Source organism: Pseudomonas sp. XS1P51 (assembly GCF_054897845.1).
Map to the genome: position 1 here is coordinate 1,133,650 of NZ_CM142707.1, position 113,585 is coordinate 1,247,234.

Genomic DNA, 113,585 nt, shown 5'->3' on the forward strand with positions numbered 1-113,585 from the left:
GGGAATGTCAGTCAACATAGATGTTGATTGTTAGATCGCTATCGCGAGCAGGCTCGCTCCCACAGGGGGTGTGTGATGGTTTGTAGATCCACGTACCCCTCTCATCCCATCGAAGCGGCTACCCGCTACCCAAGTAGCATACGTAGCAGCCCGCAGCCTTCGTACACTCGAACCTCATACATGCGCACCTGCGGGAGGCGACGATGCAGCAGGTCCAGAGTGAAGGTGTCGTCAGTGCAATGTCCCAGGCGACCGATGCCCAGCAAGTAGCCCAGGAACTGGCGCGGCAGCTATTGCACCCGCATTTGGGTTTCGTGCTGTTTTTCTGTTCCGCCGAGTACGACTTGCAGGCGCTGGGCCAGGCCTTGCAACAAAGCTTCGGCGGCATCCGCCTGGTGGGCTGCACCAGCGCCGGGGAAATCACGCCGTTGGGCTACGGTCGCAACTGTGTGACGGCGGTGGGTTTCGATCATCGGCATTTTTCCATCGACGCCGAACTGATCTGCGAAATGGAGCGCTTCAGCCTGATCGACGCCCAGCAAATGGTCGAGCGCCTGGTCAGTGGCTGTCGCAGCAACACCCTGGCGCCGATCAAGGGCAACAGCTTTGCGTTGACCCTGCTCGATGGCCTGTCCAGCCGGGAAGAAATGGTCCTCGCCGCCTTGAGCGCGGCGCTGGGCGACATCCCGCATTTCGGCGGTTCGGCGGGCGACGACAACTACCTGACCCACACCCACGTGTATTTCGGCGGCGAATTCCACAGCGGCGCGGCGGTGGTGGTACTGGTCAACACCTGGCTGGATTTCGAGGTGTTCACCACCCACCACATCCTGCCGCGAGCGGAAAAACTGGTGGTCACCGGGGCCGACAGCGCCTCGCGCCGGGTCTTCGAGCTTAATGCCGAACCCGCCGCCGAGGAGTACGCCCGGCACATCGGCGTACCGGTGGCCGAGCTCGATCACCGGGTCTTCGCTGCGCACCCGCTGGCGGTGCGGATCAACGATCAGTATTACGTGCGGGCCATCCAGCAGGTTCATCCGGACCTGAGCCTGAGTTTCTACTGTGCGGTGGAAAACGGCATCGTCCTCACGGTCATGACCCCCGGCCCGATGCTGCCGAACCTGCAAAACCTGTTCGAAGGTTTGCAGGAGCGCCTCGGGGATCTGTTGCTGACGATCGGCTGCGACTGTTTTCTCAGGCGTCTGGAACTGGAAGACGGCGGCAGCCTGGAGCAGATCGGAACGTTTTTGCGCGACCAGCGGGTGATGGGTTTCAACACCTACGGAGAACAGTTCAATGGCATGCACATCAACCAGACCTTCACCGGGGTTGCCATTGCCCGAGGCCGGTCCCCTGGACATCGCTGAGCTACAGGCGCAACTCGCCAGCCTGCGGCACGAAAATCACAAATTGCAGCGCATCAATGGCGCGCTGATCGAACGGATCGAGTCCGGCATCACTCGCGGCAACGACCCGTACGCGGCATTCCAGCATTCGGTGGTGCTGGCCGAACAGGTGCGTGAGCGCACCGACGCCTTGAACCAGGCCATGGCCGAACTCAAGTCGGGCAATCATTTGCTCAGCGAAGCCCGCCTGCGGGCAGAAACCGCGCACCAACACTTGATCGACGCCATCGAGAGCATTTCCGACGCTTTTGTGTTGTTCGATGCCGATCAGCGGATCGTGCTGTTCAATAGCCGCTTCAAGGCGTTCTGGGGCAACAGTCGGGTGCGAATCAACGCCGGCATGCGCCTGTCCGAGGTCAAGCGGCTGATGATGGCCACCGGACTGTTCACCGAGGAACCCCGCGGGCAGGCCGACGAAAATCTGTTGTTTCGCCTGCAGAACGGTCGCTGGCTGCAAGTCAGTGAACGGCCGACCCAGGAAGGCGGGCGGGTGATCCTGTTCACCGACATCACCGACGTCAAACTCAGTGAAACCGTGCGCCGCGAGCAAGCCGTGGCGCAGAAATCCCATTTGTTGCAACGGGCGGTCGACAACCTTTCCCAAGGCGTGGCCATGGTCAACGCCGAGGGCATTCTGGAATTGTGGAATCGGCGCTTCCTCGAACTCAGCGGCCTGGCCCCGGTGGCGGCCCATCGGCCATTTGCCGAAGTGATCGCCGACAGCGAGTTGAACCTGCTGACCCCGGCCAGTCGCGATGGCAACGGGCGGCCCGTGCAGGAATGCGAGCAGCGCCTCTACGATGGCCGGGTGCTGGAAATCCGCACCCATCCGTTGCCTACCGGCGGCTTCGTCAATACCTTCACCGACATCACCGAACGCTACCAGCACGCCGAAGCGCTGAGCGAAAGCGAGCGTTGGATTCGCCTGATCACCGACCATGTGCCGGCGTTGATCGCTTACCTGAATGCCGATCTGGTCTACGAGTTCACCAACAAGGTCTACGAAGAATGGTACTGCTGGCCGCGCGGCGTCATGCTCGGGCAGAGCCTGCGCGAGGTTCACAGCGAGCAGCATTACCAGCGCCTGGAAGCCTACGTGGCCCGGGCCCTGGCCGGTGAGAGCGTGACGTTCGAGTTTGCCGAAACCAACATCAACAATCAGGAACGCTACATGCTGCGCTCCTACGTGCCCAATCGACTGGCCACCGGGGAAGTGGTGGGGATTTTCGTGTTGATCCGCGACATCACCGAGCGCCGCCGCACCGCCGAGGCATTGCATCAGGCCTACCAGAATCTTGAACTGCGGGTACGGGAACGCACGGCAGAACTGACGACCCTCAACGATCAGTTGTTGCGGGAAATCGATGAGCGCCGTCGCGCGGAATCACGCCTGCGCGAAGCCAAGCTCGAAGCCGAGCAGGCCAACCTGTCGAAGACCAAGTTTCTCGCCGCGGTCAGCCACGATCTGCTGCAACCGCTGAATGCCGCACGGCTGTTCACCAGTGCCTTGCTGGAGCGCCGGGAACCGGTGGCCAACGAGATTCTGGTGCGTAATGTCAGCAATTCCCTGGAAGACGTGGAAAACCTGCTGGGCACCCTGGTGGATATTTCCAAGCTCGATGCCGGGGTGATCAAGGCCGATATTGCGCCATTCGCCCTGAGCGAATTGCTGGAAAACCTCGCGGCCGAGTACACCCAGGTGGCCCGCAGCGAAGGGCTGGAGCTGCATTTCATCCCGTGTTCGGCGCTGGTGCGCAGTGACATTCAATTGCTCGCGCGCATCCTGCGCAATCTGCTGAGCAACGCCATTCGCTACACCTACAGCGGTCGGGTGGTGCTCGGTTGCCGGCGTCATCACCAACGGCTGTCGATTGAAGTCTGGGACAGCGGCATGGGCATTGCCGAAAACCGCCTGGAAGAGATTTTTCAGGAGTTCAAGCGCGGTGATGTGCAGCGTCCGGATCAGGATCGCGGTTTGGGGCTGGGGTTGGCGATCGTCGAGAAAATTGCCGGGATACTTGGCCACCGGATTCACGTGCGTTCGTGGCCGGGCAAGGGTTCGATGTTCTCCATCGAGGTGCCTTTGAGCGCCACGGCACCCAAGGCGCTGCCGAGCCTGGTCATGAGTGAGCCGATGCTGGAGCGTCTGCGTGGCGCGCGGGTATGGGTGCTGGACAACGACGCGGCCATTTGCGCCGGTATGCGCACCTTGCTTGAAGGCTGGGGGTGCCGGGTGGTGACGGCGCTGTCGGAGCAGGACCTGGCGCGGCAGGTGGACAACTACCATGAAGAAGCGGACTTGCTGATCGCCGACTATCACCTGGATGACGATCAGAACGGCGTGGATGCCGTGGCCCGAATCAATGCGCGGCGCGCTTCAGCGATCCCGGCGATGATGATCACCGCCAACTACAGCAACGAGCTCAAACTGCAGATCCGCGAATTGGGGCATACGTTGATGCACAAACCGGTGCGGCCGATGAAGCTCAAGACGGCGATGAGTCATTTGCTCGGCAGGCCTTGAGCCTTTGGGTGTTTGTGCTGGCCTCATCGCGAGCAGGCTCGCTCCCACAGTGGAACTGCGTCGTTCACACATTCTGTGATCAATGCAGATCAATGTGGGAGCGAGCCTGCTCGCGATGCGGTCTTCCAGACCAATCTCAACGCCGCAAATACGATCCGAAATCAATATCCCCGGCACTCAGAATCGCCTGCACCCGGTTGTGCACATTCAGTTTGCGCAGGATCGCCGAGACATGGGCCTTGACCGTGGTTTCGGCGATTTCCAGGGTGTAGGCGATCTGTTTGTTCGACTCGCCCTTGGTCATGCGTTCCAGTACCAGCAACTGCTTGCGGGTCAGGGCCTGGAGCAGTTCCGGCGGGAAGCTCGGGTTGTCGTTCATCCGGCGGTGGGTGGTGCTTTTTTGCGTGCGGATGATGTCCGGCGGCAGGTAGACGTTGCCGTTGAGAATCTGCTGGATCGCCTCGGTCATTTGCACCCGCGGCGAGGATTTGGTGATGAATCCTACTGCGCCGTAGGTGATGGCTTGTAGCACGATCTGCTTGTCCTGTTCGGCTGAAACGATCACCACCGGAATGGTCGGCGCTTCGTTGCGCAGGTTGATCAGGCCGTTGAGGCCGTGCATGCCGGGCATGTTCAGGTCAAGCAGGATCAGGTCCAGGTCGTCGTGGTCCTGGGTCAGCGCCAGGGCGCTGTCGAGGTCAGCGGTTTCCATGACCTCGCTGCCCGGGAAACCATCGCTGATGACGTTATGAATGGCTTCGCGAAACAGCGGGTGATCATCGGCAATCAGAATTTTGTACATAGCCTTTCACCTCATTATTTTGATTTAGGGTGTGGCAACAACACACAAGCGTAAAGGGTCAGGGAAAGGGTTCTGGCTGGGCGGGCATCACCGGCAGGTTCGCCGCTTGCCAGGCATCCAGGCCGTCGCGATACCAATACAGAGTCTTATAGCCCATGGCGGCGGCGCGCCTGACCGCATTCCAGCTCAACCAGCAATCGGAGCGGCAGTAGAAGACCAGCGGTTGCGCGAGATCGCCTGCGGTCAATGTGTTCAGGTTACGCGCAAAATAGTCCTGCCAGTCGGGTGTCAGGTCTCCATCGCCGGTATTGGCCAGCCAATGACTGCCGGGCAGGTTCTCGTGGGGCTGGTCTTCGATGAAGCGCCCTTGCAGCCATTGGCGGCGGTAGACGTCGATCAGCACCGGGCGCGGCGTTTGGGTAAGCAGGGTTTGCAGGGCCGGCGTATCGATGATGGACGCGCCCTGTAGCTGATTCGGGGTCGGACTGCGGTAGAGGCCGATGCGATAGCCGTCGGCGGAGAACAGCGGTGTTTCGGCGTGCGCGACGCCCAGTAACAGGCTCAGCGATAACACAGCGAGGGAAGGGCACAGCAGAACACGTCGGGCACGCGGCATGGGGTTCGGTCCTTATAGTTATGAACCCATTACATGCCAGTCTCGGTGCGTTGGGAATGCGACGATAGACAGGAAAACCAGTACTAAAGTAGTAATTTTGCCTGCTTTATTGTGCGAGCGAGCCCGCTCCCACACTGGATCCGCGTCGTACAGATATTCCGCGAACAATGAGAATCAACTGTGGGAGCGAGCCTGCTCGCGATGAGGTCATCACATCCGGCATTGATGTCGGCTGACACTACGCCATCGCGAGCAGGCTCGCTCCCACAGGGGGCGTTGTGTGTTAGTTGGCTTTGCGCAAGGCGGCGTGTTGCGGGTTGAAGGTGAGTACTGCCAGCAGCGCGAACACCAGCGTCAGCCCTACACAAACTGCCAGCGCCAACGGGTTGAAGCGTTCATACAACGCAAACCGCACCAGCTCCACCGCATGGGTAAACGGGTTCAATGCACACAACCAGTACAACCACTCGCTGGACTCACGCATCTTCCACAACGGATACAGCGCCGACGACAGGAAAAACAACGGGAAGATCACGAAATTCATCACCCCGGCAAAGTTCTCCAACTGGCGGATGGCATTCGACAGCAGCAACCCCAGCGCGCTGAGCATCAACGCCACCAGCAACAACGCCGGCAGCGCAATCAACAGCCCCATGGCCGGTGGTTGCACGCCGTACACCCAGGCAATCGCCAGAAAGGCGTACACCTGCAACAGCGAAATCAACGACGTCGCCAACAATTTGCTGCACAGCAGAAAGGTCCGGGGCAGGGGGCTGGTCAGCAGCACGCGCATGCTGCCCATTTCCCGGTCGTAGACCATCGACAGCGAACCTTGCATGCCATTGAACAGCAGAATCATGCAGGCCAGGCCGGGGATGATGTAGACCTCGTACGGGATGTAGGTGTCGTAGGGCTCAATGATCGCGATCCCGAGTGCCGCGCGAAAACCGGCAGCGAACACCAGCAGCCACAGCAACGGCCGCACCAGCGCACTGAGAAACCGCGTGCGCTGCAACACAAAACGCAGCCATTCGCGCAGCACGATGCCGCTGAAACACTGCCAGTAAGCATTCATCGGGCAACTCCAGAGGTCGTCAGGCGCGCGAAGGCGGAACCGAGATCGCCACCGTGTTCCAGGCTCAGGGCGTCGGCCTGTCCGCTGGCCACCAATCGGCCCTGATGGAGAATCAGCAAATCATCGCTGGGCTGCACTTCATCCAGCAGATGGGTGGTCCAGAGCACACTGATGTGCTGCTCGCGGCACAAATTGCGGATGTGTTGATTGAGCGCCAGGCGGCTGGCCGGGTCGAGGCCGACGCTGGCTTCGTCAAGCAGCAACAGGCGTGGCTCATGCAGCAACGCCCGGGCGATTTCCACCCGGCGGCGATGGCCGCCATTGAGTTCGCGCACCCGTTCGCGGCGGCGTTCGGTCAGCGTCTGACGGGCCAGTTCGGCGTCGACCCGGAGGCCGGTCTGACGCCGCGACATCCCGTGCAGCGCGGCGTGATAACGCAGGTTCTGCTCGACGCTGAGGTCCAGGTCCAGGGTGCTTTGCTGAAACACCACACCCAATTGCCTGAGCGCCGGACGCGCCGCGTTGCGCAACGAACAGCCACCGACGCGGATGTCTCCGCGCTGCAAATCGTAGAGCCGGGTGAGCAGGGCGATCAGGGTCGATTTGCCCGCGCCGTTCGGCCCCAGCAGCGCCGCGAAACGCCCCGGCTCCAGGCAGAAACTCACCTGCCGCAACGCCTCCCGCGCCCCATAGGCAAAGCTCAGCTCGCTGACTTCCAGTGCGTTCATGGTGTCACCACCACGCCCCACGGATAGCGCCCGACCTTGACCGATTTGGTGACTTTGAGGCTATCAACATCGATCACCGAGACATCGCCGCTGACACCATTGGTCGCCAGCAATTGCTTCTGGTCCGGGGTAAATGCCATCTGCCAGACACGCCGACCCACCAGCAGGTAATCGAGGATTTCGAAGGTCTTGGCGTCGATCACCGCCACATGATTGGCCGGGCCGAGCGCGACGAACCCGTACTTGCCGTCGGCGCTGAGCTTGATGCCCACCGGCTGGACCTTGTCCGGGTGCACGCCCTTGATCTGGAAGGTCAGGGTCTTGAGGATCTGGCGGCTCGCGACGTCGAGAATCGTCACCGTGCCGCCGATTTCCGCCGAGGCCCAGAGCTTCGAACCGTCCGGTGTGAATTCGACGAAGCGCGGCCGCTGATCCACCAGGGTGCTGTCGGCCAGGGTCTGGGTGCTGGTGTCGATCCAGTGCAGCATGTTGGTGGTTTCGCTGGTGTTCACCGCCCACTTGCCATCGGGGCTGACGGCCATGCCTTCGGGTTCGACGCCGACGTTGATCTGGCTCAGCACCTTCGAGGTTTCGGTGTCGATCACCGTCACCAGCGCATCGTCTTCGTTGGAGACGTACAACCAGCGATTGTTGGGGTGCAGGGCGAACTGCTCGGGGTCCTTGCCCGAGGGCAGTTCCTTGATGATCTTGCGCGTGGCCACGTCCATCACCTGGACCCGGTCCGAATCGCTGGCGCAGATGTACAGCAGCTTGTTGTCGTGGGACAGCAGCAGGCCGCGTGGGCGCTGGCCGACGGGCAGGGTGTCGGTGACTTGCAGGGTCTGCAGGTCGATCAGGCTCAGGCTGTTGTCCTTTTCGTTGGAGACCCAGGCGGTGCTGGCCGCGACGTGTCCGGCGGCGAGCAGCAAGGCGCAAGAGAGCAGGGTGCGGCGCATGGCGGATTCCTTGTTGTTGTAGTTTTTGTGGCGGATCAGGGATTAGGGATAGCGGCAGCTGACCTCGGGCTTGTCGTAGCCCAGGCTGTCCATTTCGTTGAAGGGATGCAGAAAACCGTCCTGGGGCGAAGTGCTGACCAGTGCGCGGGGTTGCACGATGGGAATCGGCTGGCGCAACTGGCCGTTCCACGGGCGATAACTGAGCTTGCGACCCTTGAAACCGTCCAGCGGCAATTGATCGCTGATTTCAAGCGTACGGATCGCCATGGGATCGACCTGACGCAGTTTGCTCACCGCGCTGGCGATGCTGCGCACGGCGATCCACGCGGCGAAATCCCGATCATTCATCCAGCGCCCGGCCAGGGCTTCGAAGCGTTTTTGCAATTGGGCGGCGCCGTAGGTTTCCACGGTCTTGTGCCAGCCGACCGGGGTCAGGCCCTGAGTGCCGGCGACCGGACGGGGATACCAGGTCTGGTAGGGCACGTATTCGCCGAAGTCGCCGCGTTCATCCGCCACCAGTACCACGTCGTACTCGGCGGTCTGGGTGAACAGCGGCATGTCGGCCTGGGCGCTGCGACGCTGATCGTTGTCGAAACTCCAGGCTTTTTCCGCCACCAGTTTCAGTCCGAAGCGTTTGGCGGCGCGGCGCAGGGCGGCGGCATAGGCTTGATCGTCCGGCGTCGGGCCGACGATCAGCAGCGCCCGTTGCCATTTGCGCACCACCAGAAATTGCGCCAGCGCATCGGCCAGCATCGCCCGGCTCGGCAGACTGTGCAGCACGTTCGGCAGGCAGTCGGTGGTGCGCAGGCTGTCATCGGGGCTGCCGGCGTTGACCAGCAGGCTATCGGGCAGAGCGGCACTGAGTTGGCGCAGGCTGGCGGCGGGTGCATTCACGACGAACAACCGCAGGCCTTGAGCGTGTTGGGCTTTCGCCGCTTCGAGCAAGGCGTCCGGGTTGTCGACGTTGGCACTGGCCAGGGTGTAGCTGTGATTGAGAAAGCGCCCGGTGCTGTTGCTGTCGGTGATCGCCAGTTCGGCGCCACGCAGCCCGGCGTCGACCGGTTCGGGAATGATGTTCGACAGCAGCGGGCCCGGGTCGGGGCGGTAGCCCAGATAGCCGATCTGCACCTGCAGCGGCGCCTCGGCCGCTTGACTCTGGGTCGCCAGACCGGCGGCGCAGGCAATCGCCAGCAGGTAGATCAGGGCGTAAGGGGCAAGCTGGCGCATAAGGCACTCCATTACAGGTAGCGCCAGCATAGGAAGCCTGCGAGGCAGAAGGAAATATGCAGAAAGTACCAGTGAGGCAGTACCAAGGTAGTAACTCGCTCCGGGCGGCGCGGTTTTAGCATGGGCAATAACGGCCATCACTCTGGAGGAGATCAATCATGCGTATTCTCAAAGCGCTGCTCCTGCCGTTGTTACTGATCCTGACCCTCATCGGCGTCGACAAACTCCACGGCCCGCGCCCGGCGCCGTTGCTGGTGACGCCCGCGACGCCGGGGCGCTAGGCGTGTCGGCCCTGTGGCGGATCAACCTCTGGGTCTGCGGCTTTTTCGCCCTGGTCACCCTGGCGTGCATGGGGTTGCTGGTGCATCAGGCGGTGGAGGACGTGGAGCGCGAGCTGCAATCCGCCGAGGCGGTGGTCGAGTACTTGAGCGAAACCGCCGAGCGTGATCCTGTCAGTTTGCAACCGAGGCTGACGAGCAGCTTGCGTCATGTGCGGGTGCGCTGGCTGGAGCCGGGCGAGGCGGCGCGGCTGCCGGTCCAGGAGGGGCTCGACGCCTGGCTCGGACGTCTATTGTTCGCCGAAGCCCGGCACAGTGCGCGGGTGCTGGATTTGCAGGATGGCCGGCGCGTACAGATCGCGGTCGATCCACGGGATGAAATCGACGAAGTCTGGGATTCCGTTCAACAACTGCTGAGCCTCTGTGGCCTGGCACTGCTGCTGAGTCTGTTGACCATCCGCTGGGCCGTGCGCCGTGGCATGGGCCTGCTCGATGAACTGCTGCGCGCCTTGCAGCAGGTATCCGGCGGCCAGCTCAAGGTGCGATTGCGCGCGGAAGGGCTGCCCGAGGCGCGGCAACTGGCTACGCACTTCAACCGCATGACCGAGGCGTTGGAGCAGGCGCGCGCCGACAACACCCAACTGACCCAGACGTTACTGGCCGTGCAGGAGCAGGAACGCACCCATCTGGCGCAGACCCTGCACGATGATCTCGGCCAATACCTGGCGGGGATTCGCGCCCAGGCCTGCCTGTTGCGGCTGGTGGCGGATCAACCTGTGGTGGTCGAGCACACGGTGCGCGAGCTGGAGCACAACTGCGAACACCTGCAACAGGGCTTTCGGGCGCTGGTGCACGACCTCTATCCGGTGGTGCTGCAACACCTGCCGTTGTCCGAAGCCTTTGGTTTGCTGGTCGAGCAGTGGCAAGGCCGGCAGGGGATCGATTGCCAGTTACGGGTCAGCGCGCAGTTACCGCTGTTATCCGGGCCGGACAAGACTCATCTCTACCGGTTGTTGCAGGAAGCCCTGACCAACATTGCCCGGCATGCCGGTGCCAGTCAGGTGCGGGTTCGCCTGCAACATCACGGCGGACATTTGCGCTTGCTGATTCGCGATAACGGTCGCGGTGCAGAGCAGCCACAGCGGCCGGGTGTCGGTTTGTATTCGATGTTCGAACGCGCCCGCAGCCTGGGCGGCGAGCTGCGGATCATCAGCCACCCCGGCGCCGGTTGGGCGCTGGCCTTGAACATGCCTTTGGAGGCGTCATGAATATTCTGTTGGTCGATGACCATGCGGTGGTCCGTCAGGGCTACGCCAGCCTGTTGCGGGCGCTGCTGCCGGCGATGGAAGTGCGTGAAGCGGCCACGGGCGAGGAGGCGCTGATTCGGGTTCAGGAAGCCGTGCCGAACCTGGTGATCATGGATTTCGGCTTGCCCGGCATCAGCGGGCTGGAAACCACCCGGCGTTTGCGTCAGCGCTTGCCGCAGTTGCGGGTGCTGTTTTTCAGCATGCACGATGAACTGCCGCTGGTGCGCCAAGCGCTGGACGCGGGAGCCTCGGGCTACCTCACCAAAAGCTCGGCGCCGGAAGTGCTGATCGAGGCGGTGCGGCGCATTCTCGCGGGCCACGCTTATATCGAGCAGCCCCTGGCCACTCAACTGGCGTGCCACCCGCAACAGGACGCCAGCGATCCTCGCTTGCAGAGCATGACCCAGCGCGAGCTGGAGATTTTCGTGATGCTTGCCAAAGGTACTCCGGCACGGTTGATCGCCGAGCAGTTGAGCATCAGCAGCAAAACCGTCTCCAATCACCTGACTTTGCTCAAGAGCAAATTGCAGGTCACGTCCCATACCGAGCTGGTGCATTTGGGGATTGATATGGGAGTGGTGCGAAAGGCGAGCTGACGCTATCCACCGCAAGACCCTGTGGGAGCGAGCCTGCTCGCGATGAGGACATAACATTCAACATTGATATTGTCTGTCAGACCGTCATCGCGAGCAGGCTCGCTCCCACAGGAGTTCTGTGTTGCATTGTCGATTCGGGGCTCATTTGTTCCACGTCGTCGGGCAACCGGTGCACCCCTCCATGTTCGCATCCTGAAAATTTGCATAGTGCTGGCGCGAACCGCTGAGGTTGGCACTCTCCAGGTTACTTTCCCCAAACTTGGCTTCCTGCAGATTGGCATCGCCGAGGTTCGCGCCTTTGAGATCGGCCTTGCTCAGCCAAGTCATTTCCAGGTCGGCGGCCCGCAGATTGGCATTGTGCAGTTTGGCGCCGGAGAGCCGGGCGAATTGCAGGTAGGCGCCGCTGAGGTTGGCGTCCTCGAATTGCGCACCCTGGGCGAACATTCCCCACCCTTGAATCGCCATCAGCGTCGCGCCGGTGAAGTCGGCCAGGCGCAGGTTGCTCTGTTGCAGGCTGGCGCGGGTCAGGTTGGCGCCTTGCAGTCGGGCTTTTTCCAGGTTGGCGAGGTCGAGGCGGGCGTGACGCAGATCGGCGTCGCGCAGGTCGGCGCCGCTGAGGTTCATGCTGCGCAGGTCTTGATTGCTCAGGTTGGCGCCTTTGAGATTGGCGCCGGGGCATTGGCTGTGTTCGGCGATGGTGCAGCCGTTGATGATCAACTGGGTGTCTTCGCCGTCGTCGGCGTAGGCGGAGGGTAGGCTCAAGAGCAGCAAAAAAGGCAGGTATTTCATCACGAGATCTCTAAATGGGCCTCGATACGGCTTCACGTAGCAGCTGTCGAGCCCCGGCGAGGCTGCGTTGGCGTTGTGTCAGGCTCATCGCCAACGCGGCCTCGTTTCACTCGACAGCTGCTACGTAATGCGATCTCAGCAAGGTAGGTGGCGTTACTTCTGAGCGGTTTTCGTATCCCAGCTCGGGATCTTGAACACCCAGAACGATCCGCCCTGAGCCACCGGTTTGGTCAGCTCCGCCATGTCGCCACCCCACAACGGCACCGCGCCGCCATAACCGACCGTTACGCCGACGTACTGCTCGCCATCCTGTTCCCAGGTGATCGGCGGCGAGACGATGCCGCTGCCGGTCTGGAACTTCCACAGCTCCTCGCCGGTTTTCGCATCGAAGGCCTTGAAGAAGCCGTCGCCAGTACCGGTGAACACCAGGTTGCCCTTGGTCGCCAGCACACCGGCCCACAGTGGCAGCGCTTCCTTGTGCTCCCAAACCACTTTGCCGGTGGTCGGGTTCATCGCACGTAAGGTGCCGACGTGATCGTCGTACATGCGCTTTATGCGGAAACCCATGCCCAGATAGGCCGAACCTTTCTTGTAGTTCACCTCTTCGGTCCAGTATTCCTCTTTCCACTGGTTGCTGGGGATGTAGAACAGGCCGGTGTCCTGGCTGTAGGCCATCGGGTTCCAGTTCTTGCCACCGAGAAACGGTGGCGACACTTCAACCGATTTGCCCTTGGTCTCGCCCGGCAGTGGTTTGGCCGGACGCTGGCCGGCATTCTCGACCGGCTTGCCGGTCTTGAGGTCGATGTGGCTGGCCCAGGTGATGTTGTCGACGAAGGGGAAGGCGTTCTGCAATTTGCCGTTGTTGCGATCGACCACGTAGAAGAAACCGTTGCGGTCCGCATGGCCGGTGGCCTTGACCGTTTTGCCGTCCTTGTCCTTGTAGTCGAACAGCACCAGCTCGTTGTTACCGGAGAAATCCCAGGCATCGTTCGGGGTGTGCTGGTAGAACCATTTCACCTCGCCAGTGCTCGGGTCGACACCGACCTGGCCCGACGTGTAGAGGCTGTCATAGTCGTGGGGGTTGCCGTCCTTGGACGTGCGCGCCCAGGTATTCCACGGGCCAGGATTGCCGGCGCCGACGATGATGGTGTTGGTTTCCGGATCGAAACTGGCGCTCTGCCAAGGGGCACCGCCGCCGTGGCTCCAGGCCTCGACCTTACCGGTTTCGGTGGTCGGATCGTTCGGCCAGGACGGCGCCTTGACGTCACCGGTGGTGGTGCTGTCCTTGCCGTTCAAGCGGCCCATGTGACCCTCGACGAAAGGCCGCATCCAGACTTCTTCGCCGGTGTCCGGGTCGCGGGCAAAGAGCTGCCCGACCACGCCGAACTCATCGCCGGAGCTGCCGTGAATCAGCAGCACCTTGCCGCTGGTCTTGTCTTTGATCAGCACCGGGGCGCCGGTCATGGTGTAGCCGGCGGCGTGGTCGCCGAACTTCTTGTTCCAGACCACTTTGCCGGTGTTCTTGTCCAGCGCGACCAGCCGCGCGTCGAGGGTGCCGAAGTAGATCTTGTCGCCGTAGATCGCTGCGCCGCGATTGACCACGTCGCAGCATGGGCGAATGTTGTCCGGCAGGCGGTGGTTGTAGGTCCACAGGCGCTTGCCGGTCTTGGCGTCCAGGGCAAATACCCGCGAATACGAACCGGTGACGTACACCACGCCGTCGCTGACGATGGCCTGGGATTCCTGGCCGCGCTGCTTCTCGTCGCCGAACGAGTAGGACCAGGCCGGGGTCAGCTTGAACACGTTCTTGTCGTTGACCTGGGCCAGCGGGCTCCAGCGTTGGGCGTTGGTGCCCATGCCGTATTGCAGCACGTCCTTGGTGGTCAGGTGATCATTGGCAATGTCTTCCCAACTCACGTTTCGCGTGGGGGCAGCGGGGGCTGTTGCGGCATGGCTGGCAGCGCTCAAGGACAAGCTGCCCACCAGCAGAAAAGCCTGCACGGCAAGTGTCAGCGGGGAAAGGGCGGGTAGCGATCTTATTGTCATGGTTGCAGTTCCCAGTGGAGGTTTTGGCCTTCACAGGTTGGTGCGCGCAACGTGTTGCCGGATACGGAAAAAGTCCCGCTGTTGCCGGGAATACTTCCCGTACGGCACCTGATTTGGGTGTGCGCCACAAGCCCTACTACCAAGGGACTAGAAGGCGGCCACCAAAGCAGCATGGGGCTTGCGCGAAGCCGGTCCCAAGATGGTTGCCATAGCCTCTGCCAAGAGGTTTTGCGTGCAATCTTGAGGGCATAACAATGACAACAAAACGCAACGCCTTGCTCGTTGCCGGACTGCTGGCCGGCTTTATCAGTGCAGGTTCCGTCTGGGCCCACGGCAACGTGGTGCCACAAGCCGTGGAAACCAAGGGACTGACCCCGATCAAGGACGCCGGCGTACAGGTTGATGCCGATGGTTGGGCGGCGGTGAACCCTTACCGCGCCTCCCCGGAACACGACAAGGCCGTGGAAATCGGCTCCTCGGCCTACAACCAGAACTGCGCGGCCTGTCATGGCCTGGAAGCCAAGTCCGGCGGCATCGCCCCCGATTTGCGCATGCTGGATGTCGGCGACGCCGGTGATGAATGGTTCGTCGAACGGGTCCGCCACGGCGCGGTGCGGGACGGCCGGGTTTACATGCCAAAAATGGCCGACTATCTGAGTCAGGAAGCCTTGTGGGCGGTGCGTACTTATCTGGATAGCGTCCACGTCGAGGAGTAACCGATGCGCCTGCTCGCTGTGTTGATCAGCGCTGTGCTGCTGTGCTGCCAGGTGGTGCAGGCGCAGGTCCGTACCTATGACGAAATGATCGCCGCCGGTGAGCTGAAAGTGGCGGTCTACAAGGACTTCGCTCCCTACAGTTTTGAAGACGCCGGCCAGCCCCGTGGTGTTGATGTCGAACTCGCCCAGGCGTTGGCCAAGGCCCTTGGCGTGCACCTGACGCTGATCTGGGCGCCCGCTGGCGAAAAGCTCGACGACGACTTGCGCGACTACATCTGGCGGGCCAGTCAGTTGCACGATCTGCAGCTGGCCGACCTGATGATGCGCGTGCCCTATGACCAGGACTACGCCCGCAAACGCAACGAACTGGGTGAACTGGAAAACGGGCATGTGGTGATGTTCGGGCCATACCAGAACGAACAATGGCAGGTTGCTTATGACCACCGCCGACTGGACAAGGTCGGCAGCGTCGCGGTGTTCGAGCACCACCCGATCGGCGTCGAGGTCGACAGCGTGCCGTCGTTCTACCTGACGTCGGTATTCAACGGCATGCTCGCCGGCAAAACCCACCACTATCCCGGCGTGCCCCAGGCGTTTGCGGCCATGAAGGCCGGTGAAGTCGATGCGGTGATGGCCATGCGTGGCGAGATCGACTGGCAAGTGCATGAAGCCGCCGACCCGCAAGTGGTATTGGCGGAAAACGCCTACCCGAACATGGGCAAGCAACGCTGGGAAATCGGCATGGCGGTGCACGAAAGCAACCGGCAACTGGCTTACGCGGTGGAAGAGGCGCTGGAAGCGTTGATCCGCGAGGGCTCGGTAAACGCCATTTATGCCCGTTACGGCCTGCGCTATGACGTGCCCGAGATGTACCAATAGTGAACTGGCGAGCGAGTTGTCTGTTGGCCTGCTGGTTACCCATGGCCGCGCACGCGGCGAACATCGAACCGGGCAAAGATCCGGTGCCGTCGGTGATGTGGGCCTTCTATCACAAGCAGATGCTCGGCGACGCACCGTTCGTGTTCGACGAGCGGGTCAAACTGCTCGCGCCGCCGTTCGCCGAAGATGCCCGGCAAGTGCCGCTGGAAATCGACGCACGGGCATTCAAGGGCGAGGTGGTGAAAATACTCGCCTGGGCCGAACTCAACCCGTTACCGAAAATCGTCGATTTCCAACCGCTGGACCGGGTGCTGCCGTGGCTGTCGATCCGCATCCGTATCGAACAGGCCACGCCCTTGCGCGCGGCGGTGCTGACCCGCGATGGGGTGTGGCATGTCGGTTCGACCCTGATCGATGCGGCGGGCGGCGGTTGCACCGCGCCGAGCGTGGTGCGTACCCAGCCGGGTTGGGAGGAGCACATCGGCGAAGTGCTTGGCGGGCGTTATCCCCGTGGCGAGTTCAGCCGCGTGCGGATGCAGGTGGCGCACCCGATGGACAACGGCATGGTCAGCGGCATCCCGGAATTCTTCATCAACCATGCCGAGCTGCGGGACCAGAACGATCAAGTGCTGGCCCGCCTTGAGCTGTTTCCCGCTGTCAGTGAAAACCCCAACCTGGCCTTCGACATCGAAGGCGCGGGGCAGACGCGGCTGTTGCTGCGCGATAACAGCGGCAATCAATTCGATGCGGCCATACCCTGACCCCAAGGAGCGCGTCATGCGCTGGATGCTGCTGTGGTGTCTGAGCCTGAGCCTTCCCGCTTCGGCAGACCTCGACTATTCGCTCAAGCCCCGGCAGATCGCCGAAGACACCTGGTTGCTGGAAGGCAGCACCGACAATTTTACCAAGGGCAACGGCGGCAACATCGTCAACACGGCGTTCATCGTCACCGAGCGCGGCGTGGTGGTGATCGATACCGGACCGTCGAAGCGCTACGGCGAAGCGATGCGCAAAGTGATCGCCGCGACCACCGATAAACCGGTGATCCAGGTATTGCTGACGCACCATCACCCGGACCATGTGCTGGGTAATCAGGCCTTCAGTGACGTGCCGATCGGCGCGTTGGCCGGCACGACCGAGTTGCTTCAGCAGCAGGGCGACGCCATGGCCGAGAACATGTATCGGCTGGTGGGTGACTGGATGCGTGGCACCGAAGTGGTGTTGCCGACCCAGACGCTGACGCCCGACGTGCAAAGTTTCGGGAATCACGATTTGCGCCTGATGAGCCTGGGTGGGCACACGGGCGCGGATCTGGCTATTCTCGACCAGAAAACCGGCGTGCTGTTTGCCGGGGATCTGGTGTTTTATCAACGGGCCCTGACCACGCCCAATAGCCTCGGGCTATCGGTGTGGCTGGCGGACATCGCCACGCTTCAAGCCTTGCCCTGGACGTTGATCGTGCCCGGTCACGGCCCTGTGGCCAGCGATCAACAACCCTTCGAGCAAATGCGCGACTACCTCACCTGGCTCGACCAGTTGATGCGCGACGGCGCCGCCAACGGCAGCGACATGGTGGAGATGATCCGCAGCCCCATTCCCGAGCGGTTTGCCGGGATCAGCCTGAGTCGGTATGAGCTGATTCGTAGCGTTAGTCATCTGTATCCGCGCTACGAACGCGCGCAAATGACCCGAGTCGATTCCACCGCAAGCAAATGACCAACACAAACCCCCTGTGGGAGCGAGCCTGCTCGCGAAGACGGCGGCACATCCAGCATCAATGTAACGGATGGACCGCTTTCGTGAGCAGGCTCGCTCCCACAAGGGGCCGGTGTCGGGCACAAAATCCGTACTCATCCCCTCCGACCCTGTACTAAGGGACTAGCAATCTCAGCACTGCGGGCAATTGTTGGAAGGGCGGCGGCGCCCAAGAATCTGCACCAGACCGGGAAAATTTCCCGGGTATAACAAAAACCGCAGAGGTAGCCGTCATGACCCAACCCGCACGTCGCCAACCCTTCGTCTTGAGCGTGCTGCTCAGTGCCATGCTGTTGTCCGGCCAGGCATTGGCCGCCGTCACCGACCAGGACATTCTCCAGGACCCCAAGAACCCGGAGCAGATCGTCACCAACGGTCTGGGCGTCCAGGGTCAGCGCTACAGCCCGCTGGACACCCTCAACGTCAACAACGTGAAGGACTTGCGGCCGGTCTGGGCGTTCTCCTTCGGCGGTGAAAAACAACGCGGTCAGCAAGCGCAGCCGATGATCAAGGACGGCGTGATGTACATGACCGGCTCCTACTCGCGGGTGTTTGCGGTGGATGCGCGCACCGGCAAGAAACTCTGGCAATACGATGCGCGCCTGCCCGATGACATCCGCCCGTGCTGCGACGTGATCAACCGTGGCGTCGCGCTGTACGGCGATCTGGTGTTCTTCGGCACCCTCGACGCCAAGCTCGTGGCCCTGAACAAGGACACCGGCAAAGTCGTGTGGAGCAAGAAAGTCGCCGACCACAAGGAAGGTTATTCGATCAGCGCCGCACCACTGGTGATCAACGGCAAACTGATCACCGGTGTGGCCGGTGGCGAGTTCGGGGTGGTCGGCAAGATCGAAGCCTATGACCCGAAAAACGGCGACCTGCTGTGGTCCCGGCCCACCGTCGAAGGCCACATGGGCTATGTCTACAAGGGCGGTAAGGCTGTAGAAAACGGCATCTCCGGTGGCGAAGCCGGCAAGACCTGGCCCGGCGACCTCTGGAAAACCGGCGGCGCGGCGCCTTGGCTCGGTGGTTACTACGACCCGGAAACCAACCTGCTGCTGTTCGGCACCGGCAACCCGGCACCGTGGAACTCGCACCTGCGTCCTGGCGACAACCTCTACTCGTCATCGCGCCTGGCGCTGAACCCGGACGACGGCACCATCAAGTGGCACTTCCAGAGCACGCCCCACGACGGCTGGGACTATGACGGCGTGAACGAGCTGGTTTCGTTCAACTACACCGAAGGCGGCAAAGAGATCAAAGCCGCAGCGACCGCCGACCGTAACGGCTTCTTCTACGTGCTGGACCGCACCAACGGCAAATTCATTCGCGGCTTCCCGTTCGTGGACAAAATCACCTGGGCCACCGGCCTGGATAAAGATGGTCGGCCGATCTACAACGAAGCCAGCCGTCCAGGTGCACCGGGCAGCGAAGCCAAAGGCAGTTCGGTATTCGTCGCTCCGGCGTTCCTCGGCGCGAAAAACTGGATGCCGATGGCCTACAACAAGGACACCGGCCTGTTCTACGTGCCGTCCAACGAGTGGGGCATGGACATCTGGAACGAAGGCATCGCCTACAAGAAAGGCGCGGCGTTCCTCGGTGCCGGTTTCACCATCAAGCCATTGAACGAAGACTACATCGGCGTGTTGCGCGCCATCGACCCGAAAACCGGCAAGGAAGTCTGGCGCCACAAGAACTTCGCGCCGCTGTGGGGCGGGGTGCTGACCACCAAGGGCAACTTGGTGTTCACCGGCACGCCTGAAGGTTTCCTGCAGGCGTTCAATGCCAAGACCGGCGAGAAAGTCTGGGAATTCCAGACCGGTTCCGGCGTGCTCGGTTCGCCTGTGACCTGGGAAATGGACGGCGAACAGTACGTCTCGGTGCTCTCCGGTTGGGGCGGCGCAGTACCGCTGTGGGGTGGTGAGGTGGCCAAGCGCATCAAGGACTTCAACCAGGGCGGCATGCTCTGGACGTTCAAGTTGCCGAAAGACCTAGTGGCCAAACACTAACCCTCAGACCACCGCATAACCCTGTGGGAGGCGAGCCTGCTCGCGATGAGGTCAGCACATTCAACATGAATGTCGACTGTCAGACCGCTATCGCGAGCAGGCTCGCTCCCACAATGGTTTGTGCAAAACCTACGACCAAATAACGAGAGTCCTCCTGCCAACGGCGCATTCGTCTGGCGCGCGGGGCTCTCTACTATCGGTTCATCGCCTGTTTGCCCGACAGGCATCGACCCAGACAGAGGCCCACCATGATCTACGCACAACCCGGAACACCAGGCGCCGTCGTGACGTTCAAGGCGCGCTACGGCAATTTCATCGGCGGCGAATTCGTCGCGCCAGTCAACGGCGAGTACTTCACCAACACCTCGCCGGTCACCGGTGAAGTGATCGCCGAGTTCCCGCGCTCCAGCGCCGCCGACATCGACAAGGCCCTCGACGCGGCCCATGCCGCTGCGGATGCCTGGGGCAAGACCTCGGCGCAGGACCGTTCGCTGGTGCTGCTGAAAATCGCCGACCGCATCGAACAGAACCTGGAAATCCTCGCCGTCACCGAAACCTGGGACAACGGCAAGGCCGTGCGCGAAACCCTCAACGCCGATGTGCCGCTGGCCGCCGACCATTTCCGTTACTTCGCCGGCTGCATCCGTGCTCAAGAAGGCGGCGCCGCCGAGATCAACGAGCTGACCACCGCCTATCACTTCCATGAGCCGCTGGGCGTGGTCGGTCAGATCATCCCGTGGAACTTTCCGCTGCTCATGGCCGCGTGGAAACTCGCGCCGGCCCTCGCTGCCGGTAACTGCGTGGTGCTCAAACCCGCCGAGCAGACGCCGCTGTCGATCATGGTCTTCGCCGAGCTGATCGCCGACTTGCTGCCGGCCGGTGTGCTGAACATCGTTCAGGGCTTCGGTCGTGAAGCCGGTGAGGCGCTGGCCACCAGCAAGCGCATCGCCAAAATCGCCTTCACCGGTTCCACCCCGATTGGCGCGCACATCATGAAATGCGCTGCCGAGAACATCATCCCGTCCACCGTGGAGCTGGGCGGCAAGTCGCCGAACATCTTCTTCGAAGACATCATGAACGCAGAGCCGCAGTTCATCGAGAAAGCCGCCGAGGGCCTGGTGCTGGCCTTCTTCAACCAGGGCGAAGTCTGCACCTGTCCGTCCCGGGCCCTGGTGCAGGAATCGATCTACGAGCCGTTCATGGTCGAGGTGATGAAGAAGATCGTCAAGATCAAGCGCGGCAACCCGCTGGACACCGAAACCATGGTCGGCGCCCAGGCGTCCGAGCAGCAATACGACAAGATCCTCTCGTACCTGAAAATCGCTCAGGAGGAGGGCGCCGAACTGCTCACCGGCGGTGCGGCCGAGCGTCTTGAGGGCGACTTGTCCAGCGGCTATTACATCCAGCCGACGCTGCTCAAGGGCCACAACAAGATGCGCGTGTTCCAGGAAGAAATCTTCGGCCCGGTGGTGGGCATCACCACCTTCAAGGACGAAGCCGAAGCCCTGGCCATTGCCAACGACAGCGAGTTCGGCCTCGGTGCCGGCCTGTGGACCCGCGACATCAACCGCGCCTACCGCATGGGCCGGGCGATCAAGGCCGGGCGTGTCTGGACCAACTGCTACCACCTGTACCCGGCCCACGCCGCGTTCGGTGGCTACAAGAAATCCGGTGTCGGCCGTGAAAACCACAAAATGATGCTCGATCACTATCAGCAGACCAAAAACCTGCTGGTGAGCTACGACATCAATCCGATGGGGTTCTTCTAACCCCCGCAAGAACACCGCAAAACCCTGTGGGAGCGGGCTTGCTCGCGATGAGGCCAGTACATTCAACATCTCAGTTGACTGTTACACCGCCATCGCGAGCAAGCCCGCTCCCACATTGATCTGGTGTGTACTTGAAGACCGCGCACACCCCCTACCAACGCACGCCGCTACCTCCTTCGAAAGTAGCATTCGGGTGCCTGGCGCCCCGTGCATTAATGGCTTTACCGGAATCGTCCGGCACAAGAAGAGGATTGACCCATGTGGACTAAACCCGCGTTTACCGATCTGCGCATTGGCTTCGAAGTGACGATGTATTTCGCCAACCGTTGATTGTTCACCCGGCCAGCCGTTGCGTTGGCCGGGCCTGCCTTCTGGAGCATTGCTCATGCACATCCGTGTTCTCGGCTCCGCCGCTGGCGGTGGTTTTCCGCAGTGGAATTGTAATTGCCGCCAGTGCGCTGCCATGCGCAATGGCAGCCTGCGAGCGCAACGTCGCACGCAGTCCTCCATTGCCCTGAGCGACAACGGTGTGGACTGGGTGCTGTGCAATGCTTCACCGGACATTCGTGCACAGCTGGAGAGTTTTCCGGCCCTGCAACCCGCACGCTGGCTGCGCGATACGGCCATTGCCGGCGTCGTCCTGATGGACAGCCAGATCGACCATTGCACCGGCCTGTTGAGCCTGCGCGAAGGGTGCCCGCATTCGGTGTGGTGCACCGAGCGGGTTCACGAGGATTTGAGCAGCGGCTTCCCGTTGTTCACCATGCTCAAGCACTGGAACGGCGGGTTGCAGTGGCGGCCCATCGGGCTGGACCACGAGCCGTTCAGCATCGCGGCCTGCGAACACTTGCAGTTTCGCGCGATTCCATTGGTCAGCAACGCACCTCCGTATTCGCCCAATCGCGGCAATCCACAGCCGGGCGACACCATTGGCCTGTTTATCGAAGACCGGCGCAGCGGCGCAGCGCTGTTCTATGCGCCGGGCCTGGGGCAAGTCGACGACGAAGTCCTGAGCTGGATGCAGCGTGCCGATTGCCTGCTGCTGGACGGCACCTTGTGGCGCGACGACGAGATGCGGATCTGCGAAGTCGGCCAGAGCCTGGGCAGTGAAATGGGGCACCTGTCGCAAAGCGGCCCCGGCGGCATGCTCGAAATCCTTGAAGACTTCACCCGCCAGCGCAAGGTGCTGATCCACATCAACAACACCAATCCGATCCTCGATGAGGACTCGGCTGAGCGGGCGTTGCTGGAGCGGCGGGGTATCGAAGTGGCTTATGACGGCATGAGTATTGAGCTGTAGCTGCTGGCCTCATCGCGAGCAGGCTCGCTCCCACAGGGTTTTGTGTACACCGCAAGTCCCTTGTGGGAGCGAGCCTGCTCGCGATGAGGCCAGACCCGACACCGCAGAACCCAACGGTTGTTCACCGGAGAACCGCAATGACTGACACCCCGATGACCCCCACCGAATTCGAGCAGGCCCTGCGCGCCAAAGGCGCCTACTACCACATCCACCACCCATTCCACCAAGCCATGTACGCCGGCCGGTCCAGCCGGGAGCAGATTCAGGGATGGGTCGCCAATCGCTTCTACTACCAAGTGAACATCCCGCTCAAGGATGCCGCCATCCTCGCCAACTGCCCGGACCGCGATGTGCGCCGGGAATGGCTGCAACGGATTCTCGACCACGACGGCGTCCCCGGCAGTGAAGGCGGCATCGAGGCCTGGCTGCGTCTGGGCGAAGCGGTGGGGCTGGAGCGTGAGCAAATCCTCTCTCAGGAACTGGTGCTGCCCGGCGTCCGTTTCGCCGTCGACGCCTACGTCAATTTCGCCCGCCGCGCCTGCTGGCAGGAGGCGGCCAGCAGCTCCCTGACCGAACTGTTCGCGCCACAGATCCACCAATCCCGACTCGACGCCTGGCCCACCCATTACCCGTGGATCGACGTCACCGGCTATGACTATTTCCGCACGCGTCTGAGTCAGGCGCGGCGTGATGTCGAGCATGGCTTGCGCATCACCCTGGCGCATTACGTCACGGTCGAGGGCCAGCAGCGCATGCTGGAGATCCTGCAATTCAAGCTCGACGTGCTGTGGAGCATGCTCGACGCCATGAGCATGGCCTACGAACTGGAACGCCCGCCGTATCACACCGTCACCCGCGACAACGTCTGGCACCGGGGGATCGCCCTGTGAGCCTGATCAGCCGTGAGCAATCACCGGCGCTGCGCCAAGGCTTTCGCCTGCAATGGGAACCCCGCCAGGATTGCCACGTGCTGCTGTACCCCGAAGGCATGATCAAACTCAACGCCAGCGCCGGGCAGATCCTCGATCTGGTGGACGGCCAGCGCAGCGTCGCGGCCATCATTGATCAGCTGTCGTCGAGTTTCCCTGGCGTGCCGGGGATCGACGAAGATGTGCTGGCGTTTCTGGAGGTGGCCCATGCTCAATACTGGATCGAATGACGCGCGTCCGGGGCCGCCGCTGTGGCTGCTGGCGGAGCTGACCTATCGTTGTCCGCTGCAATGCCCGTATTGCTCCAACCCGTTGGACTTTGCCAAATCAGGTGAAGAGTTGAGCACCGAAGAATGGATTCGCGTGTTCCGCGAGGCCCGGGACATGGGCGCCGCGCAACTGGGCTTTTCCGGTGGTGAACCGTTGGTTCGACAGGACCTCGCCGAGCTGATCAAGGCTGCCCGGGACATGGGCTACTACACCAACCTGATCACCTCGGGCATCGGCCTGACCGAGCAGAAGGTGCGCGACTTCAAGGTCGCGGGCCTGGACCACATCCAGATCAGCTTCCAGGCCGCCGACGAGGCGGTCAACAACATGCTCGCCGGTTCGCGCAAGGCCTTCGCGCAGAAACTGGCGATGGCCCGCGCGGTGAAAGCCCAGGGTTACCCGATGGTGCTGAACTTCGTCACCCATCGGCACAACATCGACGAGATCGCGAAGATCATCGACCTGTGCCTTGAGCTGGAAGCGGACTTCGTCGAGTTGGCGACCTGCCAGTTCTACGGCTGGGCCGAACTCAACCGCGTAGGCCTGTTGCCAACCCGCGAACAATTGCAGCGCGCCGAACGTATCACCAACGAATATCGCGAGCGCCTTGAGGCCCAGGGCCATCCGTGCAAGCTGATCTTTGTCACCCCGGATTACTACGAAGAACGCCCCAAGACCTGCATGAACGGCTGGGCCAACCTGTTTCTCGACATCACGCCAGACGGCACCGCGTTGCCTTGCCACAGCGCCAGGCAGCTGCCGGTGCAGTTTCCCAACGTGCGCGAGCACAGCATCGAGCACATCTGGACCGATTCGTTCGGTTTCAACCGTTTTCGGGGCGATGACTGGATGAAGGAGCCGTGCCGCTCCTGCGATGAAAAGCACAAGGACCTCGGCGGCTGCCGCTGCCAGGCGTTCATGCTCACGGGCGATGCCGCCAATGCCGATCCGGTGTGCAGCAAATCGCCGCACCACGGGGTGATCCTCAAGGCGCGCGAGGAAGCCGACGCGCCGGGGCAGGGCATGGAACACCTGACGTTGCGCAACGAGAAGGCTTCTCGGCTGATCTACCGCGGATGAATCGAACGACACAAATCCCCTGTGGGAGCGAGCCTGCTTGCGAAGACGGCATCACATTCAATATAGATGTCGACTGACCCACCGCTTTCGCGAGCAGGCTCGCTCCCACAGGGATCTTCAGTGAATGCAGAGTCTGGATACACCCCGAACCGTGCTACCCCATTGGTCTGATTGCATTCGCAGCCGGATGCTTTAGTGTGGGTTCTACCTTCCAAAACAATAAAAACAGGCTTTCCAATGAGCCAGAGTCTCAGCCAGCTGCGTAAATTCGTTTCGCCTGAAATCATCTTCGGTGCCGGCTGCCGGCACAACGTCGGCAACTACGCCAAGACCTTCGGTGCCCGCAAGGTCCTGGTGGTCAGCGATCCCGGGGTGATTGCCGCCGGTTGGGTCGCCGATGTCGAAGCCAGCCTGCAAGCCCAGGGCATTGACTACTTCTTGTATAGCGACGTTTCGCCCAACCCTCGGGTCGAAGAAGTCATGCTCGGCGCCGAGCTGTACCGCGAAAACCACTGCGATGTGATCGTCGCCGTCGGTGGCGGCAGCCCGATGGATTGCGGCAAAGGCATCGGCATCGTCGTCGCCCACGGGCGCAGCATTCTCGAGTTCGAAGGCGTGGACACCATCCGCGTGCCCAGCCCGCCGCTGATCTTGATCCCGACCACCGCCGGCACCTCGGCGGACGTCTCGCAATTCGTGATCATCTCCAACCAGCAAGAACGCATGAAATTCTCCATCGTCAGCAAGGCCGTGGTGCCGGACGTATCGCTGATCGACCCGGAAACCACCCTGAGCATGGACCCGTTCCTGTCGGCGTGTACCGGCATCGACGCGTTGGTGCATGCCATCGAAGCCTTCGTGTCTACCGGGCACGGACCGTTGACCGACCCCCATGCGCTGGAAGCCATGCGTCTGATCAACGGCAACCTGGTGCAAATGATCGCCAACCCGAACGACATCGCCCTGCGCGAGAAGATCATGCTCGGTAGCATGCAGGCCGGGCTGGCGTTCTCCAACGCGATCCTCGGCGCGGTACACGCCATGTCCCATAGCCTTGGTGGGTTTCTCGACTTGCCGCACGGCTTGTGCAACGCGGTGCTGGTGGAGCACGTGGTGGCCTTCAACTACAGCTCGGCGCCGGATCGCTTCAAGGTGATTGCCGAGACCTTCGGTATCGATTGCCGTGGCCTCAATCACCGGCAGATTTGCGGGCGTCTGGTGGAGCATCTGATCGCTCTGAAACATGCGATCGGTTTCCATGAAACCCTCGGTTTGCATGGGGTCAGCACCGCGGACATTCCGTTCCTGTCGCAACACGCCATGCACGACCCGTGCATTCTTACCAATCCGCGCGAATCCAGTCAGCGTGATGTCGAGGTCGTCTATGGCGAAGCCCTCTGACGAACAGCAACGGGCGCTGGCCGGGTTACTGGGGTTAGGCAGCCATTCGGCGCGCAAGAGTCACTACCCGGAACTGGCCGCTCGCCTCGACGAGCTGGAAGCCGAGCGCAATCGCTACAAATGGCTGTTCGAAAACGCGGTGCACGGGATCTTCCAGGCCAGCCTGCTGGAAGGCATGCGCGCCGCCAACCCGGCGCTGGCGCGGATGCTCGGTTATCAGGACCCGCAGGACGTGCTGTTTTCCCTGGCTGACCTGGCGAGCAACCTGTTTGTCGGTGGTGCGCGGGAGCTGGAAAACATTGGCGAAATCCTCAGGCATCAGGGCAGTCTGCACGGCTATGAAACCCAGTTGCGGCGCAAGGATGGCAGCAGCCTCGACGTGCTGATGAACTTGCTGCTCAAGCCTGATCAGGAAGGGCTGGTAGAAGGGTTTGTCGCCGACATCACCGAACGCAAACTGGCCCAGCAGCGCCTGCAACAGCTCAACGACGAACTGGAGCAACGCGTCACCGCGCGCACCGACGAATTGCTCGAAGCCAACCGCAACCTGCAACAACAAATCACTCAGCGCAAACAGATCACCGAGGCCTTGCGCGATGCCCGTGACGCCGCCGAGGCCGCCAATCGCAGCAAGGACAAATACCTCGCCGCCGCCAGTCATGACCTGCTGCAACCGCTCAACGCCGCACGTTTGCTGATCTCGACCTTGCGCGAACGCAAACTGCCCGAAGTCGAACAGGTGCTGGTCGAACGCACCCACCAGGCCCTGGAAGGGGCGGAAGATTTGCTCACCGATTTGCTGGATATTTCCCGGCTCGATCAGGCCGCGGTGAAACCGGATGTCGCGTTGTACCGCCTCGACGAGTTGCTCGGGCCGTTGGTCTCGGAGTTCCAGTCGGTGGCCGAAGCGGCCGGGCTGAACCTGCGGGTGCACATGGGCGATTTCGCCATTCGCACCGACTTGCGCCTGATGACGCGGATTCTGCGTAACTTCCTCAGCAACGCCTGCCGCTACACCGACGAAGGCAGCATCCTGCTGGGGGCCAGGCGTCGGGGTGACATGCTGCGTCTGGAAGTCTGGGACACCGGGCGCGGGATAGCCGCGGATCGGCTGGATTCGATCTTCCTGGAGTTCAACCAACTGGACGTCGGCCGCGCCGCCGACCGCAAGGGCGTTGGCCTGGGGCTGGCAATCGTCGAACGCATCGCCAAGATCCTCGACTACCGGATTCAGGTGCATTCGCTGCCGGGGCGAGGCTCGATGTTCAGCATCGAGGTGCCGATTTCCCATGAGGTTCCGCTGCCGATCAGTCAGGTCGCGCCCCTGCCGGGTACAGGCAATCCGTTGCCGGGCCGGCGCTTGCTGGTGCTGGACAACGAAGTGAGCATTCTGGAAAGCATGAGCGCGCTGCTCGGGCAGTGGGGTTGCGAAGTGGTGATCGCCACCGATGAAGCCTCCGCGCTGGTGGCCTTGCAGGGCCAGGCACCGGAGCTGATCCTGGCGGACTATCACCTCGATCACGGGGTGGTGGGCTGTGAGGTGGTCAGGCATTTGCGTGAGCATTTCAGCCAGGTGATTCCAGCGGTCATCATTACCGCGGATCGCACGGATCAGTGTCGGCGCTCGTTGCAGCGACTCGATGCACCGCTGCTGAACAAACCGGTGAAACCCGGCAAGTTGCGTGCGGTGTTGAGTCAGATGCTGGGGTAGCGGTGGGTTCAGGGCAGGTTTCAGCCGGTGATCATTGGCGGCAGGGTGCCCAGCAGCGAAACCGCCGCCACTGCGCCGATACCCAGTAGCCATTCCAAGATCACGCTGGCGCGCAATGTCGTCAGCCGCTGCTCACAGTCCTTGATTCGCAACCGATTGAACAGCGCCAACCCCAGCATCGCGGCCACCAGTAGCACCTTGATCAACAGAATCAACGCAAACCCGGACAGCAATGGCGTCGGCCAAAAAGTCCCGGTGAGTACCCGCACGTTGATCAGGCCCGTGATCACCAACCCCGCCACCAACACATATCCGATACCGCTGAAACGCTGCAGTATCGCGCTGACCGCCTGCCCGGCGGGTTGCCGAAGGATCATCACCAACACCAGCAACCCACCGAGCCAGGCGCCGACGCAGGTCAGGTGAATGATCTGATTGAGGATCAGCAGCTGGCCGTTGAGGCCATCGAGCATCGCGCCGTGACCGACCGGGGCCAGCGTCGCCAGCAACAGAGCGCTCAGGGTTATTCGTAAGGGCAGGCTGGAGCGCAACGGTATCAGCAGTAGCGTCATGAGCACACTATTGAGCAGCAGGTGCCAGCTCCAGACCTGACCGAAAAACGTATTGCCCAACACCAGCCGCAGGGTCGACAGATCGAATGCTGCCTCCCAGGCCCCGGCCATGCTGGCGGTGATCAGCAGCAACCAGCCGATGCCGCTGACCAACGCCACCGCCGCGAGCCAGCGGGTGACCCGCGCCAAAGGCTTGTCCAGCAACGTCTCACGGCCCAACAGCAGCGGCCTGAAGACCCAGGCTCCGAACAGCATCAGCACCACGGTGAAATGCAGGAAGCGGCACAGCACCATCGCGCTCGTCATGAATTACTGGCCAACCTTGAAGCTGTAGGCGCCTTCGCTTTTGTGGGTGTCGACCGACACGGCATGCCATTCCACTTTGTAGGCGCCCGCCGCCAATGGTGCGGCCGGCGTAACGATCAAGGTTTTTTTATCGCTGCCTTCGGTGGCCAGGCTTTTCACCGGGACGTCGGCACCGTCCTTGCTGATCGTGACTTTGGTGAAGGTGGCTTCGACGCCTTCGGAAAACACCAGGCGCAAGTCCGACGGTGCGCTCACGGTGCTGTCGGCGGCCGGGGTCTGGCTTTTCAGATGGGCGTGGGCAAACACCGACGAAGCGGCGAGCAGAGAGCCGAGCAGGGCGGCGGCAGTCAGGGTTTTCTTGAGCAGCATCGTGGATACCTCAGAGGCAGATTCGAAGAATCGGGCAGTTTACCTGCGAGAACCTTGTTGTACGAAGTTTGGTTTTCCCCTGTCGCCGCGACGTAGAGCGGGTGCTAGTCTTGACCAACGCTGTTGTCAGGGAGCCCTCATGGGCAATCACAAGATCGAGATCCGCCGCAGTAACGTCGAGAAAATTCTGCTGGGGGCCGAAAAGGTCTTCGCCGAAAAAGGTTTCGGTGGCACCGCCATGGCTGACATCGCCGCAGAAGTACAATTGCCACGTTCGAACCTGCATTACTACTTCAGCACCAAGACCGAGCTGTACAGCGCCGTGCTGCTCGGTTTGCTGGAAGTCTGGAAACAGGACGCCTTGTGCTTCGAAATGTTCGACGACCCGCGCGTGGTGCTCAGCAGCTACATCCGCGCCAAGATGAACCACTCCCGCAGCCGGCCTTACGGTTCGAAGGTCTGGGCCAACGAAATCATCCACGGCGCACCGACGCTGGGTGAGAAACTGGACGTCAGCCTGTACGACTGGGCCAAGATGAAAGAAGCGAAAATTCGCCAGTGGGTGGACGACAAACGCATCCTGCCGGTGGAGCCTTCGAGCCTGCTGTACATGATCTGGGCCTCGACCCAGCATTACGCTGACTTCGATCACCAGGTGAACATCCTTAATGATCATCAGCCGCTGTCGGACATGCAGTTTGAGCGGGCGGTGCAGACGGTGACGAGTGTGATATTGCGCGGGATTGGGTTGGAACCGTGAGGTTTGTGGTGTATCGACGGGCCTCTTCGCGAGCAGGCTCGCTCCCACAGGGATCTGTTGAACGCTGAAGATCCATTGTGGGAGCGAGCCTGCTCGCGATGGCTGCCGTTCAGGCACCGCTGGTTTCAGGGGCTGACATGGTAGGGATTCCTCGGATCATGATTCCAGTCCAGAAACGGCTTCCCGTTCTCCATCGGCACCATCTCGATGCAATCCTGCACCGGGCACGTGATCTGGCATAGATTGCAGCCCACGCACTCATCATCAATCACTTCATATTTATGCGTGCCGTCCGCCTGCTTGAGGCTGGTAACCGCCTGATGGGAGGTGTCTTCACAGGCGATATGGCAACGGCCACAACCAATGCACGCCTCCTGATCAATCTTCGCAATCACCTGATAGTTAATGTCCAGGTACTTCCAGTCCGTGGTATTGCCTACCGCCCGCCCGGAAAAGTCCGACACGCTGGCATAACCCTGACTGTCCATCCAGCGTGACAAGCCGTCCTTCATTTCATCGACAATCCGGAATCCGTGCAGCATGGCCGCCGTGCACACCTGCACCGCGCCGCTGCCCAACGCGATGAATTCCGCGGCGTCGCGCCAACTGCCAATGCCGCCAATGCCGGAGATCGGCAGGCCTTGGGTCTGCGGGTCGCGGGCGATCTCGGCGACCATGTTCAGGGCTATCGGCTTCACCGCCGAACCGCAATAACCACCATGGGTGCTTTGGCTGCCCACGGCGGGATTGGCGACCATGCGCTCCAGGTTGACGCTGGTGATCGAATTGATGGTGTTGATCAGCGACACCGCATCGGCACCGCCACGATGGGCCGCGCGGGCGGCGACGCGGATGTCGGTGATGTTCGGCGTGAGCTTGACGATCACCGGCAGCGAGCAATAGGTCTTGCACCAGCGGGTGACCTGTTCGACGTACTCCGGCACCTGGCCGACCGCCGCGCCCATGCCCCGTTCCGGCATGCCGTGGGGGCAGCCGAAATTCAGTTCGATACCGTCAGCGCCGGTGGCTTCCACCAGTGGCAGGATGTGTTTCCAGGACGCTTCGACACACGGCACCATCAACGACACGATCAGCGCACGGTCCGGCCAGTCCTTTTTGACCTGGGTGATTTCCCGCAGGTTGATTTCCAGCGTCCGGTCGGTGATCAGTTCGATGTTGTTGAAGCCCATCACTTCACGGTTGGGACCGAAGTGTGCCGAGTAGCGCGACGACACGTTGACCGCCGCCGGGTCTTCACCCAGGGTTTTCCAGACGACGCCACCCCAGCCAGCCTCGAAGGCGCGGACCACGTTGTAGGCTTTGTCGGTGGGCGGCGCGGAGGCCAGCCAGAACGGGTTGGGGGCTTTGATGCCGGCGAAGACAATCGAGAGATCGGCCATTTACGCAGCCTCCACGTTGAGCATGAGTTGGGCGTTGATCGCTTCGGCAGCCCGTTTGCCGTGCTGCACCGCTTGCACGGTGAGGTCCTGATCGAGGCTGGTGCAGTCGCCACCGGCGTACACGCCGGGGATGCTGGTGCGCAGGTTTTCGTCCACCTGAATCCGCTCACCCTGACGCTTGAGTTCCCGGGCCAGCGGGTCGGCGAGGGCGCTTGAGTCGAAGGCCTGGCCGATGGCCTTGAAGATCGCGTCGGCGACCAGTTCGAAGGTCTGCCCGGTGGTTTGCAGGCGACCTTCTACCAGGTGCGTGCGGGCGAAACGCATGCCGCGCACATTGCCCTGGTCATCGAGCAACACTTCTTCCGGTTGTGCCCAGGTCAAGAGCCGCACCTGATTGGCCTTGGCGATGTCCTGTTCGTGGCCGGTGGCGCCCATGTCCTCGACACCGCGGCGGTACACCAGATTGACGTCATGCGCACCGAGACGGGCCATTTGCACGGCCATGTCGATGGCCGTGTTGCCGGCGCCGAGCACGATGCAATGGTCCGCCAGCGGCAGCTGACTCAGGTCATCGGTCTGGCGCAGTTCGCGGATGTAGTCGGTGGCGGCGAGCAGGCCGGGCGCCTCTTCGTGAGGCAAGCCCAATTGTTTGCTGGCCGCCAGACCGAGGCCAAGAAACACCGCGTCGAACTGTTGATGCAGTTCGCTAAGGGTCAGGTTCTCGCCGAGTTTCTGGCCGTGACGGATTTCGATGCCGCCAATCGCCAGCAGGAAATCCAGTTCCTTTTGCGCGTAATCGTCCACCAGTTTGTACTTGGCGATCCCGTATTCGTTGAGGCCTCCGGCCTTTTCCCGTGCCTCGAAAATCACCACGTCATGCCCATGCATGGCACTGCGGTGAGCGCAGGACAACCCGGCCGGGCCGGCACCGACCACGGCGATACGCTTGCCGGTGGCCGCGGCGCGCTGGAACGGGTGTTCGCTGAAGTGCGCGTTGTCCACGGCGTAGCGTTGCAGCAGGCCGATCAGCACCGGTGCGCACTCGTGGTCGTTGTTGCGCACACAGGCTTGCTGGCAAAGGATTTCCGTCGGACAAACCCGGGCGCAACTGCCACCGAGGATGTTCGCCGAGAGGATCTTTTGCGCGGCGCCCTGAACGTTTTCCTGATGGATATTGCGGATGAACGACGGAATGTCGATCTCGCTCGGACAGGCGTTCACGCACGGCGCGTCGTAGCAATACAGGCAGCGCGAGGCTTCCAGATGCGCCTGACGATCGTTGAGCGGCGGTGCCAGATCGGTGAAGTGGCCGGCGAGGGCGGCCGCATTCTCATAGGGATGCGGAAGGTGGTTCAGGGTCTTGATCACGGGGTTGGCCTCACGGTTATTGAGGTACTGCCTCTGATGGGCATTGGTTTGTTCACGGTCCTCCCGGTAGGAGCTGCCGAAGGCTGCGATCTTTTGATCTTGATCTTAAAAAGCAAAGTCAAAAGATCGCAGCCTTCGGCAGCTCCTACAGAGGAATGCATTTCAAATGTGGGAGCGAGCTTGCTCGCGATAGGCCGAAGGCCGCTCTCAGCGTTTCACGGCAACAGGCCTGGTCAACTCAGCCCGCTTGCTCAGCAAATCAAACACCGCCGGATACGCCGGCCGTTCGACATACCGCCCGGCACCCCGCTCGGCCCGTAGATCGCCATCCGCCCAGACCACCCGGCCCTGGCTCACGGTATGACTCGGCACGCCGCGCACGGTCTTGCCTTCGAAGATGTTGAAGTCCACTTGCTGGTGATGAGTCTTCGCCGAAATCGTCCGCGTGCCCTCCGGGTCCCACAGCACCAGATCCGCATCGGCACCGACGCGAATCGCCCCTTTGCGCGGGTAGAGGTTGAAGATCTTCGCGGTGTTGGTGGAGGTCAGAGCCACAAAGTGCTGCATCGACAATCGCCCGGTGTTGACCCCTTCATCCCACAGCACGGCCATGCGGTCTTCGATACCGGCGGTGCCGTTGGGGATCTTGCTGAAGTCGTCGCGGCCAGCGGCTTTTTGCTCGGCGCAGAAGCAGCAATGGTCGGTGGCGGTGGTGTGCAGGTTGCCTGATTGCAGGCCATGCCAAAGCGCTTCCTGATGACCGCGAGGACGGAACGGCGGGCTCATCACGTAGCCGGCGGCGGTCTGCCAGTCCGGGTGTTGGTAGACGCTGTCGTCCAGCAGCAGATGCCCGGCCAGCACTTCGCCGTAGACTTGTTGGCCCTTGCTACGGGCGTAGGTGATTTCGTCGAGGGCTTCCTTGGTCGAGACATGCACCAGGTACAGCGGTGTGCCCAACGTTTCGGCGATACGGATCGCCCGGCTCGCCGCTTCGCCTTCAACCTGTGAAGGGCGCGACAGCGGATGTGCTTCCGGGCCGGTCATGCCCTGGGCCATCAACTTGCGTTGCAGGTGATAGACCAGCTCGCCGTTTTCTGCATGCACGGTGGGTACCGCGCCGAGTTCCAGGCAGCGCTCGAAACTCGCCACCAGGGTGTCGTCGGCCGCCATGATCGCGTTCTTGTAGGCCATGAAGTGCTTGAAGCTGTTGACCCCGTGGTGGCTGACCAGCTCGGCCATTTCCTCGCGGACCTGCTCGCTCCACCAGGTGATCGCGACGTGGAAACCGTAATCCGACGCCGACTTTTCCGCCCAGCCGCGCCACTGATGAAACGCTTCCATCAAGGATTGCTGCGGATTGGGGATCACGAAGTCGATGATCGACGTCGTGCCACCGGCAAGTCCCGCCGCCGTACCACTGAAAAAGTCTTCGCTGGCCACGGTGCCCATGAAGGGCAATTGCATGTGCGTGTGCGGGTCGATGCCACCAGGCATCAGGTATTGGCCACTGCCGTCGAGCACTTCGGCGCCCGCCGGAACATCAAGGTTTTCACCGATGGCCTTGATCACGCCATCGGCGCAATAGACGTCGGCGCGATAACTTTCATCGTGGGTAATAACGGTGGCGCCACGGATCAACAGAGACATTCCGAGTTCCTCGCAGGCAATGACCGACTTGTGCCGGTTCTAAATGTTTTATATGAAGCCAGCGCAAACAGGTGTATTCCTGTCATCACTGTCAGGAATAGAAGCTAGTCTGAGTTTTGGGAATGAGCAAGAATATTTTTTATAAGCCTGTGTCTGTTTTAACTTATTGAAATATAACGATTAAAACTGAAAATCACCAAAACGGTGAGGCCCCTCACCATTTTGACGCACTTGACAGGTTCTAAAAATGAACGAGATTTCTTATGTGAAATCAGCCGCTTGAGGATGGTCTATGGTTGATGCGCAACATTGAAAAAAAGAGGTATGCACCAGATTGAGTCCTGACTGTTCGGACAACTTGCCTGGCATTCGGCCTGAGTGGCGTGGCAAGTAACCGGGAACTCAGAAGTTGAATATATAAAACTGATAAACATCAGTTATTTACAAAGCTTTATGGCACTGCCCGATGCGCAAGCGGGATACCCGGCACGTTTATTGATGCCGCCGCTGACACCTTGGCCGGTCCGTAAAAGTTGTCAGTTCCTCCGGCCATCGTCGGCTCGCGCGCTTTGCGCCAGCCCCTGATGAGCAAAAATAATCAAAAGAACAGTGGAGTGGCCATGCAACAGATCAGATCGCAAGTGACCGAGCGCGACGGCTTGTTTGAGCTGGAAGCCGGCAGCGACGTGCTCGACAGTCCCCGTTACAACCACGACATGGCACCGACCAAGGTGCACGAACGAACCTGGAACAAATGGCACATCACCGCGCTGTGGGTCGGCATGTCGATCTGCGTGCCGACCTATACCCTTGGCGGGGTGTTGACCGCGTACTTCGGTCTGAGCGTCGGCGAGGCGCTGTTGGCGATTCTGTTTGCCAACATCATCGTTCTGATCCCCCTGACACTGAATGCATTCCCCGGCACCAAATACGGCATCCCGTTTCCGGTGTTGTTGCGCTCGTCCTTTGGCGTGCTCGGTTCCAACATCCCGTGTCTGATCCGCGCCCTGGTGGCGTGCGGCTGGTTCGGCATCCAGACGATGTTCGGCGGGCTGGCGATTCATCTGTTTCTGGGCTCGGTATTCGAGGGCTGGAAGTCCCTCGGCGGCACCGGTGAAGTCATCGGCTTCATGATGTTCTGGGCGCTCAACCTGTGGGTGGTGCTGCGCGGTGCCGAGTCTATCAAGTGGCTGGAAACATTGTCGGCACCGCTGTTGGTGCTGGTCGGCGTGGGCCTGCTGGTGTGGGCGATGCCGAATGTGTCGATGACCGAGTTGCTGGCGATTCCGGCCAAGCGTCCGGAAGGGGCGAGCGTGGTCAGTTACTTCGCTGCTGGTTTGACCGCGATGGTCGGGTTCTGGGCCACGCTGTCCCTGAACATCCCGGACTTCAGCCGTTACGCGAAAAGCCAGAAGGACCAGATACTCGGGCAGATTTTCGGCTTGCCGCTGACCATGTTCCTGTTTGCGGCTCTTGGCGTGGTGATGACGGCTGCATCAGTGAAACTGGTCGGCGTCTCTGTCTCCGATCCAGTCACCCTGATCGGACATATTCAGAGCCCGGTCTGGGTCGCGTTGGCCATGGCGCTGATCATCATCGCCACGCTGTCCACCAACACGGCGGCCAACATCGTTTCGCCGACCAACGACTTCCAGAACATTGCGCCGAAGGTGATCAACCGTACCAAAGCGGTGTTGCTCACGGGGCTGGTCGGCCTGGTGTTGATGGGGCATGAGTTGTTGAAAAAACTCGGGCTGATCGTCTCCGACGTGAGCCTGGAAACCGTCTATTCCAATTGGTTGCTGGGGTACTCCAGCCTGCTGGGCCCGATCGCCGGGATCATGGTGGTGGACTATTTCCTGATCAAGAAACAGCAACTGGATTTGGCCGGGCTCTATCGCGATGACGTTTACCCGGCGTGGAACTGGTTCGGGTTTATCGCGTTTGGTGTGCCGGTGGCGTTGACGCTGCTGTCGCTGGGTAGCGATGCATTCAGCTGGTTCTATAGCTATGGCTGGTTCACCGGCTCGGCGCTGGGTGGGTTGATTTATTACGGGTTGTGCTCGATGCGGCCTAGCCCGTCAATCGCCAAATCCCCGGTGTGAGCACTGGCCCCATCGCGAGCAGGCTCGCTCCCACAGAGGGAACGCATTTCAAATGTGGGAGCGAGCCTGCTCGCGATGGCGGCCTCCAAAGCACCAAAGAAATACCAGAAGAAACCTATAACAACTGCCTGAGGAGATCATCATGAACGCTGCCGTAGACGTTCTGCAGTCCACCCATCAGCACATCAACCGCGACCGTCTCTGGCAGTCGCTCATGGACCTCGCCAAACTCGGCGCCACGGTCAAGGGCGGCGTCTGTCGCCTGGCCCTGACCGACCTCGACCGTCAGGCCCGGGACATTTTCGTGAAGTGGTGCGAAGACGCAGGCTGCACCGTCAGCATCGACGCCGTCGGCAACATCTTCGCCCGCCGCCCCGGCCGCAACCCGAACCTGCCCCCGGTGATGACCGGCAGCCACATCGACACCCAGCCCACCGGCGGCAAGTTCGACGGTTGCTTCGGCGTGCTGGCCGGCGTCGAAGTGCTGCGCACCCTCAATGACCTCGGCGTGGAAACCGAAGCGCCGCTGGAAGTGGTGGTCTGGACCAACGAAGAAGGCTCGCGCTTCGCTCCGTGCATGATGGGCTCCGGCGTGTTCGCGGAAAAATTCACCCTCGAAGAAACCCTGGCCAAGGTCGATGCCGAGGGTATCACCGTGGGTGAAGCACTGAACGCCATCGGCTACGCGGGCTCACGCAAGGTCAGTGGTCACGCCGTCGGCGCCTATTTCGAGGCGCACATCGAGCAAGGCCCGATCCTCGAAGACGAACACAAAACCATCGGCGTGGTGATGGGCGCCCTCGGGCAAAAATGGTTCGACCTGAAACTGCGTGGCGTCGAAGCCCACGCCGGCCCAACCCCCATGCACCTGCGCAAGGACGCCCTGGTTGGCGCGTCAGTGATCGTCGGCGCCGTCAACCGTGCAGCCCTCGGCCATCAACCCCACGCCTGCGGCACCGTCGGTTGCCTGCAAGCCTACCCCGGCTCGCGCAACGTCATCCCCGGCGAAGTGCGCATGACCCTGGACTTCCGTCATCTGGAGCCGGCGCGGCTGGACTCGATGATCGCCGAAGTCCGCGAAGTCATCGAAACCACCTGCGAGGAACACGGCCTGACCTTCGAACTCACCCCCACTGCCGACTTCCCGCCGCTGTACTTCGACAAGGGCTGCGTCGAAGCCGTACGCGGTGCGGCTCAAGGTCTTCGCTTGTCCCGCATGGACATCGTCAGCGGAGCAGGGCACGACGCAATCTTCCTTGCTGAACTCGGCCCGGCCGGGATGATCTTCGTACCGTGCGAAGGCGGCATCAGCCACAACGAAATCGAAAACGCCGCGCCGGATGACCTGGCGGCCGGGTGTGCGGTGTTGTTGCGGGCAATGCTGGCGGCTTCGGCGGCGATTGCCAGTGGTCAATTGGCGGCTTGAATCGTAGAAGACCGCTTACTCTGGCAGCGCCTGCGCGTTTGCGGGCGCCCGCCGATGACGGTTACTTCTTGCCGTTGACCTTACGAGGAAACTCAACGACGCGCCTGCAACGCTCTGAATATCAACATCCCCGCCAGCATAGCGATCACAAATACCCAGGCCTGCCAATGGCCCGTCGGTAGCAACACCAGCGCAGGCCCAGGGCAGATGCCCGCAATACCCCAACCAACCCCGAACAGCAGGCTGCCACCTATCAAGCGTCTATCCAGCTCACGACTGACAGGCAACTGCATCGGTGCACCGAGCAAGGACTTCGGTTGTTTCATGGCCCAGTGAAACGGCACCCAGGCCACCGCAATCGCCCCGATCATGACCAGCGCCAGGGAGGGATCCCACAGGCCGGTTATATCGAGAAAACCCAACACCTTGGCCGGGTTGGCCATGCCTGCCAATAGCAGACCGATGCCGAACAGCAGGCCGGCGAGGAAAGCCGTCAGTTTTTTCATGTTCAAAACCCCAGCAGATGACGCAGCACAAACACAGTCGCAAAGCCTGCGAACATGAAGCTCAGCGTCGCGACGATGGAGCGTGGTGACAGCCGCGAGATACCGCACACCCCGTGGCCACTGGTGCAACCAGAGCCATAACGGGTGCCAATCCCGACACACAATCCGGCGATGATCAGCCCCACGGTACCGGTCTTGAATTCGATGGCCGGCCATGCCTGAAACAACGCCCACAACATGGGGGCCGCCAGCAGTCCGAGGATGAATAAGGCTTTTTCGCCGCGTCCCGAATCACCACGCTCCAACAAACTGCCCAGCAGTCCGCTGATCCCGGCTACCCGTCCATTGGCCACCACCATCACGCTGACCGCCAAACCAATCAGCACACCACCTGTCAAGGCGGACCAAGGGGTGAAGTGCAACGAATCCAACATCATGGCAACGTTCCTGGCAGGTAAAGGACAGTATTGAAACATTGTTTCCCTGAGCTTAGGGCAGTCCACGCGCGAACGCCCGACCAAAAGATCAAAGCCTTTGTCGTCGCGTCACAAACCATAATGCTGGATCGTCATCTCGTTGAATCCCTCAAACAGTGGAGCAACACGATGTCGTTCAACACCCAACCGACCAACTTGCTGCAATCCATCCCTCAGGTCTTCGAAAGCCTGACCCAGGTCCATGTCACTCTCGACAGCCACGACCTGCCGGCGAGCCTGAAACACTTGATCCACCTGCGTGCCTCGCAGATCAACCAGTGCGGGTTCTGCGTGAAGATGCACACCCGCGAGGCCCGTGAAGCCAATGAAACCAACCTGCGCGGCGACTTGCGTGAGCATTTCGACGACGCGCGGATCGGCGCCTTGACGGCCGAGATTGGCATGATCAACCTGTGGAACCGTTTGCAGGTGTCGAGGCACTGATTGATGAGTTGCGCTGAAAATGCCGCCGCTGTGTTCGAGCAGCGGCGGCCCTTTTTGCTCGGTCTGGCGTATCGCATTCTCGGCTCCCGCGCCGAAGCCGAGGATGTGGTGCAAGAACTGTTCATCAAATGGCTGGAGGCCGACCGGGCATCGATTGCCACGCCGGCCGCCTGGCTGACCACGGCCTGCACCCGGCACTGCATCGACCTGCTGCGTTCGGCCCACAAGTCGCGGGTCGACTACATCGGCACCTGGCTGCCGGAGCCGATTCACACCACCCATCAGAATTCACCCGAGCACATGCATGAACTGGCCTCGTCGCTGTCCACCGCGTTCCTGCTGATGCTGGAACGGCTGACCCCCAAGGAACGCGCGGCGTATCTGCTCTACGAAATCTTCGACATGGATTACGCGCAAGTCGCCGAAGCGGTCGGGGTTCAAGAAGTGGCCTGTCGCAAACTGGTATCCCGGGCCAAGGCCAGCCTCGGCAGCGGACAAATCCGCTACCAAGCGGAACCGGCCCGTCAGACCGAACTGTTGAGCGCTTTCCACAGCGCCATCGCCATCGGCTCGACCCACTCGCTGATGGCGATGCTGAGCGAAGACGTGGAACTCTGCGCCGACAGCGGCGGTAAGGCAGCGGCTATCCGCGACACCTTGACGGGTATTAGCCGCGTGCTGGATTTCATTGGTCGATCGTTGCATGCCTACTGGCAGGCGTGTGAATGGCTGCCCACTGAAATCAACGGTGCCCAGGGTGTGATCATCAAGGCCGACGGCGACATCACCGCGTCGTTGACCTTCGGTTTCGATGAAGCAGGGCGGGTGAGCCGGATTTTTATCATGCGTAACCCGGATAAGTTGGCGGAGCTGGAAGCATCGTTGCAAGTGCAATAGTCAAAAGATCGCAGCCTGCGGCAGCTCCTACAGGAGATCGCGGTCGGCGTAGGAGCTGCCGCAGGCTGCGATCTTTTGATCTTGACCCTTCAAAGCCAAATAGCATCCCACAAGGGATAATCACCCACCCGTTTCACCAGTCCCGCACGCAACGGATTCATGACGATGTAACGTGCGGCATCCTTCAGGTCTTCATCACGCCGTAATGCCCGGTCGTAATACCCTCGCTGCCACAGGCGACCTTGATCGCCGCGCATAAGATTGATCGAACGGCTGCTTCTGGATTTGATGCGGCACATCAGTTCGGCCAAAGTTCCGTTGTGCAGTTCCAGCAACCAATGCAGATGGTCTGGCATCACCACCCAGGCCATTGATGTGATGGCCGAGGTTTTATCGGCACAACGCAACTGATCAACCACCAACCTGCCCAACCGCCAATTGGCGAACACCGGCTCTCGTTGATGAGCGACAGCGGTCAGCAGATAAATACGACCAGATTCCGAAAATCGAGCTTTGCGCAGACGACATCCATTTGCAGCGACAGGCATTCCTTGCCCTCCTTGAAATGTATTGGTAGATGAACGTTAGTCGTTAGCGCGCAAGCCATGGATGAAAGGATTTACGGAATATTTCGAATGAGTTGAAACCATCGCGGTACCCCCGCGCTTACGCGGGTGTACACAACCCCTGTAGGAGCTGCCGAAGGCTGCGATCTTTTGATTTTCGACGTCAGTTGAGTGGTTAAAGATCAAAAGATCGCAGCCTTCGGCAGCTCCTACGCCGACCGTGTTCCCCGGCCTATCTGCACGATCATGAGCGTTCGTGGTCGTAATCTTCACAGACCGGCGCATGACTGCGCCGCCGTACACGTGGAGACCCAATGAGCCAGGACGTCCTGACCACCGAAACCAATCGCCGTCAGTTGCAGCAGATCATCGCCGGTCTGTCCGACGGGGTGATTCTGCTGGAACTCGACCAAACCCTTCTCTGGGCCAATGACGCCGCGCTGGCCATGCACGGCGTTGGGCAGATCAGCGAGCTGGGCGCCAATGCCAGGGAATACGCCAAGCGCTTCGCCTTGCGCTATCGCAATAATCATCCCGTGCCGGCCGACAATTACCCGATCAACCGCGTGGCCCGTGGCGAGACGTTCAGCGATGTGTTGGTGGAAGTGACGCCGGCAGACGACGAAGAGCGCACCTGGGTTCACAGCATACGCAGCATGGTGCTGGCCGACAGTGGCGGAGAGCCGGAGTCGCTGGTGTTGATCATGGACGATGTCACGGAGTGGGCCAGCGCCGAGCAGCGTTTCGAAAAGACCTTCAATGCCAACCCGGCGCCTGCAGTGATTTGTCGCCTCAGCGATTTGCGCTACATCAAGGTCAACCCGGGCTTCCTGGAGATGACCGGCTATGCCCGTGATCAGGTGATCGGCAGTTCGACCTATGAACTGGACGTGCTGGAGGGCGCCGAAAACAGGGACCTGGCCAAGCAGCGGTTGCGTGACGGGGCGACCATTCCGCAAATGCAGGCGGAGTTGCAATTGTTTGGGGGCGGCAGCAAACAGGTGATCGTCGCGGGTCAGCCCCTTGAGCTCAACGATGAAGCTTGCATGCTGTTTTCCTTCGTGGACATTGAGCCTCGGCACAAGGCTGAAGTCGCCCTGCGCCAGAGTGAGGAGCGTTTTGCCAAGGCCTTTCGCCTGACCCCGGTGCCCATTCTGGTGTGCAGCGCTGGTGATCAGGTGGTGCTGGACGTCAATGAGGCCTTTCTCTGCACCTTCGCGTATCCCAGTGAGGAAGTGCTCGGCAAGACCATCGCGGAGATCGATTTCATCCAGGACAAAGGCGCACGTACACGGCTGTTCGCGGCGCTTGAGAAAACCGGGAGCCTGGATCGCATCGATGTTCGTGTGTGTAAAAAGGACGCCGAACTGATCGACTGCGCGGTGTCGGCGGATACGGTGAACATTCAGGACGATCCTTGTTATCTGATTGTGTTGATGGACATCACTGAACGTAAACGCACCGAGCTGGAGCTGGTGTCGGCGATCGAAGAAGTGATGAAGGATGCCTCCTGGTTCAGCCGAACGCTGATTGAAAAGCTCGCCAACGTGAAGAGCGTCAACTCGCCGAAGCTGCCCAGCGTGTCCTTTACTGACCTGACGGCCCGGGAGCGCGATGTGCTCGGCCTGATCTGCGAAGGCCTGGCTGACAAGGAAATTGCCGCGCGACTGAAACTGGCGCCCAACACGGTGCGCAATCATGTGTCGACGGTGTATTCCAAGCTGGATGTGCACAGTCGAAGTGAGGCGATTGTCTGGGCTCGTGAACGTGGTTTGTTCTCCAGTGAATGGCGACCCAAGGGGCAACGGTAAGGTGCAAATGCACTAGTGGCGGCGGTGCAAATTCATGTGTTGGTCGGGGGCGTCGGTTCTTAGGCTGTAAGGGTGCGATACGAGCATTCGAATCGTTATTGCGTCCTCATTGAAACAGCCAAGGAACAGTCACATGAGTAACGAACAGTTCAAGGGTGCGGTCGCTTTTGCGCCGCGGCCACGGTGAACCGGATGATTTATCTGGCGCAATTGCGCACTCAACTTGAGCGGAGTTTCTCGCCGCTGGCCTGCGATTGCAGTGTGACGGGTGATAACTCATTGACGGTAAAACTCTATCATCCGGTGTCGGGGCAGGTGGACCTGGTGGTCAGCGGCTTGAACGTGGCGACGCTGCGTACGCCTGAAGCGGTGACCGCTTTGGTTGAAGAGCTGCGCTATGAACTGGAGAGCAACACCCTGCATCGCCCCGAGACGTCGTAAACCTGCTGATCACTGACTGATGCACGCAACTCCCGTGGACTTTCCAGCGTTGTTTTGTTGTCACACGAATGTGTACATCACTTATCGCGGGTCAACCTATGAAAAGTCTTGGGAAACGCGTTTTCGCACCTCTGCCGCTCGTACTCTGCGCGGCGATTCTCGGTGGCTGTGCCAGTCCGCCGCCACCCCCTCCCGCCGCACCGCCACCACCCCCAGTACGCACCTGCCAGACCAGTGAAAACACTGATGTGCAAGGCGATATGAGGGCTGAAGGGCAGGTGACACGGGTCACGACGGCGACCCGCTGCATCACTCAGTAAGCGCCAACAGTTTGCGCATGCCACCAGCGGCTCTGTGCTGCTGGCGGCACCTACTGAGTGGCGGTTCAGACTTCCTCGATCCTGACCCATCGCGATTCCTGCGCCGCCAGGCGAATCGCCGTCGCCAGGCGTTCGACTTCCCACGCCTGTTCGAAATCCGTCCCGCCCTGAGATGAGCCTGCCAGTGCCATCACCAGATCATGCACTTCCAGCGTCTTGAGTTCGTTGTAACCCAATTGATGACCTGCGGCCGGGCTGAACGCCGCATAACCCGGCAGGCTCGGGCCTGCCAGCAATCGCTGGAAACCGTCCTGACCGGCACGGAACAGGCGCAGCTCATTCAAACGTTCCTGATCGAACGCCAGCGTGCCTCGGGTGCCGCTGATTTCGAAACTGAGGTGATTCTTGTAACCGTGCTTGAGCCAGCTGCTGCTGAACGTCCCTCGGGCGCCGTTGGCAAACCGCAGCAGGGCGTGGACCTGATCGTCGACCGCGATGGTGCGTTGTTCCTGACTGCCAACCGTAGCAGGACGCTGCCGGTGCACGGTCTGGGTATCGGCGCACACCGCTTCGACATCACCCACCAGATACCGGGCCATGGCCAGCAAATGACTGCCCAGATCTGCCAACGCACCGCCAGCATGCTCGGCGTCGCAACGCCAGGACCAGGGTGACGCAGGATCGGCCATGAAGTCTTCGCTGAACTCACCCTGGAAACTGATGATCTGCCCCAGTTCGCCGTTCTCGATCAGTTCTCGAGCCTGCCCAATGATCGGGTTGTGCTGATAGTTGTAACCCACCCGCGTGACCACGCCCGCCGCTTTGGCCGCCAGACGCATGGCGTTGGCTTGTTCGAGATTCACCGCCAGAGGTTTTTCGCAATACACCGGTTTGCCGGCGGCAAGGGCGGCCATGACCATGGGGTAGTGCAGGTGATTGGGCGTGGTGATGGCGATCAGGTTGACCTTTGGGTCATCGATCAGTTGCTGCCAGTCGCTGTGGGTGGTTTCGAAACCCCAGGCGTCGGCGCAGTGACGGGCGCGCTGTGGATCGGCGTCGGCCAAAGCGGCGAATTTGAGCTTCAGGGGGAGTTCGAAAACGGCGCTGACGTTGCGAAACGCCAGGGCATGGGCGCGGCCCATGAAACCTGTGCCGATGAGGCCGATTCCGAGTTCACGCATAGCGGGGATCCTTTGGTTTATTGTTTTCAGAAGGGCTATTAATAGAATATAAATATCTATAAATCAATATATGGAATAAATATTCCAGCTTGTGTTTTCTACGCGTAATTGAGATTTTTATAGCGATTTGTTCTAGAAGAACTGTCAATTCTGACAGTTCCATGGGAATGGCGTTTTGATGATAGTCGAGTGGTCAGTCTTATCAATGCCACCGCCGATTATCGAGACAACGCCATGACCATCGAACTCAAAACCGGATTAGCTGAAGTAGGTCCTGTGTACATCTGCCACGGTGCTCAGGGTGACCGCTGTCATACACTCAAATTTGCAGGTATAGAAGACAGCCCTTGGGTGAATCATGGCGTGAGCCTAAATCACGCTACCGGCGAATCGTCGCTGATCATCGCTGATCCCGAATACGGTGATCCCCAGGAACTCAAAACGGACGGCGCCGAGTGGAAGCTCAACTGTCCAGTCGATGGCACGGATCGCGATTTCGAGTTCTGGGTACAAAGTGAGTTCACGGCCGTGCCATACAAGATCCCGATGCGATTGGGGCACTATCGTCGTGAGATTCAGGCCAGACGTGCCCCGATCGGTGCTCCGGTGAAGGGGGACCAAGTGACCGCAGAAATTACGGTGGGGTCGTTCTACACAAAAACACGCCTGGAAGGCGTTGAGGTAGTGTGGAAAATTGACGGAAATACGGAGGAAACCATTCCCACATCGAGCTCAGGCATTAGTCAGTTCGACTACACATTCACTACTGCGGGCGAGAAGACGATCACGGCCAACTTCCATAGCCCGTATGACGACACTTGGGTCGAGGAGTCGTTTAAAGTCACGGTTTATGAGAAAAGCCCCTGGGAAGAGGCCAAATTGTTCATCAACGGTAATGAAGTGCAATGGAACTCGGACATTGCGTTGTTTCGTGGACAGGTAAACGACGTGATGGTGGAAGCCGCACCGGCAATCGCAAAGCAGATAAAACTGGAATTGGTTGAGGATAGTGACCTGAATATCGAGGTGTCTCCTGATGCCTGGGTCGATCCAGTCAATGACAAGTTCAACTGGAAAGTCACGCCGGCCGATGGCAAGAGTGGCCGTGTCACCCTGGTTTTTTTGAGCCTGGACGTGCTCTTGCCGTGGGAGCGCCGAAGCCTGGTGTTATCAGCCAACCTTGCCGATGAGGTGGATGAGGTCAGAGTGGGAGGGGTCGACTACCCGGCCAGCGGTATTGTGTTGTTCAGAGATGTGGTTCAGACCGTCACATTGACCTACAAGCCGGGCAGCCCGCTGCAAGGCTACCCGTTGGAACTGAAAGGGACGGTGCTCACCGGACTGGATCCCGCCAACCTGGTGGTGACCGCTACCACACCTCATGCCTGGACGGTCAAGGCCTCAACCAAGAGCGGCACCTTCAAGCTGGATCTGACAGGGGCGAACATGACCGCTGGCATGACGCTGCCCGAGAGCAAGGTGCTGTCGCGCAATCTGGCGGATGAGGTGGATAACGTCAGAGTGGGAGGTGTCGACTACCCGCTTAGCGGCATTGTGTTGTTCAGAGATGTGGCTCAGACCGTCACATTGACCTACAAGCCGGGCAGCCCGCTGCAAGGCTACCCGCTGGAGCTGAAAGGGGAGGTGATCGACGGGCTGGATCCCGCCAACCTGGTGGTGAGCACCACCGCCACACCTCATGCCTGGACGGTCAAGGCCTCAACCAAGAGCGGCACCTTCCGGCTGCATCTGACGGGGGCGAACATGACCGCTGGCATGACGCTGCCCAAGAGCAAGGTGCTGTCGCGCAATCTGGCGGATGAGGTGGATAACGTCAGAGTGGGAGGTGTCGACTACCCGCTTAGCGGCATTGTGTTGTTCAGAGATCTCCCGCAAAGCATCACATTGACCTACAAGCCGGGCAGCCCGCTGCAAGGCTACCCGTTGGAGCTGAAAGGGACGGTGCTCACCGGACTGGATGCCACCAACCTGGTGGTGACCGCCACCACACCTCATGCCTGGACGGTCAAAGCTATCACCAAGAGCGGCACCTTCAGGCTGGATTTGACGGGGACGAACATGACTGCTGGCATACGGCTGCCCGTCAGCAAGGTGCTGTCGCTCAACCTGGCCGACGAGGTTGTGGTCAAGATCGGCGCGGCAGACATTCCTGCTGAAGGCAACGTGTTCTTCAGGGGGCAGGCTCAGGTCGTTACGCTGACCCCCAAACCTGGCAGCCCGATCGCCGGATATCCGGTGACACTGAAACGTACGGTTAACAGTCCACTGCTCCTGACTGACGTAATCAGTGTGCCGGCGTTCGACGTGGCGCAAACCGAACATAAATGGAGCGTCACCGGGTCAAACAGAAGCGGAACCTTCCAGCTGAGTTTGGTGGGTGCGGGCATGACCATCCCGATCATGGTGGCACGTAGTACGTTGCTGTCGACTACGTTGGCCGACGAGATGCTTCTTGAGTTCGAGGGGGCTCCCCTTACACCTCCTGCCTTTCCATCGCGAGGGGGCACTTATAGAGTTACGCTGAAACCCAAGGGCTCAAGCCCGATAGCAGGCAAACAGGTGACCCTGGAATTTAAGGCGCCGCCCACCGGGTTAGGCGTAACGCTCAGCCCAGGTAACTCCCAGCCCCTCCTGCCGGCGGGTGCTAACTGGACACTGGTATGTGGGAATCTAAAGGATGGGGATTTCATTGTTGTAGCGAAAGTTGCAGGTGTAACAGTCGGGACCCTGGAAGTTCTGATGAAGCTGGCGCATAACGAATTGGCCATTGCGTTGGAATCGTACGATGTCAGTCCGGTTTTTGGCTCGAATGCGAAGTTTGTTGCTGTTGTCAGTTCCGCCAAACTGCCCAACGAAAAAATTGTAGGTGCGGACGTAAATTTCAAGTTCGGTGCGGTGGCTCCGCAGACCAAGAAAACTGTCGCGGGCGGTAAGGCGGAGTTTAATGTTATTGCACAGCCCTTGGGGCCGATTGATCTAAGTGTTGCAACTACAGGCGGGAATGGAAAAACTGTTTCGGCGACGGGGAAAGTTACTGTAGCTGATAATCGATTGGAATCGGTAAGGATGTCTGTCATCTGGGCGGAGTTTGTGGAGCAATTAATTCCTAATGGAGGGGTTTTTACGCCTATTCGCTCAAGACCCTACAATTTCGTGTTGCTGGACGAAGGAAAAATATTTAACAATAATTTTAATATTTTATGTGAAAGTGATGGGGCGCTTCCAGTTGTCGGTGTACGCCAACCTCTAGGTGACATAACGTTTTGGTCTTTTGACTTTACTCGAATGAGTCGGGATGTGAGTGTTACTGTGACTGCTCCTGGTTTTGGTGGAAGCATAGGTGTTACTTTTGTTTATGGCGATGTAACTGTGAACCCGGTGAGTTCTCAAGAGGATGACAATACAGGGGGCTAATATAAATACAGGCATCCCATTCGTCTGGAAACAAAAGGCAGCCCACGGCTGCCTTTTGTTCATCCGGCGAAACGAATCAGGACAAGAACCCCCCATCCACATTCAACGAAACCCCAGTCGTATAACTCGAAGCATCACTCGCCAGATACAACACCGCTCCGGCCATTTCACTCGGATCCGCCACCCGCTTCAGCGGAATCTGCGCCAACGCCGTCTTCAAAATCGCATCGTTCTTCACCAGCGCCGAAGCAAACTTGGTATCCGTCAGCCCGGGCAACAACGCGTTGCAACGAATCCCGAACTGCGCACATTCCTTGGCAAAGACCTTGGTCATGTTGATCACCGCAGCCTTGGTCACCGAGTAGATGCCCTGGAAGATTCCCGGCGAGATGCCGTTGATCGACGCCACGTTGATGATGCTGCCGCCGCCGTTGTCGCGCATCAGCTTGCCGGCTTCCACGGACATGAAGAAGTAGCCGCGGATGTTCACGTCGACGGTTTTCTGGAAGGCGCTGAGGTCGGTGTCCAGCACGTTGCAGAATTGCGGGTTGGTCGCGGCGTTGTTGACCAGGATGTCCAGGCGGCCGAACTGTTCGCGGATGCCGGCGAAGACCTGGCTGATCTGTTCCATTTCACCTATGTGGCACGCGACGGCGGTGGCTTTGCCGCCGGCGGCGATGATGGCGTCGGCGACGTGCTGGCAGCCGTCGAGTTTACGGCTCGAGACGATCACGTGCGCGCCTTGCTGGGCCAGCAGTTTTGCGATGGCTTCGCCGATGCCGCGGCTGGCGCCGGAGACGAAAGCGATCTTGCCGTCGAGGTCGAACAACTGAGTCTTGGACATGGGTTTTCCTTGTTATTGGAGGGCCTTTGTTGAGGCAATCAGGACGCGATCAGAGCGTAGATTTCTGGATGACCTGCAAACTCATCTGCTCCAGCAGTTTGTTCATGTGAATGAACTGCGCGAAGCGTTTGTCCTGGGTCTGACCATGGAAGAAGCGGTAGTAGATCTGCTGCACGATGCCGGCCAGGCGGAACAGGCCGTAGGTGTAGTAGAAGTCGAAGTTGTCGATCTGGATGCCTGCGCGTTGGGCGTAGTAATCGACGAATTCACGGCGGGTCAGCATGCCCGGCGCGTGACTCGGCTGGCGGCGCATCAGTTGCACCGGCGCCGGGTCGCCGGCTTCGATCCAGTAGGCGAGGGTGTTGCCCAGGTCCATCAGCGGATCGCCGAGGGTGGTCAGTTCCCAGTCGAGCACGCCGATGATCTGCATCGGGTTGTTCGGGTCGAGGATGACGTTATCGAAGCGGTAGTCGTTGTGCACGATGCTCGACGTCGGGTGATCGTCCGGCATCTTGTCATTGAGCCACGCCTTGACCACTTCCCACTGCGGTGCGTCGGGAGTCAGGGCTTTTTCGTAGCGGTCGCTCCAGCCTTTGATCTGCCGCGCCACATAACCTTCGGGTTTGCCAAGGTCGCCCAGGCCATAGGCTTTGTAATCGACCTGGTGCAGTTCAACGAACTTGTCGATGAAACTCTTGCACAGGGCTTCGGTTTTCGCCGAATCCAGACCCAGCTCCGGTGGCAGTTCGGCGCGCAGGATGATCCCCTTGACCCGTTCCATCACGTAGAACTCGGCGCCGATCACCGACTCGTCGGTGCAGTGCACGTAGGCCTTGGGGCAGTACGGAAAGCCTTCGCGCAGTTGATTGAGAATGCGAAATTCACGGCCCATGTCATGGGCGGACTTGGCCTTGTGGCCAAACGGTGGCCGACGCAGGACAAACTCCTGTTCGGGGTATTCCAGCAAGTAGGTGAGGTTCGATGCACCGCCGGGAAACTGGCTGATCTGCGGCAAGCCACTGAGGCCCGGAATGTGAGCCTTGAGGTACGGATCGATCAGGCTGGCATCGAGTTCTTCGCCGGTGCGGATACGGGTGGACTGGTCAGTAAGCGCCATGCTTATCCCTTCTGCTTATTCTGGAGGCCTGAGACTATTGGCTAATCTAATGCGCGCACCCGGCACCCACAACCACGATCGGCCCTTATAGGTGAGCGTGTTGCCGGGCAATCATTGCTTTTGATACACCTGTTTGAATTTCCTCACAGCATTGCCTGGTTCGCCGAGGTTGGCAGGTCGATAGGGGTGAGGACCGGTTCGCCAGAAAAGAACGCCATCAGGTTACGGCCGACCAGCTCGACCGTGCCCTTGGTTGCTTCCGGTGACAGGCCTGCGACATGGGGCGTCAGGATCACATTGCTCAAGGCCTTCAGCGCGTCCGGTACCTGAGGTTCGTGATCGAAGACATCCAGTGCCGCGCCGGCAATTCGGCGTTGCTCCAGCGCGCTGATCAAATCGGCGGTCACGACGACACTGGCCCGCGCGATGTTGACGAGGAATCCGTTAGGGCCCAGAGCGTCCAGCACCGATCGGTTGATCAGGTGTTTGGTGCCAAGCCCGCCAGGTGTGGCGACCACGAGAAAGTCCGAGGCGCGTGCGAGTTCGGTGGGGGTCGAGCAGAAACTGTAGGGGATGTCGCTGCGGTGCTGGCGGTTGTGGTAGCTCACCGTCATGTCGAAACCGTTGGCGGCGCGTTTAGCGATGGCCATGCCGACGGCGCCGAGGCCGAGGATGCCCAGGCGCTTGCCAGCCAGGGAGGGGCGCATGATTTTCGGCCATTCACCCCGGCGCACGGCGGCGTCGCAACGAGGGATGTCACGCACCAGCGACAGCAGCATCGCCATGGCATGGTCGGCGACCGAGGAGGCATTGACGCCGGCGCCATTGGTGACCGTAATGCCTCGGTCGGCGGCGGCTTGCAGGTCGACGTGTTCGTAACCGGCGCCGATCACGCAGATGATCTTGAGCGCGGGCAGTGCAGCGATTTCATCGGCGTACAGCCCTAACGGACCGCGGGTCAGTACCGCGTCGATCCTCGCGCCATGGGTCGCGATGGCTTGGGCGCGCTCGGCGGGGGTGGGGGCGAGAATCAGGTGAAAACCCTGATGTTCGAGAATCGGCAGGTAATCATTGATGGTTTCAACCAGTACCAGAACGGTTGCGGGCATGCTGGGCTCCTGTGGGCAACGGAATGTCGAGGCTCGAACGTCGCTTCAGATTGCTGATTACGCAACGATTTGGCAATGACCAAGAGTCGTACACGCTGTTGTTCAGACTGTTGCATCCCCGGATGTCAGAAATTTCCGGGACGCGTCGAGAATTTCATCGGACAGGGCGTCACCGCGGGTAGCGCGGGCGAGGGTCAGCGCACCGACCATCAACGAATAATCGACCAGCGCTTTTTGCCGGTTGATCTCGGGTTGGTCCGAGCCCATCAGCGGGACCAGCATCTGCAGCAACGCCTCCAGGCCTTGAGTGTAGGTCTGGTGCACGCCACTTTCAGCCGCTTCATGGCACATATCGCCGGCAAACGCCGTCACCGGGCAACTTTCGCCCGGATTGTCGCGATTGGCCGCCGACAGGTACGGCGCGATGATGCGCTCACGTGCCGAGAGGCTGTCGTCGTTGTCTTCGATTTTCTGCTTCCAGCGCTCCATCGATTGAGTGAACGCCCGAGCGCACGCCTCTTGGGCCAGCGCTTCCTTGGATTCGAAGTGGCCATAGAAACCGCCATGGGTCAGGCCGGCCGCCCCCATCACATCGACGACGCTGATCCCGTGCAGGCCGCGTTCGCGGAACAGGCGCGTGGCGGCCTCGACGATGATCTCGCGGTTGAGTTCGGCTTGTTTGCGGGAGACTCGAGGCATGGCGGCTCACAGAGGTAGAGGTGGATAGATGACTGCCATCATAGGGAACTGTGGGGTGCGTGTCAGGTAGCCGCTTTCGCTACGACTGTCGGCCCCACCGTAGGATTTTTCTTGCCCGATTGCAGGACGTAGACCCCACCAAGAATCAGCAGCATCGCCAGCAAGTCCAGGCTCTTGATCGGTTCGCCGACCAGCAGCGTGCCAATCAACAGTGCGATCACCGGCGGGATGTAAGTGACGCCCGAAGCGGTGAGGGCGCCCAGCCGTTGCACGATGAAGTAATAAAGGATGTAGGCGATGCCGGTTCCGGCCAGCCCCAGGCCCAATACGACGCCGACCAGCGCCACCGGGTCGAACGTGATGTGCGACATGCCGTGCATGTCGGTAATCAAGGCGATCAGCACCAACGCGAAACCGATCTGGTAGGTCGACAGCGCCAGTGGCGACAGGCCCAGCAGCATGATGAAGCGCCTGGCGTAAACGAACGAGCAACCCACGCTCAGCGAACCGGCAATCATGTACAGCACGCCGCTGACATCGACGCCGGCGGTCAGGCTGTTCCAGGGCCGGGCAATCAGAATCACCCCGATAAACCCAAGGAAAATGCCGAACGCTGTGCGGGAGTTCAGTGGTTCGGCGCGCAGGAACAGCCACGCGGTCACGAAGGAAAACAACGGGATCGCGCCACTGAGCATCCCGGCCACGCTGGACAGCAACAGCGAGGTGCCTTTGGCGAAGGCGTAGTAGTAAATCACCGTCGCCAGTAGCGCCATGACCAGAAAGTGATGACTGTGCCGCAGGTGCGACCAGCTCAGGCTTCGACGATAGAACGCGAAAGCCAGGATGGGCAGGAACCCGAACAGCACCCGCAGAAATACAATTTGTGTGGGCGTAATCCATTCGGCCGCCCACTTCATGAAAATGAAATTGGTGCCCCAGATCAGTCCGAGCAGGGCGAACGCGATATACGCGGCCTGTTTCATGAGCTGTCCTCCAAGGACAATGTGGCGACGATTAGCCAGCGAACTGCCCAATGCCATTACCAAACGACCAGTTCTCGCGCTTGACCTCCACCAGATTGATGAAGACATCTTCCAGGCGAACGGCCAGTTCGGTGTTCAGGCTTTCGGCGATCGTTTTGTAGAGCAGTTTTTTCTGCTCGGTGGTGCGACCTTCCATCAAGGTGATCTGGATGATCACCAGGTTGTCCGTGCGACGGATGCCCATGAAGGTCGGGTCAAAAATGAAGTGGCTCTCGTCGTGTTCGGCGAGGATCTGGAAGTTATCGTTCTCGGGGACACCTATGGTGGTGTGCATCGCAGTGTAGATCAGTTTGCCGATGCGCTTGGCGAAGCTCGGGTCGGGATTCTTTTTGATATCGATGCGAACGAGTGGCATGAGTGGCTCCGCGGGATGAGGGCTGCCGGTCAGCAGGTGTATCGAAAATACATGGCGTTAATCCTTTATTAAATAGATTTTTTAAAACATCTATTTAATTCGGACGCAAGGGCGCCAATACTCAGGGTGGGAGCGAGCCTGCTCGCGATAGCGGTGGGTCAGTCGGCATCGATGCTGATGAAGTCGCAGCCATAAGCCACAACTGGCTGGCATTTAGAGGCGATCAGGTGGCGTACTGGGCAACGCCGTTGCCAAACGACCAATTCTCTTTCTTCACTTCCACCAGATTGATGAAAACATCCTCCAAGCGCACTGCGAGTTTGGCATTCAGGCTATCGACGATGGTTTTGTAGAGCCGTTTTTTCTGCTCGACAGTGCGGCCTTCACTCAGGGTGATTTGAATGACCACCAGATTGTCCGTGCGCTTAATGCCCAGGTATTGGGTGTCATAAATGAAGTGATGCTCATCGTGCTCCGCCAGGATCTGGAAATTATCGTGATCCGGCACGCCGATGGCGCTGTGCATGGCGGCGTAGATCAACTGGCCGACACGTTTGGCGAAAGTAGGGTCCTGATGTTTTTTGATGTCGACGCGAACCAGTGGCATGAGGGGGCTCCGGTTGGAATGCAGGTCACTTCAAGATAGATGATGGGAGAACTTATCAAGTGTTGGCAGCTGTCAGGTGACTCAGGCAAGCACGCCAAAAATGTGGTGGCTCATCTGATCCGTACAACCACTCTTCAGCTAAGTCTTTGCTTCTGCTCATTAATCCCGGACAATCGCGCCCCTGTTTCGGCCAGGGCGCTGCCTGTCGGATTTTTCCGACTCGTCCTGACCGGGTAGCAACTGACCGGAATGCGGAGATCCCACCGGATGAATGATCAGGCCAATAGCGTCGACGAACGCTATGTAGCGACGACACCAGCGACGCTTGAGAGCTGGAATCGCCATGACACCACCTGGATGCTGGGCCTGTTTGGCACGGCCATCGGGGCCGGCACCCTGTTTTTGCCGATCAACGCGGGTCTGGGCGGCTTCTGGCCGTTGCTGATCCTGGCGGTGTTGGCATTTCCCATGACGTTTTACGCGCACCGCGGCCTGACCCGCTTCGTGTTGTCCGGACGCGAGGGCGCGGACATCACCGAAGTGGTGGAAGAACACTTCGGGATTACGGCCGGTGCGCTGATCACCTTGCTGTACTTCTTCGCGATCTTCCCGATCCTGCTGATCTACAGCGTGGCCCTGACCAACACCGTGGGCAGTTTCCTCGAGCATCAGTTGCACATCATGCCGCCACCGCGCGCCGTGCTGTCCTTCGTTCTGATCCTCGGCCTGCTGGCGGTGGTGCGTTGCGGCGAGCAAGCCATCATCAAGGCCATGAGCCTGATGGTGTATCCGTTCATCGTTGCGCTGTTGTTTCTCGCGGTGTTCCTGATTCCGCACTGGAACGGCGGCATCCTGGCCACCGCTTCGACGCTGCCTGAGCCGTCGGCGCTGCTGCACACCCTGTGGCTGGCGATCCCGGTAATGGTGTTCTCGTTCAACCACTCGCCGATCATTTCGGCGTTCGCGGTGGACCAGAAGCGTCGCTACGGCGATCACGCCGAAGAGCGCAGCTCGCAGATCCTGTCCCGCGCCCACGCCTTGATGGTGGTGATGGTGCTGTTCTTCGTCTTCAGTTGTGTGCTGACCCTGTCGCCGGCACAATTGGCCGAAGCCAAGGCGCAGAACCTGTCGATTCTGTCGTACCTGGCCAATCACTTCAGCAACCCGACCATCGAGTTCGCGGCGCCGTTGATTGCTTTTGTGGCAATTTCCAAGTCGTTCCTGGGGCACTACATCGGTGCCAGCGAAGGCCTTAAAGGCCTGATCGTGAAAAGTGGAAAGCGCCCGGCGCCGAAAACGCTGGACCGCATGACCGCGGCTTTCATGCTGGTGGTTTGCTGGATCGTTGCAACGCTTAACCCGAGCATTCTCAGGATGATCGAAACCCTCGGTGGCCCGATCATCGCGGCAATCCTGTTCCTGATGCCGATGTACGCGATCCGCAAGGTGCCGGCCATGGCCCGTTATCGCGGGCAGGCGTCCAATGTCTTCGTGACGGCGGTGGGCTTGGTGGCGATTTCGGCGTTGATCTATTCGCTGACAGCTTGAGTTTGAATGACAACTAATGTTTCTGTGGGGCTCTGAGTCCGCTATCGCGAGCAGGCTCGCTCCCACAGGGATTGTGCGGTCCGTGTGGGAGCGAGCCTGCTCGCGATTAGGGCGACTCGGTCCTCAGGTAAGCCAGGCAGTGAGTCCCTCATTGGTTAAGGCACAAAAAAACGCTCGATACCTGACCCAGAGCCGACATTTCGTGCGCTCAGCGATTAAGCTTGAGGCTGCATAAACGCGTTGTAGAGCGTTTGCCGAGGACTTTTCCCGGCCAGTCCATCTTTCTCGGAGACACTTCATGGCTCAGGCTCACGGTACATCGGCGCAACTGCGTGTCGATACGCCTAACCGTTGGCAGGATGTGTTGGCCGGACTATCGATTGCCGGTTTGTTGTTGCCTGAGGCGGTCGCCTATTCAAGCATTGCCGCGCTGCCGCCACAGACCGGTGTGATTGCACTGTTTGCCGGTCTGCTGTGCTACGGGCTGTTCGGCACCAGCCGTTTCGCCATCGTCTCTGCGACCTCGTCTTCGGCGGCGGTACTGGCCGCCGCCACCGCCACGTTGGCCGACGGTGATTCAGCCCTGCGTATGTCCCTGGCGGTCGGTCTGGTGCTGGTGACCGGCGGCTTTTTCCTGTTGGCCGGGTTGTTCAAGCTCGGCAGCGTGACGTCGTTCATTGCCAAACCGGTGTTGCGCGGCTTTGCGCTGGGCCTGGCGCTGACCATCATTCTCAAGCAGGTGGCGAGCATCGTTGATGTGCACCTGAGCAACGGCAACCTGATCCGGTTCTTGCCGCAGTTGCTGGAGCAACTGCCGCAGTGGAACCGGGTCGGTGCGCTGGTGGCGGCGGTGTCATTGCTGGTGTTGTGGTTGTGCGCGCGCGTCAGGCGTTTGCCGGGAGGTTTGCTGGTGGTGGCGCTCGGCATTGCCGCCGGCCAATGGCTGGATTTGCCGGCGTACGGGGTGAAACTGATTGGCGTGATCGATCTGAGCCTGGAAGTGCCCCGGCTGCCGGTGTTGCCGTTTACCGACTGGCTGCGCCTGGGAGAATTGGCGTTTGCCATGCTGATGATCCTCTATGCCGAATCCTACGGATCGATCACTTCGTTCGCACTCAAACATGGCGACCGGGTTTCTTCGAACCGTGATCTGCTGGCACTCGGTGCGGCCAATCTGCTGTCGGGGCTGTTCCATGGGATGCCGGCAGGCGCCGGTTACTCCGCGACCTCGGCCAACGAGGCGGCGGGTGCCAGTTCACGGCTGGCCGGCGCAGTAGCGGCGGGGGTGGTGTTGCTCATCGTCTTGACGGTGTTGCCTTACATTGCCCTGACTCCCGAGCCGGTACTGGCCGCCATCGTCATTCATGCCTTGGCCCGTGGTTTGAGCCTGCAGCCACTGGGGCGCTATTTCATCTGGCGTCGCGACCGCGTGCTGGTGATCTGCGCGGTGGCGGCGGTGCTGGTCTTGGGTGTGCTTGATGGCTTGTTGGTGGCCGTTGTCATCAGCGTGGTGCTGATGTTGAAGCAGATGTCGTCGGCGGATATTCAGGTGCTCGGGCAAATAGGCAGCGGTCATGAGTTCGTCGACCTGCAACGCCATCCCGAGGCTCGGGAAATTCCTGGCGTGTTGATCGTGCGGCCGAGCGAGGCGCTGTTTTTCGCCAACGTGGAGCGCATTCTCGGCGGGGCATTGCACCTGGCCCGACATGCATCGCCACCCATCCATACAATTATTCTCAGTCTCGAAGAGTCGCCCGATCTCGATGGCACCAGCATCGAAGCGCTGGAAGCGTTTTTTTTACAGGTGCGGGCCGAGGACAAACTGCTGATCCTGGCGCGGCTCAAACACCAGGCTAAAGCGGTGCTCTCGCTTCTACCGGCGCAGGAACTGGCGCAGGTGATTCTGAGTGGGTTGAGTGTCGACGGTGCGGTGCAACAAGCACTCAAGCCGTCCGCATAACCTGGTGGGAGCGAGCTTGCTCGCGATGGCGGTGTATCAGTCAACATTGATATTGAATGTGGTACCGCCATCGCGAGCAGGCTCGCTCCCACAGGGGGGTAGTGCAAATATTAGGGCGTAAAAAAAACGCCGCTCATCTCACGATGGGCGGCGTTTTTCAGAGCGTCGTAACGTTAGGCTTGAACGACCGGGATGTTGGCGTTCGCAGCAGCTTCACGGAACTCGGCGATCTGGTCGAAGGACAGGTAGCGGTAAACATCGGCCGCCATGCTGTCGATCTTGCCAGCGTATTCCATGTACTCCTCGACGGTCGGCAGGCGACCCAGGATGGACGCAACGGACGCCAGCTCGGCCGAAGCCAGGTAGACGTTCGCGCCGTCACCCAGACGGTTCGGGAAGTTACGGGTCGACGTCGACACAACGGTCGAGTTCGGCTCTACACGTGCCTGGTTACCCATGCACAGCGAGCAGCCTGGCATTTCCATGCGTGCGCCGGCCTTGCCGTAGATGCCGTAGTAGCCTTCTTCGGTCAGCTGGTGAGCGTCCATTTTGGTCGGCGGCGACAGCCACAGACGGGTTGGAAGCTGACCCTTGACCTGATCCAGCAGTTTACCGGCAGCGCGGAAGTGACCGATGTTGGTCATGCACGAACCGATGAACACTTCGTCGATCTTCTCACCAGCAACGCTGGACAGCAGACGGGCGTCGTCCGGATCGTTTGGCGCGCAGAGCACAGGCTCCTTGATGTCGGCCAGGTCGATTTCGATGACTTCAGCGTATTCGGCGTCAGCATCGGCAACCATCAACTCAGGGTTGGCGACCCAGGCTTCCATCGCTTGAGCACGACGTTCCAGGGTACGGGCATCGCCGTAGCCTTCGCCGATCATCCAGCGCAGCAGGGTGATGTTCGAGTTCAGGTACTCGGTGATCGACTCTTTCGACAGCTTGATGGTGCAACCGGCAGCCGAACGTTCGGCCGAGGCATCGGACAGCTCGAAAGCCTGTTCGATGCTCAGGTTGTCCAGGCCTTCGATTTCCAGAATGCGGCCGGAGAAGGCGTTCTTCTTGCCTTTCTTCTCGACGGTCAGCAGGCCAGCCTGAATCGCGAAGTAAGGAATGGCGTGAACCAGGTCGCGCAGGGTGACGCCGGGTTGCATTTTGCCTTTGAAGCGAACCAGGATCGATTCAGGCATGTCCAGCGGCATAACGCCAGTGGCTGCGGCGAACGCAACCAGACCGGAACCGGCCGGGAACGAAATGCCCATCGGGAAACGGGTGTGCGAGTCACCACCGGTGCCGACGGTGTCCGGCAGCAGCATGCGGTTCAGCCAGCTGTGGATGATGCCGTCGCCCGGACGCAGGGAAACGCCGCCGCGGGTCATGATGAAGTCTGGCAGGGTGTGGTGGGTGGTCACGTCGATCGGCTTTGGATAGGCCGCGGTGTGGCAGAAGGACTGCATCACCAGATCGGTCGAGAAGCCCAGGCACGCCAGGTCTTTCAGTTCGTCACGGGTCATTGGACCGGTGGTGTCCTGGGAACCGACGGTGGTCATCTTCGGTTCGCAGTAAGTACCTGGACGAACACCTTTGCCTTCTGGCAGGCCGCAGGCCTTGCCGACCATTTTCTGCGCCAGGGTGTAACCCTTGTCGCTTTCAGCCGGTGCTTCCGGCAGCTTGAACAGGGTCGAAGGTGGCAGACCCAGCTCGGTACGAGCCTTCTCGGTCAGGCCACGGCCGATGATCAGCGGGATACGACCGCCAGCACGGACTTCGTCCAACAGCACCGGGGTCTTCATTTCGAAGGTGGTCAGGACTTCGTCGGTGCCGTGTTTGCAGACTTTGCCAGCATGCGGGTACAGGTCGATCACGTCGCCCATGTTCATGTTGGTAACGTCGAATTCGATTGGCAGTGCGCCGGCATCTTCCATGGTGTTGTAGAAGATCGGAGCGATCTTGCTGCCGAAGCAGAAACCGCCAGCACGCTTGTTCGGCACGTTAGGAACGTCGTCGCCGAAGAACCACAGCACCGAGTTGGTCGCCGATTTACGCGAAGAACCGGTACCGACCACGTCGCCAACGTAGGCGATCGGGAAGCCTTGGCCGCGCATTTCTTCGATCTGTTTCATCGGGCCGGTGACGCCTTGTACGTCAGGCACGATGCCGTCGCGAGCCATTTTCAGCATGGCCAGGGCGTGCAGCGGGATGTCCGGGCGGGACCAGGCATCAGGGGCAGGGGACAGGTCGTCGGTGTTGGTTTCGCCGGTGACCTTGAACACGCGCAGGCTGATCTTGTCGGCCAGCACCGGGCGGTTCTTGAACCACTCGCCGTCAGCCCAGGATTGCAGCACGCCTTTTGCGTGAACGTTACCGTTCTTGGCTTTTTCAGCGACGTCGTGGAAGGCGTCGAACATCAGCAGGGTGTGCTTGAGTTCTTCGGCGGCGACTGGCGCCAGCTCGGCGTCGTCCAGCAGATTGACCAGCGTCACGATGTTGTAGCCGCCCTGCATGGTGCCGAGCAGTTCAACAGCGCGCTTCTTGTCGATCAGAGGGGATTTTGCTTCGCCTTTGGCGAGGGCAGATAGGAAACCGGCCTTGACATAGGCGGCTTCGTCCACGCCTGGCGGAACGCGATTGGTGATCAGGTCAACGAGGAAAGCTTCTTCGCCAGCCGGGGGATTCTTCAGCAGCTCAACCAGGCCTGCGGTTTGTTCGGCGTTAAGCGGCTGGGGAACGATACCCAGTGCTGCACGCTCTTCGATATGTTTGCGGTAGGCTTCAAGCACAGTTATTACCCTCATCAGTGGTCCCAAATGGGTGTCCGGGACGCTCATCCCGAAATGGCCGTACTCATGCGCTGCGTGGCGTTGTGGGCCACTTAGCCAGAATTACCGACCATTCCTTACAGAAGCTGCTTTCAAAGTTTTACGCCTGCAGAACGGGGAGCTGATGAGGGTTGGCGTTGGGCTTTTCCCCGCTGGAAAAACCCTTCGCCAACACCGCTCTGAAGGAACGACTGTGCTCGTGACGCTTTGAAAACAGCTTCTAACGGACATTGGCGCCTTAAAAGGCTGGCTGATTCTACGGCAAAAATAATTTTAAGGTAAGTTAGCCCCTGAACTTTGAGGGGTGATGAATGTTAGACAAAGGGCTAACATGCCGGCCTGTCCTGTTTTCCCGTGCTTTGCTTACCTATGCCCAATCAGACCATCAAGACCCCCTGCGTCGGCCTTTGCTCCACTGTTTACGGTGACTTGGTCTGCCGTGGCTGCAAGCGTTTCCACCATGAAGTGATCAACTGGAATGGTTACAACGAGGAAGAGAAGCGGGCGGTATGGCTGCGGCTGGAGCAGCTGTTGTCGCAAGTGATGGCCGGCAAACTGGAAATTTTCGATCCCGCGCAGCTCAGAATGCAGCTGGAGCAGCGCAAGATTCGCTTCGCGCCGCATCAATCGGAATATTGCTGGGCCTATCAGCTGATCGCCCGGGGCGCGCGGGTGATCAACAACCTGGAAGCCTACGGGATGGTGCTGCTGCCGGAGTTTCGCGACTGGAACCTGCCGGAACTGCGCGATGCCATTGATCGGGAATTCTTTTTGCTCTCCGAGGCGCATTACCAGCGCTACATTGCGCCGGGCTTCTTGAAAGACGCCTTTGGCGCCTGATTTTTTAAAATCAAAAGATCGCAGCCTTCGGCAGCTCCTACAGGGAAATGCGACCTCATGTAGGAGCTGCCGAAGGCTGCGATCTTTTGATCTTGGCTAATGCTGGGTAACGATCTCCTCCAGATGATCCATGATCGTATCCGGCTTCAGCACCAGCACATCGCTCTCCACCGCATCCAGCACCACTTCCGCTGTATTACCGATCAACGCTCCCGACAACCCGGACCGCGCCACGGTACCAATCACGGTCACCGCTGCCTGCAGCTTATGGACCATGAACGGAATCAACACATCCGCCGGACCTTCCGCGATATGCAGGTGCTCGTCATCAATGTCGAACTCGGCCTGAAAGGCCTTGCACTGTTCGCGATAGCGGGCCTCGATGGTTTCGCTGAGCTGCAACGTGGGGTCGGCCGCCGACAGCATTGGCGACGGATGGGCGCTGATCACATGCAGATGAGCCTTGGCCAGGCTGGCGATGTCATAGCCGTGATCGACGATCGAGGCGTGCAAGGTGCGGTGTTCACCATCGGTATTGCCGACGTCGATCGCCGCCAGGATGACGCCGCCCGTCCAGGGTTTCGACGTCTTGACCAGCAGCACCGGCGTCGGGCAATAGCGCAGCAGTTTCCAGTCCGCCGGGGTCAGCAGGGCCTTTTTCAGCGGGCTGTCGGGGTAATGCTGCTTGATCACCAGCCCGCAGCCTTCCGCCTGCTGCACATCGACGATGGTTTCGTGCAGGCTTTTGTTCCAGGCCTGCTCGGTCGTCACGCTGTAACCGTCCTCCAGCAGGGCGGCCTTGAGCACTCCCAACATGCCGCTATGGTCATGCTTTGGATCGCAGACCAGCAGGTGCAAGTGAGCCTGGGTCACACCGGCAATCAATTTGGCCCGTTTGAGCGCCAGGCTTTCCGAGTGTTCAGGTTCGAGAACCACCAGGATGCTGCGAATGGCTTGCATGATCGGGATCTCCAGGAAGTAAAAATACTGCGTTGGACAACTATAGTTGCTGGTCGCGCATTCGGGACTTGATGCATATCAACGGTCGCGACTGGTGGTCTGCCGGCAGGCCGGTATAATCGGCGCCCTTCGTTTTGAACCTTTTATTTATCCGTGAGCCCCATGATCCTTCCCGAAATTCACGAGTTCCTCGGTTGCCGTACCCCCGACGGCTGGGTCCAGGCCGCGCTGGCCGATCAGGAAACGCTGCTGATCGACCACAAGAACTGCGAATTCAAGGCCGCCAGCACGGCGCTGAGCCTGATAGCCAAATACCACGGCCATGTTGATCTGATCAACCTGATGTCGCGCCTGGCCCGGGAAGAGTTGGTGCACCACGAACAGGTCATGCGTCTGATGAAAAAGCGCAAGATCGAGCTGCGTCAGCTGTCCGCCGGGCGTTACGCCTCGGGGCTGCGCAAAGTGGTGCGCAGTCACGAACCGGTGAAACTGGTGGACACCCTGGTGGTCGGCGCCTTCATCGAAGCCCGTAGTTGCGAGCGTTTCGAGGCATTGGTGCCGCATCTGGACGAAGAACTGGGCAAGTTCTATTTCGGCCTGCTGAAAAGCGAGGCCCGGCATTTCCAGGGCTACCTGAAACTGGCCTACCAGTACGGTGACGCCAAGGACATCGCCCAGGTGATCGACAGGGTTCGTGCCGCCGAACAGGAGCTGATCGAGTCGCCGGACGTGGAGTTCCGTTTTCACAGTGGTGTGCCGGTAGCAGCGTAAAGATCAAAAGATCGCAGCCTTCGGCAGCTCCTACGGTAGAACACGATCCCTGCCGAAGGCTGCGATCTTTTGAATTGTAAAAAACGCTTAAGAGTATGAAAGATCCCTGAAAACCGGCCCTTGAGGCCGGTTTTTGCTGCCTGCGACAGCCGCCCCGTCATCGATTGGCGCCATAATGCCGCCCACTTCACTCAAATGACGATTTCACCACCCAGCAGCGGCGCCACCACGTGTTCATCGCTGCCACTGTAACGGGGCACGCTGGCAGCGCCGGCCCGCAGGCTGTAGCGCCAGTCTTCGGCGTGCAATGAGTCGGCGGGGAGAAGCAGGCAGAATGAAGACAACGACAGACACAGCGAACGAAACATGGGAGCACCCGAGGGGAGGTTGGATGCGCCCATGCTAGGCGGGTGCCGGCCCGCAATCTTTGACAGCTTTGTCGCAAAACTGTCAAAGACTGTGAATGGGCTTAGCGGCTCAGACCCTGGCGCTCATGCCACTCGGCGATGGACTCTTCAGGCCAGGTATCGCACCGTCGATCACCGGGCTGCGCCTGAACTTCCACCCACGGGGCTTTCGAATCGAGCATCACGTGCGTGTGCTCACGCGGCACCGGCAGTGCCGTGTCGATGGCCGAGGCGAACGGGTGAATCAGCTCCGGCCATTCAGGGCTGAACAGCCATAGGCCGGAACCGCACAGCGAGCAGAAATTCCGCTCTGCAGTGCTGCGATGGGCGCGTTTGTCTTCGTCATCCTTGAGAAGAGCGCGGTAAGTCGCGATGTGCTTGCGACCGCGCACCTTGAGGCTGGCGGCATCGCCCGCGATGTTGATCGCATACCCGCCGCCACCCTGGGTCTTGCGGCAGATCGAGCAGTAGCAACGCTGGTACGGGTAGGGATGGGCGCTGGTCAAACTGAACGACACCGCGCCGCAATGGCAGGAACCTTCGAGCTGCATGGGACCCTCCGACAGGTCAGGAACTTACCCCAGACAGCCTAGACCGTCAGCGCCCTTCGACGGGCACCAGAATCGCATCCCCGGTCGCCACCAGCTTCAACTGATCGCCGGTTTGCGCAAACAGCTCGGCGCGGGCAAAGACCTGCTTCTTGCCAGCCTTCACCACCTGGCCCCGAGCGATGAACACTTCACCGATGGCGGGGGCCAGGCAGTTGACTGAAAAGTGCGATGCCAACACGTTGCCTGCCACCGTCCCGGCAGCAAAGCCGCATGCCGTATCGAGCAGTGCGCCGATCAATCCGGCATGCAGGAAACCTGCGTATTGCGCCATGTCGGCGTCGCGAAAAGCCATGGACAGTTCTGCTTCGCCGCTTTCGGCGCGGGTGACTTCGAAACCGGCCCAGCGGTTGAAGGCCGAGGTCGAGTTGATCTGTTTGAGTGTGTTGAACATGGCGAATCCCTCCGGTTGAGGGACTCAACATGCTCCCGGTTCAGGGGGAAGTCATGGTCGATAAGACGGGGTGATGGCGGGGTGGATTTGTGGTGAATGGGCTGGCCTCATCGCGAGCAGGCTCGCTCCCACAGGGGTTTGTAAACATTGTGGGAGCGAGCCTGCTCGCGATGAACGATAACGCGATCTACTTGCCCGTCATCCGCCACAAATACCAGGAAGCGACGGTCCGATATGGACTCCACGCCAACCCGATCTCAATCATCTGCTTTCGAGTCGGCTGCACCTCCAGCCCCTTGAGTCGCCGATACCCCTCACGCACCCCGAAGTCATCGGCCGGCAGAATATCCGGCCTCTCCAGGCTGTAAATCAGCAGCATCTCCACCGTCCAGCGCCCAACCCCGCGCAAGGTGATCAGGCGCTCGATCAACGCCTCATCCTCCATGGCCAGCGCTGTGGCGTAGTCCGGCACCACATCGCTCAGCGCCGCTTGGGCAATGCCTTGAATGGTTGCGATCTTGCTGGCGGAAAAACCGCAACTGCGCATCTGGTCAAAGTCCGTCGCGATAATCTGTTCGGGTCTCGGGAACCCGTCAGACGGAAACAACGCCAACAACCGACCGACAATCGCATCCCCGGCCTTTGCATGCAGTTGCTGGTAGGCAATCGCCCGCACCAGCGACTCATAAGGATCGCGAGCCGCATGGCGCTGGTGCAGGCAGGGGCCAATGGCGGCGATATGGCGCCGCCAGTCGTCATCGATGGACGATAGAAACTCAGTGGCAGGCAAGTACGGATCGGGCATGGCGGTCAAACTTTCCCGGTGGGTGCCAACAGGGCGTTCACTTCCCCGTAAGTCATGGTCTTGAGGTTGCTGCTGTCGAGTTTGCCGGTTTGCAGAAAGCTCTTGGCCAGGGACGCCATGGCGCCATACAGGAATTCTGCGATGCCCGAACCGGCACTCAAGCGCCGCACGCCAAGCGCTTGCAACGCCTCAGGCGACGGCAGGCCCGGGAACCCGAGAACGTTCAGTGGCAGTGGGGTGCCATGGCACAGCGCAGCGATCTCATATTCCGCCGTAACGCCCGCCGCGAACAGCCCGTCGGCGCCCGCCGCCTGATACAGCGCTGCGCGCTTGAGCGTTTCGGCGACGCGATCTTCGGCGGGAACCAGTCCCTTCAGGTACACATCGGTGCGGGCATTGATGAACAGCTTTACCCCACAACGATCGGCCACCTGACGAGCGATTTCGATCTTGCGCGCCAATAATTCAGGCGGCGTAGCGCCGTCCTCGATATTGATCCCCACGGCGCCTGCGGCTATCACGGCATTGATGACGTCTGCAACTCGCGTCAGGTCATCGGAATAGCCGGCCTCGATGTCCACGGTCAAGGGCACCGTGATCACCCGGGCGATGGACTCGACCGTCGACACCAGGCGTTCGAGGGGCAGGGCATTGCCGTCCTGATACCCGTGAGCCCAGGCCACCGCCGCACTGCTGGTGGCAACGGCTTTGCTGCCCAGTTGCTGCACCAGCCGCGCCCCGGCGGCATCGGCGACGTTGGTGAGGATCAGCAAACCATCGTGGTGCAATTGGTGAAACTGGTTGTCAAGCGTGTCCATCAAATGTCCTTCCTTATGACCTTTTGAGTGATCAGAATGCGAGTTGCTGAGTGACCTGCACCGCGGCCTTTTCCAGCCTGAGCAAAAACGCCTTGCGCGGTTGTCCTCCACCATAGCCCGTCAGCGAGCCGTCTGCACCGATCACCCGGTGGCAGGGCAAGACAATCGAAAGACGGTTATGCCCGTTCGCCAGACCCACGGCGCGACTGGCGCCAGGCTTGCCCAGTCGCGCGGCGATGGTACCGTAGGTGCTGGTCTGGCCGTAAGGGATCTGCGCCAGCTCGGCCCAGACCTGCCGGGCGAACTCGCTGCCGGGCAAGTGCAATGGAACGCTGAAATGGGTGAGTTTGCCGGCGAAGTATTGGGCCAGTTCCTCTTCGATTTGTCGCAAGTGCCCGTTGTGTCCGGGCGCCACGGCATAGCCATGGCGGTTCTGCAATTCTTCGACCTCCCTGGTCAGCGCTGGCCGATCAAGAAACTCCAGCAGCACCAGCCCGCGACGCTCGGCCATCGCAATCATCGGCCCCAGCGGCGTGGTCAGTCGGGTGAACAGCAACGGTTCACTGTTGGCCGCGCGGCCCGGCGTGATGTGGAACGACTTTTGAAACGCATCGCGAAAACCGCTCAGGGATTCGTAGCCCGAGTCGAACGCCGCGCTGTCGATGGAATCGCCCTGTTTGATCCCGCCCAGCGCCATGCCGAGGCGGCGGGTGCGCAGCCAGGCGTGGAAGGTCATGCCGAAATGCTGCTTGAACCAGCGGCGCAGTTTCAGCGGCTCGACGCCTTCGGCCAGCAAGTGGGCGTCGGTCCAGCGCCGCTCGGGATCGGCGTCCACCGATGTGAGCAGCGCCTGCACCCAGTCCGGGGCAATAGCCGCCGCATCCAGCGGTTTGCAGCGCAGGCAGGCGCGGTAGCCGGCCGACATACACTCATCGGCATGGGCGAAAAACTCGACGTTCTCCGGCTTCGGTTTGCGTGCCGTGCAACTGGGGCGGCAAAAGATCCCGGTGGTTTTGACCGCGGTAAAGAACACCCCCTCGTAGGCGGTGTCTCGTTCGAGCATGGCGCGAACCATCTCGGCGTGGGGCGGAAGCAAAGCGTTTTGTAGGTTCATGGGCTGAGCATAAAGCGCGTTGCCTGGCGTCTCCACCGGAAAATCGACAGGGAATTTCCCAATATGGGGCGTTCTCTGTGGCAGGGTGCGATAAGGCACTGAAAGTTAGAGCGAGCTAAAAGCTCTTCAATTGTGTTAAAGAACTCTTTATTAACTGTGCTTCGAATGAACTCCAGCTTTTAAGGCTTGCGTCGATAAATCTATCGCTTTTATTACACGCTAAAGGGGCGACCGTCGCCAAACGCGCCGCCACGTCGCACACCGAGAAGTTTACTGTTACGCTCCTTGTAGCTCAGCCCTCTTCCGGCTCCACAGGAGCAGCAATCTCGATCATCCGTTGGCATCTCTAGCCGCACCTGAAAATGCGAAAAGGCAATTTCGAAGAATCTATGGCTCATACACTGGGTACTTTGCTCAACGACGAGCGTTTGATGCGTCTCTTCTCGAAAGAGGCTCGGGACTGCGCATTGCAGTTATGGATCCTGCAGATTAAATCTGGGCAGTCAATTGAAAATCGTGTCGTCTACGGCCGGCTACTGCCGTACAGCCACTCCACCGACCGATGGTCTGCCAGCGATGACAATAAATTTCAGACTTCGGGAGACGTTCATACCCAAGTTGTCCGGCTCAACCTGTATGTAAAAAGTTCTCGTTGCGTGGAGCTCCTGCAGCAACTTTGCTCGGGCCGAACGATCTCACAAATCAGTGAAGAACTGACGCTCGTACTTTCGAAGCCATTGAAAGTACGATTTGGAGATACCGCGCTCAACATTGACGGGCTGGTTTATCGTCCCGTCGCTTACCTACTTAACCGCGACGCGCATGAACGAAAGTCACTCTCTAGCCCGCACGGTGGGGCGGGAGCTTTCAGTGCCTCAATCACCCAGTCCGAAAAGACAGCGTTGTTCCGTCTAGGTCAGGACTACGATGTCGACTTAACCGCCTCCGTGGTTAGCAGTATTAACTCAGATACCGGCCTAGACTTCGGTGGAGTTGATCAAACGCGGTTTGGAGATCTCGAACTGCTGGTTTTCCCCGCGTTGGACGACTTGGAACGCCAGTTACTGAGCGTGGACTGGATCGGCTCGTCGTCCGCCTTTGTCGTCCGGTTTAATCCAATGCAGGTATCGCACTTTGTCGGGTTCCAGTTCCACCTAAAAATCGAGAATGACGGCCACGTTGTTTTCTCTGGTATCGCCACAGCAAAACGCAATGAGGATGGCGAGTTTGAATGCAAGTTTCCGCTGAACACCCAGCTGCGCTCCAGCACTGATAGTACCGAGCTTGAGGTCTTCGGCTTCCAAGGCGAGCATGCTCTGGAAGGTACTCTTTGCTGCCGGTGGCGAATCGGGTACGTGCGGGAAATCAGTACGCAGATGCATGTAGTTGGCCATGGTGTTAGCCCGGTAAAGTTCGATTGGCTGGAGAAAACCACCCGACCTTTAGCATTGCCGCGTGTAAAAGCAGCCCTGACTATTAAACGGGGTAATGCGGGATTCGATAGCCTAGTAGGTGGGCGTGAGGGCGACCCTTGGGTTCCGGTCAATCGCGAGCTTGCATCCCTATTGAGGCGGCTTCATCCGTCAAAGTCTGAAGGGCGTTTTTTTCAACGTTGGGGCCAAGGCGATGGTGAGGGGCGGCTACAATTGGTGGAGTGGTTCAAGGCGTTGCTGAGTAAGTACCCAAAGCATCAATTGATCGTTTTCGATCCATATTTCGAGGATGCTGGCCTAGGTTTGTTACTGCTCTGTGCAATGCCGAACACAAGCTATGTGATCTTTACGTCCCTGGTGAAACCATCAAAAAAAAGCGGAAAAGCAACGAGGGAGACTGACAGTTTTACTCCGGATCGGATTAACAACCTGTTGGCGAGTTGTGAGCACAACCAACAGTTACTTAAATCCATTAATCTGCGTATCTATGCTCTGAAAGAAGGCCGTCTACATGATCGCTATATTTTGATCGTTGGGCCGGACAGATTGCCAGTTGCAGGCTTCCATTTGTCAAACTCGTTGCAAAAAGCTGCCGAGAATTACCCTTTGTTGATCACGCCGATTCCGGCGGATGTATTGCTTAAAGTGGAGCGATATAAGTCTGGGTTGGTTCAAGAGGCTTGGGCTCTGCAATCCGAAGATGGGGCCGAGAATCCACATATGCGGCTAATCTTCGACACTTTGGCGCTGCCAACAGTACGACAAAGCTATGAACCACTTCGATTCCTAGATAAGGCTCAAGCTGGCAATGTACTTAGCTTGTGGACTGGAGAGTCGTCGCTAAAAGGGCTCAGCGGAGATCTGTTAAAGGAGCAAATGACAGAGTTAAGTATGCTTGTGGGCGACTCGCTCAGGCTTCCGGAGTTCGCAGGCTTTCGCACTTATCTAGACCAGAAAATGGGTAGCCTCGCGGGACTTTCAGTAGACTGGGATGTGCTCGGCGATGTGATCGCATATTCTCGCTCTGAAAACTATGACGCATACGAGTTTGAGTCTAAAGATGATTTTCTAGATTCGTTGATGCATTTTCTTGATGCATCATTCAATCGCATCCATCAAGGAGGTGGCAGGGAACTATCCATCATGGATGCTCAGCTTTTTCAGAGGCCTGTTGAAGCGCTGCTACATAGTTCCTACCACCCATATCACTTGTCGCAACCAATAAAATACGCAGCATTGACTTGGGCCGAGTACTTTGCAATCAAGTTTCTTTGGAAATATTCTTCGGATGCTTTGCTATCGAGCATAGAGGCACACATGGCCAACGTCCCACTTGAGCCTGAAATTTCGGACGCAGTGCGGCTATCACTGTTAAGCCAGGTTGTTAGTGAGATTTCATTATCGACGCAGTTCGATATCAGTGCGGGGCAACGTGACCGCCTCCTTCGCAGCAGTAATGGCTTACTGCAATGGATAGGTCTGAATGCGATAGAGCAACAACTGGACGCGCCAAATGGGCTCACCATCGTCTTGCAATTAGTCGCTGGATTCCCCTATATGAAGCAAGTTCAGGCTCTTGGGTGGATGGTCAATCGTGCCGCGAGCAAAGCTGAGACAGGTGAAATCTACAAAGGTTTGTTAAGTGCTCTGCATGGGGTACTGCCGACGACGATCCCCGCAAGTGAACTGAAGTTTTTGGTCGATTCGATGCGTGGGCATATGCGGGAAATAGCTTGGGCCGAGCCATGGCTTTCTCAAGAAGTGGTTTTTCCGCTTTTGCGAAATGACCGTGTGGACACCGATGACGCTTGTGAAATCTGGATTCAAGAACTGGTTGCCTCCCTCAAAGGAGAGCAGCAAGTTCGGTTATTTGTCCGCGAGCGTGAAGGGCGAACGACAAACGTTGCGGCATTTCTCTTTGCACATAGTGGACCTATGCGACAAAAGACCAGCCTTGAGATATTTAAAGCGATCATCAGGCGACAGCAGCGGGTCGTGCAACAACCGCTCGCCAGCACGTCAAATTGGACTCGGTGGAACGATGCGTTGATGATTTCGATGTGGCTCCTGACCTTCTCTCGATGGAGTCAGTATTATTTGCGAGATATCGGCAGGGTAAATGTCGAGTTGGAAGATTTGGTGCTTATTACTCAACGGCTTGTACTCGTTAGGCCTATGGGGGAATGGCGGTCAGAAGGGGCTAGCAATCAAAGCGAACTCGCCGCATTTCTTGACCAAGTAGAGGGGCTTCTGGAGTCGGGAAAAGAAAAGTAATCAAAATTTAAAAATGGACGTATTAGTTTGATTTTGATTTTTTTCTCGACTTTTTCTCATGAGCATCCAGCATCCTCCTCCCCAGCATTCGAAAGGCTAGGGAACCTAACTAAGGAAAGTCAGATGACTAAAATTGCAGCTAATATCATCCTAGATGGCCACGTCGATGACCTATATGCACTCAGCTTGCTTTTTCCAGAAGGTGCGCATCCAAATTTTCATATCGTGACTCAGCTAGTCGGCGCCAAAGACGGTATGTATGATCGAGTACTAAATGTAGAGCATCGACATACATATCTGACGGGCGACGGCTGTTTACCTTTGGTTGAAGCGAGCGGAGTGCAAGAAATGGGCTGGGTCGCGCATGAGATTATGGCGCCACTCAACGGGTATGCTGCACTTGCGGACAGCAACTATGAACCTGTTGTACCAGTCTCCGTTTCGTGGGAAGGGGGTGGGTGCTTTGGTGGCGCGACCTTTGGCTCAACTATCCGAAAATCCGGGACTATCAGCGCTAACCGACATGATTTGATTCGCCAGTTAATGTTTAGTCGTGTCGACTTCATGATAAGGAATCCACTTGCCGCTTACGCAGCCGCAGTTATTGCTGGCCAGCCGTCTTGGGCGGACTACTATCGCTTGCTTGAGGATATCGCGGGGCATCGCGGAACTACGCTTGATAAACTGACGAAAATTGGCATCGCTAAGCGCCAGTCACTTGATGGGTTCAAGATGGCGGCGAATAATCGAATGTACGGGCGACATGGCGCGTCGAAGCGGGACGCAAGAATTCAGCAAAAGGACTTGATGAATTTGACGGAGGCACGTGAATTCGTACGCTCTGTCGTCACGGCTTGGCTCGATCAGGAATGTGGCGGTCGGTTGCCTCGAGATCGTGTAGATGGAGGAATATTGCGGTTCGGCCTTGATGGTGAGAACCACTAACCACGCGCCCATTGGAGCGGTTCTGCCTAAAGATCAGTTAGCGGTAGTTCAATCAAAAGTGACGGAGTGATTCCGCCCGCAGCCCGCCACCAGTTGCTACTGGCGGGGTTTATGATTCAGCTCCAATACCGAGAGCAATATGTTTACCGCAGACGCCGTGCGGCTCGACCGTTCTAGACACTTAATATTGATCGTTCCCACTGCGACTATTCGATTAGATCGAGTTGATCCAGCGCCTCGTTGACGGCGAGTTCCGTCAGCATGATGACTTGCGTAATACCCAACAGGGTACTGCAGTTGGTTCCTTCTGTATGATCCGCCACATCCATGGTCATGACACTGGCTGATGCCGGTGACTCGCACGCGCTCCCGGGCAGGGTCTGGACATCGATTTACGGGTTGGCGAAGCATATCGTGCAGAGCGTTTTCGGGATGGCTTTGATGTCTGCAATCGAAGCGTGGTCGTGATGAGGGTCGTGATCAGCTGCCTCGTTGTGTGGGAATGTGCCAGAATTTCCGGAGGGCGATATCGGATCGGGTGTCGGTGGGTTGGGAGTTACTTTGACCAAGTTGTTGAACTCCTCATATCACAAAGAAGGAGCCTGCTCGCGAAAGCGGTGTGTCAGTCGGCATCAATGTAGGCTGTCATGGCCGCTTCATCGGAATACCGCCCGGAGCCGCTCGCTCCCACAAGTAGCTAATCGTCCACTCAAGCGCGCCGCGCCATCAGCAACACCGAAGCCGCCGCCGACAACAACCCCGCGCAGCATCGGTTGAAAATCCGCTTGCCCCGAGGCTTGGCGAACCAGCGACGCATGTGCAGGCCCATGTAGGCGTAGGCGCCGATGGCGATCCATTCCAGCATCAGGAACAGCGCACCCAACACTGCAAATTGCGGCGTCACCGCCTGAGTCGGGTCGACGAACTGGGGCAGGAACGCGGTGAAAATCAGGATCGCCTTTGGGTTGCCGGCCGCCACCAGAAACTCCTGCCGCGCCAATGTCAGCATCCCCGCCGGCGCGCCTGCCATAACCGTTTCGGTCCCGGGGGCCGCGCGCCACAACTGCCACGCGAGGTAGAACAGGTACGCCGCGCCGACAATCTTTATCCCGTAGAACAACAACTCCGACGTTTGCAGCACCACCGCCAATCCCGCCGAAGCGAGGGCGATCATTGCGGCGAACGCCAGCAGTCGACCGATACCGGCCATGCACGCGGTGCGATAGCCATAGCGCGTCGAGTTGCTGACCGACAGCAGGTTGTTTGGGCCGGGCGCCATGTTCAGGGCGAAGCAGGCCGGGAGGAAGAGGGTGAGGGTGGCGAGGTCCATGACCGGCTCCAGAAGCGAGTTCGATATTTTTACCACAGGTGCCGTGCGGCTCGACCTATACAGTGATGGACGTGAGGCGCCGTACAGTCGACTACTTCGCGAATTTTCTCGCTCCTGCCACGCAGAAAATCACCGCCACGGTAACCGCCAGCATGCCGATGCTGACCTGCTCGTGAAGCAACGTCGCCGCCAGCGCCAATCCAAAGAACGGCTGTAGCAGCTGGAGCTGCCCCACGGCAGCAATGCCGCCCTGCGCCAGTCCGCGATACCAGAAGACGAAACCGATCAGCATGCTGAACAGCGACACGTAGCCCAGGCTGAACCAGGCGGGCGTGCTGATCCCCGAAAAGGAAGCGGGTTTGAGGAGCAAGGTCAGCAGCGCCACCACCGGTAGCGACAACACCAATGCCCAGGAAATCACCTGCCAGCCGCCCAGTGTTCTGGAAAGCTTTGCGCCTTCGGCATAACCGAGACCGCAGGCGAGAATGGCCAGCAGCATCAGAATGTCGCCTTCCGGCGAGGCGGTCAGGCCTTGGGAGGCGGCAAAACCCACCACCAGCAGGCTGCCCAGGACCGAGAACAACCAGAACACCGGCCGGGGACGCTCGCCCCCGCGCACCACGCCAAACACGGCGGTTGCGAGCGGCAACAGACCCACGAAGACGATGGAGTGCGCCGAGGTCACGTATTGCAGGGCCAGCGCCGTCAGCAGCGGAAACCCGACCACCACGCCCATGGCCACGATGACCAGCGGCAGCAATTGGTTTCGCGCAGGGCGTTTTTCCTTGAACAGCATCAGCAGGCACAACGCCAGAACCCCGGCGATGGTGGCCCGGGCAACCGTCAGGAAAACCGGATCGAATTCCAGCACTGCGACCCGGGTAGCGGGCAGCGAGCCGCTGAAGATCAGCACGCCGATAAGCCCGTTGATCCAACCGCTGGTGGTGTTTGCCGATGTCTGGCTGTTCAGGTTCGATGTTCGTTCCATCAGGGTCACTCTCGACGGGTTGCATGGGCGGCGGGTTGCCTTGAGCGCATCGTATGACCGACTATTGAGACAATCAAAAAATTGTCATGGATACATCGCCCTATGCCTCGCTTGCGCTACAAGTCGCTGGTCGACACGTTTGCAGCCGACATCCGCTCGGGTCGCCTGCCGCCCGGTACGCGCCTGCCGACCCATCGCCAGCTCGCCGCCGCCCATGGGCTGGCGCTGGTCACGGCCAGCCGGGTGTACGCGGAGCTGGAGGCGATGGGCCTGGTCAGTGGCGAAACGGGGCGGGGCACGTTCGTCAGAGAGACGTCGCTTCCCCCCGGTCAGGGCGTCAGCCAGCACGTGGTTGCCGTGGGCATGGCCGATCTCAACTTCAATTACCCGTCATTGCCCGGCCAGGCCGATCTGTTGCGAACCGCCTTGCGTCAGCTCGCGTTGTCCGGCGACCTCGAGTCCCATCTGCGCTACCAGCCCCATGGCGGGCGCCTGCATGAGCGGGCATCGATTGCGAACCATCTGGGTTCACGTGGGCTGAGCGTACAGGCCGAACAGGTGTTGATCGTCAGTGGTGCGCAACATGGATTGGCGGTGACCATGATGGCGTTGCTGAAACCGGGCGATGTGATCGCGGCGGATGCGTTGACCTATACCGGTTTCAAGGTGCTGGCCGAATCGCTGCACCTGGAAATCGTGCCCATTCCGGCGACGGATACCGGGCCTGATCTCGATGCGTTGGAGGCGCTTTGTCGGCGCCGATCGGTGCGGGCCGTCTACAGCATGCCGACGCTGCATAATCCGCTGGGTTGGGTCATGGATGCGCAGTGGCGTAACCAGTTTGTGTCGATTGCGCGCAAACATGACCTGTTGATCATTGAAGACGCTGCGTACGCTTTTCTGGTCGAAGACGCCCCGGCACCGATAGCCGAATTGGCGCCGGAGCGGACCGTCTACGTTTCGGGGTTCTCCAAGAATGTCGCCACGGGGCTGCGCGTCGGCTTCGTTGCTGCGCCGGTCGAGAAAGTCCCTGGACTGGAACGCGCAATCAGGGCAACCACCTGGAACACCCCCGGCGTGATGACGGCAATCGCCTGCGCATGGCTCGACGATGGGACCGTAAGCAAACTGGAAGCGCAAAAACGCGCAGACGCACAGGCCCGGCAAGCCATGGCCGCCGACTTGTTGAAAGGGCTGCGCTGCATGACTCATCCTTCTTCGTACTTTCTCTGGCTACCGCTGGCGGAAGACGCCAGAGCGGACCAGATCGCCGTGGCGTTGATGCACGAGCAAGTCGCCGTCTCCACCGCCGAACCTTTTGCGACCTCTGTCCATGTACCGCATGCAATCCGGCTGGCACTGGGGTCGGTGGACATGGCGTCGCTTCGAGAAGCGCTGATCAAAGTGAAGCGGGTGGTGGGCGCTTACTCCTAGCGCGGGTGGGTAGTTTTCTTCAATACGCGGGCCAGGCCGGTCGTTACCTTGAGGCCTGGTTCAACTGAATTGAAGAAGGTTTGCGATGAGTCTGATTATTTCGATGGCGGCGTTTGCCCTGGTGGCGTCGATCACGCCGGGGCCGGTGAACATTGTGGCGTTGAGTTCCGGCGCGCAGTTCGGTTTTCGCGCCAGTCAACGCCACGTGGCCGGAGCGACACTGGGCTTCGTGTTGTTGCTGGTCTTGATGGGGCTGGGCCTGCATGAAGTTTTGCAGGTCTGGCCGGCGCTGACGCGAGTGGTGCAACTGGCGGGCGTGGCATTCCTGTTGTTCATGGCCTGGAAACTGGCCGCAGACGACGGTCATCTCGATGCGAAGGACTCGGGGCGGGCACCGTCGATGCTGTACGGCGCCGTCATGCAATGGCTCAACCCGAAAGCCTGGCTGGCTTGCGTAGCGGGCATGGGCGCGTTTGTCGCGGACGGCGAGGCACGGCTGGTCTGGCAGTTTGCGGCGGTGTACCTGGTGATCTGCTACCTGTCCGTTGGCTGCTGGGCCTATGCCGGGACTTTTTTGCGCGGCTACCTGAACAACCCGGCGGGCATGCGATTGTTCAACCGGATCATGGCGTTGCTGCTGGCGGTGAGCGCGATTTACCTCGTGCTGTAGCGTTGCTTTTGTGGTCGTCTCAGCCGCGATACTGCCCCGGTGTCGCCGCCAGGTGCTGCTTGAAAGCGCGCTGGAAATGCGCCTGATCGGCAAACCCCGCTTCCAGGGCCACATCGGCGATCAGCTTGCCGCTGCGCAGCCGATCGCGGGCGAACTGGATGCGCCGGTTGACCAGAAACGCATGGGGCGTCATGCCGTAATGCTGTTTGAAGGCGCGGATCAGGTACGACGGCGACAATTGAGCGGCGTCGCAAATGTCTTCGAGCTTGAGCATTTGCGTGCAGTTGTCACGGATGTAGTCCGCCGCTCGCTCCAGTTTGAAATTGGGCTCGCGCAGCGGTTGATCGACAGGGTTGAGCCGTTGCTGCACCTCGGTGAAAAACTCCACCGCTGCGCTCTGTTTACACAGCACGTCCTGCTCGCCGTCAACCAACACCTCGTACAACGCTTTCAGGCCGGTAAACAGGCTGGTGTCGTCACTGTGCGTGATGGCGAATCGGCGAAACGCCAGATCGTGGCTGAAGCCGAGCTGATGCTGTAAATCGGTGAGCCACGGCGTATCGACGTACAACATCAGGTACGACCAGGGCTGATCGTCGATCGGGTTGCAGGCGTGAACGTCGCCGGGGTTCATCAACACCACCGTGCCGGCGCTGACCTGACATTGCGATTGCTCATGCAGATATGTACTGCGCCCGGCGGTGATCGCACCGATGGAGAAATGCTCGTGGGAGTGCCGGGTGTAGCAGACCTCGCGTCCGTCGGCGATGGAGCGGGCTTCGATGAAGGGCAGGGCGTCGTCGCGCCAGAAGCGCGGGGCCTTGTCGGCGTCTTTGGCAACGGAGTGCTTCAAGGGTCAGTCCTCGGCAGGTCAGCTTCGCAGTGTACTTAGCTCTCGCCGTCAAAGGCTTGTTGCAGTGCAGCGATGTCGAGTTTTTTCATCTGCAGCATCGCTTGCATGGCGCGCTGGGATTTTGCCGTGTCGGGGTCTTTCATCATGTCCATCAAGACCACCGGGACGATCTGCCATGAGACGCCGAACTTGTCCTTCACCCAGCCGCACTGTTGAGCCTCAACGGGGCCACCGGCGGACAGGCGCCCCCAGAAGTGGTCGACCTCTTCCTGAGTGTGGCAATTGACCTGGAACGAGATCGCCTCGCTGAACGTGAATGCCGGGCCGCCGTTGAGGCCCGTGAAACTTTGCCCATCGAGTTCGAAACTCACCGTCATCACTGAGCCTTCGGGCCGGCCATGGAACTCGAAACCAGCCTTGCCATAGTGAGTGGTGGCGGTGATTTTCGAATGATCGAAGATCGCGCAGTAATACTTCGCAGCCTCTTCCGCCTGACCGTCGAACCACAGGCAGGGCGTGAGTTTTTGAACGCGTTGCATGGCGCAGCTCCTCTACGGATTACTCAGGCTGGACTTTCAGCGTAGTCAGCCTGTTGTCGCCGGGACGTACCGTAGATCGACAAGTGCAATCGATCATCTGAGGTAAATGCAGTCAATATGACCTGTTTATGAGTCATTGCGACTAATGCGGGCTGTAGTCGTAATGACGCAGATGGAGTCAACCCATTGATTTTTATGGGCTAAATATCTGGCACGAGACTTGATACATCACACGTACCACTGAACCGCTTCAGGAGTACGGAAAAATGTTCGATTTCTTCAACAATCCTCAAAACGTTCTGCACCTGTCGAGCCGAGTGCTCGGCGCTGGCCTGGCGCTGCTGCTGGCCGGTATCTACGGCGCTTACCTCTACGACGGGCATCTGCCCATCGTGGTGCTGGTGTCGATGCATGCCATGACCATCATCGGCCCGACCCTGCTCAAAATCGGCTATGTGATGCGTCTGCTGGCGCAACACCGGCTGGGTAAAGGCCTGGTCCGCGTAGCGGCCTGAAGGCAGCTGCGACATACCGTGTGCCAGCGGCCCTTTTAGCGACCGGTGGTCGATGAACATGGCCGATGGGTCAAATTGCGCTTAGCTGTAGGGATAACCCGAGGCGCGCGTAGGCTCCGCACGGCCACAGTGACGCCCCTTCAGAACACCGTGAGTCTGAGGACGTTCGTCATGTTGACCCTAAACATCAACGGCAAGGACCAGGAGCTGGATGTCCCCGCGGACATGCCGCTACTGTGGGTGCTGCGCGATGTTGCGCACTTGACCGGCACCAAGTTCGGTTGCGGCATGGCCCAGTGCGGGGCCTGCACCGTGCACATCGACGGCGCGCCGCTGCGTTCTTGCGTCACCCCCGCCACGGCCGTGGCCCATGGTCAGAAAATCCTGACCATCGAAGGCCTGTCCACCGACGGTTCGCACCCGGTGCAGCAAGCCTGGGCCGAGCTGGATGTGGTCCAGTGCGGCTACTGCCAGTCCGGGCAGATCATGTCGGCGGCGGCCTTGCTGGCCAAGATCCCCAAACCCACTGACAGCGACATCGATCAGGCGCTCTCCGGCAACATCTGCCGCTGCGGCACCTATCCAAGAATTCGTGCCGCCGTGAAACGCGCCGCCGAAATCGGCTGATGCCATGTGGATGGGAGTCTGAGCAATGAACAGCATCAATCCTCTGTCGCGCCGTGGTTTTCTCAAGGGCAGTGCGTTGCTGGGCGGTGGCCTGGTGGTGGCGTTTGTCATCCCCGGTGCCCATCGCTTTGCCATCGGCGCCGAGAATCAGGGCAACGTCTTCGCACCCAATGCGTTCCTGCGGATTGGCAATGACAACAGCGTCACCGTGCTGCTCGGCCATTCGGAGATGGGCCAGGGTATCTGGACTGGCCTGACCATGTTGATCGCCGAAGAACTGGACGCCGACTGGTCGAAAATTCGTGTCGAACATTCGCCCGCGTCCGCTGCCGATTATGGGCTGGCCGGGTTTGGCGGGATGCAGATTACCGGCGGTTCGACCTCGACCTGGATGGAGTTCGATCGCTACCGCCAGGCCGGCGCTGCGGCGCGCTTGATGCTGATCGATGCCGCCGCCAAGCGCTTCGGTGTGGCGCCTTCGCAGATTCGCACCGAATCGGGCGTGGTCATTGCTGGCGACAAACGTGCCACCTACGGCGAACTGGCCGATGACGCCGGCAAGCTGCCGGTGCCGGATCCGGCCTCGATCAAGCTCAAGGAGGCCAAGGACTGGAAACTGATCGGCAAACCCACCCAGCGCCTGGACACACCCGAGAAAATCACCGGCCGGGCGAAGTTTGGCATGGACGTGCAGTTCGACGGGCTGATGACCGCCATGGTCGCCCGTTCGCCCGTGTTCGGTGGCAGCGTCAAATCCTTCGAAGGCGCCGAAGCGCTGGCGATACCGGGCGTGCATAAAGTGGTGCAAGTGCCCACCGGCGTGGCGGTCATCGCCGATCATTACTGGGCGGCGAAACTGGGGCGTGATGCGCTGAAGGTTGATTGGGATCCGGGACCGAACAGCGGGCTCGACAGTCAGACGCTGCTCGATAGCTTTCGCAAACTTGCCGCCACCCCCGGCACTTCGGCCAGCAAGGCTGGCGATGCCGAGGGCGCGTTGGACAAAGCGGCGAAGTCCATCGACGTCGAGTACAGCGTGCCGTACCTGGCTCACGCGCCGATGGAGCCACTCAATTGCACCGTGAGCATCACCAAGGACAAATGCGAGATCTGGACCGGCACCCAGTTTCAGACACTGGATCAAATGATCGCCGGCAAAATCACCGGGCTCAAACCTGAGCAGGTGCAGATTCATACCGAGTTCTTGGGCGGCGGTTTCGGTCGCCGGGCCAATCCGACCTCGGATTTTGTTGCTGAAGCGGTGCAGGTCGCCAAGGCAGCGGGCGGGCCGGTGAAAACCGTCTGGTCGCGAGAGGACGACATACGCGGCGGCTATTACCGCTCGGCGTTCCTGCATCAGGCGCGCATCGGCCTGGATGTCGGCGGCATGCCCATGGCCTGGAAGCATGTGATGGTCGGGCAATCGATCATGGCCGGCACCTCGTTTGAAGCGACTTTCGTCAAGAACGGCATCGATCACACCTCGGTCGAAGGCGTGTCGGACAGTCCCTATATCAAAGACCTGAGCAATCACGCAGTCGACCTGCATTCCCCGAGAACCGGTATCAGCGTGCTCTGGCTGCGTTCGGTGGGGCACAGCCACACGGCGTTCGTCATGGAATCGTTGATCGACGAACTGGCAACGGCCGCCGGCAAGGATCCGGTGGAATACCGGCGCGCCTTGCTCAAGGCTCATCCACGGCATCTTGGCGTACTGAACCTGGCCGTCGAGAAAGCCAACTGGAACGCGCCGCTACTGGACGGCCACGCGTTGGGTGTCGCGGTGCATGAATCTTTCGGCAGTTACGTCGCTCAGGTCGCCGAGGTGTCTCAGGACAACCTGGCGATTCGCGTGCATCGGGTGGTGTGTGCGGTGGATTGCGGGATCGCGGTCAACCCGCGAAGCATCGCCGCACAGATGGAATCGTGCATCACGTTTGGCCTCGGATTTACCTTGCACAGCAAACTGACCATCAAGGACGGGCAGGTGGTGCAGTCCAATTACCACGACTATCAAGTGCTGCGGTTGAACGAAATGCCGGTGGTCGAAGTGCATATCATGCCCAGCAGCGACAAACCCGGTGGCATTGGCGAGGCTGGTGTGCCACCGACGGCGCCGGCAGTGGCGAACGCGGTGTTCGCCCTGACCGGGCAACGCTTGCGGGAGCTGCCGCTGCAACTGTCGGGGGTGTGAGATGAGACGACATCTGATTCTTGGCGCGGTGGTGTTGATCGGCCTGGTCGGCTACGCCGAGGACCTGTTTGCTGACGATAAGGAGGCGATCAAGGCGTTCGCTACCGTGCAAAAGGTGTTTCAGAGCCCGCGCTGCCAGAACTGCCACATCCCCGGCGATTCGCCGTTGCAGTTCGACGCCGGGGTTCCCCACGCGATGAGCGTGGTGCGCGGCCTGGACGGCAAGGGTGCGGCCGGTTTGCCGTGTGCCACTTGCCACGCCGAAAGCAATCCGCCGGCCAGCTACGGCCCCAACGCTCCGCCGGGTGCGCCGCACTGGAGCCTGCCGCCCGCCGCGCACAAAATGGCCTGGATCGGTCTGCCGGCGGACAAACTGTGCGCAATGATCAAGGACCGCGCCAGCAATGGCGATCGGGATTTCGCGGCGCTGATCAAGCATGTCAGCGACGACAAACTGGTGCTTTGGGGCTGGAATCCGGGGACGGGTCGAGCACCGGTGCCGGTGCCGCATGACATTTTTGTAGCTCAGTTCAAGCTTTGGGCAGACGCTGGAGGGCCGTGCCCCGTGGAGGGGATCTGACCAACGGCAGCTTTATAAGGAGTCAAACCGGGTATTGGCGCCTCTAACGTCTATACCCATCACAGGAGTGAGTAATGTTGGTTCCCGGTAAACCGGTCAAACCTGGCGCTTGCGCAGACACCTTGCGCGGGCCTAATGTCCTCGATACAGCTGTGCAGGAGCGCGAAATGATGCGCGACCTCGCACGCCAGTTCGATCAACAGCTGATGGCAGTAGAGATGGCGAGCATGGATGAGTTGACGCTGTTGACCAATCTTTATGGTTTCCTGGCGCTGGCCCAATTGTGGCTGGATGCCTGCCTGCAGCTGGAGAAACCGGCGAGCCTGCTGTTTTTCGATCTGGATCATTTCAAACGCATCAACGAATTGTATGGCCGTGGCGAAGGCGACGAGGCCCTGAAAACCTTCGCCGACGTGTTGCGTATTGCGTTTCGCGAGAGCGATGTCGTCGGACGGGTAGGCGGTGATGAGTTCGCCGTGTTGCTGACCGGCTCGACCGCTGTGGAAGTTGCCGGAGTCAGGGCGCGGCTCGAAGAGATGCTCGACGAGCGCAACGCCACGGTGCATCGCGCCTATGACATCCGCTTCAGCATCGACCAGGTCGAGTTCGATCTCGCCCGTCACAAAACGATGGAAGGACTTATGGCCGCCATCGACCTTGCGCGACATCAGGGGGCGATTCGGTTCTGAGCGTGGCCGTGCTGATCATTTGGCGAATAGCTGATTGATGTCTTTGAACGCCTTGAACTCCAGCGCATTGCCGCAAGGGTCGAACAGAAACATGGTTGCTTGCTCGCCCACCAATCCCTGAAAACGAATGCCCGGTTCGATCACGAAACGCGTGCCAAGGGATTTCAAGCGTTCGGCCAGCGCTTCCCACTCCTGCATCCCCAACACCACACCGAAATGCGGCACCGGCACGTCATGGCCATCGACGGCATTGGTGTGGGCGGCTTCTTGAGACGGGGTTTTCGGCGCCAGGTGAATCACCAGTTGATGGCCGAAAAAGTTGAAGTCGACCCAATGATCGCTGGAGCGACCTTCCTCAAGTCCGAACACGGCGCCGTAGAAGTTACGCGCGGCTGGCAAGTCGTAGACCGGAATGGCCAGATGAAAAGGGGAGAGTTGCATCGAGGTGCCTCGGTTGTCGGGGATTCAGGCTGAGTTTAGTCCTGTGCTTTTTGATTAAAAGACGATAATTTTTGCACCGAGCACAAATTATTTCGATCAATCGAGAACGCCATGCTGCGGGAACTGAAAACCTTCATCGCCGTGACGCGCTATGGCACGTTCGCCGCGGCCGGGATGCACATCGGCCTGACTCAGTCGGCGGTCAGCGCGCAGATTCGCAATCTGGAAACGGCCCTTGGCATTCGCCTGTTCGATCGCACCGGACGCCAGGCGCTGCTCAATGCGGCGGGTCAACGTGCGCTGCCGATGGCCAGGCAAATGCTGGAAACCTTCAACCGCATGGCGGTCAGCGATGACGTCAGCGAGTATCGCGGCGAGTTGAAAATTGGCGCGGTGGCTACGGCGCAAACCGGGCTGTTGCCCCAGGCGTTGTTGCGATTGCGCCAACAGGCGCCGCTGCTGGAGCCGAAACTGGTGCCGGGGGTGTCGCTGAATCTGCTGAGCCAGGTCGACACCGGTGAAGTGGATCTGGCGATCCTGATCAAGCCGCCGTTCGACTTGCCCAAGGAATTGTCGGCGCAGGTGATCCGCAAGGAACCGTTCGTGTTGATCGTACCGGCCGATCTTGAAGGCGATGACCCGTTGCCGTTGCTGGCGGCCCATCCTCATGTGCGCTACGACCGTAACTCATTCGGCGGCCGTCTGGTGACACGGTTTCTGCGCGAACAGCAGATCGACGTGCACGTCGCGCTGGAGCTGGATGAACTGGAAGCCATCGTCAAAATGGTCGAATGCGGATTGGGCATTTCGCTGCTGCCCGAGGCAGGGCTGTGGCTTGAGCATGGGACGAAGGTCCGGATCATCCGGTTGGGCGAGGCGACGTTTTACCGGGAGATTGTGCTGTTGCAGCGTTACAGCCAGCGCATGCAGCCGATTCAGCAGCTCTTTGCCCGGTGCCTGACACCGCTCGCCGACTAAACACAAATCCCCTGTGGGAGCGAGCCTGCTCGCGATGACGGACTGATCTCCACGTTTGATGTTGACTGACACACCGCTATCGCGAGCAGGCTCGCTCCCACAGGGGATTGCATCAAGGCAGAAATTGCAGGCATAAAAAAACGCCTCTGGAGGCGGGTTCTTTATTTGGCCAAGCACCCGAGGCAGGGCTGTGGCTTGAGCATGGGGCGAAGGTCAGGATCATCCGGTTGGGCGAGGCGACGTTTTACCGGGAGATTGTGCTGTTGCAGCGTTACAGCCAGCGCATGCAGCCGATTCATCAGCTCTTTGCCCGGTGCCTGACACCGCTCGCCGACTAAACACAAATCCCCTGTGGGAGCGAGCCTGCTCGCGATGACGGACTGATCTCCACGTTTGATGTTGACTGACACACCGCTATCGCGAGCAGGCTCGCTCCCACAGGGGGATTGCATTAGGTCTGGAATCGCAGGCATAAAAAACCCGCCTGAAGAGGCGGGTTTTTTGTTTGGCTAGCCGAAAATTACTCTTCGAGGCTGCCCATGGCCGTGGTGTTGAAACCACCGTCCACGTACATGATTTCGCCGCTGATGCCGGACGCCAGGTCCGAGCACAGGAAGGCGCCGGCGTTGCCGACTTCGTCGATGGTGACGTTGCGACGCAGCGGGGTTTGCGCTTCGTTGGCGGCCAGCATCTTGCGGAAGTTCTTGATGCCGGAAGCGGCGAGGGTGCGGATCGGGCCAGCCGATACGCAGTTGACGCGGGTGCCGTCCGGGCCCAGGGAGCCGGCCAGGTAACGAACGCCAGCTTCCAGGGACGCCTTGGCCATGCCCATGACGTTGTAGTTCGGCATGGTGCGCTCGGCGCCCAGGTACGACAGGGTCAGCAGGCTGCCATTGCGGCCTTTCATCATTTCGCGACCGGCCTTGGCCAGGGCCACGAAGCTGTAGGCGCTGATGTCGTGAGCGATGCGGAAACCTTCACGGGTGGTGGCTTCGGTGAAGTCGCCGTCCAGTTGGTCGCCCGGGGCGAAGCCGACGGAGTGCACGATGCAGTCCAGGCCGTCCCACTTCTTGCCCAGCTCAACGAAGACCTTGGCGATTTCTTCATCGCTGGCCACGTCGCACGGGAAGCACAGGTCCGGGTTGGAACCCCAGCTTTGTGCGAACTCTTCGACACGACCCTTGAGTTTGTCGTTCTGATAAGTGAAGGCAAGCTCAGCGCCCTCGCGATGCATGGCGGCAGCGATGCCGGATGCGATGGACAGCTTGCTGGCGACACCGACGATCAGTACGCGCTTACCGGCGAGAAAACCCATGTGTTGCTCCTCTCTTTCAGGTTATTGCGCAGTGGCCGGTGCCAGGAAAGCGGCTTCCAGCAACTGCTGTGTATACGGATGTTGGGGGGCGGCAAAGATACTTTGCGCGTCACCCTGTTCGACCACTTGACCATGCTTGACCACCATCAGTTGGTGGCTCAGCGCTTTGACGACAGCCAGGTCATGGCTGATAAACAGATACGTCAGGTTGTACTTGGTTTGCAGTGAACGCAAAAGCTCCACCACTTGGCGTTGCACTGTCCGGTCGAGGGCCGAAGTCGGCTCGTCCAGCAGAATCAGCGCCGGTTTTAGCACTAATGCCCGGGCAATGGCGATTCTCTGCCGCTGCCCGCCGGAAAATTCGTGGGGGTAGCGGTGCCGGGTTTCCGGATCCAGGCCTACCTCCTTGAGTGCTGCAATAATCGCTTGTTCCTGTTCCGCCTCGGTGCCCATCTTGTGGATCCGCAGGCCTTCGCCGACGATCTGGCTCACGCACATCCGCGGGCTCAGACTGCCGAACGGGTCCTGAAACACCACCTGCATCTCCCGGCGCAGCGGCCGAACCTGTTGCTGCGTCAGGCAGTCTAGCTGCTTGCCTTCAAAACGGATCGCGCCTTTGCTGCCGATCAGCCGCAAAATCGCCAGACCCAGTGTCGACTTGCCGGAGCCGCTTTCTCCCACAATCCCCAGGGTCTGCCCTTGAGGCAGGCTGAAATTGATCCCGTCCACCGCTTTGATGTGGTCGACGGTCTTTTTCAGAAAGCCTTTCTTGATCGGGAACCAGACTTTCAGGTCCTCGACTTGCAGCAAGGGCGGGCCAATCACATTGGTCGCCGGTGTGCCGCTGGGCTCCGCTGCCAGCAGTTCCCGAGTGTACGGATGCTGCGGCGCACGGAACAACTCTTCGCACGATGCCTGTTCGACGATGCAACCGCGCTGCATGACACATACGCGATGCGCAATTCTTCGCACAAGGTTCAAATCGTGACTGATCAGTAACAACGCCATGCCCAGCCGGGCCTGCAATTCCTTGAGCAATTCGAGGATTTTCAACTGAACGGTCACGTCCAGGGCGGTGGTCGGTTCGTCGGCGATCAGCAGTTCCGGCTCGTTGGCCAGGGCCATGGCGATCATCACCCGCTGACGCTGGCCGCCGGACAATTCGTGGGGCAGGGCCTTGAGGCGCTTCTCGGGTTCTGGAATACCGACCATCTCCAGCAGTTCCAGGGTACGTTTGGTCGCCACTTTGCCGATCAGGCCTTTGTGGATGCCGAGGACTTCGTTGATCTGCTTCTCGATCGAGTGCAGCGGATTGAGCGAGGTCATCGGCTCCTGGAAGATCATCGCGATCCGGTTGCCACGGATGTGGCGGATGGTTTTCTCTTTCAGGCTCAGCAGGTTCTGCCCGGAATACTCAATGGTCCCGGATGGGTGCCGGGCGAGCGGGTAGGGCAGCAGTCGCAGGATCGAGTGTGCAGTCACCGATTTGCCGGAGCCGCTTTCGCCCACCAACGCCAGGGTTTCGCCACGCTTGATGTCGAAGCTGACGCCCTCGACCACCCGCTGACAGCGATCCCCGACGACGAATTCGACGGTCAGGTCGCGCACTTCGATCAGATTGTCCTGATTCATTTCACTTCCTCGGGTCGAAGGCATCGCGAGCGGACTCGCCGATGAACACCAGCAAACTCAACATCAGCGCCAGCACCGCAAACGCGCTCATGCCGAGCCAGGGCGCTTGCAGGTTGGATTTGCCCTGGGCCACCAGCTCACCGAGGGACGGCGCGCCGGGCGGCAGGCCGAAGCCGAGGAAATCCAGGGCGGTCAGGGTGCCGATGGCGCCGGTCAGGATGAACGGCATGAACGTCATGGTCGAGACCATGGCGTTGGGCAGGATGTGGCGGAACATGATCGCACCATTCTGCATCCCCAGCGCACGGGCCGCGCGCACGTATTCGAGGTTACGCCCGCGCAGGAACTCGGCACGCACCACGTCCACCAGGCTCATCCACGAAAACAGCAGCATGATCCCCAGCAGCCACCAGAAGTTCGGCTGGACGAAGCTGGCGAGGATGATCAGCAGATACAACACCGGCAACCCGGACCAGATCTCCAGGAAACGCTGCCCGGCCAGATCGACCCAGCCGCCATAGAAACCCTGCAGGGCACCGGCAATCACACCGATGATCGAACTGAGAATGGTCAGGGTCAGGGCAAACAGCACCGAAATCCGAAAGCCATAAATCACCCGCGCCAACACGTCTCGGCCCTGATCGTCGGTGCCCAGCAGGTTGTCGGTCGAAGGCGGTGCCGGGGCGGGGACTTTCAGGTCGTAGTTGATGCTTTGGTAGCTGTAGGGAATCGGCGCCCACAGCACCCAGGCGTCCTTGGCCTTGAGCAGTTCGCGGATATACGGACTCTTGTAGTTGGCTTCCAGCGGGAATTCGCCACCGAACGCGGTTTCCGGGTAGCGCTTGAGCGCCGGGAAATACCAGCCGTCGTCGTAATGCACCACCAGCGGCTTGTCGTTGGCGATCAGCTCGGCGCCGAGGCTCAGGCCGAACAGCACGAGAAACAGCCACAGCGACCACCAGCCACGCTTGTTGGCCTTGAACAGTTCGAAACGTCGGCGATTGAGAGGGGACAGGTTCATCTCAATGCTCCCGGCTTTCGAAGTCGATGCGCGGATCGACAAAGGTGTAGGTGAGGTCGCCGATCAGTTTCACCACCAGCCCCAGCAGCGTGAAGATGAATAGCGTGCCGAACACCACCGGGTAATCGCGGTTGATCGCCGCTTCGAAGCTCATCAGCCCGAGGCCGTCGAGGGAGAAGATCACTTCCACCAGCAACGAGCCGGTGAAGAAGATGCCGATGAACGCCGAAGGGAACCCGGCAATCACCAGCAGCATGGCGTTGCGAAACACGTGGCCGTACAGCACGCGGTGATTGGTCAGGCCCTTGGCCTTGGCGGTGACCACGTACTGTTTGTTGATTTCGTCGAGGAAGCTGTTTTTGGTGAGCAGGGTCATGGTTGCGAAGTTACCGATCACCAGCGCGGTCACCGGCAGCGCCAGGTGCCAGAAGTAATCGAGCACCTTGCCGCCCATGCTCAGTTCGTCGAAGTTGTTCGAGGTGAGGCCCCGTAGCGGGAACCAGTCGAAATAGCTGCCGCCGGCAAACACCACGATCAGCAGGATGGCGAACAGGAACGCCGGGATTGCGTAGCCGACGATGATCGCCGAGCTGGTCCAGACGTCGAAGTGGCTGCCGTGTCGCGTGGCCTTGGCGATCCCCAGCGGGATCGACACCAGGTACATGATCAGGGTGCTCCACAGCCCGAGGGAGATCGACACCGGCATCTTCTCCTTGATCAGGTCGATAACCTTGGCATCGCGAAAGAAGCTGTCACCGAAATCCAGGGTGGCGTAGTTCTTGACCATGATCCACAAGCGTTCCGGCGCCGATTTGTCGAAGCCGTACATGTGCTCGATTTCCTTGACCAGCATCGGGTCCAGGCCCTGGGCGCCGCGATAGGCGGAACCGGCCACCGACACTTCGGCACCGCCACCGGCGATACGGCTGGTGGCGCCTTCAAAGCCCTCGAGTTTGGCGATCATCTGCTCCACCGGCCCGCCGGGCGCGGCCTGGATGATCACGAAGTTGATCAGCAAGATGCCGAGCAAGGTCGGGATGATCAGCAGCAGTCGCCGAAAAATATACGCCAGCATCTGATTACTCCGTGCCCGCAGGGTCGGCTTGCAGTTTGGTTTCGACTTCTACCGCCGGTTTCGCATCGGGCTTGATCCACCAGGTGTTGATGCCGATGTCGTACTTGGGTGAAGTTTTCGGATGGCCGATGTGGTTCCAGTACGCCACGCGCCAGGTCTTGATGTGCCAGTTGGGGATCACGTAATAGCCCCATTGCAGCACCCGGTCCAGCGCTCGGGCGTGGGCCACCAGGCTTTTGCGCGAATCGGCGTTGATCAGTTGCTCGACCAGTTGGTCCACCGCCGGGTCTTTCAGGCCCATGGAGTTGCGGCTGCCGGGTTTGTCAGCCGCGGCGGACATCCAGAACTCGCGTTGTTCGTTGCCCGGCGAATTGGACTGCGGGAAGCTGCCGACGATCATGTCGAAGTCCCGTGAACGCACGCGGTTGATGTACTGCGAGACGTCAACGCGGCGGATCACCAGATCGATCCCCAGGTCGCTGAGGTTGCGCTTGAACGGCAACAGCACCCGTTCGAATTCGGTCTGGGCCAGCAGGAACTCGATGGTCACTGGCTTGCCGGTGGTATCGACCATCTTGTCGTCGACGATCCGCCAACCGGCCTCTTGCAGCAGTTGGTAGGCCTGGCGCTGCTGGGCGCGAATCATGCCGCTGCCGTCACAGAAGGAATTCTGGAAGGCTTCGCTGAAAACTTGATCCGGGATTTTGCCGCGGAACGGGTCGAGGATCGCCAGCTGATCGGCGTCCGGCAGGCCGGAGGCGGCCATTTCCGAGTTTTCAAAGTAACTGCGGGTGCGCACATAGGCGCCGTTGAACAGTTGCTTGTTGGTCCACTCGAAGTCCAGCAGCAGCGTCAGGGCGTGACGCACGCGCACGTCCTGAAACACCGGGCGGCGCAGGTTGAACACAAACCCCTGCATGCCGGTGGGATTGCCGTTGGGGATCTGTTCCTTGATCAACCGGCCTTCGGTGACCGCCGGGATGTTGTAGGCGTTGGCCCAGTTTTTCGCGGTCATTTCCAGCCAGTAATCGAACTGCCCGGCCTTGAGTGCTTCGAGGGCCACGGTGTTGTCACGGTAGTAGTCGGTGGTCATCACGTCGAAGTTGTAGAAACCGCGGTTGACGGGCAGGTCTTTGCCCCAGTAGTCCTTGACCCGTTCGTAACGCACCGAACGCCCGGCCTTCACTTCGCTGACCTTGTAGGGGCCGCTGCCCAATGGCATTTCCAGATTGCCCTTGTTGAAGTCGCGGGTGGCCCACCAATGCTTGGGCAATACCGGCAACTGGCCGAGGATCAACGGCAGTTCGCGGTTGTTGTTGTGCTTGAACTTGAACAGCACCTTGAGCGGGTCTTCGGCGATCACTTCGGCGACGTCGTTGTAGTAACCGCGATACAGCGGCGCGCCGTCCTTGATCAGGGTCTCGAAGCTGAACACCACGTCTTCGGCACGGATCGGATGACCGTCGTGGAAGCGTGCTTCGGGGCGCAGGTAGAAACGCACCCAGCTGTTGTCCGGGGCTTTTTCGATCTTGCCGGCCACCAGCCCGTACTCGGTGAACGGTTCATCCAGGCCCTGTTTGGCCAGGGTGTCGTAGATCATGCTGATGTCGTCGGCGGCGACACCCTTGCTGATGAACGGGTTGAGGCTGTCGAAGCCACCGAAACCGGCCTGACGGAAAATCCCGCCCTTGGGCGCGTCCGGGTTGACGTAATCGAAGTGTTTGAAATCGGCCGGGTATTTCGGCGGCTCGTTGTACAGGGTGACGGCATGTTGCGGCGCGGCGCAGGCCAGTCCGGCGAACAACAGACCGCTGGCCTGCAAGAGCAGGGCGCGTACAGGTTTCATCGATCTTTCTCCGAAGATTTCAGCCACCACGCGCTCAGGCCCAGGGTGTAGGGCGGCGTGGTGACGAAGGCGAACCGGTTGCGGTAGGCCAGGCGGTGATAATTGAGGTACCAGTTGGGAATGATGTAGTGCTGCCACAGCAGTACCCGGTCCAGGGCCTTGCCGGCGGCGACCTGTTCATCGCGGGTCTGGGCAGCGAGCAATTGTTCAAGCAAGTGGTCGACCACCGGGTTGGCGATGCCGGCGTAGTTTTTACTGCCCTTGACCCCGACCTGGCTGGAATGGAAGTACTGCCATTGCTCCAGGCCGGGGCTGAGGGTCTGGTTGAGCGTCATCAGGATCATGTCGAAATCGAACTGGTCGAGGCGCTGTTTGTACTGGGCGCGGTCCACCGTGCGCAGCCGGGCATCGATGCCGATACTGGCGAGGTTCTCGACGTAGGGCTGAAGGATGCGCTCAAGATTCGGGTTGACCAGCAGGATCTCCAGACGCAACGGTTGCCCGGCCGCGTTCTGCACGCGCTGGCCACTCAGCTTCCAGCCAGCCTCCGCAAGCAGGCTCAGGGCCTTGCGCATGGTTTCCCGGGGGATGCCGCGCCCTTGGGTCTGCGGCAGGCTGAACGGCTCGGTGAACAGCTTGGCGGGTAGCTGCTCGCGGTACGGCTTGAGCATCAGCCATTCATGGCCGACCGGAAGGCCGGTGGCCGAGAACTCGCTGTTGGGGTAGTAGCTCATGGCGCGTTTGTAGGCGCCGCTGAACAGCGTGCGGTTGGTCCACTCAAAGTCGAACATCATCCCCAGCGCTTCACGGACCTTGGTCTCGGAGAAAATCGCACGGCGGCTGTTCATGAACAGACCCTGGCTCTGGGTCGGGATCTGGTGCGGGATCTGCGCCTTGATGACGTCGCCGCGTCGTACCGCCGGGAAGCTGTAGCCGTTTTGCCAGTTCTTCGCCTGATGCTCGATGTAGATATCGAACTCGCCGGCCTTGAAGGCTTCGAACGCGACGTCGCTGTCGCGGTAGAACTCGACTTCCATGCGGTCGACGTTGTACTTGCCGCGATTGACGGCCAGGTCTTTGCCCCAGTAATCCTTGACCCGTTCGAAAACGATCTGGCGCCCGGGCGTTACCGACGTGATGCGGTACGGCCCGCTGCCCAGCGGCGGTTCGAAGGTGGTGGCCTTGAAGTCACGACCTTTCCAGTAATGCTGGGGCAGTACCGGCAACTCGCCCAGGCGCAGGATCAGCAACGGATTGCCGGCGCGCTTGAAGACGAAACGGATGCGGTGCGGGTTGAGGATGTCGACCCGCAGTACTTCCTGAAGGTTTGTCCGGTACTGCGGATGACCTTCCTTGAGCAGCAGGCGGTAGGAAAACGCGACGTCGTACGCGGTAATCGGCGAGCCGTCGTGGAACCGCGCTTCGGGGCGCAGGTTGAACACCACCCAGCTGCGGTCTTCGCTGTATTCAACCGATTGGGCGATCAGACCATAACTGGAGGTCGGCTCATCGCCGGACGGCGCGTACTGGCCGGTGCCGACCATCAACGGTTCGTTGAGCTCGTTGATGCCGTACTGCAGGAAATTCGCTGTGGAAACCGGGCTCGAACCCTTGAAGGTATACGGGTTGAGCGTATCGAAGGTGCCAAACGCCATCACCCGCAACGTACCGCCCTTGGGCGCTTGCGGGTTGACCCAGTCGAAGTGGGTAAATCTGGCCGGGTACTTGAGCGTGCCGAACTGCGCATAACCATGGCTTTCGCTGATCGTCGCGCTTGCGGGGGAGCTCAAGGCCAGGCTGATCAGGAACAGGAGGAGGGGACGCTTCAAGTCAGAGATCCGATCCAGGCGGCTTGGGCTTTGTGGGCCGTACAGTAACAGCTTGTATGGACAGGAAAAAGACAGGGCTCGAAAGCCGCGCCGGGGCATAAAAAAAGATCGCAGCCTGCGGCAGCTCCTGCACCGATCGTGTACACCTGCGATTGATCAGATGTACGCCTATCTGTAGGAGCTGCCGAAGGCTGCGATCTTTTCGGCTTCTTATCAGTGCGGGGAGTAAACCGTCAGCATCTGTCCAGGCTTCAACGCCTGACCGACGCGCGGGTTCCAGCGCTTGAGGTGCTGCATTTCAACGTTGAAACGCTTGGCCACCATGTACAGTGAGTCGCCTTGCTTGACCTTGTACTGGGTCTGCTGCTTCTTGCTGTTGGCCGCCACCACGGAGTTGACGCGTCCGGCATTGCGTTTGGTCTTGTCCTGCATCACCAGCGTCTGGCCGACCTTGAGGTCCTTGCCGGTCAGCTTGTTCCAGCGCTGCAGGTCCTTGACGTCGACCTTGTTGGCCTTGGCGATGGTGCCCAGGTTGTCGCCACGTTTAACGCGATAGGCGCGTTTGAGGCTGGCGATCTGGGCGTCGTCCGCACCTTCGAATACCGGCTTGAGCGGCTTCTTGCTGATCAGCTCTTCAGGACGCATGGTCGAAAGGCTGGTGGTCAGCAGCTGCGCCTTGGAGGTCGGCACCAGCAAATGCTGAGGGCCGTCGATGGTGGTGCGCTGCTTGAAGGCCGGGTTGAGCTGGAACAGTTCGTCTTCGTCGATGTTCGCCACCGCGGCAACCTTGGACAAGTCCATGCGCTGGTTGATTTCGACGACCTGGAAGTACGGTTCGTTGGCGATCGGGTTGAGGTTCACCCCGTAGGCTTCCGGCGCCAGCACCACTTGCGACAAGGCCAGCAGCTTCGGCACATAGGCCTGGGTCTCGGCCGGCAGCGGCAGGTTCCAGTAGTCGGTCGGCAGGCCAAGCTTTTCGTTGCGTTCGATGGCCCGGCTGACCGTGCCTTCGCCTGCGTTGTAGGCCGCCAGGGCCAGCAACCAGTCGCCGTTGAACATGTCATGCAGGCGGGTCAGGTAATCCATCGCCGCCGTGGTCGAGGCGGTGATATCACGACGACCATCGTAGAAACGGGTCTGACGCAGGTTGAAGTAACGCCCGGTGGACGGGATGAATTGCCACAAGCCAACCGCATCGGCCCGGGAATAGGCCATCGGGTTGTAGGCGCTTTCAATCACTGGCAGCAGCGCCAGCTCCAGCGGCATGTTGCGTTCTTCAAGGCGTTCGACGATGTAGTGAATGTAGAGGCTGCCGCGTTCGCCGGCGCTTTCGAGGAAGGACGGGTTGCTGGCGAACCACAGGCGCTGTTGCTCGATGCGCGGGTTGACGCCCAGACCGTCCTGCAACTGGAAGCCTTGTCGCATGCGTTCCCAGACGTCCTGTGGAATTTGTGGGGTTGGCTTTTCGCTGAGCCAGATAGGTTTTTGCTTGGCTCGAGCGGCAATATTCGGTGTGTGTGTCGCTTCGGTCTGCGGCACATGGCTGGAACAGCCCGCCAGGGTGGCGGACACAGCCACCGCGATGGCTTGAGCCAAGCGGGTCAATGCGTCTGAATTGATGGCTTTACGAATAGATGACGACATTGGCTGGAAGTAATTCCGGGCAAAAATGTCGGGCGATTCTAGAAAGCGTACCCCCTGCGGTCAACCATTCAGAATTTTTGTACCAACGGCGTTCCTGGTTAGAACTTATCTTTCCAAGCGCGCAGGGCAGCAAAAACCGCACTCGGCGCCCGGATTTCGGTTCCGTTCCGTTCGTCCACTTTTTCTTTAACGGATGTTTCGCCGGTGCGCAAAAACGGATTGGTACGCTTTTCCAGCGCCAGATTGGAAGGCAGTGTCATGATCCCGGCGCCCCGTTGTTCAATGACTTTGGCCAGCCGTTCGGCGGTGTCCGGATTGCCCGGTTCGACCGCGACGGCAAAGCGCAGATTGCTCAGGGTGTATTCATGCGTGCAGTAGACCAGCGTATCCTCGGGAAGGGACGCGAGGCGTGTCAGCGAGGTGTGCATTTGCTCCGGCGTACCTTCGAACAGCCGTCCGCAACCGGCAGCAAACAGGGTGTCGCCGCAAAACAGCAGGCCCTGATGATAAAAGGCTATATGCCCCAGGGTGTGACCGGGTACTTCGATGACGTTGAAATCACAGCCCAGCACACTGATGCGGTCGTTGTCCTTGAGAGCGACGTCCCGCGCCGGGATATTTTCGCTGGCCGGGCCGTAGACTTTGGCATCGGTGGCTTTTTTCAGCTGCTCGACGCCACCGACATGGTCATGATGATGGTGAGTGATCAGGATATCGCTCAGTACCCATTCCGGATGCGCCGCGAGCCAGGCCTGGACCGGCGCCGCATCGCCCGGATCGACGACTGCGCAGCGCCGGGTGTGCGGGTCTTGTAACAACCAGATGTAGTTGTCGGTGAAGGCGGGCAGGGCAGTGATCTGTATCATCGTCGGATTCGCCAAGCGGAAAACAATGGCGCATCTTAGAACTTCCTGGCGCTTTGGAGAATGCAATGACCGATAAAGCGTTCGCTCAGGCCGATCCTGAGTGGCTTACGTTGATCAGCGCGGCCCGTGAATGGCTGTCGGGCCCGATCGGGCAATTTCTGCTCGACGAAGAGCGCCGCATGCTCGAAGACGAGCTGGGGCGTTTTTTCGGCGGCTACCTGGTGCATTACGGTCCGTCGGCCCAGACACCGCCGTCGGCGCCGCAGGTCCAGCGCAATGTGCGCCTCGGCGCACCGCTGCCGGGTGTCGAGATCGTCTGCGAAGAACAGGCCTGGCCGTTGAGCGAGCATGCCGCCGATGTGGTGGTGTTGCAGCACGGGCTGGATTTCTGCCTGTCACCCCACGGCTTGCTGCGTGAGGCGGCGAGCAGCGTGCGGCCCGGCGGGCACCTGCTGATCATCGGAATCAACCCCTGGAGCAGTTGGGGGCTGCGCCATATGTTCGCGCACGACGCCTTGCGCAAGGCGCGTTGCATTTCCCCGTCCCGGGTCAGCGACTGGCTGAACCTGCTCGGCTTCGCGCTGGAGAAACGCCGCTTCGGATGCTATCGTCCGCCGCTTGCATCCCCCGCCTGGCAGGCCCGTCTGGCCGGTTGGGAGCGCAAGGCCGGTGACTGGCAATTGTCGGGTGGCGGCTTCTATTTATTGGTGGCGCGCAAGATCGTGGTGGGTCTGCGACCGGTCCGTCAGGAACGTCGCGAACCGATGGGCAAGCTGATTCCCCTGCCGATGGCCAAGGTCAACCGGCGCAATATCGAACCGTAATACCCTGTTTTTATTCCCGGTCGGGTTTGTCCCGGCCTCGGGCATCGTCGATCGCGGATCGGCGAGCCACCGCATTTTCTGGATAGATTGGCATGAGCGATAGCGTAGAACTCTTCACCGACGGCGCCTGCAAAGGCAATCCTGGCCCAGGCGGCTGGGGCGCATTGCTGGTGTGCAAGGGCGTTGAAAAAGAACTCTGGGGTGGCGAAGCCAACACCACCAACAACCGCATGGAGCTGATGGGCGCAATCCGTGGCCTGGAAGAGCTCAAGCGCTCCTGCGACGTGCTGCTGGTGACTGACTCCCAGTACGTGATGAAAGGCATCAACGAGTGGATGGACAACTGGAAGAAGCGCGGCTGGAAAACCGCCGCGAAGGAACCGGTAAAAAACGCAGACCTGTGGAAGTTGCTGGACGAGCAGGTCAATCGCCACAACGTCACCTGGAAATGGGTGCGCGGGCATATCGGGCATCACGGCAACGAACGGGCCGACCAATTGGCCAACCGTGGCGTGGATGAAGTGCGCGGGTACAAGCAGGCCTAAAACTACACAATCTCCCTGTAGGAGCTGCCGAAGGCTGCGATCTTTTGATCTGGCTCTTGATTTGCTGCGATCTCAAAAAAACAAGATCAAAAGATCGCAGCCTTCGGCAGCTCCTACAGGGACCGTGTTCACGACGTAAACCGCGAGCGTGTTAACATCGCCGCTTTTGCACGAATGACCCGTTGAGAGCTGAGCACTGATGGCCACCAGATCCGTTGTACTCGATACCGAAACCACCGGCATGCCGGTGACCGACGGCCACCGGATTATCGAAATCGGTTGTGTCGAGTTGATCGGTCGGCGCCTGACGGGCCGGCATTTTCACGTTTACCTGCAACCGGACCGCGAAAGTGACGAAGGCGCCATCGGCGTCCACGGCATCACCAACGAGTTCCTGGTGGGCAAGCCGCGTTTCACCGAGGTGGCCGATGAGTTCTTTGAGTTCATCAAGGGCGCGCAACTGATCATCCATAACGCGGCGTTCGACGTTGGCTTCATCAACAACGAATTCGCCCTGATGGGCCAGCACGACCGTGCGGACATCACGCAACACTGCTCGATCCTCGACACCCTGATGATGGCCCGGGAACGTCACCCGGGTCAGCGCAACAGCCTCGATGCCTTGTGCAAACGCTATGGCGTCGACAACTCCGGCCGTGAACTGCACGGCGCCTTGCTCGACTCCGAGATCCTTGCCGACGTTTACCTGACCATGACCGGCGGCCAGACCAGCCTGTCACTGGCCGGTAATGCGTCCGACGGCAATGGCTCCGGAGAAGGCGCGGACAATTCCGCTACCGAAATCCGCCGCCTGCCGGCCGACCGTCAACCGACACGGATCATCCGCGCCAGCGAAGATGACCTGGCCCAGCATGTGGCACGCCTGGAAGCCATCGCCAAATCCGCCGGCGCCCCGTCGCTGTGGCAGCAACTGGCCGAGGCCAAGGCTCAGGCGTAGGCCCTTCGAAAAAGATCGCAGCCTCGTTTCACTCGACAGCTCCTACAACGGAATGCGTAACCCTGTAGGAGCTGTCGAGTGAAACGAGGCTGCGATCTTTTGATCATTAATAAAGCGTACCGCGCCCGATGACCCATTTCAGGGCATGACACTCGCCACATCCGCCTCAACCCTCTACCCTGAGCGTATTGGCAGGCTCCGGTCTGCCGCCTCAGGACACTGAGCCCCATGTATAAAGATTTGAAATTCCCGGTCCTGATCGTCCATCGCGACATCAAGGCCGACACCGTGGCCGGTGATCGCGTGCGTGGCATCGCCCGGGAGCTGGAGCAGGAAGGTTTCAGCATTGTCTCGGCAGTCGATTACACCGAAGGGCGCCTGGTCGCCTCGACTCATCATGGCCTCTCGTGCATGTTGATCGCCTCCGAAGACGCCAGCACGAACTCTCATTTGTTACAGAATATGGCGGAGTTGATCGGCCTGGCGCGGGTGCGTGCACCGGACCTGCCGATCTTTGCTCTGGGCGAGCAAGTGACGCTGGAAAACGCCCCCGCCGACGCCATGGCTGAACTCAATCAGCTGCGCGGCATTCTTTACCTGTTCGAAGACACCGTGCCATTTCTGGCGCGGCAAGTTGCCCGAGCGGCGCGTAAATACCTGGATGGCTTGCTGCCGCCGTTTTTCAAGGCGCTGGTGCAGCACACTGCCGACTCCAATTATTCCTGGCACACCCCCGGCCATGGTGGTGGCGTGGCCTATCACAAGAGCCCGGTGGGGCAGGCGTTTCACCAGTTCTTCGGGGAAAATACCCTGCGTTCGGATTTGTCGGTGTCGGTGCCGGAGCTCGGTTCGCTGCTCGATCACACGGGCCCATTGGCAGAAGCGGAGGCCCGTGCCGCCCGCAATTTCGGTGCCGATCACACCTTTTTCGTGATCAATGGCACCTCGACCGCCAACAAGATCGTCTGGCATTCCATGGTCGCCCGCGATGACCTGGTGCTGGTGGATCGCAACTGCCACAAGTCGGTGCTGCACTCGATCATCATGACCGGCGCCATCCCTCTGTACCTGTGCCCGGAGCGCAATGAGCTAGGGATCATCGGCCCGATTCCGTTGAGTGAATTCAGCCGCGAATCGATTCAGGCCAAGATCGACGCCAGCCCGCTGACCAAGGGCCGAGCGCCCAAAGTCAAACTCGCGGTAGTGACCAACTCGACCTACGACGGCCTCTGCTACAACGCCGAACTGATCAAGCAGAGTCTGGGCAACAGCGTTGAGGTCCTGCACTTCGACGAAGCCTGGTACGCCTATGCAGCGTTCCACGAGTTCTTTGCCGGGCGCTATGGCATGGGCACTTCCCGCAGTGAAGACAGCCCGCTGGTGTTCACCACCCATTCCACGCACAAACTGTTGGCGGCGTTCAGCCAGGCCTCGATGATTCACGTGCAGGACGGCGGCGCGCGGCAGCTCGACCGCGATCGCTTCAACGAAGCGTTCATGATGCACATTTCCACCTCGCCGCAGTACAGCATCATCGCTTCGCTGGATGTGGCGTCGGCCATGATGGAAGGCCCGGCCGGGCGTTCACTGTTGCAGGAGATGTTCGATGAAGCGCTGAGTTTTCGTCGGGCCCTGGCCAATCTGCGTCAGCACATTGCCGCTGATGACTGGTGGTTTTCCATCTGGCAGCCGCCGTCGGTGGAAGGTATTGATCGCGTGGTGACCGAAGACTGGCTGCTGCAGCCTGACGCGGACTGGCACGGCTTTGGCGGCGTGACCGACGACTACGTGCTGCTCGATCCGATCAAGGTCACCCTGGTGATGCCAGGCCTGACAGCGGGCGGCGCCCTGAGTGAGCGCGGGATTCCGGCGGCGGTGGTCAGTAAATTTCTCTGGGAGCGCGGGCTGGTGGTCGAGAAGACCGGGTTGTATTCGTTCCTGGTGTTGTTCTCCATGGGCATCACCAAAGGTAAATGGAGCACGCTGCTGACCGAGTTGCTGGAGTTCAAGCGCAGCTACGATGCCAACGTCAGTCTTGCGTCGTGCCTGCCGTGCGTGGCGCAAGAAAATGTCGTGCGCTATCAGGGCATGGGCCTGCGCGATCTGTGTGATCAACTGCACGCCTGTTACCGCAGCAATGCCACGGCCAAGCACCTCAAGCGGATGTATACGGTGCTGCCGGAAATCGCCATGAAGCCAGCTGACGCCTATGATCAATTGGTGCGTGGCGAAGTGGAGGCGGTATCGATCGATGCCCTGGATGGGCGGATCGCCGCTGTGATGCTGGTGCCATACCCGCCGGGGATCCCGTTGATCATGCCCGGCGAGCGGTTCACCGAGTCGACACGCTCGATCATCGATTACCTGGCGTTTGCCCGTACGTTCGACAGCAGCTTTCCGGGGTTTGTCGCTGATGTGCACGGCTTGCAACACGAAGACGAGGGCAATGGACGGCACTACACCGTCGATTGCATCAAGGAGTGAGGACCTTTCCCAGTATGCAACCGGTCATGAATCCGAAATACCCAGGGCTGTCCGTTCGCGTGGCCGATGATGGCTTCGCGGCGTACATTTGGGGCAGTGATTTCAGTTTTGAAGTCGCGGCCTATGGCGCAGCCGAAATCGGCAAACCGGTGGAGCAATGGCCGGTGACGCCGATCACCCCTTATCGCAAGTGCTACGGAATTGATCCCGAGGAGTTCAGCAGTTACCGCGATGCGGCTGACAGCGCGATTTTCATGGCTTATCTCGATGATGAGCCGGTGGGTCACCTAGTAGTCAGCACCAACTGGAACGGCTTTGCCCATATCGATGAGTTGGCGGTGCATGCGCCAGCTCGCCGGCATGGCGTGGCCAAGGCGCTGCTGGATGTGGCGCAGTTCTGGAGCCGCAAGAAAAAACTGCCGGGGATCATGCTGGAGACCCAGAACAACAACCTGGGCGCGTGCCGGCTCTATGAGCGCTGCGGTTACGTGATTGGTGGCGTCGATCATCTGCGTTATCGCGGAATCGATCCGAACACCGCCGAAATTGCGTTGTTCTGGTATCGATTGTTCGATAATCCGCTGGAAAGGCCGCTTAGCTCGCCAACATCGCCGCGGCTTGTTCCGTGACGATATCCAGCAACGCCTGAACCGCCGGGGAGGGCTCGCCGTTCTTCAGGGTCAGGGCATAGACGCTGATCGGCACGGCGGGCGCCAGTGGGCAGGCATCCAGGCCTGCCGATTTGGCACCGAGGGCGGTGAAGGGGTCGACAATCGCCAGGCCTTCACCGGCCTCGACCATGCTGCGCATCATCTGGTGAGTCTGAACCCGAGTGTGGATGACCGGGGCAGGGCGCAGGGCATGCAGTTTGTTGTCGAGCGCCGGGCTTAGCGGATCATGACCTTCCAGGCCGACCATCGACTGGCCGGCCAGATCTTGCAACGAGATGTACTTCTGCTTCGGTTGCAGCCAGCCATGGGGGGCCAGCAGCTGGAGTTTGCCTTGGGCAATCACCTGGCAATGAATGTCGGCGTGATCGGGATCATGCAGGCTCAGGCCCAGATCGCTTTCGCGCAGCAGCAGGCTTCTGACGATCTCGCGGGTGGGCTGGCTCAGAAGGGTGCAAGGTGCATCGGGAAGGCGTCGGCGCAGGGTCGCGATGCTCTGAGGCAATAACTGTTGTGCCAAGGGCGGCGTGCAGATGATTCGAAGGGGGGGAGCCTGATATTGCTTGAGGCTGCTGGCCAGGCGCTGGACCGGCTCGAGCGCTTCGTAGACGTGGGCGATTTCGACCTGCAGCTCCCGCGCCTCGCGCGTGGCCTGCAAGCGTCCACGCACGCTGGAAAACAGCATGAAACCCAACTGACCCTCAGCGTCGCGCAGAATGCTTTCGACCTCGGCCACTGGCAACTGCAGCCATTCGGCGGCGGTGCCCAGGTGACCGGTCTGCAGGAGCGCCTGGATCACTTCGATATGGCGTAAACGCATGCGTGAAGTCCATGTTCAGCAGGTGAGGGAGTCAGTGGCTGAATCCTAACCCAAGTCCGCGCATATGACTTCTGCTCATAACATCGAGTTATGAAACGACGTTCGTTTCCGGCTCACGGGTAATGGTAACGCCCGACTGCACCAGCAGAAACTCGTTGTCATCGAGTTTGTTGACGCGATCGCCAATGGCCAGCTTATAGGTGGTAACAGGCACCGAGCCGGTAAGGCCGTCTGCCGACGGGGTGGATTCCTGGAACTCATGCACGGAATAAACGCGGCCTTCCGCGTCTCTTGCATGGAACTGACCGACGAGTACTGCTGCCATCTGCTTAGAACCTCTGGAGATAAATCACTCAATTTGCGGTTCTGTAGACCGTGGTTGGGCGAGGTAAGTTTTCCTACAGGAAAAAAATAGTCAGGGGCGGCGATTTCAGTCGCCCACTGCTTGAATCGTCATCTATAACTACAAGCTCTTTCCATCGGACAGTCGAGAATCTTCCATGAGCAACGTCTATACGATCGCCGTTCTGGTCGGCAGCTTGAGAAAGGAGTCGATCAATCGCAAGATCGCTCTGGCCCTGGCCGATCTGGCACCTGCGAATCTCAAGCTCACCATCGTCGAAATTGGCGACCTGCCGCTCTACAACGAAGACATTGATGGCGCTTCACCGCCGGCAGCCTACAGCACTTTCCGACAACAAGTGAGTTCATCCGACGCGTTGCTGTTCGTGACCCCGGAATACAACCGTTCGGTACCGGCACCGTTAAAAAATGCGATCGACGTGGGTTCGCGTCCCTACGGCAAGAGCGCCTGGAGCGGTAAGCCGGGTGCGGTGATCAGCGCTTCGCCGGGTGCGGTCGGCGGATTTGGCGCCAACCACCACCTGCGCCAGTCCATGGTTTTTCTCGATGTGCCGTGCATGCAGCAGCCGGAAGCCTACCTGAGCGGGGCGGGATCGGCGTTCGACGAGGCCGGCAAACTGTCGGAGTCGGTCAAGCCGTTCTTGCAGAAATTCATTGATGCTTATGGGAAGTGGGTCGAGCAGCACAAGAAAGTGTGACATCAAACGACTTTTGTCAGAGTGCGTACCTTGTGGGAGCGAGCCTGCTCGCGAAAGCAATCTGTCAGTCACTGAGAAGGTGAATGGGCGATCGCCTTCGCGAGCAGGCTCGCTCCCACAGGGAATTACCCGGTGCTGGCAAGCCGGCTGCAGATCATCAATTCCATTTCCGACAGCCAAGCGGCGGTTTGCTCCGCCGCCGGTTGTGCGGCAACGCAATAACGCCGACCACCCCACGCCATGATCACCCAGGCATCGATGGCCGTTACCGGCGGTTGCCTGGGCAAATCTTCACAGGCCGCGAAAGCTTCACGCCATTTCTGCGACAACTCCTGGAATACCCGCCGGTGATATTTGGGCTCGGCGATCTGGTGCTCGATCGCCAGCACTTGCTCGTTGAACAGGGGGTGCAACGCATCGTTCGGGTCGCAGGTCAGGCGGATCAGGTGTTTGATACGGATAGGCCAGCTCAGCTCTTTGGCCTGCACGACGTGTTCATCCAGACGTAGTAACAAAGCGTCCAGACAGTGCCGAATGTAGCCTGACAGCAAGGCTTCCTTGCTCGGGAAATAGTCGTACAGCGTGCCAAAACGCCCTCGACCAAAGCCGAATCGAGCAGGAACAACGTAGCCTGATTCCGGCGACCGGCGAGGTGATTTTGAAGATCGACCGTTGCGCACTGACCACTAACAACATTACCTACGCCGCCTACGGTCATTCGATGAACTACTGGGGGTTCTTTCCTACAGGCTTGGCTGAATGGGGCCACGTCCCTGCATGGGGTTTTGCCGATATCGTGGCCTCCGATGTTGCAGGCATTGCGGTAGGCGAGCACTTCTACGGGTATTTTCCGATTGCCAGCCACCTGTGGATGCGCCCGGAGCGGGTCACCGAGCGTGGTTTCTACGACGCGGCCGAGCATCGGCTGGCACTGACGTCGGCTTACAACCAATACACCCGTTGCAGTTGGGATTCGTACTACAGCCCTGCAACCGAAAACCTGCAGATTTTGCTCAAGCCGTTGTTTCTGACCTCGTCGATGCTGGCGGACTTTCTTCAGGACCAGCAGTTCTTCGGCGCAACCCGGCTGGTGTTTTCCAGCGCATCGAGCAAAACCGCCTACGGCACGGTGGTCTGCCTGGACAATCATCCTGAACTGGAACGGGTAGCGCTGACCTCCGCCGGCAACAAGGCCTTTGTCGAGAAGCTCGGTTGTTACGAGCGAACGTTGTCCTACGCAGAGCTGGCGAGCCTGGCCAATGATCGTCCGACGCTGTACGTGGATTTTTCCGGCGATCTGGATTTACGTGATCGCGTGCCCCGATCCAGATCCGCAAGCGCAATGCCGAGTGGGGGCCGGAAGGGGTCAGTCAACATATTGGGGAGGGCTTGCAGCGGTTCTATCGGCAGGTGACCGGGACTGAAAGCCCGTTGCTGGAAGTGGTCGAGAGCGAGGGGTATGAAGCGGCACAGAGCGTTATTTCCCGCTTGTTTCATGGGCAGGTCGCACCGGTGGAGGGGCATGTGATTCGGTTGTGAGTTCAACCTGTCCTGTAGCAGCTGCCGAGCTTGCGAGGCTGCGTTAGGCTGCGAAGCCGTCGTGAATTCAGACGATGCCGTGTATCTGCCTGACCGCAAGAGCAGGTTTTGCGATTGCTTCGCAGCCTAACGCAGCCTCGCAAGCTCGGCAGCTGCTACATGAACCCTATAAAACGGCGTTTTCCAGACTCTGCTTTACTGAATATTCGAAATTCCATATATTCACGCCTCGTTTGCCCAGAGGCGTGCTCCCTCATGTCCGACTCCCGCAGTCCCGTTGATATTTTCAAGGCCCTGGCCGATGACACACGCAGCCGTATCGCGCTGCTGATCGCCCGTGAAGGCGAGTTATGTGTCTGTGAATTGACCGCCGGGCTGGACCTCAGCCAGCCGAAAATTTCCCGTCACCTGGCACAACTGCGCAGCAACGGCCTGCTGGCGGATCGTCGGCAGGGGCAGTGGGTGTTTTATCGCCTGCACCCGGACTTGTCGCCCTGGGTCATTACGCTGTTGCAGGGGGCGCTGGCCGATCATCAACACTGGCTGGCGCCCGATGTCGTGCGACTTCAAGCCATGACTGATCGACCTGCACGTTGCTGCTAAATCCCGATTTTCGTTCCGACCTTTCTCTGAAGGCTGCTTTTCATGCTCATAGCGTCGTTGATTTTCCTGTTGACCATCACCCTGGTGATCTGGCAACCCAAAGGCCTTGGCGTTGGCTGGAGTGCGGTACTCGGCGCGGTGCTGGCGCTGATCTTCGGCGTGGTGCACCTGACTGACATTCCGTTGGTGTGGCAGATCATCTGGAACGCCACCGGAACTTTTGTCGCGCTGATCATCATCAGTCTGCTGCTGGATGAGGCAGGGTTCTTTGCCTGGGCCGCGCTGCACGTGGCCCGTTGGGGACGGGGCAGCGGGCGCAAGTTGTTTGCTTATATGGTGCTGCTCGGTGCGCTGGTCTCGGCGTTGTTCGCCAATGACGGGGCGGCGCTGATCCTCACGCCCATCGTGATTTCGATGCTGCTGGCGTTGCGCTTTTCCCCGGCGGCCACCCTGGCGTTCGTCATGGGCGCGGGCTTCATTGCCGACACCGCGAGCCTGCCGCTGGTGGTGTCGAACCTGGTGAACATTGTTTCCGCCGACTTCTTCAACATCGGTTTCAACCGGTACGCGGCAGTGATGATCCCGGTCAATCTGGTGAGCGTCGCGGCGACGCTGGCGATGCTGATGTGGTTCTTCCGTCGTGACATTCCCAAGGATTACGACCCCGAACAACTGGAAGAGCCGGCCAGTGCTATCCATGACAAGGCAACCTTCTTTGCCGGTTGGGCCGTGCTGGTGATTCTGTTGCTCGGCTGCTTTGCGCTGGAACCGCTGGGCATTCCGATCAGTGCCATCTCTACGGTGTGCGCAGCGCTGTTGCTGGCCATCGCCGCCCGTGGCCACAAGATCTCCACGCGCAAGGTCATGAAAGAAGCGCCATGGCAGATCGTGATTTTCTCGCTGGGCATGTACATGGTGGTCTACGGTCTGCGCAACGCCGGGCTCACCGGGTATCTGGCCGGTTGGCTGGACGGGTTTGCCGGTTACGGCGTCTGGGGCGCGGCCATGGGCACGGGCGTGCTGACGGCGCTGCTGTCCTCGATGATGAACAATCTGCCGACGGTGCTGATCGGTTTGCTCTCGATTGATGCGAGTCAGGCGACGGGTGTGGTGAAGGAGGCGATGATCTACGCCAACGTCATCGGCAGCGACCTGGGGCCGAAGATTACGCCGATCGGCAGTCTGGCGACGTTGCTGTGGCTGCATGTGCTGCAGCGCAAGAATATCCGGATTGGGTGGGGGTATTACTTCAAGGTCGGGATTGTGTTGACGGTGCCTGTTTTGTTGGTGACGTTGGCGGCGCTGGCGTTGCGGTTGTCCGTTTAGACCGGGTCGGCCCCATCGCGAGCAGGCTCGCTCCCACACTGACTCTGCGTCATAAGGAGATCAAATGTGGGAGCGAGCCTGCTCGCGATGGGGGCAGCCCAGGCGATACAACAACTCAGCCATTCCCCGGCACATTCGGCCAAAGGTCCGCCACCAGAAACAACCGCTCGGCCTCTTCCCAATCCCCGTCGGCATTTTCGATCAATCGCACCAGCAACTGCGCCGGCGCCAGCGGTTCCAGGTCACTCAGCCAGGCATTCAACTGTTCAGTGTTCCAGGTCTGCTCCACGGGATAGTGCGCCGGCGCCAGCCAGGCGTGGCGGGGCAGGGGTTGCCAGCGGCCGAACGGACGCTGCACGACAAAATCCGCCCAGTCCTTTTGATGCAACCAGCTACCGCGCAAATGCTGCGCATGCGCGCCGTTCGGTGGCTCAGCCTGTCCTGGCCACGGATAAAGCAGATAGCCGCCCAGCCACAAATGCGCACTGAACTGCTGGATGTCCAGCGCCGCCAGCACTTCGCGGCTCTCCGCCCGGGCGGAAATCGGCAATTGATGCTGGCAAAGGTGCGCCAGTTTACGGTCCAGTCGATCGTGGCAGCCCGGGCCGAGCCACTGCGCCGTGTCATGTCCGTCGCCATTTTGCGGGCCGAGGTAGAGTTTGATTGCCAGTTCCAGATGATGCACGCCGTCGCGATCGCGCAGCAGCATGTCCAACTCGCCCAGCGTGTGGCCTTCGCGGCGGATCGGCATGTTGGCGGCAATCAAATCGATACCCGGTGCGTGCCGTACGGCGTACTGCCACAGGCGTTCGTAATACAAACCCAGGCGCCGGGTCCGGGCCTGGGCCAGCCAGTGCAGCAAGTCATAGCTGTCGCGGTCGAGTTGCCGCAGCCACCGCTCCAGCCGCTCCGGCGCCTGCACCCAGTCACTGCCGGCCAGCGGATGGCGCTGCGGCCACGGGGTGACGTCGAGCATCGGCGGCGCGAGGATGACCCAGGCCAGGTCGCGCACTTCAGGGTGGCGCAACTGGTGGGGTAACTGGAGCAAATCGGGAAATAGGATCATCTTGCGAGCATAGCCCTAAACATGAGTACACCCTTGTGGCTGAAAGGATTTTGTCTATCCCGCGCTTTCGCCCATAATCGTGTTTTTCGCCGCCGCAGACCTTAGGGGCCCCATGGAGCAATTTCGTAATATCGGCATCATCGGTCGCCTGGGCAGTTCGCAGGTGCTAGATACCGTCCGCCGACTGAAACGGTTTCTGCTCGATCGTCACCTGCACGTGATCCTCGAAGACACTATCGCCGAAGTGTTGCCGGGTCATGGCTTGCAGACTTCGTCGCGAAAGATGCTCGGCGAAGTCTGTGACATGGTGATTGTGGTCGGCGGTGACGGCAGCCTGCTCGGCGCCGCGCGCGCGTTGGCCCGACACAATATTCCGGTACTCGGCATCAACCGGGGCAGCCTCGGTTTCCTGACCGATATTCGCCCTGATGAACTGGAAGTCAAAGTCGCCGAAGTGCTCGACGGCCACTATCTGGTGGAAAACCGCTTCCTGTTGCAGGCCGAAGTCCGTCGCCACGCCGAGGCCATTGGTCAGGGCGATGCACTGAACGACGTGGTGCTGCACCCCGGCAAATCCACGCGAATGATCGAGTTCGAGTTGTACATCGACGGCCAGTTCGTCTGCAGCCAGAAGGCCGACGGCCTGATCGTCGCCACGCCCACCGGTTCGACCGCCTACGCGTTGTCGGCGGGCGGGCCGATCATGCATCCCAAGCTCGACGCTATTGTGATTGTGCCGATGTACCCCCATACCTTGTCGGGTAGGCCGATTGTGGTCGATGGCAACAGTGAGCTGAAAATCGTCGTGTCCAAGGATATGCAGATCTACCCGCAAGTGTCCTGTGACGGGCAGAACCACTTCACCTGCGCGCCGGGTGACACCATCACCATCAGCAAAAAAGCGCAGAAGCTGCGGCTGATCCACCCGCTCGACCACAACTATTACGAAGTCTGCCGGACCAAGCTCGGCTGGGGTAGTCGGTTGGGTGGTGGAGGCGACTGATGCTCGATCCCGCGCGTAGCTACGACCTGATCGGTGACGTGCACGGTTGCGCTCTGACCCTTGAGCACTTGCTCGACCGGCTCGGCTATCACAAACAAGGTGGCGTCTGGCGACATCCGTCGCGCCTGGCGGTGTTCGTCGGTGACATCATCGACCGCGGCCCGCGGATTCGCGAAGCGCTGCACATCGTCCATGACATGGTCGAGGCTGGCCAGGCGTTGTGCATCATGGGCAACCATGAATTCAACGCCCTGGGCTGGAGCACCCCGGCGCCTCCCGGCAGCGGCAAGCAGTTCGTGCGTGAACACACCCCGCGCCATGGCCGCCTGCTCGGTGAAACGCTGACCCAGTTCGAAGACCATCCCGCCGACTGGCACGACTTCCTGCAATGGTTCTATGAATTGCCCTTGTTTGTCGATGCCGGGCGCTTCCGGGTGGTCCATGCCTGTTGGGATGCCGGTCTGATCGAACCGCTGCGGGCGCTGTTTCCCGACGGTTGCGTCGATGAGCATTTTCTCCAGGCCTCGGCGGTGCCAGGCAGTTTTGCCTGCACTGTGTTCGATCGGCTGCTGCGCGGCACCGACATGCGTTTGCCGCACGGATTGACCATGACCAGCGGCGATGGCCTGACGCGTTCGTTCTTCCGCACCAAGTTCTGGGAAGACGACCCGCAAACCTACGGAGACATCGTGTTCCAGCCCGACGCCTTGCCCGAGCCAGTGGCCCAGACGCCGCTGTCGTCCACGGAAAAAAACACCTTGCTGCGCTACGGCGTCGATGAGCCATTGCTGTTCGTCGGCCATTACTGGCGCAGCGGCAAACCGGCGCCAATCCGCCCGAACCTGGCGTGCCTGGATTACAGCGCGGTGCTCTACGGCAAGCTGGTCGCCTATCGCCTGGATCAGGAAACCCGTCTCGACCCTCATAAATTTGTCTGGGTCGATGTCGAGCGGCCGGAGGTGCTGCGATGAGTGCCGTTGCCGTTTTGCGTTTGCCTCTGGCGGTGGATTTGAGCGGGTTCGTCAAACTGCTGCAACGCATGCAGGTGCCGCATCGGGTCAGCGAAGAAGCGGGTGAACAGGTGCTGTGGGTGCCGGCCAACATCAGCGAAGACGTACGCTCGTTGTACGAACGTTTTCCGGCGGGTGACCCCGATCAACAGCTGGACATTCCGGTGGCGCAGACCACGCGTCGCCCCGGTTTCGTCGAGCAATTGCGCTACGCCAAGGCGACCGCGCTGGTGTTGGTGCTGAGCCTGATCGTCGGCGCAGTGACGCTGCTGGGCGAGAATCTCGAAACGATGCGGTGGCTGACCTTCCTCGATTTCCGGGTGGCTGGCGAATATGTGTATTTCACGCCTCTGGCCGACAGTCTCGCGGCGGGGCAGTGGTGGCGTCTGGTGACGCCGATGCTGATCCACTTCGGCATCCTGCACCTGGCCATGAACGGCATGTGGTATTGGGAGTTGGGACGGCGCATCGAGTCGCGTCAGGGCAGTATCAACCTGATCGGCCTGACCTTGCTGTTCGCTCTGGTGTCCAACTACGCCCAGTATTATTTCAGCGGCCCGACCTTGTTCGGCGGGTTGTCCGGGGTACTGTACGGCCTGCTCGGCCACTGCTGGATCTTCCAGACTCTGTCGCCGAACCCGGCTTATCGCCTGCCCCGTGGGGTGCTGGTGATGATGCTGGTGTGGCTGCTGCTGTGCCTGTCCGGGCTGGTCTCGATGATCGGTTTCGGTGAAATTGCCAATGCGGCCCACGTTGGCGGGTTGCTCGTCGGATGCCTGAGCGGTTTGTTGGGCGGTTTGTACAACCGCCGTAAACTGGCCGCCTAAAACAGTTATGTAATTAAAGAGCGGAGACCTTGATGTCCTCTTTCAACGAAATGATCAAAAACATCACCCCCGATATCTACCAGAGCCTGAAGCTGGCGGTGGAAATCGGCAAATGGTCCGACGGTGGTAAACTCACCGCCGAGCAACGCGAACTGTCGCTGCAAGCGATGATCGCCTGGGAAATCCAGAACCTGCCCGAAGACCAGCGCACCGGTTACATGGGCGTGCAGGAGTGCGGCTCCAAGTCGATTGAAGTGCCGAACATCCTGTTTAAGTCGGACGCCGTCCATTGATCGAGATCGGCCGCGGTGCAATCAGTAAAATGTCGGCGCGTCTTGACGGGCCTGACGTTCAGTACGCTTTTCGTCTGGGCGACGCCGAGGTGCCGGTCAACCCGTTGATCGGAACCACCGTTCGCCTGGAATACCTGGGAGCGATCCATTGCTCCCATTGCGGGCGCAAGACCAAAACCAGTTTCAGCCAGGGTTACTGCTACCCGTGCATGACCAAACTGGCCCAGTGCGACCTCTGCATCATGAGCCCGGAGCGTTGCCACTACGACGCTGGCACCTGCCGGGAGCCTGCGTGGGGCGAGAAGTTTTGCATGACCGATCACATCGTGTACCTGTCCAACTCCTCAGGGGTGAAGGTCGGGATTACCCGCGCCACCCAGCTGCCGACCCGCTGGATCGATCAGGGCGCCCGTCAGGCGTTGCCGATCATGCGCGTTTCGACCCGTCAGCAGTCGGGCTTCGTCGAAGACCTGTTCCGCAGTCAGGTGGCCGACAAGACCAACTGGCGTGCTTTACTCAAGGGCGATGCGGTGTCGGTGGATCTGACGCAGGTTCGCGATCAGCTGTTCGACAGCTGCGCCGAAGGTCTGCAAGGTTTGCAGGAACGATTCGGCCTACACGCGATCCAGACTATTGCCGATGTAGAACCGCTCGAAATCCGCTATCCCGTCGAGCAATACCCGGCGAAGATTGTCAGCTTCAACCTGGACAAGAACCCGATTGCCGAAGGCACGCTGCTGGGGATCAAAGGCCAATACCTGATTTTCGACACCGGCGTGATCAATATTCGTAAATACACGGCCTATCAGCTCGCCGTGCATCAGTAAGGACTCCAGCATGCGCACCGAACAACCGAAGATGATTTACCTGAAGGACTATCAGGCGCCTGAGTACCTGATCGACGAGACGCACCTGACCTTCGAGTTGTTCGAGGACCACAGCCTGGTCCATGCGCAACTGGTGATGCGCCGCAATCCTGAACGTGGCCCGGGCCTGCCGCCGCTGGTGCTGGACGGCCAGCAACTCGAGTTGCTGTCGGTCACCCTGGCCGACCGTGAGCTGAACGTCGCTGACTACCAGTTGACCGAGAATCACCTGACCCTGCACCCGACCAGCACAAGCTTCACGGTCGACACCAGCGTCAAAATCCACCCGGAAACCAACACCGCGCTGGAAGGCCTGTACAAGTCCGGCACGATGTTCTGCACCCAATGCGAGGCCGAGGGCTTTCGCAAGATCACCTATTACCTCGACCGCCCGGATGTGATGAGCACGTTCACCACCACGGTGGTCGCCGAGCAGCACAGCTATCCGGTGCTGCTGTCCAACGGCAACCCGATTGCCAGCGGTCCGGGTGAAGACGGTCGGCACTGGGCAACCTGGGAAGACCCGTTCAAGAAACCCGCTTACCTGTTCGCGTTGGTCGCCGGTGACTTGTGGTGTGTCGAAGATACGTTCACCACCATGACCGAGCGTTCCGTGGCGCTGCGAATCTATGTCGAGCCGGAAAATATCGACAAATGCCAGCACGCGATGAACAGCCTGAAAAAGTCGATGCGCTGGGATGAAGAGGTCTACGGTCGCGAGTACGACCTGGACATCTTCATGATCGTCGCGGTCAACGATTTCAACATGGGCGCCATGGAGAACAAGGGCCTCAACATCTTCAATTCCAGCGCCGTGCTGGCCCGGGCCGAAACGGCGACCGACGCCGCGCACCAGCGCGTTGAAGCGATTGTTGCCCACGAATACTTCCACAACTGGTCGGGCAACCGAGTGACCTGCCGCGACTGGTTCCAGCTGTCGCTCAAGGAAGGCTTCACCGTGTTCCGGGATTCGGAGTTCTCCGCCGACATGAACTCGGCGACGGTCAAGCGCATCCAGGACGTGGCTTACCTGCGTACCCACCAGTTTGCCGAAGACGCCGGCCCCATGGCCCACGCCGTGCGCCCGGACAGCTTCATCGAGATTTCCAACTTCTACACCCTGACCGTGTACGAAAAAGGTTCGGAAGTGGTCGGCATGATCCACACCTTGCTCGGGGCCGAAGGCTTCCGCAAAGGCAGCGACCTGTACTTCGAACGCCATGACGGCCAGGCCGTAACGTGCGACGACTTCATCAAGGCCATGGAAGACGCCAACGGTGTCGACCTGACCCAGTTCAAACGCTGGTACAGCCAGGCGGGTACACCGCGACTGGCGGTGAGCGAGTCCTACGATGCCGCGGCGAAAACCTACAGCCTGACGTTCCGTCAAAGCTGCCCGGAAACCCCGGACAAGGTTGAGAAACTGCCGTTCGTGATTCCCGTGGAGTTGGGCCTGCTGGACAGCAAGGGCGGCGAGATTGCCCTGCGCCTGGACGGTGAAGTCGCTGCCGGCGCCACGTCCCGCGTACTGTCGGTGACCGAGGCCGAGCAGACCTTCACCTTCCTCGACATCGCTGAGCAGCCTTTGCCTTCCTTGCTGCGCGGCTTCTCTGCACCGGTGAAACTGAGCTTCCCGTATAACCGCGATCAGCTGATGTTCCTGATGCAGCACGACAGTGATGGCTTCAACCGCTGGGATGCCGGTCAGCAATTGTCGGTGCAGGTGCTGCAAGAATTGATCACCCAGCAGCAGAAGGGCGAGAAGCTGGTGCTGGACCAGCGACTGATTTCTGCGCTGCGCACCGTGTTGTCCGACGAGACGCTGGATCAGGCCATGGTCGCGGAAATGCTCTCGCTGCCGGGCGAGGCGTATCTGACGGAAATCAGTGAAGTGGCTGACGTAGATGCCATTCACACGGCTCGAGAGTTTGCCCGCAAGCAATTGGCTGAAGGTTTGTTCGAGGCGTTGTGGCTGCGTTATCAGGCCAATCGCGATCTCTCGAAGAAAACGCCGTATGTGGCTGAGGCCGAGCATTTCGCTCGTCGCGCGTTGCAGAACATTGCGCTGTCGTACCTGATGCTCAGCGGTAAACCGGAAGTGTTGGCGGCGACGCTTGAGCAATTCGATACCAGCGACAACATGACCGAGCGCCTGACCGCGTTGGCGGTGCTGGTGAACTCGTCGTTTGAAGACGAGAAAGCCAAGGCGCTGGCGAGTTTTGCCGAGCACTTCAAGGACAACCCGCTGGTCATGGATCAGTGGTTCAGCGTTCAGGCGGGCAGCACGTTGCCGGGTGGTCTGGAGCGGGTCAAAGCCTTGATGCAGCACCCGGCGTTCAACATCAAGAACCCGAACAAGGTGCGGGCACTGGTCGGTGCGTTTGCCGGGCAGAACCTGATCAACTTCCATGCGGCCGACGGTTCCGGGTATCGCTTCCTGGCGGATCTGGTGATCGAGCTGAACGGGTTCAACCCGCAGATCGCCTCTCGCCAGTTGGCGCCGCTGACTCGCTGGCGCAAATACGACGATGCTCGTCAGGCGTTGATGAAAGGTGAACTGGAGCGGATTCGTGCTTCGGGTCAACTGTCCAGTGATGTGTTTGAGGTGGTCAGCAAGAGCCTGGCCTGAGTTTGGCTTTGCTCCCTCCAGGGTTCACTCGGACCCTGGAGGGAGGGAGGGAGCTGACTTGCTCGCGCTGGCGGCCTGAGAGCCGACCTGCTCTTGCGGATGTACTCGGAACCATTGTGGGAGCGAGCCTGCTCGCGAAGACGGCCTGATAGCCGACCTGTATTTTGGTCTGAGTACATATCCATTTCTGCGGTAATGGCGGCTGGCGGTTCCGCTCTTACAGCGGGTCACTTTGGAAAAGCGCCAAAGTAACCAAAACGCTTGGCCCCTGACGTACGGTGCCTCGCCCAGGCTCAGGGTACCCTCGCTCCGGTCCTGCTCCGTG

The 113,585-nt window shown here is 59.9% G+C and carries 105 protein-coding genes and 2 pseudogenes; 57 read left to right on the forward strand and 50 right to left on the reverse strand.

All coding sequences use genetic code 11. The annotated features are described in order from the left end of the window. The first annotated feature begins 203 nt into the window (after positions 1-203). Positions 204-1,367, forward strand: coding sequence for a nitric oxide-sensing protein NosP (gene nosP / locus ACYZUD_RS05400; protein ID WP_462022971.1), 1,164 nt, complete (start codon positions 204-206; stop codon positions 1,365-1,367). Then, positions 1,336-3,930: a hybrid sensor histidine kinase/response regulator NahK/ErcS' gene (nahK, locus tag ACYZUD_RS05405; protein ID WP_462025187.1), complete on the forward strand. Its 2,595-nt coding sequence runs from the start codon at positions 1,336-1,338 to the stop codon at positions 3,928-3,930. Before nosP ends, nahK begins: the two co-directional genes overlap by 32 nt. 136 nt (positions 3,931-4,066) lie before the next feature. Here the strand turns inward: nahK and ACYZUD_RS05410 are convergent, their stop codons facing one another. The 6 genes from ACYZUD_RS05410 to ACYZUD_RS05435 form a co-directional block, all read right to left on the reverse strand. Then, positions 4,067-4,732 (reverse strand): response regulator, encoded by a 666-nt coding sequence (locus ACYZUD_RS05410; RefSeq protein WP_462022972.1) that lies wholly within the window; start codon positions 4,730-4,732, stop codon positions 4,067-4,069. A gap of 58 nt (positions 4,733-4,790) precedes the next feature. Continuing rightward, on the reverse strand, positions 4,791-5,348 hold the full coding sequence (locus ACYZUD_RS05415; RefSeq protein WP_462022973.1) for a PQQ-dependent catabolism-associated CXXCW motif protein: 558 nt from the start codon (positions 5,346-5,348) through the stop codon (positions 4,791-4,793). A gap of 283 nt (positions 5,349-5,631) precedes the next feature. Continuing rightward, positions 5,632-6,423, reverse strand: a complete 792-nt coding sequence (locus ACYZUD_RS05420; RefSeq protein ID WP_462022974.1) for an ABC transporter permease — start codon at positions 6,421-6,423, stop codon at positions 5,632-5,634. Further along, a complete protein-coding gene (locus ACYZUD_RS05425) occupies positions 6,420-7,151 on the reverse strand; it encodes an ABC transporter ATP-binding protein (protein ID WP_462022975.1) in 732 nt (243 codons plus the stop codon). Before ACYZUD_RS05425 ends, ACYZUD_RS05420 begins: the two co-directional genes overlap by 4 nt. Next, on the reverse strand, positions 7,148-8,107 hold the full coding sequence (locus tag ACYZUD_RS05430) for a YVTN family beta-propeller repeat protein (protein WP_462022976.1): 960 nt from the start codon (positions 8,105-8,107) through the stop codon (positions 7,148-7,150). The genes ACYZUD_RS05425 and ACYZUD_RS05430 overlap by 4 nt, the downstream gene beginning before the upstream one ends. A 42-nt stretch (positions 8,108-8,149) precedes the next feature. Beyond that, a complete protein-coding gene (locus ACYZUD_RS05435; RefSeq protein WP_462022977.1) occupies positions 8,150-9,334 on the reverse strand; it encodes an ABC transporter substrate-binding protein in 1,185 nt (394 codons plus the stop codon). A 158-nt stretch (positions 9,335-9,492) separates the two neighbouring features. Between ACYZUD_RS05435 and ACYZUD_RS05440 the strand changes: the two genes are divergently transcribed. From ACYZUD_RS05440 to ACYZUD_RS05450, 3 genes are read left to right on the forward strand one after another with little or no spacing between them, the layout of a single operon-like run. Continuing rightward, positions 9,493-9,615, forward strand: coding sequence for a hypothetical protein (locus ACYZUD_RS05440; RefSeq protein WP_462022978.1), 123 nt, complete (start codon positions 9,493-9,495; stop codon positions 9,613-9,615). Between the two features lie 2 nt (positions 9,616-9,617). Next, positions 9,618-10,880 carry a HAMP domain-containing sensor histidine kinase gene (locus ACYZUD_RS05445; RefSeq protein ID WP_462022979.1) on the forward strand — a complete coding sequence of 421 codons (1,263 nt, stop codon included), beginning with the start codon at positions 9,618-9,620 and terminating at the stop codon, positions 10,878-10,880. After that, on the forward strand, positions 10,877-11,515 hold the full coding sequence (locus tag ACYZUD_RS05450; RefSeq protein WP_462022980.1) for a response regulator: 639 nt from the start codon (positions 10,877-10,879) through the stop codon (positions 11,513-11,515). The genes ACYZUD_RS05445 and ACYZUD_RS05450 overlap by 4 nt, the downstream gene beginning before the upstream one ends. Before the next feature lie 141 nt (positions 11,516-11,656). On the opposite strand, the gene ACYZUD_RS05455 is transcribed toward ACYZUD_RS05450, so the two are convergent. Then, the gene (locus ACYZUD_RS05455; RefSeq protein ID WP_462022981.1) at positions 11,657-12,304 is read right to left on the reverse strand and encodes a pentapeptide repeat-containing protein; all 648 of its coding nucleotides are present in this window, start codon (positions 12,302-12,304) and stop codon (positions 11,657-11,659) included. Between the two features lie 153 nt (positions 12,305-12,457). Next, a complete protein-coding gene (exaA, locus tag ACYZUD_RS05460) occupies positions 12,458-14,350 on the reverse strand; it encodes a quinoprotein ethanol dehydrogenase (RefSeq protein ID WP_462022982.1) in 1,893 nt (630 codons plus the stop codon). A gap of 254 nt (positions 14,351-14,604) precedes the next feature. Here exaA and pedF point away from each other — a divergent pair, with 254 nt between their 5' ends. The 13 genes from pedF (at position 14,605) to ACYZUD_RS05525 (ending at position 28,169) form a co-directional block, all read left to right on the forward strand. Then, positions 14,605-15,066, forward strand: a complete 462-nt coding sequence (pedF, locus tag ACYZUD_RS05465) for a cytochrome c-550 PedF (protein ID WP_462022983.1) — start codon at positions 14,605-14,607, stop codon at positions 15,064-15,066. Positions 15,067-15,069: 3 nt separating this feature from the next. After that, entirely contained in the window at positions 15,070-15,945 is an 876-nt protein-coding gene (locus tag ACYZUD_RS05470; RefSeq protein ID WP_462022984.1) for a substrate-binding periplasmic protein, read from the forward strand. Continuing rightward, on the forward strand, positions 15,945-16,706 hold the full coding sequence (locus tag ACYZUD_RS05475) for a quinoprotein dehydrogenase-associated SoxYZ-like carrier (protein ID WP_462022985.1): 762 nt from the start codon (positions 15,945-15,947) through the stop codon (positions 16,704-16,706). The genes ACYZUD_RS05470 and ACYZUD_RS05475 overlap by 1 nt, the downstream gene beginning before the upstream one ends. A gap of 16 nt (positions 16,707-16,722) precedes the next feature. Then, a complete protein-coding gene (locus tag ACYZUD_RS05480; RefSeq protein ID WP_462022986.1) occupies positions 16,723-17,661 on the forward strand; it encodes a quinoprotein relay system zinc metallohydrolase 1 in 939 nt (312 codons plus the stop codon). 272 nt (positions 17,662-17,933) lie between these two features. Continuing rightward, entirely contained in the window at positions 17,934-19,709 is a 1,776-nt protein-coding gene (locus ACYZUD_RS05485; RefSeq protein ID WP_462022987.1) for a PQQ-dependent methanol/ethanol family dehydrogenase, read from the forward strand. A 248-nt stretch (positions 19,710-19,957) separates the two neighbouring features. Beyond that, positions 19,958-21,478 (forward strand): acetaldehyde dehydrogenase ExaC, encoded by a 1,521-nt coding sequence (gene exaC, locus ACYZUD_RS05490; protein WP_462022988.1) that lies wholly within the window; start codon positions 19,958-19,960, stop codon positions 21,476-21,478. Positions 21,479-21,736: 258 nt separating this feature from the next. Beyond that, positions 21,737-21,808 (forward strand): pyrroloquinoline quinone precursor peptide PqqA, encoded by a 72-nt coding sequence (pqqA, locus tag ACYZUD_RS05495; protein ID WP_003253598.1) that lies wholly within the window; start codon positions 21,737-21,739, stop codon positions 21,806-21,808. A 55-nt stretch (positions 21,809-21,863) separates the two neighbouring features. Then, positions 21,864-22,778 carry a pyrroloquinoline quinone biosynthesis protein PqqB gene (pqqB, locus tag ACYZUD_RS05500; protein ID WP_462022989.1) on the forward strand — a complete coding sequence of 305 codons (915 nt, stop codon included), beginning with the start codon at positions 21,864-21,866 and terminating at the stop codon, positions 22,776-22,778. A gap of 137 nt (positions 22,779-22,915) precedes the next feature. Next, positions 22,916-23,668, forward strand: coding sequence for a pyrroloquinoline-quinone synthase PqqC (gene pqqC / locus ACYZUD_RS05505; protein ID WP_462022990.1), 753 nt, complete (start codon positions 22,916-22,918; stop codon positions 23,666-23,668). Then, positions 23,665-23,937 (forward strand): pyrroloquinoline quinone biosynthesis peptide chaperone PqqD, encoded by a 273-nt coding sequence (gene pqqD / locus ACYZUD_RS05510; RefSeq protein WP_462022991.1) that lies wholly within the window; start codon positions 23,665-23,667, stop codon positions 23,935-23,937. Before pqqC ends, pqqD begins: the two co-directional genes overlap by 4 nt. Then, the gene (gene pqqE / locus ACYZUD_RS05515; protein ID WP_462022992.1) at positions 23,915-25,057 is read left to right on the forward strand and encodes a pyrroloquinoline quinone biosynthesis protein PqqE; all 1,143 of its coding nucleotides are present in this window, start codon (positions 23,915-23,917) and stop codon (positions 25,055-25,057) included. The genes pqqD and pqqE overlap by 23 nt, the downstream gene beginning before the upstream one ends. A 237-nt stretch (positions 25,058-25,294) precedes the next feature. Continuing rightward, complete coding sequence (gene ercA, locus ACYZUD_RS05520; protein WP_462022993.1) at positions 25,295-26,458, forward strand: alcohol dehydrogenase-like regulatory protein ErcA; 1,164 nt, start codon at positions 25,295-25,297, stop codon at positions 26,456-26,458. Continuing rightward, positions 26,442-28,169: a PAS domain-containing hybrid sensor histidine kinase/response regulator gene (locus ACYZUD_RS05525; RefSeq protein WP_462022994.1), complete on the forward strand. Its 1,728-nt coding sequence runs from the start codon at positions 26,442-26,444 to the stop codon at positions 28,167-28,169. The genes ercA and ACYZUD_RS05525 overlap by 17 nt, the downstream gene beginning before the upstream one ends. A 20-nt stretch (positions 28,170-28,189) precedes the next feature. Here ACYZUD_RS05525 and copD read toward each other — a convergent pair whose 3' ends face one another. Then, positions 28,190-29,047 (reverse strand): copper homeostasis membrane protein CopD, encoded by an 858-nt coding sequence (gene copD / locus ACYZUD_RS05530; protein ID WP_462022995.1) that lies wholly within the window; start codon positions 29,045-29,047, stop codon positions 28,190-28,192. Between the two features lie 3 nt (positions 29,048-29,050). Next, a complete protein-coding gene (gene copC / locus ACYZUD_RS05535; RefSeq protein WP_462022996.1) occupies positions 29,051-29,416 on the reverse strand; it encodes a copper homeostasis periplasmic binding protein CopC in 366 nt (121 codons plus the stop codon). Between the two features lie 139 nt (positions 29,417-29,555). Here copC and ACYZUD_RS05540 point away from each other — a divergent pair, with 139 nt between their 5' ends. After that, positions 29,556-30,176 carry a TetR/AcrR family transcriptional regulator gene (locus ACYZUD_RS05540; RefSeq protein ID WP_462022997.1) on the forward strand — a complete coding sequence of 207 codons (621 nt, stop codon included), beginning with the start codon at positions 29,556-29,558 and terminating at the stop codon, positions 30,174-30,176. Between the two features lie 125 nt (positions 30,177-30,301). On the opposite strand, the gene preA is transcribed toward ACYZUD_RS05540, so the two are convergent. The 3 genes from preA to hydA form a co-directional block, all read right to left on the reverse strand. Then, the gene (gene preA, locus ACYZUD_RS05545) at positions 30,302-31,576 is read right to left on the reverse strand and encodes an NAD-dependent dihydropyrimidine dehydrogenase subunit PreA (RefSeq protein WP_462022998.1); all 1,275 of its coding nucleotides are present in this window, start codon (positions 31,574-31,576) and stop codon (positions 30,302-30,304) included. After that, on the reverse strand, positions 31,577-32,944 hold the full coding sequence (locus ACYZUD_RS05550) for an NAD(P)-dependent oxidoreductase (RefSeq protein WP_462022999.1): 1,368 nt from the start codon (positions 32,942-32,944) through the stop codon (positions 31,577-31,579). Between the two features lie 207 nt (positions 32,945-33,151). Next, positions 33,152-34,591 carry a dihydropyrimidinase gene (gene hydA / locus ACYZUD_RS05555; protein WP_462023000.1) on the reverse strand — a complete coding sequence of 480 codons (1,440 nt, stop codon included), beginning with the start codon at positions 34,589-34,591 and terminating at the stop codon, positions 33,152-33,154. A 620-nt stretch (positions 34,592-35,211) separates the two neighbouring features. On the opposite strand from hydA, the gene ACYZUD_RS05560 reads away from it, so the two are divergent. Both ACYZUD_RS05560 and ACYZUD_RS05565 read left to right on the forward strand, forming a co-directional pair. Further along, positions 35,212-36,696, forward strand: a complete 1,485-nt coding sequence (locus ACYZUD_RS05560) for an NCS1 family nucleobase:cation symporter-1 (RefSeq protein ID WP_462023002.1) — start codon at positions 35,212-35,214, stop codon at positions 36,694-36,696. A gap of 142 nt (positions 36,697-36,838) precedes the next feature. Then, positions 36,839-38,122, forward strand: coding sequence for a Zn-dependent hydrolase (locus tag ACYZUD_RS05565; RefSeq protein WP_462023003.1), 1,284 nt, complete (start codon positions 36,839-36,841; stop codon positions 38,120-38,122). Between the two features lie 92 nt (positions 38,123-38,214). Here ACYZUD_RS05565 and ACYZUD_RS05570 read toward each other — a convergent pair whose 3' ends face one another. Together ACYZUD_RS05570 and ACYZUD_RS05575 are read right to left on the reverse strand one after the other, a co-directional pair. Next, positions 38,215-38,628 (reverse strand): DUF6691 family protein, encoded by a 414-nt coding sequence (locus ACYZUD_RS05570; RefSeq protein ID WP_462023004.1) that lies wholly within the window; start codon positions 38,626-38,628, stop codon positions 38,215-38,217. A gap of 2 nt (positions 38,629-38,630) precedes the next feature. Continuing rightward, entirely contained in the window at positions 38,631-39,065 is a 435-nt protein-coding gene (locus ACYZUD_RS05575; protein WP_462023005.1) for a YeeE/YedE family protein, read from the reverse strand. Between the two features lie 168 nt (positions 39,066-39,233). Between ACYZUD_RS05575 and ACYZUD_RS05580 the strand changes: the two genes are divergently transcribed. Both ACYZUD_RS05580 and sigJ read left to right on the forward strand, forming a co-directional pair. Next, positions 39,234-39,548 carry a carboxymuconolactone decarboxylase family protein gene (locus tag ACYZUD_RS05580; protein ID WP_462023006.1) on the forward strand — a complete coding sequence of 105 codons (315 nt, stop codon included), beginning with the start codon at positions 39,234-39,236 and terminating at the stop codon, positions 39,546-39,548. 3 nt (positions 39,549-39,551) lie between these two features. After that, on the forward strand, positions 39,552-40,445 hold the full coding sequence (sigJ, locus tag ACYZUD_RS05585) for an RNA polymerase sigma factor SigJ (protein ID WP_462023007.1): 894 nt from the start codon (positions 39,552-39,554) through the stop codon (positions 40,443-40,445). Between the two features lie 89 nt (positions 40,446-40,534). On the opposite strand, the gene ACYZUD_RS05590 is transcribed toward sigJ, so the two are convergent. After that, a complete protein-coding gene (locus ACYZUD_RS05590) occupies positions 40,535-40,993 on the reverse strand; it encodes an REP-associated tyrosine transposase (RefSeq protein ID WP_462023008.1) in 459 nt (152 codons plus the stop codon). Positions 40,994-41,325: 332 nt separating this feature from the next. Between ACYZUD_RS05590 and ACYZUD_RS05595 the strand changes: the two genes are divergently transcribed. After that, positions 41,326-42,822: a PAS domain S-box protein gene (locus ACYZUD_RS05595; protein ID WP_462023009.1), complete on the forward strand. Its 1,497-nt coding sequence runs from the start codon at positions 41,326-41,328 to the stop codon at positions 42,820-42,822. A 192-nt stretch (positions 42,823-43,014) separates the two neighbouring features. After that, the gene (locus tag ACYZUD_RS05600; protein ID WP_462023010.1) at positions 43,015-43,263 is read left to right on the forward strand and encodes a DUF1652 domain-containing protein; all 249 of its coding nucleotides are present in this window, start codon (positions 43,015-43,017) and stop codon (positions 43,261-43,263) included. 385 nt (positions 43,264-43,648) lie between these two features. Here ACYZUD_RS05600 and ACYZUD_RS05605 read toward each other — a convergent pair whose 3' ends face one another. Next, complete coding sequence (locus ACYZUD_RS05605; protein ID WP_462023011.1) at positions 43,649-44,764, reverse strand: Gfo/Idh/MocA family protein; 1,116 nt, start codon at positions 44,762-44,764, stop codon at positions 43,649-43,651. A 234-nt stretch (positions 44,765-44,998) separates the two neighbouring features. Here ACYZUD_RS05605 and ACYZUD_RS05610 point away from each other — a divergent pair, with 234 nt between their 5' ends. Beyond that, positions 44,999-48,199: a hypothetical protein gene (locus ACYZUD_RS05610; RefSeq protein ID WP_462023012.1), complete on the forward strand. Its 3,201-nt coding sequence runs from the start codon at positions 44,999-45,001 to the stop codon at positions 48,197-48,199. 76 nt (positions 48,200-48,275) lie between these two features. On the opposite strand, the gene ACYZUD_RS05615 is transcribed toward ACYZUD_RS05610, so the two are convergent. From ACYZUD_RS05615 to ACYZUD_RS05645, 7 genes are all read right to left on the reverse strand, one after another. Further along, entirely contained in the window at positions 48,276-49,043 is a 768-nt protein-coding gene (locus tag ACYZUD_RS05615; protein ID WP_392889270.1) for an SDR family oxidoreductase, read from the reverse strand. A 49-nt stretch (positions 49,044-49,092) separates the two neighbouring features. Next, positions 49,093-50,160, reverse strand: coding sequence for a phosphotransferase family protein (locus ACYZUD_RS05620; protein WP_462023013.1), 1,068 nt, complete (start codon positions 50,158-50,160; stop codon positions 49,093-49,095). A 143-nt stretch (positions 50,161-50,303) separates the two neighbouring features. After that, positions 50,304-51,269, reverse strand: coding sequence for a 2-hydroxyacid dehydrogenase (locus tag ACYZUD_RS05625; protein WP_462023014.1), 966 nt, complete (start codon positions 51,267-51,269; stop codon positions 50,304-50,306). Positions 51,270-51,371: 102 nt separating this feature from the next. Continuing rightward, the gene (locus ACYZUD_RS05630) at positions 51,372-51,968 is read right to left on the reverse strand and encodes a TetR/AcrR family transcriptional regulator (protein ID WP_462023015.1); all 597 of its coding nucleotides are present in this window, start codon (positions 51,966-51,968) and stop codon (positions 51,372-51,374) included. Between the two features lie 62 nt (positions 51,969-52,030). Next, positions 52,031-52,951 (reverse strand): DMT family transporter, encoded by a 921-nt coding sequence (locus ACYZUD_RS05635; protein WP_462023016.1) that lies wholly within the window; start codon positions 52,949-52,951, stop codon positions 52,031-52,033. Positions 52,952-52,982: 31 nt separating this feature from the next. Continuing rightward, the gene (locus ACYZUD_RS05640; protein ID WP_462023017.1) at positions 52,983-53,366 is read right to left on the reverse strand and encodes a tautomerase family protein; all 384 of its coding nucleotides are present in this window, start codon (positions 53,364-53,366) and stop codon (positions 52,983-52,985) included. A 223-nt stretch (positions 53,367-53,589) separates the two neighbouring features. After that, positions 53,590-53,973 (reverse strand): tautomerase family protein, encoded by a 384-nt coding sequence (locus ACYZUD_RS05645; protein ID WP_462023018.1) that lies wholly within the window; start codon positions 53,971-53,973, stop codon positions 53,590-53,592. Positions 53,974-54,240: 267 nt separating this feature from the next. Between ACYZUD_RS05645 and ACYZUD_RS05650 the strand changes: the two genes are divergently transcribed. Further along, positions 54,241-55,521 carry a serine/threonine transporter gene (locus ACYZUD_RS05650; RefSeq protein ID WP_462023019.1) on the forward strand — a complete coding sequence of 427 codons (1,281 nt, stop codon included), beginning with the start codon at positions 54,241-54,243 and terminating at the stop codon, positions 55,519-55,521. A gap of 298 nt (positions 55,522-55,819) precedes the next feature. Then, a complete protein-coding gene (locus ACYZUD_RS05655) occupies positions 55,820-57,481 on the forward strand; it encodes a SulP family inorganic anion transporter (protein WP_462023020.1) in 1,662 nt (553 codons plus the stop codon). 173 nt (positions 57,482-57,654) lie between these two features. Here the strand turns inward: ACYZUD_RS05655 and acnB are convergent, their stop codons facing one another. Beyond that, positions 57,655-60,264, reverse strand: a complete 2,610-nt coding sequence (gene acnB, locus ACYZUD_RS05660; protein WP_462025188.1) for a bifunctional aconitate hydratase 2/2-methylisocitrate dehydratase — start codon at positions 60,262-60,264, stop codon at positions 57,655-57,657. 408 nt (positions 60,265-60,672) lie between these two features. Here acnB and ACYZUD_RS05665 point away from each other — a divergent pair, with 408 nt between their 5' ends. After that, on the forward strand, positions 60,673-61,143 hold the full coding sequence (locus ACYZUD_RS05665) for a DUF1289 domain-containing protein (RefSeq protein WP_462023021.1): 471 nt from the start codon (positions 60,673-60,675) through the stop codon (positions 61,141-61,143). Positions 61,144-61,239: 96 nt separating this feature from the next. Here the strand turns inward: ACYZUD_RS05665 and ACYZUD_RS05670 are convergent, their stop codons facing one another. After that, the gene (locus tag ACYZUD_RS05670; RefSeq protein WP_462023023.1) at positions 61,240-62,103 is read right to left on the reverse strand and encodes a universal stress protein; all 864 of its coding nucleotides are present in this window, start codon (positions 62,101-62,103) and stop codon (positions 61,240-61,242) included. A gap of 162 nt (positions 62,104-62,265) precedes the next feature. Between ACYZUD_RS05670 and ACYZUD_RS05675 the strand changes: the two genes are divergently transcribed. Further along, entirely contained in the window at positions 62,266-62,874 is a 609-nt protein-coding gene (locus ACYZUD_RS05675) for a MiaE family protein (protein ID WP_462023024.1), read from the forward strand. Between the two features lie 197 nt (positions 62,875-63,071). Here ACYZUD_RS05675 and ACYZUD_RS05680 read toward each other — a convergent pair. From ACYZUD_RS05680 to ACYZUD_RS05705, 6 genes and pseudogenes are all read right to left on the reverse strand, one after another. Further along, positions 63,072-63,242: pseudogene (locus ACYZUD_RS05680) on the reverse strand (MipA/OmpV family protein); the annotation flags it as partial. Positions 63,243-63,343: 101 nt separating this feature from the next. Next, positions 63,344-63,832 (reverse strand): GFA family protein, encoded by a 489-nt coding sequence (locus ACYZUD_RS05685; protein WP_462023025.1) that lies wholly within the window; start codon positions 63,830-63,832, stop codon positions 63,344-63,346. A gap of 46 nt (positions 63,833-63,878) precedes the next feature. Further along, positions 63,879-64,283: a PaaI family thioesterase gene (locus ACYZUD_RS05690; protein WP_462023026.1), complete on the reverse strand. Its 405-nt coding sequence runs from the start codon at positions 64,281-64,283 to the stop codon at positions 63,879-63,881. Positions 64,284-64,470: 187 nt separating this feature from the next. Then, a complete protein-coding gene (locus ACYZUD_RS05695; protein WP_462023027.1) occupies positions 64,471-65,088 on the reverse strand; it encodes a DNA-3-methyladenine glycosylase family protein in 618 nt (205 codons plus the stop codon). Positions 65,089-65,093: 5 nt separating this feature from the next. Beyond that, positions 65,094-65,906, reverse strand: coding sequence for an isocitrate lyase/PEP mutase family protein (locus tag ACYZUD_RS05700; protein WP_462023028.1), 813 nt, complete (start codon positions 65,904-65,906; stop codon positions 65,094-65,096). Positions 65,907-65,937: 31 nt separating this feature from the next. Further along, positions 65,938-67,020 (reverse strand): bifunctional transcriptional activator/DNA repair enzyme AdaA, encoded by a 1,083-nt coding sequence (locus ACYZUD_RS05705; protein WP_462023029.1) that lies wholly within the window; start codon positions 67,018-67,020, stop codon positions 65,938-65,940. Positions 67,021-67,409: 389 nt separating this feature from the next. Between ACYZUD_RS05705 and ACYZUD_RS05710 the strand changes: the two genes are divergently transcribed. Beyond that, positions 67,410-70,727 carry a VPA1262 family protein gene (locus ACYZUD_RS05710; protein WP_462023030.1) on the forward strand — a complete coding sequence of 1,106 codons (3,318 nt, stop codon included), beginning with the start codon at positions 67,410-67,412 and terminating at the stop codon, positions 70,725-70,727. A 123-nt stretch (positions 70,728-70,850) separates the two neighbouring features. Beyond that, positions 70,851-71,672, forward strand: a complete 822-nt coding sequence (locus ACYZUD_RS05715; RefSeq protein ID WP_462023031.1) for a hypothetical protein — start codon at positions 70,851-70,853, stop codon at positions 71,670-71,672. A 206-nt stretch (positions 71,673-71,878) separates the two neighbouring features. Here the strand turns inward: ACYZUD_RS05715 and ACYZUD_RS05720 are convergent, their stop codons facing one another. From ACYZUD_RS05720 to ACYZUD_RS05730, 3 genes are all read right to left on the reverse strand, one after another. After that, complete coding sequence (locus ACYZUD_RS05720; RefSeq protein WP_462023032.1) at positions 71,879-72,007, reverse strand: DUF6124 family protein; 129 nt, start codon at positions 72,005-72,007, stop codon at positions 71,879-71,881. 374 nt (positions 72,008-72,381) lie between these two features. After that, positions 72,382-73,002, reverse strand: a complete 621-nt coding sequence (locus ACYZUD_RS05725) for a LysE family translocator (protein ID WP_462023033.1) — start codon at positions 73,000-73,002, stop codon at positions 72,382-72,384. Between the two features lie 91 nt (positions 73,003-73,093). Next, a complete protein-coding gene (locus tag ACYZUD_RS05730) occupies positions 73,094-73,990 on the reverse strand; it encodes a DMT family transporter (RefSeq protein ID WP_462023034.1) in 897 nt (298 codons plus the stop codon). Positions 73,991-74,092: 102 nt separating this feature from the next. Here ACYZUD_RS05730 and ACYZUD_RS05735 point away from each other — a divergent pair, with 102 nt between their 5' ends. Together ACYZUD_RS05735 and ACYZUD_RS05740 are read left to right on the forward strand one after the other, a co-directional pair. Then, positions 74,093-75,424 (forward strand): aminotransferase-like domain-containing protein, encoded by a 1,332-nt coding sequence (locus tag ACYZUD_RS05735; protein ID WP_462023035.1) that lies wholly within the window; start codon positions 74,093-74,095, stop codon positions 75,422-75,424. A gap of 85 nt (positions 75,425-75,509) precedes the next feature. After that, positions 75,510-76,094 carry a LysE family translocator gene (locus ACYZUD_RS05740; protein ID WP_462023036.1) on the forward strand — a complete coding sequence of 195 codons (585 nt, stop codon included), beginning with the start codon at positions 75,510-75,512 and terminating at the stop codon, positions 76,092-76,094. 19 nt (positions 76,095-76,113) lie between these two features. Here ACYZUD_RS05740 and ACYZUD_RS05745 read toward each other — a convergent pair whose 3' ends face one another. Together ACYZUD_RS05745 and ACYZUD_RS05750 are read right to left on the reverse strand one after the other, a co-directional pair. After that, a complete protein-coding gene (locus ACYZUD_RS05745; protein ID WP_462023037.1) occupies positions 76,114-76,947 on the reverse strand; it encodes an AraC family ligand binding domain-containing protein in 834 nt (277 codons plus the stop codon). Between the two features lie 35 nt (positions 76,948-76,982). Then, entirely contained in the window at positions 76,983-77,486 is a 504-nt protein-coding gene (locus ACYZUD_RS05750) for a VOC family protein (RefSeq protein WP_462023038.1), read from the reverse strand. Positions 77,487-77,752: 266 nt separating this feature from the next. Between ACYZUD_RS05750 and ACYZUD_RS05755 the strand changes: the two genes are divergently transcribed. The 5 genes from ACYZUD_RS05755 to ACYZUD_RS05775 all read left to right on the forward strand — a co-directional run bounded on the left by ACYZUD_RS05755 (position 77,753) and on the right by ACYZUD_RS05775 (position 82,091). Continuing rightward, positions 77,753-78,001, forward strand: coding sequence for a transmembrane sensor/regulator PpyR (locus tag ACYZUD_RS05755; RefSeq protein ID WP_462023039.1), 249 nt, complete (start codon positions 77,753-77,755; stop codon positions 77,999-78,001). A gap of 171 nt (positions 78,002-78,172) precedes the next feature. Further along, positions 78,173-78,628 (forward strand): (2Fe-2S)-binding protein, encoded by a 456-nt coding sequence (locus ACYZUD_RS05760; protein WP_462023040.1) that lies wholly within the window; start codon positions 78,173-78,175, stop codon positions 78,626-78,628. Between the two features lie 25 nt (positions 78,629-78,653). Beyond that, complete coding sequence (locus ACYZUD_RS05765) at positions 78,654-80,822, forward strand: xanthine dehydrogenase family protein molybdopterin-binding subunit (protein WP_462023041.1); 2,169 nt, start codon at positions 78,654-78,656, stop codon at positions 80,820-80,822. A gap of 1 nt (position 80,823) precedes the next feature. Beyond that, the gene (locus ACYZUD_RS05770) at positions 80,824-81,402 is read left to right on the forward strand and encodes a hypothetical protein (protein WP_462023042.1); all 579 of its coding nucleotides are present in this window, start codon (positions 80,824-80,826) and stop codon (positions 81,400-81,402) included. Between the two features lie 74 nt (positions 81,403-81,476). Next, positions 81,477-82,091, forward strand: a complete 615-nt coding sequence (locus ACYZUD_RS05775; RefSeq protein WP_462023043.1) for a GGDEF domain-containing protein — start codon at positions 81,477-81,479, stop codon at positions 82,089-82,091. Positions 82,092-82,106: 15 nt separating this feature from the next. Here ACYZUD_RS05775 and ACYZUD_RS05780 read toward each other — a convergent pair whose 3' ends face one another. Then, positions 82,107-82,532, reverse strand: a complete 426-nt coding sequence (locus ACYZUD_RS05780) for a VOC family protein (protein WP_462023044.1) — start codon at positions 82,530-82,532, stop codon at positions 82,107-82,109. 111 nt (positions 82,533-82,643) lie between these two features. Between ACYZUD_RS05780 and ACYZUD_RS05785 the strand changes: the two genes are divergently transcribed. After that, entirely contained in the window at positions 82,644-83,510 is an 867-nt protein-coding gene (locus ACYZUD_RS05785; protein WP_462023045.1) for a LysR family transcriptional regulator, read from the forward strand. A gap of 173 nt (positions 83,511-83,683) precedes the next feature. Then, positions 83,684-83,848 (forward strand): annotated as a pseudogene (locus tag ACYZUD_RS05790) (LysR family transcriptional regulator); the annotation flags it as partial. A 182-nt stretch (positions 83,849-84,030) separates the two neighbouring features. On the opposite strand, the gene fabI reads toward ACYZUD_RS05790, so the two are convergent. From fabI to gloB, 8 genes are all read right to left on the reverse strand, one after another. Continuing rightward, positions 84,031-84,825, reverse strand: coding sequence for an enoyl-ACP reductase FabI (fabI, locus tag ACYZUD_RS05795; RefSeq protein WP_008152082.1), 795 nt, complete (start codon positions 84,823-84,825; stop codon positions 84,031-84,033). 21 nt (positions 84,826-84,846) lie between these two features. Then, positions 84,847-86,457, reverse strand: a complete 1,611-nt coding sequence (locus ACYZUD_RS05800) for an ABC transporter ATP-binding protein (protein ID WP_462023046.1) — start codon at positions 86,455-86,457, stop codon at positions 84,847-84,849. Between the two features lies 1 nt (position 86,458). Further along, positions 86,459-87,478: an ABC transporter permease gene (locus tag ACYZUD_RS05805; RefSeq protein ID WP_064677971.1), complete on the reverse strand. Its 1,020-nt coding sequence runs from the start codon at positions 87,476-87,478 to the stop codon at positions 86,459-86,461. Position 87,479: 1 nt separating this feature from the next. After that, the gene (locus ACYZUD_RS05810) at positions 87,480-88,553 is read right to left on the reverse strand and encodes a microcin C ABC transporter permease YejB (protein ID WP_462023047.1); all 1,074 of its coding nucleotides are present in this window, start codon (positions 88,551-88,553) and stop codon (positions 87,480-87,482) included. 4 nt (positions 88,554-88,557) lie between these two features. After that, positions 88,558-90,399 carry an extracellular solute-binding protein gene (locus ACYZUD_RS05815; protein WP_462023048.1) on the reverse strand — a complete coding sequence of 614 codons (1,842 nt, stop codon included), beginning with the start codon at positions 90,397-90,399 and terminating at the stop codon, positions 88,558-88,560. Further along, positions 90,396-92,228 carry an extracellular solute-binding protein gene (locus tag ACYZUD_RS05820; RefSeq protein ID WP_462023049.1) on the reverse strand — a complete coding sequence of 611 codons (1,833 nt, stop codon included), beginning with the start codon at positions 92,226-92,228 and terminating at the stop codon, positions 90,396-90,398. The genes ACYZUD_RS05815 and ACYZUD_RS05820 overlap by 4 nt, the downstream gene beginning before the upstream one ends. 213 nt (positions 92,229-92,441) lie before the next feature. Beyond that, on the reverse strand, positions 92,442-93,872 hold the full coding sequence (locus ACYZUD_RS05825) for a transglycosylase SLT domain-containing protein (protein ID WP_462023050.1): 1,431 nt from the start codon (positions 93,870-93,872) through the stop codon (positions 92,442-92,444). Positions 93,873-93,970: 98 nt separating this feature from the next. Continuing rightward, entirely contained in the window at positions 93,971-94,738 is a 768-nt protein-coding gene (gloB, locus tag ACYZUD_RS05830) for a hydroxyacylglutathione hydrolase (protein ID WP_462025189.1), read from the reverse strand. Between the two features lie 65 nt (positions 94,739-94,803). Here gloB and ACYZUD_RS05835 point away from each other — a divergent pair, with 65 nt between their 5' ends. The 5 genes from ACYZUD_RS05835 (at position 94,804) to ACYZUD_RS05855 (ending at position 100,178) form a co-directional block, all read left to right on the forward strand. After that, entirely contained in the window at positions 94,804-95,562 is a 759-nt protein-coding gene (locus tag ACYZUD_RS05835) for a class I SAM-dependent methyltransferase (protein ID WP_462023051.1), read from the forward strand. Positions 95,563-95,654: 92 nt separating this feature from the next. Further along, positions 95,655-96,107 carry a ribonuclease HI gene (gene rnhA / locus ACYZUD_RS05840; protein WP_008028618.1) on the forward strand — a complete coding sequence of 151 codons (453 nt, stop codon included), beginning with the start codon at positions 95,655-95,657 and terminating at the stop codon, positions 96,105-96,107. A 199-nt stretch (positions 96,108-96,306) separates the two neighbouring features. Beyond that, positions 96,307-97,065: a DNA polymerase III subunit epsilon gene (dnaQ, locus tag ACYZUD_RS05845; RefSeq protein WP_462023052.1), complete on the forward strand. Its 759-nt coding sequence runs from the start codon at positions 96,307-96,309 to the stop codon at positions 97,063-97,065. 228 nt (positions 97,066-97,293) lie between these two features. Beyond that, on the forward strand, positions 97,294-99,549 hold the full coding sequence (locus ACYZUD_RS05850; RefSeq protein WP_462023053.1) for an Orn/Lys/Arg family decarboxylase: 2,256 nt from the start codon (positions 97,294-97,296) through the stop codon (positions 99,547-99,549). A 14-nt stretch (positions 99,550-99,563) separates the two neighbouring features. Next, positions 99,564-100,178 carry a GNAT family N-acetyltransferase gene (locus ACYZUD_RS05855; RefSeq protein WP_462023054.1) on the forward strand — a complete coding sequence of 205 codons (615 nt, stop codon included), beginning with the start codon at positions 99,564-99,566 and terminating at the stop codon, positions 100,176-100,178. Here the strand turns inward: ACYZUD_RS05855 and ACYZUD_RS05860 are convergent. Both ACYZUD_RS05860 and ACYZUD_RS05865 read right to left on the reverse strand, forming a co-directional pair. Further along, the gene (locus ACYZUD_RS05860) at positions 100,144-101,037 is read right to left on the reverse strand and encodes a LysR family transcriptional regulator (RefSeq protein ID WP_462023055.1); all 894 of its coding nucleotides are present in this window, start codon (positions 101,035-101,037) and stop codon (positions 100,144-100,146) included. The genes ACYZUD_RS05855 and ACYZUD_RS05860 overlap by 35 nt on opposite strands. 88 nt (positions 101,038-101,125) lie before the next feature. Next, the gene (locus tag ACYZUD_RS05865; RefSeq protein WP_462023056.1) at positions 101,126-101,362 is read right to left on the reverse strand and encodes a hypothetical protein; all 237 of its coding nucleotides are present in this window, start codon (positions 101,360-101,362) and stop codon (positions 101,126-101,128) included. 175 nt (positions 101,363-101,537) lie between these two features. Between ACYZUD_RS05865 and ACYZUD_RS05870 the strand changes: the two genes are divergently transcribed. Beyond that, complete coding sequence (locus ACYZUD_RS05870; protein WP_462023057.1) at positions 101,538-102,098, forward strand: NADPH-dependent FMN reductase; 561 nt, start codon at positions 101,538-101,540, stop codon at positions 102,096-102,098. A gap of 125 nt (positions 102,099-102,223) precedes the next feature. On the opposite strand, the gene ACYZUD_RS05875 is transcribed toward ACYZUD_RS05870, so the two are convergent. Next, positions 102,224-102,649: a hypothetical protein gene (locus tag ACYZUD_RS05875; protein WP_462023058.1), complete on the reverse strand. Its 426-nt coding sequence runs from the start codon at positions 102,647-102,649 to the stop codon at positions 102,224-102,226. A 107-nt stretch (positions 102,650-102,756) separates the two neighbouring features. Here ACYZUD_RS05875 and ACYZUD_RS05880 point away from each other — a divergent pair, with 107 nt between their 5' ends. The 4 genes from ACYZUD_RS05880 (at position 102,757) to ACYZUD_RS05895 (ending at position 105,566) form a co-directional block, all read left to right on the forward strand. Continuing rightward, a complete protein-coding gene (locus ACYZUD_RS05880) occupies positions 102,757-103,512 on the forward strand; it encodes a DUF2855 family protein (protein WP_462023059.1) in 756 nt (251 codons plus the stop codon). After that, on the forward strand, positions 103,509-103,637 hold the full coding sequence (locus ACYZUD_RS05885) for a hypothetical protein (RefSeq protein WP_462023060.1): 129 nt from the start codon (positions 103,509-103,511) through the stop codon (positions 103,635-103,637). Before ACYZUD_RS05880 ends, ACYZUD_RS05885 begins: the two co-directional genes overlap by 4 nt. 255 nt (positions 103,638-103,892) lie before the next feature. After that, on the forward strand, positions 103,893-104,240 hold the full coding sequence (locus ACYZUD_RS05890; RefSeq protein ID WP_462023061.1) for a metalloregulator ArsR/SmtB family transcription factor: 348 nt from the start codon (positions 103,893-103,895) through the stop codon (positions 104,238-104,240). A 42-nt stretch (positions 104,241-104,282) separates the two neighbouring features. Beyond that, the gene (locus tag ACYZUD_RS05895; protein ID WP_462023062.1) at positions 104,283-105,566 is read left to right on the forward strand and encodes an arsenic transporter; all 1,284 of its coding nucleotides are present in this window, start codon (positions 104,283-104,285) and stop codon (positions 105,564-105,566) included. Between the two features lie 115 nt (positions 105,567-105,681). On the opposite strand, the gene ACYZUD_RS05900 is transcribed toward ACYZUD_RS05895, so the two are convergent. Continuing rightward, on the reverse strand, positions 105,682-106,632 hold the full coding sequence (locus ACYZUD_RS05900; protein ID WP_462023063.1) for a DUF1853 family protein: 951 nt from the start codon (positions 106,630-106,632) through the stop codon (positions 105,682-105,684). 112 nt (positions 106,633-106,744) lie between these two features. On the opposite strand from ACYZUD_RS05900, the gene ACYZUD_RS05905 reads away from it, so the two are divergent. Genes ACYZUD_RS05905 through pepN form a run of 6 tightly spaced genes read left to right on the forward strand, consistent with a single transcriptional unit; the run spans position 106,745 to position 113,260 of the window. Next, positions 106,745-107,635, forward strand: a complete 891-nt coding sequence (locus ACYZUD_RS05905; RefSeq protein ID WP_010459816.1) for an NAD(+) kinase — start codon at positions 106,745-106,747, stop codon at positions 107,633-107,635. Continuing rightward, complete coding sequence (locus ACYZUD_RS05910) at positions 107,632-108,606, forward strand: metallophosphoesterase (RefSeq protein WP_462025190.1); 975 nt, start codon at positions 107,632-107,634, stop codon at positions 108,604-108,606. Before ACYZUD_RS05905 ends, ACYZUD_RS05910 begins: the two co-directional genes overlap by 4 nt. Continuing rightward, complete coding sequence (locus tag ACYZUD_RS05915; RefSeq protein ID WP_462023064.1) at positions 108,603-109,472, forward strand: rhomboid family intramembrane serine protease; 870 nt, start codon at positions 108,603-108,605, stop codon at positions 109,470-109,472. Before ACYZUD_RS05910 ends, ACYZUD_RS05915 begins: the two co-directional genes overlap by 4 nt. Positions 109,473-109,504: 32 nt before the next feature. Beyond that, positions 109,505-109,765 (forward strand): YeaC family protein, encoded by a 261-nt coding sequence (locus tag ACYZUD_RS05920; RefSeq protein WP_462023065.1) that lies wholly within the window; start codon positions 109,505-109,507, stop codon positions 109,763-109,765. Next, positions 109,762-110,592: a DUF2797 domain-containing protein gene (locus ACYZUD_RS05925; RefSeq protein WP_462023066.1), complete on the forward strand. Its 831-nt coding sequence runs from the start codon at positions 109,762-109,764 to the stop codon at positions 110,590-110,592. Before ACYZUD_RS05920 ends, ACYZUD_RS05925 begins: the two co-directional genes overlap by 4 nt. Positions 110,593-110,602: 10 nt before the next feature. Next, positions 110,603-113,260: an aminopeptidase N gene (gene pepN / locus ACYZUD_RS05930; protein WP_462023067.1), complete on the forward strand. Its 2,658-nt coding sequence runs from the start codon at positions 110,603-110,605 to the stop codon at positions 113,258-113,260. Positions 113,261-113,585 lie beyond the last annotated feature (325 nt).

What these genes read in the sequence shown, in the direction of transcription:
- nosP (WP_462022971.1), top strand. Translation starts at nt 204, where the DNA reads ATGCAGCAGGTCCAGAGTGAAGGTGTCGTCAGTGCAATGTCCCAGGCG.
- ACYZUD_RS05410 (WP_462022972.1), bottom strand. Translation starts at nt 4,732, where the DNA reads ATGTACAAAATTCTGATTGCCGATGATCACCCGCTGTTTCGCGAAGCC.
- ACYZUD_RS05415 (WP_462022973.1), bottom strand. Translation starts at nt 5,348, where the DNA reads ATGCCGCGTGCCCGACGTGTTCTGCTGTGCCCTTCCCTCGCTGTGTTA.
- ACYZUD_RS05420 (WP_462022974.1), bottom strand. Translation starts at nt 6,423, where the DNA reads ATGAATGCTTACTGGCAGTGTTTCAGCGGCATCGTGCTGCGCGAATGG.
- ACYZUD_RS05425 (WP_462022975.1), bottom strand. Translation starts at nt 7,151, where the DNA reads ATGAACGCACTGGAAGTCAGCGAGCTGAGCTTTGCCTATGGGGCGCGG.
- ACYZUD_RS05430 (WP_462022976.1), bottom strand. Translation starts at nt 8,107, where the DNA reads ATGCGCCGCACCCTGCTCTCTTGCGCCTTGCTGCTCGCCGCCGGACAC.
- ACYZUD_RS05435 (WP_462022977.1), bottom strand. Translation starts at nt 9,334, where the DNA reads ATGCGCCAGCTTGCCCCTTACGCCCTGATCTACCTGCTGGCGATTGCC.
- ACYZUD_RS05440 (WP_462022978.1), top strand. Translation starts at nt 9,493, where the DNA reads ATGCGTATTCTCAAAGCGCTGCTCCTGCCGTTGTTACTGATCCTGACC.
- ACYZUD_RS05450 (WP_462022980.1), top strand. Translation starts at nt 10,877, where the DNA reads ATGAATATTCTGTTGGTCGATGACCATGCGGTGGTCCGTCAGGGCTAC.
- ACYZUD_RS05455 (WP_462022981.1), bottom strand. Translation starts at nt 12,304, where the DNA reads ATGAAATACCTGCCTTTTTTGCTGCTCTTGAGCCTACCCTCCGCCTAC.
- exaA (WP_462022982.1), bottom strand. Translation starts at nt 14,350, where the DNA reads ATGACAATAAGATCGCTACCCGCCCTTTCCCCGCTGACACTTGCCGTG.
- pedF (WP_462022983.1), top strand. Translation starts at nt 14,605, where the DNA reads ATGACAACAAAACGCAACGCCTTGCTCGTTGCCGGACTGCTGGCCGGC.
- ACYZUD_RS05470 (WP_462022984.1), top strand. Translation starts at nt 15,070, where the DNA reads ATGCGCCTGCTCGCTGTGTTGATCAGCGCTGTGCTGCTGTGCTGCCAG.
- ACYZUD_RS05480 (WP_462022986.1), top strand. Translation starts at nt 16,723, where the DNA reads ATGCGCTGGATGCTGCTGTGGTGTCTGAGCCTGAGCCTTCCCGCTTCG.
- ACYZUD_RS05485 (WP_462022987.1), top strand. Translation starts at nt 17,934, where the DNA reads ATGACCCAACCCGCACGTCGCCAACCCTTCGTCTTGAGCGTGCTGCTC.
- exaC (WP_462022988.1), top strand. Translation starts at nt 19,958, where the DNA reads ATGATCTACGCACAACCCGGAACACCAGGCGCCGTCGTGACGTTCAAG.
- pqqB (WP_462022989.1), top strand. Translation starts at nt 21,864, where the DNA reads ATGCACATCCGTGTTCTCGGCTCCGCCGCTGGCGGTGGTTTTCCGCAG.
- pqqC (WP_462022990.1), top strand. Translation starts at nt 22,916, where the DNA reads ATGACTGACACCCCGATGACCCCCACCGAATTCGAGCAGGCCCTGCGC.
- pqqE (WP_462022992.1), top strand. Translation starts at nt 23,915, where the DNA reads ATGCTCAATACTGGATCGAATGACGCGCGTCCGGGGCCGCCGCTGTGG.
- ercA (WP_462022993.1), top strand. Translation starts at nt 25,295, where the DNA reads ATGAGCCAGAGTCTCAGCCAGCTGCGTAAATTCGTTTCGCCTGAAATC.
- ACYZUD_RS05525 (WP_462022994.1), top strand. Translation starts at nt 26,442, where the DNA reads ATGGCGAAGCCCTCTGACGAACAGCAACGGGCGCTGGCCGGGTTACTG.
- copD (WP_462022995.1), bottom strand. Translation starts at nt 29,047, where the DNA reads ATGACGAGCGCGATGGTGCTGTGCCGCTTCCTGCATTTCACCGTGGTG.
- copC (WP_462022996.1), bottom strand. Translation starts at nt 29,416, where the DNA reads ATGCTGCTCAAGAAAACCCTGACTGCCGCCGCCCTGCTCGGCTCTCTG.
- ACYZUD_RS05540 (WP_462022997.1), top strand. Translation starts at nt 29,556, where the DNA reads ATGGGCAATCACAAGATCGAGATCCGCCGCAGTAACGTCGAGAAAATT.
- preA (WP_462022998.1), bottom strand. Translation starts at nt 31,576, where the DNA reads ATGGCCGATCTCTCGATTGTCTTCGCCGGCATCAAAGCCCCCAACCCG.
- hydA (WP_462023000.1), bottom strand. Translation starts at nt 34,591, where the DNA reads ATGTCTCTGTTGATCCGTGGCGCCACCGTTATTACCCACGATGAAAGT.
- ACYZUD_RS05560 (WP_462023002.1), top strand. Translation starts at nt 35,212, where the DNA reads ATGCAACAGATCAGATCGCAAGTGACCGAGCGCGACGGCTTGTTTGAG.
- ACYZUD_RS05565 (WP_462023003.1), top strand. Translation starts at nt 36,839, where the DNA reads ATGAACGCTGCCGTAGACGTTCTGCAGTCCACCCATCAGCACATCAAC.
- ACYZUD_RS05570 (WP_462023004.1), bottom strand. Translation starts at nt 38,628, where the DNA reads ATGAAAAAACTGACGGCTTTCCTCGCCGGCCTGCTGTTCGGCATCGGT.
- ACYZUD_RS05575 (WP_462023005.1), bottom strand. Translation starts at nt 39,065, where the DNA reads ATGATGTTGGATTCGTTGCACTTCACCCCTTGGTCCGCCTTGACAGGT.
- ACYZUD_RS05580 (WP_462023006.1), top strand. Translation starts at nt 39,234, where the DNA reads ATGTCGTTCAACACCCAACCGACCAACTTGCTGCAATCCATCCCTCAG.
- sigJ (WP_462023007.1), top strand. Translation starts at nt 39,552, where the DNA reads ATGAGTTGCGCTGAAAATGCCGCCGCTGTGTTCGAGCAGCGGCGGCCC.
- ACYZUD_RS05590 (WP_462023008.1), bottom strand. Translation starts at nt 40,993, where the DNA reads ATGCCTGTCGCTGCAAATGGATGTCGTCTGCGCAAAGCTCGATTTTCG.
- ACYZUD_RS05595 (WP_462023009.1), top strand. Translation starts at nt 41,326, where the DNA reads ATGAGCCAGGACGTCCTGACCACCGAAACCAATCGCCGTCAGTTGCAG.
- ACYZUD_RS05600 (WP_462023010.1), top strand. Translation starts at nt 43,015, where the DNA reads ATGATTTATCTGGCGCAATTGCGCACTCAACTTGAGCGGAGTTTCTCG.
- ACYZUD_RS05605 (WP_462023011.1), bottom strand. Translation starts at nt 44,764, where the DNA reads ATGCGTGAACTCGGAATCGGCCTCATCGGCACAGGTTTCATGGGCCGC.
- ACYZUD_RS05610 (WP_462023012.1), top strand. Translation starts at nt 44,999, where the DNA reads ATGACCATCGAACTCAAAACCGGATTAGCTGAAGTAGGTCCTGTGTAC.
- ACYZUD_RS05615 (WP_392889270.1), bottom strand. Translation starts at nt 49,043, where the DNA reads ATGTCCAAGACTCAGTTGTTCGACCTCGACGGCAAGATCGCTTTCGTC.
- ACYZUD_RS05620 (WP_462023013.1), bottom strand. Translation starts at nt 50,160, where the DNA reads ATGGCGCTTACTGACCAGTCCACCCGTATCCGCACCGGCGAAGAACTC.
- ACYZUD_RS05625 (WP_462023014.1), bottom strand. Translation starts at nt 51,269, where the DNA reads ATGCCCGCAACCGTTCTGGTACTGGTTGAAACCATCAATGATTACCTG.
- ACYZUD_RS05630 (WP_462023015.1), bottom strand. Translation starts at nt 51,968, where the DNA reads ATGCCTCGAGTCTCCCGCAAACAAGCCGAACTCAACCGCGAGATCATC.
- ACYZUD_RS05635 (WP_462023016.1), bottom strand. Translation starts at nt 52,951, where the DNA reads ATGAAACAGGCCGCGTATATCGCGTTCGCCCTGCTCGGACTGATCTGG.
- ACYZUD_RS05640 (WP_462023017.1), bottom strand. Translation starts at nt 53,366, where the DNA reads ATGCCACTCGTTCGCATCGATATCAAAAAGAATCCCGACCCGAGCTTC.
- ACYZUD_RS05645 (WP_462023018.1), bottom strand. Translation starts at nt 53,973, where the DNA reads ATGCCACTGGTTCGCGTCGACATCAAAAAACATCAGGACCCTACTTTC.
- ACYZUD_RS05650 (WP_462023019.1), top strand. Translation starts at nt 54,241, where the DNA reads ATGAATGATCAGGCCAATAGCGTCGACGAACGCTATGTAGCGACGACA.
- ACYZUD_RS05655 (WP_462023020.1), top strand. Translation starts at nt 55,820, where the DNA reads ATGGCTCAGGCTCACGGTACATCGGCGCAACTGCGTGTCGATACGCCT.
- ACYZUD_RS05665 (WP_462023021.1), top strand. Translation starts at nt 60,673, where the DNA reads ATGCCCAATCAGACCATCAAGACCCCCTGCGTCGGCCTTTGCTCCACT.
- ACYZUD_RS05670 (WP_462023023.1), bottom strand. Translation starts at nt 62,103, where the DNA reads ATGCAAGCCATTCGCAGCATCCTGGTGGTTCTCGAACCTGAACACTCG.
- ACYZUD_RS05675 (WP_462023024.1), top strand. Translation starts at nt 62,266, where the DNA reads ATGATCCTTCCCGAAATTCACGAGTTCCTCGGTTGCCGTACCCCCGAC.
- ACYZUD_RS05685 (WP_462023025.1), bottom strand. Translation starts at nt 63,832, where the DNA reads ATGCAGCTCGAAGGTTCCTGCCATTGCGGCGCGGTGTCGTTCAGTTTG.
- ACYZUD_RS05690 (WP_462023026.1), bottom strand. Translation starts at nt 64,283, where the DNA reads ATGTTCAACACACTCAAACAGATCAACTCGACCTCGGCCTTCAACCGC.
- ACYZUD_RS05695 (WP_462023027.1), bottom strand. Translation starts at nt 65,088, where the DNA reads ATGCCCGATCCGTACTTGCCTGCCACTGAGTTTCTATCGTCCATCGAT.
- ACYZUD_RS05700 (WP_462023028.1), bottom strand. Translation starts at nt 65,906, where the DNA reads ATGGACACGCTTGACAACCAGTTTCACCAATTGCACCACGATGGTTTG.
- ACYZUD_RS05705 (WP_462023029.1), bottom strand. Translation starts at nt 67,020, where the DNA reads ATGAACCTACAAAACGCTTTGCTTCCGCCCCACGCCGAGATGGTTCGC.
- ACYZUD_RS05710 (WP_462023030.1), top strand. Translation starts at nt 67,410, where the DNA reads ATGGCTCATACACTGGGTACTTTGCTCAACGACGAGCGTTTGATGCGT.
- ACYZUD_RS05715 (WP_462023031.1), top strand. Translation starts at nt 70,851, where the DNA reads ATGACTAAAATTGCAGCTAATATCATCCTAGATGGCCACGTCGATGAC.
- ACYZUD_RS05720 (WP_462023032.1), bottom strand. Translation starts at nt 72,007, where the DNA reads ATGACCATGGATGTGGCGGATCATACAGAAGGAACCAACTGCAGTACC.
- ACYZUD_RS05725 (WP_462023033.1), bottom strand. Translation starts at nt 73,002, where the DNA reads ATGGACCTCGCCACCCTCACCCTCTTCCTCCCGGCCTGCTTCGCCCTG.
- ACYZUD_RS05730 (WP_462023034.1), bottom strand. Translation starts at nt 73,990, where the DNA reads ATGGAACGAACATCGAACCTGAACAGCCAGACATCGGCAAACACCACC.
- ACYZUD_RS05735 (WP_462023035.1), top strand. Translation starts at nt 74,093, where the DNA reads ATGCCTCGCTTGCGCTACAAGTCGCTGGTCGACACGTTTGCAGCCGAC.
- ACYZUD_RS05740 (WP_462023036.1), top strand. Translation starts at nt 75,510, where the DNA reads ATGAGTCTGATTATTTCGATGGCGGCGTTTGCCCTGGTGGCGTCGATC.
- ACYZUD_RS05750 (WP_462023038.1), bottom strand. Translation starts at nt 77,486, where the DNA reads ATGCAACGCGTTCAAAAACTCACGCCCTGCCTGTGGTTCGACGGTCAG.
- ACYZUD_RS05755 (WP_462023039.1), top strand. Translation starts at nt 77,753, where the DNA reads ATGTTCGATTTCTTCAACAATCCTCAAAACGTTCTGCACCTGTCGAGC.
- ACYZUD_RS05760 (WP_462023040.1), top strand. Translation starts at nt 78,173, where the DNA reads ATGTTGACCCTAAACATCAACGGCAAGGACCAGGAGCTGGATGTCCCC.
- ACYZUD_RS05765 (WP_462023041.1), top strand. Translation starts at nt 78,654, where the DNA reads ATGAACAGCATCAATCCTCTGTCGCGCCGTGGTTTTCTCAAGGGCAGT.
- ACYZUD_RS05770 (WP_462023042.1), top strand. Translation starts at nt 80,824, where the DNA reads ATGAGACGACATCTGATTCTTGGCGCGGTGGTGTTGATCGGCCTGGTC.
- ACYZUD_RS05775 (WP_462023043.1), top strand. Translation starts at nt 81,477, where the DNA reads ATGTTGGTTCCCGGTAAACCGGTCAAACCTGGCGCTTGCGCAGACACC.
- ACYZUD_RS05780 (WP_462023044.1), bottom strand. Translation starts at nt 82,532, where the DNA reads ATGCAACTCTCCCCTTTTCATCTGGCCATTCCGGTCTACGACTTGCCA.
- ACYZUD_RS05785 (WP_462023045.1), top strand. Translation starts at nt 82,644, where the DNA reads ATGCTGCGGGAACTGAAAACCTTCATCGCCGTGACGCGCTATGGCACG.
- fabI (WP_008152082.1), bottom strand. Translation starts at nt 84,825, where the DNA reads ATGGGTTTTCTCGCCGGTAAGCGCGTACTGATCGTCGGTGTCGCCAGC.
- ACYZUD_RS05800 (WP_462023046.1), bottom strand. Translation starts at nt 86,457, where the DNA reads ATGAATCAGGACAATCTGATCGAAGTGCGCGACCTGACCGTCGAATTC.
- ACYZUD_RS05805 (WP_064677971.1), bottom strand. Translation starts at nt 87,478, where the DNA reads ATGAACCTGTCCCCTCTCAATCGCCGACGTTTCGAACTGTTCAAGGCC.
- ACYZUD_RS05810 (WP_462023047.1), bottom strand. Translation starts at nt 88,553, where the DNA reads ATGCTGGCGTATATTTTTCGGCGACTGCTGCTGATCATCCCGACCTTG.
- ACYZUD_RS05815 (WP_462023048.1), bottom strand. Translation starts at nt 90,399, where the DNA reads ATGAAACCTGTACGCGCCCTGCTCTTGCAGGCCAGCGGTCTGTTGTTC.
- ACYZUD_RS05825 (WP_462023050.1), bottom strand. Translation starts at nt 93,872, where the DNA reads ATGTCGTCATCTATTCGTAAAGCCATCAATTCAGACGCATTGACCCGC.
- gloB (WP_462025189.1), bottom strand. Translation starts at nt 94,738, where the DNA reads ATGATACAGATCACTGCCCTGCCCGCCTTCACCGACAACTACATCTGG.
- ACYZUD_RS05835 (WP_462023051.1), top strand. Translation starts at nt 94,804, where the DNA reads ATGACCGATAAAGCGTTCGCTCAGGCCGATCCTGAGTGGCTTACGTTG.
- rnhA (WP_008028618.1), top strand. Translation starts at nt 95,655, where the DNA reads ATGAGCGATAGCGTAGAACTCTTCACCGACGGCGCCTGCAAAGGCAAT.
- dnaQ (WP_462023052.1), top strand. Translation starts at nt 96,307, where the DNA reads ATGGCCACCAGATCCGTTGTACTCGATACCGAAACCACCGGCATGCCG.
- ACYZUD_RS05850 (WP_462023053.1), top strand. Translation starts at nt 97,294, where the DNA reads ATGTATAAAGATTTGAAATTCCCGGTCCTGATCGTCCATCGCGACATC.
- ACYZUD_RS05855 (WP_462023054.1), top strand. Translation starts at nt 99,564, where the DNA reads ATGCAACCGGTCATGAATCCGAAATACCCAGGGCTGTCCGTTCGCGTG.
- ACYZUD_RS05860 (WP_462023055.1), bottom strand. Translation starts at nt 101,037, where the DNA reads ATGCGTTTACGCCATATCGAAGTGATCCAGGCGCTCCTGCAGACCGGT.
- ACYZUD_RS05865 (WP_462023056.1), bottom strand. Translation starts at nt 101,362, where the DNA reads ATGGCAGCAGTACTCGTCGGTCAGTTCCATGCAAGAGACGCGGAAGGC.
- ACYZUD_RS05870 (WP_462023057.1), top strand. Translation starts at nt 101,538, where the DNA reads ATGAGCAACGTCTATACGATCGCCGTTCTGGTCGGCAGCTTGAGAAAG.
- ACYZUD_RS05890 (WP_462023061.1), top strand. Translation starts at nt 103,893, where the DNA reads ATGTCCGACTCCCGCAGTCCCGTTGATATTTTCAAGGCCCTGGCCGAT.
- ACYZUD_RS05895 (WP_462023062.1), top strand. Translation starts at nt 104,283, where the DNA reads ATGCTCATAGCGTCGTTGATTTTCCTGTTGACCATCACCCTGGTGATC.
- ACYZUD_RS05900 (WP_462023063.1), bottom strand. Translation starts at nt 106,632, where the DNA reads ATGATCCTATTTCCCGATTTGCTCCAGTTACCCCACCAGTTGCGCCAC.
- ACYZUD_RS05905 (WP_010459816.1), top strand. Translation starts at nt 106,745, where the DNA reads ATGGAGCAATTTCGTAATATCGGCATCATCGGTCGCCTGGGCAGTTCG.
- ACYZUD_RS05915 (WP_462023064.1), top strand. Translation starts at nt 108,603, where the DNA reads ATGAGTGCCGTTGCCGTTTTGCGTTTGCCTCTGGCGGTGGATTTGAGC.
- ACYZUD_RS05920 (WP_462023065.1), top strand. Translation starts at nt 109,505, where the DNA reads ATGTCCTCTTTCAACGAAATGATCAAAAACATCACCCCCGATATCTAC.
- pepN (WP_462023067.1), top strand. Translation starts at nt 110,603, where the DNA reads ATGCGCACCGAACAACCGAAGATGATTTACCTGAAGGACTATCAGGCG.